This window comes from Pseudomonadota bacterium (genome assembly GCA_039033415.1).
GTDB lineage: Bacteria > Pseudomonadota > Gammaproteobacteria > Xanthomonadales > SZUA-38 > JANQOZ01.
Genome location: JBCCCR010000005.1, coordinates 115,343 through 230,685 on the forward strand (window position 1 = coordinate 115,343; position 115,343 = coordinate 230,685).

Below are 115,343 nucleotides of genomic sequence, written 5' to 3' on the forward strand. Positions count from 1 at the left end.
CTTTTTCTGGAGTCATCCGAAATCAGGGGTTGCTCGGCCGATTTTGGTGGAGGCGGGCTCTCGCTGCGCGGTCCGTTTGAAATTTCAGACAGCATCATCTCGAACAATGACGCGCAAAACGGCGGCGCAATTTTCGCGACTGCAGACGGAACAATTTCTGGTAGTCAGATTGCCGACAACAACACCAGCCTCGGATCGAGTATCCAGGTGGCCGTGGCGAACGTACTCGTTGAATCCAGCACGCTAACCGCTGGCAGCGGGACCAGTGAACAGCTAATCAGCGGGGGAGCTGACAGCGTGCTGCGGGTATCTGGGTCGCACCTGCAGGACCTGTCGGGCGCAACAACCGGCGTGTTGGTCCTCGATGGGCCCGCTTTTATCAACCTTGAGCTGACCATCGAGAATTCCACCATCACGGGCAGCCGGGGCATCGCCGCACAAAACTTCCTGGCGCTTTTGAACAGCACGATCACCGTCACCGACACACCGGCACTGCAGTTTTTCTCGGGAGCCACAGCTCGCGGTCGTATCGCCAACTCCATTGTCGTGAGTGATGGCGCCGATGACTGTGTCACAAACGGCGCGACTCTGGTGGAAAACAGCCACAACCTTTACACCGATGGGGACTGCACCGACGTCCAGGAGAATCTGATTTTCGCTGACCCCACGCTTGGGCCGCTCGGCGACAACGGTGGCCCCACCCTCACCCGAATGCCGCTACCCGGTAGTCCCGCCATTGACACAGGCAACCTCTTTTGTCCCGCTACCGATCAGCGACGGTTCACGCGAGCCGACGGACTGTGCGACATCGGCGCCGTTGAGGCAGGCGCTACCGATACGCTGTTTGCCAATGGATTCGAGTAGCTGGAGGCAAGGTTTGCGGGTAAATATCGAACGGCCTCTGCAGCGCTGGGCCTCAAAGCTCATGCACTGCGCGGCGCCCAACCAATAGGCAGCGAGCGCGGATCGCGGGCGTCCTAGCGCTGTCTGTGCCTAAAGGGCCCGCTGAAAAAGAACAGACCGACAAGAAATACACCGATGCTGGACCACCGCCCAATATTGCCGCCTTTCTTTACCCGCGCCCGAGCGGTTGCGACAAGCGCTTCCGGGGTCCGTGTTCCTGGTTCGATCAGATAGAGATACGCCTGGTTTTTGTCTTCGATGGGATAGAGCACGCCATCGGAGAACCTTCCTAGCGCGCTGACGTCACCGAGCGGCAGGTAGTTGATGGCGATGCGCACGTCGCCCTCGCTGGCGGATTCAGCTTCCGGCCAATTTGCCAGCCTGCCGTCCGATTGGCAGAACAGCGCCTTTCCCCGGAAAGGAGGGATGTTACTTATGCGCTCATCATCACATCGGATTCGCTCGCCCTCGAATCGCCAGTCCAGAAGCTGACGAGACAAAACCACGCCGGATACTTCAAGCGGGTCTGGCGTTGTGTAGTATGTGGTCAACGGAGGTTCCGCAAACGAAACCCACTCGTAGGACACTGTCCGGCTGCCTTCGGACCGGGAAACTTTCCTCTCCAGGCGCTCCATCCGTCGCTCCAAAAAAAGCGCGCGAAGCTTAAGACCAAAAAGATCATCAACGAGCAGTTCTTCGGATTCCGCTTTCCCCCGGACATAAACATAGGGGTACTCTTTGGCGGTTGAGCTGCCGATGGCAGAGCGATCGATATAAGACTCAAGAATCTCGTCCAGCGTTGTGGTGGCACCCGTTCTTTGCCTTTCGCTCCAAAGGAAGCCCCATACCGCAACCGACATGAACACCAAACCGTAAATCATGGCTGCGACTTTCTGCCAGGTCTTCTGCTGCTTTTCCTGCGTCATAAAGCGCGCCTCCTTTACCGCTAGCTGATTGACCATCTCAAGCATCCTACGCTTAACGTCAACCAGGCCGCTCTCTCTAAAACGCCTGCAACGTTCTCCAGCGCACACTCGGAGTCACCCCCTCTGCTTTCGACAAGAAAATCCACCACTGGCGGCTGTCTAGAGAACATGCTCGTATCCAGCGCCTTCTCAAGAGCCTACTGGTGATGGAGCAGGGAGCCTGGATTGCGGAGAAACGCTAGATCGACTGGCATATCGCTTCTCCACGAATCGATCTTGGATTACGATAAAGCGTCTCGTTCGTATTGGTCGGCTATCTCGGCACGGCACTGGGCATGAGTAGCAATCGATCATCAGGAACGTCCCTCAATGAGCTCGTGGATTACGCTCCAGATCGCGAGGTCGTCACGTCTACCGACGCGCCGCTGCTGGACAAAGATGCCCAAGCGTCAGCCTCCATGGACAATGACCCTCTCCTGGCGACATATAAGGATTACGTAAAGGAATTATCCGACGGCATCCGGCGCGCCTTTGGCAGCGGCCCGCCCGACCCTGAGGACGTGGCGCAGGAGGCGTTTCGCAAGCTGTACGATCGCGGCGATATCGAATCGATTCGAAATCTTCGGGCATTCCTCTGGCGTACAGCTCGAAATATCGTTCTGGCCGCTAGGCGGAAGGCCGACGTTCGCACGAAGTACGATTTTGAGATCGAGCAGCTTTTCTTTTCGCCCAAGGGTGACAATTCGGGCCCCGAACGCATCATTAGTGCGAGGGAACAGCTAAGGACCATCAACGCATGTTTGCGGAAGATGCCAGAACGGCGTCGACGTGCCTTTATGCTGTATCGAGTTGAAGGCCTTTCAATGGAAGAGGTGGCTAAGCGGTTGGGATTCTCCCGCTCCGCCGCTGCTAAACACGTCAGTCGCGCGGATCGTGAGATCAACTCGCTATTCTTCCAGGAACACTAGATCTGTATGGCGCACGAACTCAAGCAGGAAACCCGAGAAATCTTGGAAGCGGCACACGAGTGGATGGTGGCGCTGGAGGATCCAAACGTCTCCGTTGCGGAGCGACGGCGTTTTGAGGTGTGGCAAGCGCAGAGTCCGCTGCATGCCGACGTATACGATCGAGTGATCACCTATCGAGAGGCCATCAAGACGCTTCCCAACGACGCCTTCGATGACGACCTACATGAATTGTCGTTTCGGGAGCGCATTCATCGGGTTCTAGAGACAATATGGTCGACCTTCAGTCACACGAGCACTAAGCTCGCGCTTACCAGCACCGCGGTTGTCGCCATTGTGGTACTTTTGATTTTGCCCGCGCTCAAACATGAGCCCGCGGTTGAAGTTGATGTCCCACCAGTTGTGAACTCTCACTCAAGCAGCATTGGTGAGGTGGTCCGCGTAAGCCTTTCCGACGCCAGCGTTGTCACGCTGGGCGCGTACACCGAGATTCGAGTGGCGTTCGACGACAACAGGCGCCAGATTGAACTGGTGCGCGGGGAAGCGTTTTTTGAAGTGTCGCCAGATCCAGAAAGACCTTTTGCAGTCTCGGTCGGCCGACTCACTGCGACCGCCCTCGGTACGGCGTTCGATGTGCGCAGCAGCGGCGATATTAGCCGCATCACCGTTGCGGAAGGCCAAGTGGAGGTTTCGCATCCGTTCATGATTGGCGGCCAATCCACGTCAATCACCAGCAGAGAGAATCTTTCAAGTGGGCAGTCGATCAGCGCTACCACGGCCGCCGGCTTGGGTGACCGGGTGACAATTGATCGGGCGAGTGTGGCGGCTTGGCGCGAAGGTCGTTTGTTGTATCGCGGTGCGTCGCTGGCCGAGGTGATCTCGGACGCCAACCGCTATTCGGCGGTGCCTATCGAAGTGGAACCTGATCTAGCAGGCGTGGACGGCCGTCAAATACGCGGTGTCTTTCTAGGCCATGAGGTTGAGAACCTGCTGCTCTCAGTCGCCGAAGTGCTCCCGGTAACCGTCGATCGTACGGATCCGAGCAGAATCGTCCTGCGCTCACGAAACTAAGCGCGAAGCGGAGCCTGACCCGCCCCCAGCTTTTTTTTCGGCTGGGGTGTCAATTTTTCCATCTCGCGAATCATTTGTTTGTAGATGTCATTGAGACGTAATTGCATTTGTAAGCAGCCGGGAGTTCAGTGAATGGAAAGTCACTTTCAAAAACAACGGGTTAAGCGGCTACTGGCTATTATCCTCATAGGAGTGGCCTTGCCATTCGGCGGCACGCCAGCCCGTTCACAGGAAGCCGCCGAGCTGGGAATGACGAAGCGCATCAATATACCGGCCCAGCCGCTTGGGGATGCGCTTGTCGATATTTCTGACGCGTTTGGTGTCAGCGTCCTGACTGAGGATGCAATCGTTCGAGGCAAGCAATCGTCTGTCGTTCGGGGCAATTACTCCGCTACCCAGGCTCTTGATCGAATTCTCCGCGGGACCGGTCTCGCAGCTCGGCTTTCGGCGACCGGATCCTTCATTATCGAACAGGTTGCCCGCGAAGACTCGGGCGCAACAAGCTCCCTGCCCGTTCGCCCTCGGCCGGTGGAAGAGATCCTCGTTAAAGGAGAACTGCTTGACCGTACCCTTCAGAACACCCAGACCAGCGTTGTGATTGCTTCCGGCGCAGAGCTGGAGAGGCGCGGGGATGCTGATCTCTATGACCTGATCGAGCGTGCGCCTGGTGTTGGCATCTTGGGAGGAGAAACCGGGTTTAGAATCCGCGGTATCGGTCAGCGTGGACCAGGCGGCGGCGCAGGCAGTGGGCTCACGGTATCTACCACGGTCGATGGCGAAACCGTCTCCAATTCAAACCGAGCCACGTTTCTGGGCTCCTATTCCGTCTGGGACCTGGACCAGGTGGAAATTCTACGCGGTCCGCAGTCCACTCAGACCGGACGTAACGCTCTCGCCGGAGCGATTATCCTCCGCTCTAACGACCCTGTTTACGCTACCGAAGGGAGAGTGCGCTTAGAGGCAGGCAGCAATGACACCTTTGGCGGAGCATTCGTATTCAATGCCCCGATTATTGATCAGAAACTCGCCATTCGCATTGCCGGCACTTCGCTACAGAGCGACGGTGAGATTGAGAACCTTACAATCGGTGGAGATGCCAATGAAAGGAAGGACGAGACGTTGCGTATTGGACTGCGCGCCGACTTCACCGACCGGTTCAGCGCGATCCTGAAACATACGATTTCAGACGTTGAAGCCGGGGACGACTTTATCAACCTCGAGTTTGGGCTTGGCGCGCGGCAAAGCAACCCGAACTTCCAGTCTGAACGAATCAATGACAAGGCGTCAACCAACTTAAGGTTGAACTATGAGTTCAACCCGTCCACACGGTTAGCGTGGGAAACAACCCGATACGAAACTGACTGGAAATTTCTCACAGATATCGACGGCAGCCCCACGCCCGGGGGAACAAGACTGGATTCTGCCAATGTTGAGAGTATTCAGCACGAGGCCAGGCTCCACTTCACGAACCAACGTGTTAATGGTGTCGTCGGTGCTTTTTACGTCGACGTCGACGAAAACAGTGTGAACCGTATTGCTACACCAAACAGCTTTCTCGACGCGCTTTTGGCTTCCTTCGGTTTCCCCGGATTTCCCATCGGGTTACCGGCAGGCTCGGTCGACAACCGTAGTTCAGGTACGGGAAGGACTGAAAACTATGCGCTGTTTGGAGAGTTTGAATACCAGGTGACCCCCAAATTGGATGTCACCATCGGTGGGCGCTACGACTGGGAAGAAAACGGTGCATTCGACCGGACCAGTGAGATCGTCTATGACCCACCTGCCACCGAGGCCATTCTTGGTGTGGTCGGAGGGCCTTCAGGTATTTCTGTGTCACCGGATAGGCAAACCAGCTTTGAGGCCTTTCTGCCCAAGCTCGCGCTGGGTTATGACGTGAACGATGACGTGCGGGTTGGTCTCTCCGTGCAGCGGGGCTATCGTCCCGGCGGTTCATCGGAAGCGATTGGTGTTGGTCCCTACGAGTTCGATGCGGAGTATGCGTGGAACTACGAATTTTCGTTTCGATCTCAGTGGAACGATGATCGCCTCACGTTTAACGCTAATGTCTTCCGCATGGACTGGGAAGATCAGCAGATTTCGCAGCAGGCGCTGCCTCTCTCGTTTATCACTGTGAATGCCGGCGAGTCGCGTCTGTATGGTGCGGAACTCGACATCACCGCGCGGCCAACCGATGATCTTGAGTTATTCGCATCGATGGCCTACGTGAATACCGAGTTCACCGACTACGTGGTTGAAACGGCGGGAGCCATCACCGACTTTAGCGGTAATGAGTTTGGGGACGCGCCACCCATTACGGCTGCTTTTGGTGCCACGAAATATTTCCCAGGTGGGTGGTACGCCAGTGCGGACGTCAGCTATACGGACGAGTATTTCACCGGGCCAGGTAACGAGGAATCGTTCGGCAATTATACGTTGGTGAACGCCCGGGTAGGTTACGAGAGAACGAATTGGACAGTTTTCGCCTACGCCCGCAATCTGTCCGACAAGCTTTACCAGACAGCCGGAGGCAACATTACTTCGCCAGGAGCCAGGGTGGGTGAAGGACGCGTCGTTGGCCTGATCGCCCAATATAGTTTTTAGACACTAGGGTCGCGGGACAATCTGAGGTCCAACCGGATCATGTGTTCCAGGCTACGTGCACTGGCTCGGGCTGCGTTGCTCACCCGGTCGGTTGGCGCACATGAGCTGTGCAATATTTCGTCTCTCGCAGGCTCCGACCTTGCGTTACCATCGGGGCGCCTGAAGAAATTGAGGCTGCTGATGTTTTAAGGAGTACGCCATGCCTGGCTCGCAAACCGTGGTCATCACCGGATCCACAGGCGGCATTGGCGAGGAAATCGCCAAGATTCTCGCCGGCAGCGGTTGTAACTTGATCCTCGTCAATCGCTCCGCTGAAAAGTCGGATGAGCAAAAGCGCGTATTGGCCGCCGCCTATCCAGAGATTTCCATCACCACTGTTCAGTGCGATTTGCTGGATATTGAGCACATAAGGAAAGCCGGGGCGACGATTCTTGCCGCGCCCCCCCGTATTGACGCCCTTTACAATATCGCCGGCGTCCTCACCACGAATCGGGTCAACAGCGCTCAGGGTCACGAAAGCCATTACGCGATCAACGTGCTGGCAAACTACGCAATGATCGAGGCCTTACGTCCCGCTCTGAGGCGTGCGCCGGGCGAAACGCCGACAATGGTGGTCACCATGTCGTCGTCGGCGATCAATAGCGTCCGTAAGCTCGACGTGGAAGGCTTGTCCAATCCAGAGAAGATTAAGGGCCTTTTCGGCGCCTACGCGCAATCGAAAGCAGCTCTGACGGTTATGGGCGCCGCGATGGCCAATGGCTTGGAGCAGGACAATATTCTTATCCGTTCGATCGACCCAGGCGCGACGGCGACAAAGATGACCAAGGGCGGGGATGGAATGCCCGGGTTACTGAGCTTTCTGGCACCGCTATTGTTCAAAAAACCCAGCGTGCAGGCTGCCAAGATTGTGTCGGCCGCGGATCCAGCGGCTTGCGCCGGCAGGACAGGCATCTTGATCGTGGGCGGAAAAGAAAAGGCCGCGCCCAAGCTGATCACCGACATAGCGGTGCAGGAAGAACTTATGAACGCGGTGAGCCGCGACGCCGCCTAGGCGAAGAGTCGTGCCAGCTTAGCGGTAAACGCTGTCATTACGGCTTAAAGCCGCCGGGTTGCGTCCCGCCCGGCAGCCGGGCGGGACGTTCGATTGCTCTAGAACCGGTAGTCGAGGCGCAGGCCAAACTGCCGCTTGTCTCGAAGCCCGATGTGGACACTCTCTCGACTAAAATCGAACAGGCCACTGCCAAAACGCACCGCCAGACTGGTGTCTGCGATGTTGTTGCCGGCGATAGGCGCATCTTCGTCGAACAGGTTTGTGACGAAGAACTCCAAAGACCAATTTTCTTTTCGCAGGCCGGTGCGGAGATTTACATCCCACGCCTCTGGCAGCACCGCCAAGTTCGTGTTCTCGTCGAAAAACTCGCCGGTGTAGAAGATATCGGCTCGCGTATACCAGTCGCCGCCACCCCAGATTGAAGTTGGGCGTTCGTAGGTACCGCTCAACGAACCGGCCCACTCGGGAAAGCGCGGCGCCGTCTGGCCCGTCACATCCGCGTCGGGCCCAAACACCGCGGTAAAGTCGCCGGAGTTGGCGCCCGGCGGGAACGAGGCGATTTCAGCGTTCACATAGGCCAGCGAACCCTGGAGAGAAAATCTGTCGGACAGCAACCAGGTGGCATCGAGCTCGAATCCCTCGATGTCGGTCGTTGCACCGTTAGCGGTGAACGCGACGGTCCGGACGCCGTTCACCTCATCTGGGTCGCTGACCAGCTCAAAGCCAGAAAAGATCTGATCGCTTCGCTCCATCATGAAAACCGCCAGGTTGAAGGCCAGGTCGCCGTCAAGCGTGGTCTGCTTCCAGCCGATTTCATAGTTGGTCAGCGTTTCTTCGTCAAAAGAGGTGCTGACACCGGGGACCAGCGCGCGGAATTCTGCAAGCTGGGCCGCATCCAGCTCACCTACTTCGTCATTGAATCCGCCAGGCAGATTGCCTTCGCTGTAGTTGAAGTACAGCATGGTGTCGTCGTTGGGCTGGTACTGCAGCAAGACACGCGGAAGAAAGCTGTAGAACACCGTGGGGGAAATGGGCGTGGCCAGCCCCGCGTTGACGTTTTCGTCGGCAATTTCGTCTTCCTGATACCGCGCCTCCAGAATCAGAGTGAACTGATCGTTAAAGGCCCAGTCCGCGGTGGCAAAAAGGCCGGTGGTCTCGGCGCTGGTAACAGCGGGGGCTTCGAAAACGCCGGGAAACCAGAATCCGAGCACACCGTCATAAAAGCCGCCGGTGCTCTCGACGTCGATATCAATGCGGTTCGCTCCAACGGACCAATCCAGCCGGTCATTGAATGCGGTTCCCGCCAGCCGGCCCTCGAAACTGAAATCCTCGACCTTGCGACCACCCGTGGTAGTAAAGGCATGTCCTGGTGAACCTTCGAAATCCGTCATGACGAAAAACTCGTCCTCGTTGATCCCGGTGAGAAACTCCAACGTCATTCCGTTGTTAAAAGCGTAACTGGCATCCGCCGCGACACGGTAGCCTTCGCGGACCATCCCGAATCCACCCAGATCGTCGAAATCCAGACCTAGGAATGTCGGCGAACGCCCAGCGGCGTCGTTCAAAGCCGCTCCGGTTACGAGGTCGAAGATGTCCCGTCCGGTGTCCAGACCGATGGCACTGGCATCAGGAACCGGCACGGTTCCGCGGAACGCCGTTTCCGTGAAACCGTCACCCAGGGGAAATCCGCCAAAGTTATGGTCGGCAAAACCGGCGCCGAGAACCACCGCAGCAGGTCCGTCGTCGTCTTCATAGTAGTTGCCACGCAGCCGAAGGCGAAAATCGTCGTTTGGCTCGAAAACCAGCGTGCCGCTGATTGATGCGCTTTCCTCGTCACCCAGATCCTGACCAGGCACGATGGAATTGTTGTAGTGGCCGTCTTTGTTAGAAAAACTCGCGCTGACACGCCCAGTCCAGGTGTCTGAGAGGCTTCCCTCCGCGCTGGCGCTGAACCGATATTCACCACGAGAAGCTCCCAGTACCGAGAGATTTCCTTGGAATTCTTCGCTGGGCAGCTTGGTTACGTAGTTGATCGCGCCGGAAAACGTATTGCGGCCAAACAAGGCCGATTGCGGACCTTTGATGATCTCTACCCGCTCAAGCTCCTGCACGCCAATGCTCTGAATCCCGCCTGACACCAAGATGCCATCGATAAAGATGCTACCCGTTCGCTGCAGCGGACTCGTGCTTTCGAAGGTAACACCACGAAACCGAGGTGAGGCATCCACCCGGGCGGGAATGCTGTTGACGGTTTCGATAAATAGGCCTGGCGCGGCTCTCGAGACGTCGACAATGTTGTCGTGGGCTGCGGCCCGCAGCTCTTGGTTCCCGAATGCACTGATCGCAATCGGCGTGTCCTGAATGCTCTCACTGCGCTTGCGCGCGGTCACAACAACCATTTCGAGGCTGCTGTCGTTCGATTCGTCGTTTTGCTGGGCAACTCCCGTCCCAGGCGAAAACCCGATGGTCAGCGTAGCTGCCGACGCAAAGATAAACCGCTGAAAACCTACTGATTCACGCATTTCTCCCATTCCCTCCAGTTGGCAGCCGACAAATAGGCCTGTGTCAAATGTTATATTATTATATCAATATGAGTTTTACGCCAAGTGCCCTGTGGCTAGGCTCATTTCATCCCCAAAGGGACTAAATCCGTATTTGGCTTGGCCAAGCCTGTCTTGGACACTCGAGCGACCACTCGCTTCCGAGAGCATTACCTCAGAGAACGTTGATCTGACAGCACTCCCCCAGCCTTTCTTTGATCGCTTTTCCTAAGCCAGGGGCTACGATTTCGTCACCCAACGTGGGCGCTGGCGTTGTCGATCTTTGGGGTCAGGACCAAGTGCCAGGGCCCGTCGGTTTGATTCGTAGATCTCGGGACCCAGGACGACGAGACGCTTACCCAATTCTGACGAGGCCCTGCAGGGGCAAGGTCAGCCAGTTTGTTCAAGCGGAAATGGGCGCTGGTCAATACGATGGTCTCCAACAAACCCCCTATTGGAGAACTGATCATGGCTCCCTTCTTTGCCCTGTTAGTCGCCTACGCTGTCGCCCGTGCCTGGACCGGTGTTCGGTATCAATCGGACCCAGGCATACGTGCTGCCCGCGTCGCGCTGGCGGCGATGTTCGTCCTAACGGGCGTCGCCCACTTCGTTTCAACCGAGGCGATGGTGCAGATGCTGCCGCCGTTCATGCCGGGCCGCGTGACGGCGGTCTACGTGACGGGTGTGATCGAGCTCATCGCCGCCGCGCTCCTTCTGTCGCGTGTCGCTCGGCCCATGCCGTGGCTCGGTTGGGCCCTCGCCGCGTTTTTACTGGCGCTGCTGCCGGCAAACATCTACTCGGCAGTTGCCCAGGTTGGGCTGGGCGGTCATGGAACCGCGTACCTATGGTTTCGCGTCCCGCTCCAGCTTTTCTTCATCGGCTGGGCACTGATGGCGACCGGAGCCCTGCAGTCTCGAACCTCGGCCGTCGCCGTAGCCTGACGCGCTCCTGCTATATTCTGAGCATGCAGCTCCCCGACGCAGCGCCCTTTACGATCTGGCCCTCGCGCCTCGCGGCGCAGACGCCAGGCGACGAAAGCTCGCCACACGCGCACCACACGATGCACCTCTTGCTCGCGCGCAGTGGGGACATGCAGGTGGAGGTCGGGGACGACACGCACCACGCGCCCGGGGTCCTCACTGCGCCGGATGTCAGTCATGCGGTTAAAGCCGGCGGACTGGTTGTGGTGCTCGCTTTCTGGGACCCCGAGTCAGTCGACGGTGCCAGCCTGCGAGCAACGTTTGAGGGTAGCGCTCGGCTCATCTCGGATGGTGAACGCCGGACCTTGCTCGCGGGACTACCCGACACGCCTGGGCGCGAGGACCTCGATGCGTTCATGGAACGCGCGCGGGACATGCTAGCCGCGCCTATGGCGCCTCCACACATGCATCCTCGCCTACACAGTTTGTTAAGCGCCCTGCGTGATGACGCGGAGATCGACACCTCACTCACAGCGCTCGCTGCCCGCGTAAGCCTCTCACCGGCACGCCTGATGCACGTCTTCACCGATTCGGTTGGGATTCCCCTTCGGCCCTATCTCCTTTGGCTGAAGCTGCAGCGCGCCGCGACATCGATCGTAAACGGTGTGGACCTCTCGGCGGCGGCGGTGGAAGCCGGCTTCTCGGACGCAGCCCATATGAGCCGGACTTTTAAGCGCATGTTTGGGATGACGCCCTCCGCGCTGCAGCAACGTAGTCGCCGAACCTAAAGCGGAGACCCGTTGCCGAAAAGCCGGTTGCCATTGTCAAGTAAGGTCCGGACATCTATACCCTCACTATCAGCTTTTTGGGGCTCAAGCTTTGAGACGACAGGCAACCCAAATTCACCGACCGCCAGCGTCACCACTTGCCAGGCAAATCGCCAACCCGCGTGTATGCTTCGCCGATCAATACGCCGAGTTCGCGCTCTTCTTCACCGTTCAGGTGAATACCGGGACGTCCATGGGCGAAGCGGTAGTTGCACACGATCGCGACGTCGCCGACATTCCACTTGATCGGGATACCGAAGCGATCGTAGATGTCGACAAAAAGCGCCTTTTCCTCACGCGTCATTTCAGTCAGATCACCAAAAGTCAGTCGTAGCGGGCGCTGTTCATACGGCAGGTGCATCACCTTCGGCCAGGAGTCAAACCACATGCCGTCGTCCGCAATGCTGCTGTAGAGCACGTTTCGATCGAGCTGCGGAAAGTGCTCGAACGCGGAGATGTAATAGCGCGTTTTGAGGAGGCGATTGGGCCCCCACTCGACCTCCAGATTCCGAGACTTTGCCATGGCAATCGCCTCATCCGGATCGTCGGTGAGCATCGACTTTTGCCAGTGATTGTAGACGCCGATCTGCTCCGTGCCAGCAAAGTGATCCCGGTCGGTCAGGTCGCGATGGTAGCAGAGGCCAAGCTCCTTCAGCTTCTGTCCAAACTCGGTCTTGAGGATTGCGTCAGTGGCCTGCAGGTTGTCCGAGACAAAGGTGTAGCCCTTGTCCTGCACCGCCTTGTGGCAGAGGAATCCGAGCATGCGCGTGCTGTGTGACACGTACGCCATCTCGTGGTGATAGTGGAGCCAAGCATTGAGCGGCGCACCGACGTCGTAAACGTTTGCTTCGATGTTGTCACGAGGATTAGCGCCGCCTTTGTAATGCATCTCCTTGTCGACGATGAGTTTGGCGAAGCGCCGCATGTCCTGCAGTTCGGTCAGCCGGGTGTTGACCAGGTGCACCAGCCCGACCTCGCTAAACGCCTGCTTCATACGCTGCGCCAGCTCACCCTCGGGTTCGAGCGTGGACTCGTCCATCGCGTAGGGCGAGCAGTCGATCGTAAACGACTCGACGGGCAAGGCCGGCTCGCCGGTCCACCAACGCGGCTCGATCACGTCGGGCAGCGGCTGCATTAGTTCTGCGGTCACACTCATAGTCTGTCGTACCTCTATTGTTGCCGCTCGACGACCACCTCAGGCGGACTCATCGCCGCCCGTCAGCGCGGCCGTCGCCTGAGCTCGCAGCTTGTCGTCGATCGGCACCGCTGTGCGCTCCTCAAGATCGAAAAGTACATAAACGGCATCCAGCGTCGCGGAGACCTCGCCGCATCGCAAGTTTTTCATTTGGTAGCTCGCTTTTATCGACTTGCCGCCGACTTTCGTGAGCTCAGCGCTAATTTCCAGCAAATCGCCGGCGCGTACCTCAACCTGATAGTTAATATTGTGGTTCACGTCGACCCAGCCAAGCTTCCCGGCATCGTCGCTCGCACCAACCCATCCGAAGGTCTCATAAAGAAAATGATACGAAGCGTCGTCGAACATACTGACGTAGTATCTTGTGGTCAGGTGGCCCAGCACGTCGCACTGCCAAGGATGCGCGACGCCTCGGTGAACCGAAATCATCCGGCAGCCCCGATGTGCTGGTGTTCGAGCACCTTAAGCCCCAGCGACGCCCGCGCTTCCGCCGGTGCCTGCACCCGCGCGCCCATAGATTCCACGATGTCGACGGCGCGCTCAACCAACTGTGCATTGGAAGCGAGCACGCCCTTCTTAAGATAAAGATTATCTTCAAGACCCACGCGCACGTTGCCGCCCAATGCCACGGCCTGTGCAACCATCGGAAATTCCATGCGGCCGATCGCAAACCCCGCCCAGTTACAGTCGTCGGGCAGCTCGTTCACCATGCACTGAAAGACGTTGGTTGTTGCGGGTGCGCCCCAGGGAATGCCGAGGCAAATCTGAAAGAGCGGCGGCGCGTCGATCAGCCCCTGCTCAATCATGTGCTTGGCAAACCACAGCTGACCCGTGTCGAACACCTCCAGCTCCGGCTTAACGCCGAGCTCCTGGCAGCGCTTGGCGCCCATCTCAACCATGTCCTGGGTGCCGACATAAACATAGTTGCCGCCGAGATAGTTAAACGATCCGCAGTCGAGCGTGCAGATTTCAGGCAGCGTCGCCTCAACATGAGCCATCCGCTCCATCTGCCCCACGCAGTCGGTCTCGTTGGCAAAGTTGAGCGGGGCGTCGTCCGGGCCCAGCCAAAGGTCACCCCCCATGCCGGTGGTGAGGTTGATGATTACGTCGGTTGCGCTGTCGCGGATGCGATCGACAACTTCAACATAGAGCTCCACTCGGCGGCTCGGAGCACCGGTGTCGGGCTCGCGAACATGTATGTGCGCGACTGCTGCGCCTGCCTTTGCTGCTTCGATAGCCGCATCGGCGATTTGCTTGGGTGATTTCGGCAGATCGGGATGCTTGTGTGCGGTGTCGCCGGAGCCGGTGACGGCGCAGGTAATGATGACGTCTTGGTTCATATTTATTGTTTTCTTCGGATCGTGCGTAACCGACGCGTTAGCTCAGGAATCTTTTTTCGCCGCGAATCATTGCAGGCCAAACGTTTAGACTCCGTCTATAAAGTTGTCCGGCTCATCAGCATTGACTCATCCAGTGCAACCTGGGTCAACAGCCACTCTCGTACGCTTGCCACATCAGACCGCTCGTATTTCTCGTCGCGACAAACCAGGTACCAGTCGTTGGGAGTGAAAATCCGCCGATCCGGATAGGGTTCGAGCAGCTGGTTGACGGCCATATCGCTATTGACAAACGGCTCCATCCCCAGCGCGACACCGATGCCCTGTTTGGCCGCATTCATGGCAAGATCGTAACTGTCAAACTGTTGACCTGCATCGGGATCAACGCCCTCTACGTCGTTTTGCTGCAGCCAGAACCACCAGTCCCGGCGCGACGGATAAACCTGTAGGATGGGCGCCTTGGCCAGCATTCGCGGGCTCTCCGCCAGCGAGTACGAATCCATCATCTCAGCACTGCAAACCGGAAAAATGCGGGTGGAGAAGAGATAGTCATACCGCAGCGACGCGCTGGACCGCCGGCCGATCATCACGCACAGATCAACGTCCTCATGTTCGAAATCCACGTCGGACTGAGACGTGTGGAGACGGATTCGCAGGTCGGGATGCTGACGACCCAGGTCGGGTAAGCGCGGTATCAGCCAACGAATGGCAAAGGTGGAATAAACCTGCAAAGTGATCGTCGAATGCGACTTGGCGCTGAGGATGAAATCTGTTCCCTCAGCAATCCGGTCAAAGGCATCGCGTAAGACGGGGTACAGCGCATGCCCCAGCCGCGTCAGCTCGACGGCGCGAGGCTTGCGCAGGAACAGCTCAACACCGAGCTCATGTTCCAGCTGTTTAATCTGGTGGCTCACGGCCGAGTGCGACACACACAGCTCATCCGCCGCAGCTTTGAAGCTCCCGGCTCTTGCAGCAGCCTCAAACGTACGCAGAGCGTTTAGGGACGGAATTCGTGAGCGCATTGTGGAGGACCTCGCTCTTCGCCGACCGAGTTTGCTGCGTGGATTCTCCTCGTGTCAATATTCACACAATGGACAGCGCACCGATGTCAGGACAGGAGCCCGTCAGCGATGTGGTGATCGCATTGCGACAGGCCTTCGAGCTCCTGCGAGATGATCCAGCCCAGGCCCAGCGTCGGGCTCTCGAAATTCTCAAGACCCATCCCGCTGAAAAGAATGCCCGCCTGCTCGCCGCCATGGCGGCCCGACGCCAGGGCAGCGTTGATGAGGCAGTCCAGTCCCTGGATGGCCTGGTCGAGGATGAACCGGGTTTTGCACCAGCTTTCGAAGAGCTTGGGCTGGCTCTGATGGCCGGTGGCCGCTGGGAAGATGCCGAGACCGCGCTGGAATCAGCGTTGGCCCTCGACGATCGCCTTGCCGGGGCTTGGAAAGCCCTCGGTGATGTTCGTATCGAACAGGGGGACGAAAGTGCAGGGCATGAAGCCTACCTGAAGCAGCTGAGTCTTACGGCACACAATCCAACGGTGGCGCGGGCGGGGGAGGCGCTACGTCGCGGCAAGCTTGCCGAAGCAGAGCAGCTGTGTCGCGAGCACCTGAAACAGCATCCGACAGACGTTTCAGCCATAAGGCTGCTCGCCGACGTCGGAATTCGAGTTGGTCGCCTGGACGACGCGGAGAAGCTGCTGCTTCGCTGCCTTGAGCTTGCGCCCGACTTTCACATGGCGCGACACAACTATGCCAACCTGCTTTTCAAGAAGTTTCGCTATGAAGACGCGCTCCATGAGCTCGACACGCTGATTGCAGCCGAGCCGCATCGGCCGACCCATCTCCTGCTGAAGGCCTCAATTCTCGCGCGCGTTCAGGAACCCACGCAGGCGATCGATATCTACCGCCAGGTTCTCAAGCTGTACCCCAGCCAACCGCGCACCCAGCTGAGCCTCGGCCACGTGCTTAAGACCGTCGGCCAGCAGGCCGATGCGGTCCGCGCCTATCGCGAGGCCACAACGCTGGCGCCGTCGCTTGGGGAGGCCTACTGGAGCCTGGCGAATTTGAAGACCTTTGAGTTCGAGGATGCCGAAATCGAGGGCATGCAAAAGGTTCTGGCGGAAGGACCCCGTTCGGTCGAGGATCTGTTTCACCTGTCGTTTGCGCTGGGCAAGGCGCTGGAAGACAGAGGTCGCTACGACGAGTCTTTTGCTCACTATCTTCGAGGCAACGCTGCTCGGCGCCGCACCGTTCGCTGGAACGCGGACGAGCACAGCAGCAACCTGCAGCAGAGCGCAGACTTTTTCTCGGCCAGTTTTTTGAGCAGCCAGGGCCCAGTCGGCGATCCTTCCGATTCACCGATCTTTATTGTTGGCCTGCCTCGCGCTGGATCCACGCTGCTGGAGCAGATTCTGGCCAGCCACAGTCTGGTCGAAGGCACGATGGAACTGCCGGACATCATTTCCATGGCGCGCCGGCTCAGCGGGAAGAAGTCGCGCGAAGATACGTCTGAATACCCACACATTCTGGCCAGCCTAAGCGCCGGCGAGCTGGCCGCCCTGGGACGGGAGTATCTGGAACGAACCCAGGTTCACCGATCCGGCACGCCCTACTTCATTGACAAAATGCCGAACAACTTTGCGCACGTCGGACTGATCCACGCCATTTTGCCGAACGCCAAGATCATCGATGCGCGCCGGCACCCCATGGCGTGCTGCTTCAGCGCGTTCAAGCAGCTCTTTGCCAGCGGCCAGAACTTCAGCTACAGCCTTCAGGAGGTTGGCCGGTACTACGCAGACTACGTCAAATTCATGGAGCACTGGGATCGCGTGCTGCCGGGGCACGTGCTGCGTGTCAACTATGAAAACGTCGTCGCCGACACCGAAGCAGAGACCCGGCGGCTCCTGGCCCATTGCGGGCTGGCGTTTGAGCCGCAGTGCCTGGAGTTCTACCGCACTGCGAGAGACGTACGCACCGCAAGCTCCGAACAGGTGCGACAGCCCATCTATCGCAAATCGGTGGAACAGTGGCGCCACTACGAAAACCACCTGGGGTCTCTTAAAGAGGCGCTGGGAGGCCTGTATAGTTGAGAAAAACTAACGCTTGATTGACTTTAATTCCTTTGTAGTAGGCTTTTCAGTTGATTTAAATTGACCATGCAGGCGTCTGAAGAGCGCCCCTTTTTAGCGATCGAGGTATTGCCATGACCGTCCGTCGTAAGAGCCGTGATTCTGTTTTTCCGCAGCAACGCCCTATTGCCAGAGGCATCCGGTCCGCGTTAGCACCTTCATCTTGGGTTGCCTCCGTCGCCGCAGGCGCACTGCTTTTCAGCGCCGGCAACTCGCAGGCTCAGGTACTCGAAGAAGTTGTGGTCACGGCACAGAAGCGGGAGGAGAACCTGCAGGACGTTCCGGTGAGCGTCAACGTGCTGGGCGAGCAGCTGATCGAGCAGCTCAACATCACGGACTTCTCCGACTACTTTCAGTTCCTGCCCAGCGTGTCAGCGCAGCAGTTCGGGCCAGGCCAGGCGCAGATCTACATGCGTGGCGTTTCTGACGGCGGCGACGGGAATTTCTCGGGGACCACCCCGAGCGTCGCGCTGTATCTCGATGACCAGCCGGTTACCGCGATCGGGCGCAACCTCGACGTACACATTTACGACGTAGCGCGCATCGAAACGCTGCCGGGCCCCCAGGGCACGCTGTACGGCGCCAACTCCCAGGCCGGCGCCCTGCGAATCATCACCAATCGCCCCGACCCCAGTGAGTACGAAGCCGGTTTTGACCTCGGGGTATCGACCGTTAAAGACGGAGACCTGGGGTACTCAGCGGAAGGCTTTGCCAACATTCCCTTGTCCGACAACGTCGCGCTGCGTGTTGTTAGCTGGTATATCGAAGACGGCGGCTGGATCGACGTGGTGCCCTCGTCCCTGACCTTCTCTCAAAGCGGTCTTACGGTCTCCAACTTCGGCAATGCCAATCCCAACCTGAACACGGTGGAGGATGACTACAACTCGCTGACCAACGCCGGCGCGCGAGCGGCTCTCGGCATCGACCTGAACGAATCCTGGACCACCACAGTCACCGCGATGGCACAGTCGCAGGAGTCCGACGGCGTCTTCGCCGATCAGCCGGATGCGGGCGGGCCGGGCCAGGGGCGGGTCGAGCGATTTTTCCAGGATAACTATGAGGACCAGTGGGTACAGCTTGGGCTTTCCGTGCGCGGTGATCTCGGGTTTGCCGACCTGACGTTCTCAGGCTCTTACCTCGATCGAGAGGTCGACTACGACATCGACTACACGCAATACTCCGAGTACTCGACCTACATCGAGTACTACTACACCTGCGTTTACTACGACTTCGGCAACTGCACCGATCCACGCATCCAGTATGAGAACGACAGCACCTTTGAGCGCTCGTCTTTCGAACTTCGGCTGCAGTCCAAGGAAGACCAGCGCATCCGGTGGATCGCCGGCCTGTTTCACACAGACGATCAGCACGAGTACTTCAATCAGTGGGTGATTCCAACGATCCCTGAAGGCAACGATATTCCGCTGGATCGCAATGTTCAGGGGCGCGAAGACCTCTACTTTGCCACGAACCAGGTCCGTGACAACAAGGAGTTTGCGGCGTACGGCGAGCTGACGTTTGACATCACCGATCAGCTGTCGGCCACGCTCGGCGGGCGCTGGTTTGAGACCGACGACGTGCTCTCTGGGTTTGTGGGCTCGAGATTCAGCTGCTTCGACCCTGCCGACGGTAACCGCATCGGCAACGGCACCGGAACCAGCACCGATTGCGGCGGTGGACTGGAAGCCCAGCTGGATGACTTCACGTGGAAGGGCAACCTTACGTATCGATTCAACGACGACGTGATGGTCTATTTCACCTACTCCGAAGGATTCCGGCCCGGCGGCATCAATCGAGAACCCAGCCCGGTGATTCCTCAGGTGTATGAGCCTGACTTCATCAAAAACTATGAGATCGGCTGGAAAACCACCTTTGCAGACGGCCGGGCCCGGTTTAACGGCGCGGCCTACATCATGGACTGGGACGCCCTCCAGCTAACGCGCTTCGACGTGGAGAGCTTTGGGTCGTTCCTCGGCCTGACCGCCAACACGGGCGGCGCCGACATCGCCGGCATTGAAGGTGATATTCAGTGGGCGGTCTCTGATAGCTGGACGTTGTCGGGCGGCTTCTCCTACAACCAAGCCGAGCTTGCCGAGGACTTTTTTGTCGGGTCAACGGACACCACGCCCGTGGCGCCGGACGGCACGGATCTGCCGTTTACTCCCGACCTCAAATACACCGCGATCTCGAGAAACGAGTTTACGTTCGGTGGGAACGACGCATATTTTCAGGCCGCGTGGAGCTGGACCGATGATTCGTTCAACGGCCTGTTCATCGCTGACCGCGTTGAGCAGGACAGCTACGGCATACTCAATCTTTCCGGCGGGGTGACGGTCGGCGATATGCAGTTCGATCTCTACATCAACAACGCGACGGACGAGAATGCTGAGCTCACTCGATACAACCGCGGCGGCGATCAACGGGTGGTGGCCAACCGGCCGCTGTCGGTTGGCCTGCGAATGAGCATGAGGTTCTGACCTCGGCTGATGGGGTATTCGGGCAATTCACCGGTGGTCCTCGTCACTGGGGGCGCAACCGGCATCGGGCGCGAAATGGCCAGGCGGTTCGCTGCTGACGGTCATCGAGTCCACGTTTGTGACGTCGATCTGGACGCCATTGCGGCGTTGCAGGCCGAGACCGATCAAATCACGGCATCAGCTGGCGATGTGGCAGACGTTGCGGACGTGGACCGCGTTTTTGACGACATTGTCGAACGGTACGGCCAGCTCGATATTTTGGTAAACAACGCGGGGATTGCCGGCCCCACGGCACCGGCAGAAGACATCGAGCCAGCGGCGTGGGACCGGACGATCGCCGTCAGCTTAAGCGGACAGTTCTACTGCCTGCGCCGTGCTATTCCGATGATTCGAAAAAGCGCCAGTGGGTCCATCATCTTCATCGCCTCAAATGCCGCTTATTTCGGGTTTCCTCTCCGCCTTGCCTATGCGGCGTCCAAGTGGGGCCTCGTGGGGATGACCAAAACGCTAGCGATGGAGCTGGGCGCCGAAGGCATACGCGTGAACGCCATTTGTCCGGGCAGCGTCTCCGGGCCCCGCATCGATGCCGTGATTGAGCGCGATGCAGCCGAGCGCGGCCAGACACCTGAAGAAATTCGCCGTATCTACGAGCGCCAGTCGTCCCTGCGTTGCTTCGTAGAGGCAGAAGACGTCGCCGCGCTAGCGAGCTTTCTCTGCTCCCGCGAAGGCGCCAAGATCTCTGGGCAGGCCATCGGGGTCGATGGACATACCGAGTCCTTGTCCAACTGGTTCGATTAGTTTTTGGAAGGAGCCCATGAAAGCAGCGTGGTTTGACCAGTTCGGCCCAGCGGCGAACGTCCTGACGATCGGTGACCAGGCCGACCCGACCCCCAATCCCGGCGAGGTGCTGGTGAAGATCAGCACCAGCGGGGTGAACCCATCGGACGTCAAGAAAAGGGCCGGCTCGTTCCCCAATCTTCTCGACGGCGGTTTCGTGATTCCTCACAGCGACGGTGCGGGAATCATCACCGCTGTCGGCGATGGTGTTGACGGTAGCCGGATCGGCGAGCGGGTTTGGCTGTATCAGGCCCAGTACGGGCGACGCTTTGGCACCGCTGCGGAATACCTGACAATCGAGGACTCGCGAGCCGTCAGGCTGCCCGATAGTGCCTCCTTTGAGGTCGGCGCGTGTCTGGGGATCCCCTGCATGACGGCGCATCGCTGCGTTTTCGCCGATGGCGGCGTTGAGGGCCAGACTCTGTTGATCACCGGTGGTGCAGGCCGAGTCGGGCATTACGCCATCCAGTGGGCAAAGCAGGCGAACGCGCGCGTGATTGCCACCGCCAGCTCCGATGTCGATGCCGAAAGCTGTCGGCAGGCGGGCGCTCATGCGATCGTCAATCACCGTGAGTCCGGGTGGGCCGAGACGGTACTCAGCGTGAACGACGGAAAGCCGGTCGATCGCGTGATCGACGTAGAGTTTGGCGTTAACCTTCCTGAGGTGTTGAACTGCATCCGAACCAGTGGCGTGATCGCGACCTATTCATCGGTGCAGGACCCCGAGCCCAAGCTGCCTTTTTTCCAGATGCTTTACATGGATCTCGATATCGAAATCGTGATCGTTTACGCGATGCCTGAACCGGCCAAACAGCACGCTATCACCGACATCACTGCGGCGCTCGAGGCGAATTCGCTCACTCATCGTGTGTCACATGTTGTGCCGCTCGAGGAAATCGCCAGGAGCCATGAGCTGATCGAAACCGGCGGCTTTCGCGGGTGTGTTGTTGTATCTCTCGATTAGCCGGGCGCTTATCGCGAGGAGCCTGCGGTGAGCCGGCCCGCCAGCCGGCTGAGCGCCATTGCATTCACCGCTATGATGTTCCTGACGCTTTGTGCATGTGAGAGTCAGGCTCCGGATCAGGGGAGAGCGAGCTTCGTTGAGGTGTTTGCGGGAGGGGAGCAGCTCCGTGGCGAAGCGCTGGTGGGTGGTGTCCATGCCTTTCGCGGCATCCCCTTTGCTGCCGCGCCAGTTGGCGCGCTGCGCTGGCAGCCCCCTCAACCCCACGTTTCCCGTAGCGGCGTCCAGGACGCGACCCGTTTCGGTTCAGCATGCCCGCAGGGACAGGGCAATCCGCGATGGTATCGGCAGGTTGCCGCTGGCTTTGGCGCAACCGATGCGGTGATTCCGGAGCTCACAGACATTTCAGAGGACTGTCTTTTCCTGAACGTCTGGACTAAAGACCCGTCTCGCCAAGCGTCCCGGCCCGTCATGCTCTGGATTCACGGCGGGTCCAACGTCAACGGGTTTTCCCATGAGCCGAATTACCTGGGCCATCAGCTTGCCAACCAGGACATCGTTGTTGTGAGCATCAACTACCGGCTCGGCGCACTCGGATTCATGGCCCATCCCGCGCTGTCAGAGGAAGATGAGGGCGGCGTTTCGGGTTATTACGGGCTCGCAGACCAGGTCGCCGCGCTGCGATGGGTGCAGCAAAATATTGCCGCTTTCGGCGGTGACCCGGACAACGTGACCGTGTTCGGAGAATCCGCCGGAGGCGGCAACATCTCCGCGCTCATGCGAATGCCGGCCGCGGTTGGGCTGTTTGACAGGGCCATCATTCAAAGCGGTGCGCTATTCCCCTATGACGCAATCAGTCTCGAAGCGGCGAGCGCTGCGGGTGAACAGCTGACCGCCAGCCTAGACGCCAACACCGTCCATGACATGCGTAAGCTGGACTGGCAGTCGCTGGTTGAGCAAAGTGATCGGATGTCGAACGACTACTACTTTGGGCCCATCGCGGACGGGCGTCACGTGCTCAAGTCAGACCGGGGCGCCGCCGTGCCCCTGTTGATCGGCACCAATGCGGATGAAATGCTCATGTATCTGCCGGATGACTCGCTGGCGGCCATGAACGAACAGCTCAGCCAGACGGCAAATGACCGACGCCGCGACGTCGAAGCCCACCTGGATCGATACGCGAGTACCGCCATGAAGGCCAATCGGCTGTCTACCGCTGCCGAATTTTTTTGCCCGGCGCTGAGCCTGGCAGAAGAGGTTGGGCGGGCGGACAAGCCAACATTTTACTATTTGTTCACCAGAACGAGACCCGGGGGAGCCAAGCTTAGGGCCTACCACGGCGCGGAGATTCCTTACGTTTTCGACACGGCGGACGACTGGCTTCCGGCTGACGACAGTGACCGCCTGCTGACGAACACCATGCAAGCATACTGGACAAACTTCGCCCGCAGCGGCGACCCCAACAGCGAGGCGCTGCCGACGTGGCCCCGCTTTGACAACAACCGAACGATTCTTGAGCTGGGCGATAAGATTGGCCCGTTGGGTGACGGATCCGACCAGCTGTGCAAACTCCTCAGGACAGCAACACCGGCGGCAGCTGATGGACAGTAGAAAGCTTGACGTCCCCATCTTTGTCACTGCGTTTCTGGTGGTTCTTTTTGTATGCGTTCCCATCATGGTTTGGCCGCAGCAGGCCGGTGGCCAGATACAGCAAACCTACGACTGGATCGCGGAGAATTTTGGGCTGCTTTACCAGTGGGTCGTGATCGGAATTGTCGGGTTTCTCGGCTGGATCGCGCTGAGCCGGCACGGTGAGATCCGCCTGGGCGATCCTGACGAGCGGCCCGAGTTTTCTCACTTTGGCTGGGTTTCCATGTTGTTTTGCGCCGGGGTTGGTGCGGGCCTGTTGTATTGGGCCACGATCGAGTGGGGCTATTACATGGTCACGCCGCCGTTTGGCACAGAGCCCAACTCGGAAGAGGCGATCGCCTGGGCAACCTCCTACGGGCTGTTTCACTGGGGCTATATCGCCTGGGCCATATACGCGCTGCCGACCGTCGCCATTGCCTTTCCGTACTATGTCAAAAAAGTGCCCTACCTGAGGCTGAGCACCAGCTGTCATTCGTTCTGGGGGGCCAAAGGCAAAGACGCGATCGGCGCGCGAATCGTCGATGGCGTTTTTATGCTTGCCCTGATCGGCGGCGCCGGAACGTCCATGGGCCTTGCTGTTCCCATGGTCTCAGCCAACCTCGCCGACGCGGTGGGTCTTGAACGCTCATTTATGCTGGACGTCGGCGTGGTTGCGGTCTGCGTAGCGCTGTTTGCCTTTTCTGTTTACGCAGGTCTCGAGAAGGGCATTAAGCGGCTTGCTGACCTCAACGTCTCCGCGGCGCTGATCTTCCTGTTGTTTGTCCTGCTGGCGGGGCCCACGCTGTTTATCCTCCGGGTGGGTACCGAGAGCATCGGGTTCATGCTCGACAACATGTTCCGCATGCTGACGTGGACCGACCCCATCGCGCGGACACGCTTCGTGGAAGACTGGACCATCTTTTACTGGGCCTGGTGGATTGCCTTTGGGCCATTTGTCGGCGTATTTATCACCCGCATTTCGCGTGGGCGCACCCTCAGACAGCTCATCGGCTACATGGCCGTGTTCGGGAGTCTTGGGGCCTGGGCGTTCTACATCGTCCTGGGCAACTACGCGCTGTTCCTCGACCTCAATAACGTCGTTCCGGTCCGTGAAGTGCTCGCCAACGGTGACCCGGCCGCCGCGATTGCCAGCGTTATCGGCGAACTGCCGCTGGGACCGATCGCTCAGGTGGTCTTTGCTTCGATCAGCATCATTTTTATTGCCACCACCTACGATTCAGCTTCCTACGCGCTGGCCTCGGCCGCATCGGCACAGATGGGCGTGGGTGATGATCCGGCCCGGTGGAATCGCCTGTTCTGGGCTTTGGTGCTCGGGCTACTCCCAGTTGCGCTCATGGCGGTAGACGGCGGCGTCAAGGTCATCATGTCGGCGGTGCTGGTCGCGTCCCTACCCCTGATTATTGTTGCCATCATGATGTGCGTGAATCTCGGGCGATCGGTCGGGAGCCCAGCGACCGTTTCCAGTGAGCAGAAACGCGCTTAGGCTGACCGCAGCCGAGCAGGCCGACCTCAACGGCGAACAAGGTCCGGCCGCGCAATGGGCCATGGATCTAGTCGTTTCTGTTGGCCAATGCCTGCAGGCCTCCAAACTGGTTCCTATCAAGCAGGCCCATCTTGTTGGCGCTTACCACTCGGGCGCGGCCAACCTCGCGTTTCTGGAGAAGCTGGCTGACTGGGGCGCGCAGGTTCGCGTTCCGACCACGCTGAACGCCAGCTCAGCGGACTTGACCACCGACGGCGAGCCTTGTTTCCAGCTTTCCGAGCGTCGGAAGGCGGCAGGCGTTGTCGGTCTGCTTCAGCAAATGGGGTGTACCGCATCCCTCACGTGCGCCCCTTATTTCCTTTCCGACAGTCCCCGCTTTGGAGACTACTTGGCCTGGGCGGAGTCGAACGCGGTGCTGTACGCCAATTCGGTGATTGGTGCGCGCACCCTGAAGTGCCCACAGTATTTCGACATGGCTTGCGCGCTGACCGGCCGAGCCCCGTTGGTGCGGGCGATGACCGACCAAGGACGCAAACCGCATGTGGTCATCAACGTTGAGCGCCTGTCTGACCGCTGGTTTGAAGACCGAATTGGCGCACAGCTGGTTGGCTATGCCGCAGGAACAATCGCGGGGGGTCAGGTTGCCCTGATTCGAGGAGTACCCGTGCAGCTGGGCAAACCCGTCCTGCAGGGACTTTGCGCGGCGGCCGGCGTATCGGGCTCGATGGAGATGCTCCACGTGGAAGGCTCCACGCCAGAGTCGGAAACACTAGGGGCGGACAGCGGAGACAGCGAGATATTTTTTCTCGCGGAAGACGATATTCAGGCGCTGGCGAACGCGTGGCGTCCAGCGAACGTTCATGATCCGGTGGCCGTCTGCATCGGCACACCCCACGCTGGGCCGGAGGAGATCAAGGAACTCTTGGGACGCCTAAACGCATGCGCGGGCCCGACTAGGCTACCGGTCTACCTTTCCATGGGAAGGTCGGTATATGACATGCCGCAGCTGGGCCGGGTGCTTGAGTCGCTGCAAACCAAGGGTGTGACGATCATCAGAGACACCTGCACGTACTACGGCTCACTGATGAGTGCACGGCAGGGCTTGGTCCTCACAAACTCCGTGAAGTGGGCGGCCTACGCAACGTCCGGGCTTGGCTGCACGCCGTTTCTCGCAACGCTGGCCGAGTGTGCAGATTCAGCTCTGGCGGGCGCCATGGTTACCGACAGGAGCTACTGGCGTGTTGGGCCATAGTATCAAGGTAGATTTCTTGATCCCCGGTACGGCAACCGGCCCGCTGCTTCATATCGAAGACGCCGTCAGCATTTGGGGCGGCATCGATATCGCTAGCGGTCGATTGATCGAAGCGGGACACCCAGATTATGGCGCCACTCTTGCTGGCAAGCTGCTGGTAGGCGGTAAAACCAAGGGAAGTACCGCCGGCCCTGGTGCGCTGTTGGAGCTGATGCACAAAGGCTGCGGACCCGCGGGGTTCTTGACCTTCGGTCCCGACCCGGTGCTGCTAGCCGCAGCGAAGGCCATGAACCTCTTGGACCGGAAGCCAGCGCCTATCGCTATTGTCACCCAGGAGTATTGGCGGGAGGTCTTGCGCTGGTGTCGAGAATGTCCGGAATGGCTTCTGACGCTGGATGCCGACGCGTGCACAGCCAGCGTTGCGAAACCATGAGTCGTTACATGACCCGCCAGCGATCCGACGGCGCGTTTGCCACCTGTGTTGCGCTCAAGCTCCTGGACAAGGTTATGGGACCGCCGTTGCCGCGGAAGCAGACGATCCACTCATCGATGCTTTAGTTATTGCTGGCAGGATGTACTGTTCGGTGAGCTGAAAAGGCCGCTCCATCTCGGGAAATTTACCGTAGTTTTCTCCGGTCCACGCAACCACCAGTTCAAGCTCCGGCCAGACCATAATGAACTGACCGCCGTTTCCCCAGGCTTCGAACGAGCGCAGCGGCTTCCCATCGATTTCCCGATCGATCATGCGCCACAGATAGCCGAAATCTTCGCCATACAGGTCACTGGTGGCATGTTTTCTTGTCGATTCTGCAACCCATTCTTCTGACAGCAGCCTCTGCCCATTCCATCGCCCTTTGTTGAGGTACAGAAGGCCAAACTTGGCCATGTCTCGCGGGGTGAGATGCAGACCACCACCTGTCATGGCCAGACCCTGATTGCCTCGGGAGTTGGTAATCGGCCATCGATACTTCTTGATGCCCATCGGCTCGAAGAGGTACTTGTCGGCAAAGGCGGGAATTCGGAGCTTGGATGCACGTGTCACAACATTCCCGATGGTGACAATGCCGCTGGTTGCGTAGGAGAACTTTTCACCCGGGTCGGCAGCCAGAGGCTGGTCCCAATAGAACTTGATCCAGTCTTCGGTGGGGTACATGTTGTCTTCGTTGTTTCGCACCCCGGACGTCATCGACAGCACGTGACCGATCGTGATGTCGTTTTTGCGCTCGTCCCAGTTCTCAATCGTGCCTTCGTATTCCGGAAAAAACGGCAGGACTGTTTGATCCACGCTCTCCAGGAAACCCTGATCGATCGCGACGCCGACAAGCGCGGAGGTGATGGCCTTCGCCGCTGATCTTGTCGAGTGGATATCTTTTCGATCCCACTTGCCGAAATAATCTTCGAAGACCAAAGCGCCCTTGTAGACAATCACAACGCCATCGATCCCGATGTCTGATTCATCTTCGATCAGGTTGACCATCGCCTCGAACGGTTCACGATCGATCCCCTCCGCCTCCAACGACGAGATTCTCCATTGGTGCTCACCCGGACCCAGTTCGGCGGCGGGCACTTGAGCGCCGGCATCATGATTGTCGACGTCGCAACCGCAGATGCCGAACGTCAATACGAAAACTAGCCAGTTGCGCGGTGCAAGATTCAATGGATTATTTTCCTTTGCTGTGGCTTCGGGAGGTCGCGAGGGGTTGCCGGAGCATGGTCTGCTTCAGTTTTTCGAAGGCACATCTTGCATCGGCAGGGGCGCTTCCGCATCCCCGAAAAGTATGGCCTATACCCCTCATCTCAGCCGAAGAATCCTGCGATCGACGGACACCAACGCTGGACCGCTAGGCTTCGCTAGCAGGGCGATCGGCTTTCCTGTAGCTTGGGCTGATGCATTGGCCTCGCGCGACTAGTTAGAGCCTTGAAGCTGACACGACGTGAACTGCTCGGCGTTACGGCGACGGCCGCGGCAACCTCATGCTCATCACATCTGGCCAAACGGTCTTCGGCGAATTCGGACTACGACGTTTTGGTTGTCGGGGGCGGCTCCGCTGGCGCGGTTGTAGCGGCTAGACTCAGCGAAAACCCGAACCGTAGAGTCATGCTTCTTGAGGCTGGCGGTGAGGCGAAAGATCCCCTCATCGACCAGCCGCTCCAGTGGTTTCGACTACTGGGCTCCGAGCTGGTCTTTCCAGACGAAACCTCGCAACAACGCTATGTCGGAGCGAAAACCCTCTTCGCCGGCCACGGCAGAGTGCTTGGCGGATCCAGCGCGATTAACGCCATGATTCATCATCGGCCCATGCCGCTGGACATCAACGACTGGGGGATTGACGGCTGGCGCTGGGAAGATCTGGAGCCGATGCTCCGGCTATCAGAAACTTTCCTCGGAGACCGTCAGGAAGGACGAGGCACAGCGGGGCCTATCGGCGTCAGCCTCATCCCGGATCCACCACCGCTGGCAGATGCGGCTCTGGCGGCCGCAGACCGTCTGGGCCTGGGCGCGACTACAGATATCAACACGGGTACTCAACTTGGCGCTGCCATTAATCAGTTGGCCTTCGCTCAGGGCAGACGCCAGCATACCGGACTCGCATATCTGACAACCGCCCGTGGCCGAGACAACCTCACAATCCGCACTAATGCCCAGGTCGATTCACTATCCATTGAGGGTGATCGAGTAACCGGACTCAGCTATCGACACCGGGGTGAAAAACGGCTCGCTGGAGGTGCACATGTTGTGCTTTGTTCTGGCGCACTCAGGACACCACAGCTGCTGATGCTGTCGGGTTTGGGTCCTGCCGACATGCTCCGTAAGCACGGAATCCATGTGGTGGTGGACGCGCCTGAAGTCGGCGCCAATCTCCATGATCACCTGCTGATCTCGGGCAACAATTTCGCCACCCCGGAACCGATCGAGGCTTCCGGCACGCACGGATCGGTAGCCGTCGTTTACGCCTCATCAACACCCAACGGGCCCAGAGATCTGCTGCTCAATGTTTCCACTAACGCTAACGTGATTCCGCCACTCACAGGTGCGGCCGCTGGCTTCAAGAGCTCCTTCAGCTTCATGCGGCCTCGCAGCCGCGGTCAGCTCTCGCTCACCAGCAATGATCCAACGATTCAGCCTGCCATAGACGTTAACTATCTGGCCGATGAACGCGATCGCGAGGGGATGCTTAATGCGCTTTCTCTCAGCAGGGAGCTGCTCTCCGCTCGCGAGTTCAGTCAATTTGGGGGCGTCGAACAAAACGGCGATTACTTTCGGGACGCTGCCTCATCACTGAAATTTCTACACGACGGAGCCACGCCATTTGGGCACTACTGTGGCACATGCCGGATGGGCACCGACAAAAACGCACCGGTTGCCAGCTCGCTGGCTTTTCGCGGTATCTCCGGCCTGAGTGTCGTTGATGCATCCGTGATACCAGCGATACCCTCATGTCCAACCAATCCCCTGGTCGTGGCGATTGCGGAACTATTTGCTCAGCGTTTCGGCTAGTAGATCAGGCAGGATCGCGCCGCTTACACGCCCAGGCGCGAAAAATTCTTCGTGGCCGCTAGCGCGTCGGTATCGCGGCTAGGCCTTTGGAAGAACGACACTACTCATCGCCGTAAGCGATGGCTTAAGCCCAGAGGAAGCACAGTCGGGTACGCGAGTCAGTCAGCGTAGTGCCAGCGCCGCTCATCCTGTAACGCAAAGCCGAGGTCCTCCGGCACTTCGCCCGCCTCGAGGCGTGACAACCTTGCCTCAGCGGCAGCCGCTTCGCCGAGGCGTCGCTCGACCTGCGCCAGACGGAACTCCGCCCAGCCCGAGTCCGGGTCTTCGGGGCTCGGATCGTAGTCCAGATAACGCTTCAGGCCGGCACGACCCGCCTCCAGAGCCTGTCCCGAGACGGCGGCAAATTTGCCTCGCTGGTAGTCAATGAGGCGCAGCGCTCGTACGTCCTCAGGCGTATGGCGGCGAACGTTCTGTTCAGCCTCATCGAGCACCGCTTCAGCCACCGGAAGCTGGTTGTGTACTCCCTGGATCACCAGCGTGTACTGCTGCGCCCAGACCCAGGTCCCCGCGGCCAGCGCCTGGCGATCGTAGGCAATCGCCGCCTCCACGTTTTCTTCCTGCCACTCGATGTCGGCCTTGAGTCGAAGCGCCGCGGCCTTGTCGAGCTTCATCAGCGCGTCAGCCTGCGCTCGCGCCTGCTTTTTTGAACCGCCGGCTATCGCAGGCGCCTGAAGGTAGTACTGCCCTAGCGAATTTCGGGCCTCAACGTGCGCAGGGTCCAGCTCCAAGGCCGCTAGCAGATGCTTTTTGCCATTGCGAGCCAGGCCGAGTTTCCGAAAGGTTGATGCGGCGTCAACCTGCGCCAGCTGGCCTGTCGCCAACCAATAGTGCGCCTCCGCAGTCTCGGGCCCATTCTTCAGGCGCGACTCCATGCGGCTTACCACTTGCTTGGCCTCGCCGTTGTCGATCAAGGCCTGCAGCGCTGCGTCGTCGATGTCGTTCGCGCCAACCACGCTCTGCGCCGTTGCCAGTGCGACGACGAGGGTTGTCCATGCCAAGACGTTTTTCATTGGGAAAGCTCCATGCCCATGGGCTGGTTTGTGGTCACTCGATCGCCAGGCGACTCTTTTCGGCGAAGAATGCGTGTCCAGATCATCGTCGCGGGAACGCCGATCAGCGTGGGCGCGAGCCAGACCCACACCGAGCTGCCGAGCGAGGAGTGGATGAACCGGCTGGATCCGAAGACCAGAAAAGCCGTGTGAGCGGCGATGCCGGCGCCCAGCATGGACGACATATGCTGGTATTTCCATTCCAGCCCGCGGTTCGGAACCGACAGGATGCGACGCATGGTTCCCGGTGCGCCAAGCAGGCCGATGGCACTGAGGCTCATCATCAGGACCGAATCCAGATACCACCCGGTTACCAGCACCGCTCCGGCGAGCACGAAACTTGAGCCATGTATGAGTAGTTCTACCTGGCTCCGGTGTCCGCCCCAGGCGCGCTTCATGCGAACCGCTCGAAGGCCGGCAAACGCTGCTGCGAATGTGATCGCAGACAGGTAGAGCAGCATTAGGCCGTTGACGGCTCGCAGGTTGACCGCATAGCGCGATGACGTCTCGGGGTGTGTTGCCAGCGGATCAATCAGCGTTAGCAGCGCTGCAACCGCCGCGCTCGCGGCCGTCACCATCATCGCATAGGCAAAAACCTTGCCTGCCTGGGTGTGCAGCCCCCGGCGCTTGCGCGCAAAAACCGGGAGCCAGAAACTGGCCAGGCCGATACTACCGACCACGATGTGCACCAGCACAACGGCTTTGAATAGTAGTTCCATGGTGTCACCTTTGCTTCTGAGCTCAATGGCACTCAGGTTCGCTTAAAATAGAGGGTATTGGCGACCCTCCGGTGTCATGACCCAAAGTGACCGAAGTCACTTTTTTCTGACGGTGGATTGTTGACGCACGGATTCTGTGCAGAATCAGGGGATGGAAGTCGGCCGGAAGCCAAGAAACAGCGACGCCCTGCCCTCTCTGACCTGGGCCGGCTGCTTGACGGTGGGCCTGGTTTGGTTTGTCGCTGCCCGGGGGCTGCCTGACAGCCTGCCCTGGATCGATGATCGGATTGTGCTGCATGTCGCTGCGGCTTCGTTTCTTGGGCTGGCGTTGCTATTGGGCCGCCAGCGGAGTAGATCGGGGAAAATCGTCAATCTGATGCTCCAGGCCGTCTGCGCGGCCGCAGTCATCGCCGTGGATTTGTCGTCCAGTGCGCCGATACTCAATATCATCGTGGTCGCACAGATACCCTACGTGCTGGGCATCAGGCTGGCCATCGTGGCGGCGCTGATCGTCAATGCGGCGCACTTTGTGGTGCTGCTGGTTTTTCATGACGCGACCGCCCTTTCGGCTTTTTTGAACATGGCGCTCTATGCGTGTTTTCAGCTTTTCTCACTTCTAATTGGGCACTTTGCCGTGCAGGTGACCGAGGCCCGGAACCAGCTGGCGGCCACCAACGCGGAACTGCTGGCCACCCGTTCGCTGCTGGAATCGTCGGCCCGTGATCGGGAGCGGCTGCGGGTCTCCCGGGAACTGCACGACACGGCTGGCCACACGCTCACAGCACTAAAACTCAACCTGCGCCAGCTTCGCGACCGAAGCGCCCCTCAGGATCGCGATGCCTTGAGCGAGTGCCTGAACCTGTCTTCTGATCTGCTGGACGACATCCGTGATCTCGTAGGCAATATGCGCGAGGTCAATCCGCTGGATCTCGACAAGGCCCTGACCGAGCTGACCCGGCCCTTTGCTAAGCCTGAGTTTTCGATCGACGTGGCGCCGGACGTGGTCATCGAAGATCTGACGGTCGCGGAAAGTTTGCTGGCCGTGGCCCGCGAATCCATTACCAACGTTGTGCGTCACGCGGAAGCGAGCCGGTGCACCATTTCTGTCCACCGAGATCAGGGGCGTGTGTGCCTGACGGTGGAAGACAACGGCGTAGGCGCTGACGGCGCTGAAGGATTCGGCATCCGTGGCATGCGCGAACGAATCAGCGATGCGCACGCTGAACTCGACATCTCACCCAACACGCCTACGGGGACCCGCGTGACCGCGGCTTGGGCCGTCGCATGAGTGAGACTGCGGTCCGCGTTGGCCTGGTCGACGACCAGGCCCTGGTTCGCAAAGGGCTCCGAGCCATCCTTGACGCTCATTCAGGCCTGACGGTAGCCTTTGAAGCCGAAGATGGCGCGGTGGCGCTAGAGCAGTTGATGCAAGTTGAGGTGGATATCCTGCTTTGCGATATCCGCATGCCCGTGGTTGACGGCATTGAGGTCGTAGAGCGGCTTCGGCAAGGGGCTAATCGCCTGCCTGTGTTGCTGCTGACCACCTTTGAGGACGAGGAACTTCTGCTGAAGGCAACGCGGGCCGGAGCTAATGGCTATGTCCTGAAAGACATTGAGCCGGCGGAGCTATTCACGACCATCGACGCCATTTTGGATGGCGCAACGGTGCTCGATCCGCAGTCTCGGCAGCGAGCTCGAGGCCACGATTCGCTGCCCCAGCCCGAGACTCTGCTGGCCGAACTCGACGAAAAAGAGCGTGCCGTGCTTCGATTGATGTCAGCGGGCTTAAGCAATCAGCAGATCGCCGAGCAGCTCCACAAAGCCGAAGGCACTATCAAAAACCGGGTTTCGGTCATTCTTCAGAAGCTCAACGCGCGAGACCGAACTCAGGCGGTTCTCAAGGCCATCACCAACGGCATCATCTGAGCGTTCTCCTCGGGGTCATACCGCCGGTTGCCCCGAGCACAGAAACGTTTATCCAGAACCTAGACGATCCGAACGGTTGGCGAGATAGAACCACTCCTGGTCCACCTGTGCGTTTGGATTGGGAAAGACGATCCATCCATCCTGGTCCGAAAGCAGCTCTGTGCCGTCGTGCCGCCTGGCAATTACTTCGCCGCGAGAGATCTTTTCGAAGCTGCGCCAATCCCTGGCAAAACTGTCTTCCACATGAAGCCGATCCCATACTTTGTACAGCCGGATCACCTCTGGCTCGCTGGCCGGCGGCGGCACCTCTTCTGCGGTTGTCATTCCCAGATGAGCCAACGTCGCGCGGATCGCATGATAGGCAAGCCCCGGTGCCTGTTCATCATCGTGTTGACCACATTCAAGCGTGATTCCCATGCCGCCGAAACGGCGGATGGTTTCGGTTGTTCCGACCCCGTAGTCAACGTCAGCCTCGACACCGCGCGCGAGGCGATCGCGGACGCCCCGGGCGTAAGTATCCAGCCAGCCCTCCACAAATCGATCGACGCCGAGGCGCAAGGCCAGCGCCTCCTCCTCTTGCGCCTTTGAAAATGGTTCTAGGTCGCCGCGGTTGTTGTCGGGGCCAATCAGCGCAAACGGTATACCCGGCGTGTGGAAAGAATGGAGATCGAGCAAGACATCGTGCGCCTCCAGCAACGGACAAAGCTGGTTGGCCACCGAATCCTCAAAGTCGAGCGGCCGATCGGTCACCCGCATGTTTCGATTCAGGTTGCGATCCCCGTGCCGACGCTTGAGCTGATACGCCAACGGATTGGTGATGGGAACCATCGTGAGGGATCCGCGTTCGATGCGAAGCGCACCGCCCGAGATTTCCTGCTGTATGCGCTGGATAGCCTTGGTCCCGCAGGTCTCATTGCCGTGCACGGCGCCGAGAACCAGCAGTTTTGGACCGGGCTGCAGGCCCAGGAATTGATAGACGGAAAGACCGGTTGGAGGGGACATCTTGTCCATCACTGGGTTTCACTCATCGTTGCTTGTCGTTTCAGGCGTCCGCGCACAGAAATCAAATTTGCTATTTACCTGGTCGGATCGCGCCGGTAATGGTCGTCTCTGCAGCCCCGCATGCAGGTCAACCTCTGCTTTCGAGTAACCTATACCGATCCGAATATCCACGAGCCTAGATTATCCATGACACACCCCACCCTTCGCACCTCCAAAGACACCGGTCTTCTTCTTGCGGGCAACCATAACGATGCTGTCATCCTGGTCAGCAGTGCTGCCGGCTGCGAATGCAGCCCGGAAGTCGATGCGGCTCTCCAACGGACCGCTGCAGTCGACCAACGTCTGGGAAAGGTCGGGCTACTCATTCACGCTCGCGAGCTCGCGGGCGGACGCCTGGTGCACGCACCAACGGGTCCGCTCGATCGCGATTACGATGACGTACGCCGCTTCTTCGATGCGGCTGCCAAGGGCATTGTTCGGGCTCGGGACGCCGGCGCAACCAATCCGATCATCATCGTCGAGGGCGCCCCAGCGGGGTCTGACTTTGAGCATGCTGCCGAAGTGACGTATCTGGGAGCATGTCAGGGTCTCTGGGAGCCGCTGGAAGCCCGTGAAAGCCTGGGCGAAGAAAATGTTGAGCCGGTAGAGTCCATCACCATTTTCGACGCATCAGAATCGCTTGCTGTCGATTTTCTTGCTGCGCTGGAGTCCGGCCGTCGCCTCGCCCGCGATCTGGCGGGCACCGAGCCCGAACGGATGGCGCCGCCGCGATTTGCTGACACCTGCGTCGAGGCTCTCCAGGGAATCGCCGTTTCGGTGGAAGTTGTCGACGACCAGGACAAAATCACAGCGCAGTACCCGCTGCTGGCTGCGGTGGCCCGCGCGTCCAAGACGGTTCCGCGCCATCATCCGCGGGTCATTAAGATGAGCTATGAGGGCGAAGGTCCTGTCGAAAAGACCCTGTTCCTAGTGGGTAAAGCAGTGACCTTTGATACCGGTGGCGCGGATATCAAAACCGGCGGTCACATGGCCGGCATGAGCCGCGATAAGGGCGGTGGTGCTGCGGTCGCAGGATTTATGAAAACCGTTTCACTACTGAAACCCAAAGGGCTGAAGGTCGTGGCCTATCTGGCCGCCGTTCGGAACAGCGTGGGCCCGGAAGGGCTCGTCTCTGATGAAATCATCGTTAGCCACGCAGGGGTTCGCGTACGTATCGCCAATACGGATGCGGAAGGCCGGTTGGCCATGACTGACGCCCTTTCGCATTGCCGGGAGCTTGCAAAAGATGCGGTGTCTCCGGAACTGATGACCGTTGCCACCTTAACGGGTCACGCGGCGCTCTCGGTAGGCCCTTACACTTCGCTGGTAGAAAACGGCACCGCCAGAGCGCAGGGCACCGCGCAAGGTTTGGCCGACGCGGGCGAAACGTGGGGCGACTGTATGGAAATCAACCGTCCTCGTCGCGAGGACTGGCATACCAACCGCGCCCGGTCGCAGGCAGACGATGTGCTCTCCGCCAACAACGGGCCGTCCGTCGCGGTGGCTCGCGGCCACCAGTTCCCCATGGCCTATCTGTCAACGGCGTCGGGTTTGGACGAGCATAGATACCGGTCCGAGCACCCGCTGGCCTACATGCACATCGATATCGCCGGCAGCTCCGTGGAAGGCGGTGACTGGCAGCACGGCAAACCCACGGCCGCACCGGTCGTTGCGCTCGCCGCCCGGTATCTAAGAAGCTAGTGTCCTAAACGCGCGTCTTCATGTTCAGCTTGAGCGTATCCACAATCGCGCGGCAGACGGCGATTTCCTTATCGAACTGTTTTGTCAGCCCCGATTCTTCCACCGGCTTGCTGACGTCCGGGATCTCGAAATGGTGAAGCTTGTTGAGGCTCACCCCGACACGCTTGGACAACGGCCGATTTTTCCGAGTGTCCAGCGTCAGGAGCATGTGGCGATCAAAAAATCCTGCTCGCAGCCGCGTTTTTGGGCCAAGGATCTTTTGTACTTCTACCAGTCGCTCCATGAGCGCAGGCGTTAGCAGGTAACGCGCCTCGACCTGGTCGGTTGATAACACCTCGAACTGCTTCTCAAAAGCGGCGTCTTCCAGCTTCACCCGCTCCAGCGGAAGGTCGTTGCCGGTTGTATGCAGCTTGTTGAGCATGCCTTTGTCACTCATCACGCGGGTGGTCCCGGAAAAGCGCTTAGGAAAACTTAACCTCATACAAAGGCCGTGGAAAATCAGTTTGGTCGTGGTGCTCTCCTTGGACCGGCTGATGCTTTCCCGTTCCGCCTCAAACAGCATAAAGTCGACATCCGAGATTTTCCCCATGAAGAGGTCTTCGCTCTTACCTCCGTTGGTACTCGAACCAAAGAGGTTCTGCCCTTCGAAAGCGTCCATGATGTCCCCCGGCACACTTTCCATCTGATACTGCAGACCCTGCTGGACTGCGAGTGCGGACAGGACGCTGTGCTTGGCGGTCTTGCGGAAGAGCCAGAAGCCAACGTCAGCGATAAGGTGCACCAGCAATCCGCCGACCACTGCGGCGATGACACCCCAGAGCACGGAGTCGGTGGAGTCCGTTTCCATCCACAGGTTCAATAGATAGACCAGCAATCCGAGCATTAGCGCACTGGGGATACCCAGCACCAGAACGCGGGAACGATGTTGCTTGGCAGCCAGGCGCTGCTGCTCCAGCGATTCAAAGGTGCCGTCTTTAATGGTCTGCGCACCGGTGAGGCGCAGTGAACGTGTCGCGGTCTGGACCTCGGCGGGCGCCAGGTCCCGCACTTCTCGGATGGGCTCTAGCAGCCAGTTGACGATTCCCATTGGCCGCTCAGCTCGCAAAGACGTCAGCCGCTTGAATCGGCTCTCGTTCAGCGGGCTCCATCTCGAAGAACGGAAGCGCCTTAACGCTCAGCATGCTGGCGATGGCGCTGGAGGGCCAGATCTGGACGACGTTGCGCAGCTGCTCTACGGCTGAGTTGTAAAACCGCCGCGAGGCGGCGATATGGCCCTCGACCTCTTCATAGGTGGCCTGAGCCTTGGTCATGGCGGCGACAAACTGAGCCTCGGGATAAGCTTCGGCCAGCGCAAACAGCCGATGCATGTTTTCTCCCAGAACGTTCTCGACTTTCAGATGCTCAGAAACTGCGTCAGGATCACCTGGGTCCGCTTCGACGCCCGCCTGCTTGCGCAACGCGGTAACCCGCTCGATCAGCCCAATCTCCTGACGCATGGTCTCTTTCGCGATGGCCAGCACGTTGCCGATCAGGTCGCGCCGTTTTTTCAGCTGCACGTCGACGGTCGACAGCGCGTTCAGCGCCGCGTTCCGGGTTTTGATCACCCGAACGTACAGGCCGTAAACCAAGAAGATGATCGCCAGCAACACGCCGGCTACAATCCATAGTTCCTGCATTTTTTTGCTCCTTTTTGGTTTCCAATGCCAAAAAGCTCCAAACCGCACAGAGTTTTCGCTGAAAAAAAAGGGCTTGGCGTCAGATCGACGAGAAAATTCGTAGTTTCGCTAGACCCCTTCAACCAACTGTGCGAGAGTCAGGCGGAACTTGAAGCTCTTTGGGATGGGTCATGAACAGCAGAACCGCTTGGGTATTGATTTCGGCATTGGTGCTCAGTGCATGCGCGAGCGGTCAGCCTAAAAGAGTCGATGGGAAACCGGTCGATCACATGGCCGCGGTAAGCGGCGGCAAGGTCTGTCGCGCAGAGCCCAGTTTACGAACCCGAATTCGCAAGGTCCGCTGCGTTGACAGAAGCTCTCAGTCCCAGATGGCCAAAGCTTCAATTGCCTGTGCCAGCGGCACCGGAATTTGCGGGACCGTCGACGGGCTGATGGAAGACGATAACCGCTAAGCGCTGGTCAGTAGGCTGAGTTTTGGGGTATCGGCCTCGGCCGTTCAGGGATTGAACGCACAATTCGCTGTGTGATTCTCATCCCGTAGTTCGACAATACCTGGTTGCCAAAGTTATCCACGAGGGAACGGTTCTGGACAACCGTCAGGGTCACCGGGATCAGCGGCAGCCCTTTCACCAGCCAGCCGCCTTCCGACACCGCTTCAAAGGCATCGAGGTTCAGGCGGAATTGGCCACTTTTGGCGACGTCTCGAACTGGCAGCGGTATAAGGTTGGCGCACAAGCTCACGCCCCGCACCGACGCTGGCTCCGTATCGCTGGTTGGGACGATAGACGCTCTACCGAAGGACAGGTTTAGCTGAGGCTCACTTATTACGGCCCCGACCGGAAGGCTGGGTCGAGCGGGGCTACATTTCACTGTCGACAATCCGAGCACATCGCCACTGCGATCAAATGCATCCAGCATCACGCGCTGGCCCTGCTCTACCCGACGCGGATCCGTGTTGACAAGGAATGGTGCTCGATCGGTCGCGTCATAAAACGGCCGGGTCGGGAGCGTGACCACCAGGTCGGAACGCGCATCGATTGCGGGTTCGACGTTGAAAGGGGCCTCGACAGCTCGAACCGCCAGCACCGCGCTAACGGCATCAATACCGTTAGCCCAGCGGGTAACGATCCCGCTGATCCTAGCAACGGGCTGTGCGTGAGACAGGTTTGGCCGATCTACACTCAGGGGCGCTACCTCCGCAGGAAATCCGAGATCCATCAGCGCCGTCGGCGCTACCGACGTATTGAAGCCCTCGAAGACCGAAACCAGCTGGCTGTCGCCACTCAAGCGGTTGTCAGCCGGATCAAGTGAGACTCGGCTGAGATCGAGAAAATCGCCACAGGATCCTGGCGCTGCAAGACGCGAAAGGTCCCGCGGCAGCGCGCCAAGCTCAAAGACTTCCAGCCAGGCCTGCCCTGAGGGCGCGACGGGTCTGAACGCTCTAGCGCTAAAAAACTCGATATCGACGGGTTCACGGCCAGCCACGCAGCTGTCGTCAAAATCCAGCATCAGCGGACCGTCTGCATAACCACCAGCCCAGGTGCCTACCCAGGTGTCCCGCGGCCTAAACAGGATTCTCAGCGTAAGCGTCGCCTGTCCTGTCACGCCGTCTCGAACGACCGCCCGAACAACCACCGCATCGTCGCTCACGTTGTGAACGTTGATCAGCGTGTCCAGCCCGTTTTCTGCCGAAAGCACCGGAAAGATCAGCACGCTGCCGGTGCCGTCGGCTGAGAGCTCCACCGCCTCTGCGTCAGCAAGGAACGCCACCCACAACAGAGAAAAAATCAGCCGTAATGCTTTCATGGCGGAACCCATCGGATGGTTGCTTTTAGATGGGAATGGAACGCTCCGGACTGAAACTACCCCCAAAAGGGGATTGAATCGCCAGGGTCACTTCAGATGATGCGGGTGCCCCGCAGACCTAATGGGCTGCACATCGCGGCCTTAAAGGCTGCTTAGTCCTCAAAGCCGCTGAGAAAGATCTGGCGCGGATTTGTCACGAAGATCACCGCTCCGGCGGCACCCTCAGATTCAGGAGCCCCGATCAACAGCCGCTGACCCGATACCGCCAGCGCTTCACCAAACCCCAGCTGCATAGCGCGGGCAGATCGCCGTCGCACCGGTTGCGCAGAAGCAGCGTTAAGTTCGAAACGATAAATTGCGCCCACCGGGACGTTCGCCACCAGCGCTCCTGGCGACCCGACAGCCAGCGTGCGGTCGCTCACCGCCACCGCAGTTCCAAACCGTCCATCAGGCACCGGGTCATCCGGCAGAAGCTGTCCGAGCGGCGCCCCTGCGCTGGAAAAAAGGTAGGCCGTCCCTTCGTTGTCTCCGCCCGCGCCGCCAGCGCCCGGTGCACCCGCCACCACAACTGCCGCACCAGACACCGCTACCGAAAAACCGACCTGTTCGCCCTGCTGAGGCCCCGAAGGCTCAGCCACGGCTAACAACGTCAGTCCAGCAGGGCCCGCCGCATAGATACCTGCGACACCGGAAACCGTCCCGCCAACTGCGGACGCGCCCGGTGCACCCACGGCTGCAACACCGTTGTTTAACGCAACCGACGTGCCAAAGCTAGAACCGCCGGCCGCCCCGGCCAGTTTTACTTTGTTGACCAGCTCGAAGTCCTCGCCTGGGCCACTGCGCGCATAGAGGTAAGCCGCACCGCTGGCCGTAGCCGTAGCCTCTCCCTCGGCATCTTCGGGCGCACCAATCAGCAGCAGCGAACGGTCGATCGCGACCGCTGCCCCAAAGGCTGTACCGGGAACGGGGGCGGACAGCGCCTGGTGGAATACCCATTGGCCGGCGGCGCGCTCATACACCGCAACCTCGAGTCGCTCGCCTGGCCCCTTCATGCTTACCGACTGCGAGGCGCCCACTACCATGAGGTCACCACTGATCGAAACCGCTGCTCCAAAACCTGAGGCCGAGAAACCGATCGGCACCTCCAGCGTGGGCTGCGGCTGTGCGCGACCTTCGACAATGCGGTAAATCGCCACCGCACCCTGGTCGGTTGACGACCCAGGAAGACCGCTAGCAAGATCAGACCCGCGAACGGCAACGGATGCGCCCAGCCGATCTCCGGCCGCCAGCGAGAGCGGTGGAACCACGGATTCAGCCACGGCGTCGGGCGTCGGAATCCGCTGGGTCACGCCCGTATCGCGATCGTGGACAAAAACGTTACAGGCCAGAGAGCCGGCACACTCCTCAGCGCCGTCAGCCAGGTCGAGACTGGCCGAGCGCAGCAGCACCCAGCGGCCGTCAGCCGAGAGGCCCGCGAGCTCGGTGACCGCATCCACTTCCCCACCCGCCGTGGTCACCGACACCCGTCGTGTCGTCGCGGCTCCGCGGTCCCGGACAAAAACGTCCTGGACGCCGTTGGTGTCGTCCGCCACCAGGTTGCTTGCAGTGGATTCGAAGGCGATCAGGTTGCCATTGTCAGAGACCCGCGAATCCGTCGCGGCACCATCTCCCTCAGCGCCCGCCGCTCCCAGAGACACTCGCTCGGTGATTCCCAGGGTGAGGTCTCGTAGATACACGTCACTTTCGCCGTTCGCGTCGGCGGCAACCGCCGCGCCGTTGGTCTGGAAGGTCAGCCAGCGCCCGTCTGCAGACAGGTCGCCGATCAGCGTCTGGCTGGCGGTCAGCGTTTGCCCCAGATCATCTCGGCTTGCAATCACGCTTGTTCCCGCCTGGGTGTCAGCCACCCGCAGCACGTTGCCCTGGCCGGCACCGGGGAACTCCTCAAACGCGACGAATCGGCCGTCCGCGCTGATGCGCGGATCGGTGGCCGGAGCTGCAAGCTGGGCGCCCGTCTCATCCAGCGACACCAGCCGGGTTTCGCTCGTGCTGAGGTTATGCAAAAAGATATCGTGGCCGCCACCGTCGTTGTCCGCCGGTTCGAGATTGCTCGCCACGGTCTGAAACGCGACCCATTGACCGTCGTCAGAAACCACGGGAAGCTGGCCGCCGGCACTGCTTTGTTCTCCCGCGGTGCTGCGCGACACCAGCCGGGTATCGGGCACGGTCACCAGTCTCACGTAGGCATCCGCCGTACCGTTCCCGTCCGGATTGCTGAGATCGAGGTCGGCGAAGGAGGCCAGCGCCACCACTTCTCCATTGGCAGACAGGGACGGCGTCCCGCTGACGTCGAAATTGCCTGGCGGGTTGCCGGCCGAGTTCAGATGAACCTGAGTCACGGTTCCGTCCTGGCGATTGAAAACTAGCGCCTCGTTGCCGCCGGTCGCGCCACCACCGGAGGATACGAGCAGCACAACGGCCGTGCCGTCCGCGGACAGTTCCGCCGCAGCAAACTGTCGCGCCTGGCTGCCGGACTGGCTGACGGCCTGAAAAGTTGCCAGCGCTCCCGCAAACCCCGCCAGCGCAACCGTCAGGTTAATCTTCATGGCTGCTGCTCCGCGGTAGAATCCTGAATTTCCTCGAACCCGTTTTCGAAGACTCTCGATTCACAGAAGTCGAGAACGCGCTCCAGAACGTCCTGCCGATCTGCCGGGCTGGCCAGCGCCGCCAGGTCAAAGCCGAAATACACGCCGTCGCCGCTTTCACTGCGGCGAAGCACCGCAGCCCCGCCGCCGTTGCCGTCGAAGATGACGTTCGCATCGCTTTGCGGTTCGAGCACGTCAGCCTGCGGCGCGGAAAGATCGTAGGGCCCGAGCCCCTCAAAAGCCGGCGCCTGTCCGGTCAGGCTCACGGGATTGACGTCCGACAGGGCGCTGGCCACACCGAGGCTCCTCATCAGCGGCGTTGGCGTATCACTTCCCTGGCCACGAGCGTTGAGCCAACCTTCGGAGCTTATGGCGAAACACCCGCCCGCGTCGAGGAAGGACTGGATGGCCGTTTCGGCGGCGCTGGCCGGGCCAGTGAACACATCGCTCGCCTGACCCGTGGCCCACAGTACGACGTCAAATCCCTGCAGGTCGTCGGCCGCGGGCTCGTCAGCGTCCCCGTTGGTAACCAGCACCTGTGCCGTAACACCCAGCGCAGCCAGGTCGTTTGTCAGAGTCTGCGCCACGTCCGGCGCGTTATTGTCGTCATCCACGAGCAGCAGGTTCACGTCGCGGGGACAAACGGTGGTCTCAAAGGACCGGTCGAAGCCCACCCGTTGCCCCTGGGCGTTGGTGGCGCGAACCCGGAAGCGATATTCGGTGCCACACACAAGGCCGGAGATGTTGGCACTGACGGGAACCTGTCCACCCGCTGCGTTGACGCCGACCAGCAGCACCACGTTGCCGTACGCCGTGGTCAGGCCAAAGTCGAACTGCACGTCCACTACGCCCCCGTTGCCGTCCACCAGCGCGTTGAGCCTGGCTGATGTCTCGGTGATCTGGTCGGCTGATCCGGTAGTGACCTCCGGAATACCCGCCACACAGCTTTCGGTGGTGAGGCTCGCCACGGTGGACAAGGTCTCACCGCCGGTGTTGGTCGCGCGGAACTGGAAGTCGAACACCGTTTCGCAGATCAGGTTGTCGAGATCTACGGTCACCTGTACACCCGTGCCCGCAACGTTGCCTGCCGAGAGGAAATCGCCAAACTCTTGACCGGCGGGCCGCAGCCGATACACCACCTGCGCGGTCTCGCTCGAGTCCACGTCGATCTGAATCCGGGCGCTCTGGTCAGACACGTTGTCAAAGCCGATATTGCTCAGCACCGGCGGGTCGACGCACTCGAGCGTGTCAAAAACCAGCGGGCCGTCGGTCACTGAGCCGCTCGAGTTGCTGGCGCTAGCCTCGAACTCGAAGCTCGAGCTGCAGTCCAGACCATCCACCTGACGACCGACCAGCAGTGGCGTTGAGACCGACGAAGCACTTAGCTCAGGGCCAAACTCACCACCCACCGGCCGTAGTCGGAATATCACGTCCGTCAGGTCGCCCTGAGGGTCAACGTCCGCGAGCAGCGTGGCACTGGCGGTGGTTACGTCGATGGGCGCGCGCAACTGAAGCGCCGGCGAGCCGGCGGTGGCCGAGACTAAGCCAAACACCCTGGTGGTGGTCTCGCGTGCGGCCAGAGCGTAGGTATCGGTGAGCGGCTGAAACGTGTTCGCGAGGATATCCAGGGAATAACTGTTGGGGCTGTTGGCCAGGATGAACTCACCCACCTGGTTGCTGAATACAGTCAGGCCGCCGCTGGTAATTACCGCACCGGGTATCGGGGCACCGCTGCTACCGTCCACCACACGACCCTCGAGGACGCCCACGTTGTCGCCCAGCGGCTGGAATGCGCGCAGCGTGTAGAATGCGCCTGCCCCGCCGCCGCTCAGCGCGGTGACGCGCAGAAAATACTCCTCGTCCTCGGGCAGCGTATTGACGAGCCCAGGGCCGACGGAGAGGCCAACGTCGCCTCCGGCAAGACCCTGGCTAGTGAACAGTACGGTGTCCTGATCGGACCGCAGCTCCAACCGCAGCTGCAGCTGATCACTTGCATCCTGGTTTACCACGCTGAACTCGTAGGTCGCATCCGCGCGCCCAAAGAATCGCACCCAATCCTCGTCCGCTGGAACGTGCAGCGAGTGAAACTGGGCCTGATCGGCGTCGATAAACAGCACCGAAGCCTGGGCCGCGGTGTCGTCCACCTCATAACCGTCGGGCGCATCCAGCCGTACTACGCTCAGCTCCTGCTGCACCGAGATGTTTTCGTCATCATCCACCGCAAACAGCGCGACCTGGTACCGGCCGCCCAGATCAAAGCCATCAAAAGACGCCTCGTAAACGCTGCCGCCGACCGGCTGAAGGTCCACAAATTGCTGGGGCGCAAACGGGCTCGGCGGCGAGATGGCGGCGAAGACGTTCATCACCGGCGACTGCTGAGTGCTGCTCACGTCAGTCGCCCGCAGGACGGTGGTGTCGGTACCATCCAGCTCGATGTCGTCGGAAACGCCCCCGATCAGCGGCGCGTTGCCCGCCTGGCGAACGCCGGGACCGATGTTGTAAGCGCGGGCCACCAGGCCGTCCATGGGGCCATTGGCGCGGCCGTCGTTTTCTCCAGCCACGCCGCCACCGTCGTCGAGCATCGGCATCTGAGTGGTAGACAGGGCCGCAACCGCGCGAGCGGCAATGTCGAACGATTCCCCGGCGCTTGCGCCGTTGGCCACACCCGTCCAGTAATGGCGCGTAAACAGCGGGTCGGTGTCAGCAAACAGCATCGCGTTTTCGGCAAGTCCGGTGCTGGAGAGAATGATGCGCGGCCTGCCGGGGATACCCGCCAGGTCTGGCAGTAGCTGACCCGCCGTGTTGCCTTCAAACATCGCGAGCAGCGTACCGGTGAGCACCGGCTCAAGTCCCTCCTGCAGGTCGTCGAACCACGCGTCCATATCGCGTGCGGTCAGCAGATCTCCCGCGCCCAGGAAAAAGCTGCTGCCCTGGGTGCGACCCACAAAGTAAACGGTGAGATCCTTAAGCCCTTCCGTTGCCCACTGGGTAAAAGTGAACTCCAGCGCCGAGCGCGAGAGCTGCTGGTCAACGCCCGGAATACCGCTGCTGCCAGCGCTCAAGAAACGAATATCCTCGATCCCGTTGGGATCGTCCTGATAGCCCTGCTGTAGGAGCGCACGGTAGACGAACGCGGCGGCGTTCTCGATCCGCTGCTGCTCCGTCGGGTTGTCAGAAAAGCCGGCGACCACCACGGCCCGCCGGCGCGGCGGGTTGGTGATGTTGGCGGTCAAAGGCACCTCGAAACGGGTGAGATAGCCGGACGTGTCGCGCAGCAGAACCTCCACCGAGTACATGCCCTCGGCGACGAATCCATCGAAGATGCCGCTGAAGGTGCAGGTTGACGCAAAGCCGCAACCGGACAGCGGCGGGGACAGCTCAACCTCAGGCAGCCCGATTACCGGGTTGTCGCTGGCCCCGGTAGTGAGCATCGGTGGCCTGACCACTGCAAATGCGCGTGCCACGTCTTGCGGGTTGGACACCACCACGTCGAGCGCTCCAGAGAGCTGCAGGCTGGCGTTTTCGATTCCAGGTGAGTCGTTCACCGCCGCCGTGTCGCCGCCGATAAAGTAGTTCAGCTGACCCAGGTCGCCACCATTGCTGATGCCGTTGACGTCGACCTGCGGATCCTGGTCAATGGTCTGGTTACCCACCGCCGCCGAAGCCGCCTCGAACGCTTCCCCGACGCTGCCGCCGTCAAAGATCTCCGACCAGAACTGGGCCGAGAACGACAGATAGCCCTGGGAGATAAACTTCGCATCCTGACCCGTATTGGTGGTGGTGATCACCACCCGCGCTGGGCTTGGGCTCTCGAGGTTGTCCAGGAATGACCCGGACTCGCAGGCCTCATAGATCACGGTGAGCTGACCGGGCGCGCCGCTGGTATCCAGGTTGTCTAGCCAGCTTCCAAGGGTGGTCGAATCCAGCGTCTCGGGCGCGATACCCAGGCTCGGGATGGCCAGCCCGTTAACCCGGAAACGTTCGGTGTCGCCATGATCCGCCAGGTATACCACCGCCTCGTCGGCGCCGGCCAGGCTCATGATCGCGCTTTCGATCGCCGTAACCGTGGGAAAGCCGTCGATATCGTCAGCCACACCATCGGAGTCGATATCGGCGTTGTTCAGGTCATCGGCGCTCAGATAGATGATGTCTTCCTTGCGATAACCTCGGAACAGCAGCGTCCGGTAGGCAAGATTAGCGTTCACCTGAGTCGCGTCCCAGAGATTATTCCCGGCATACGGGCCACCGCCCGCGACGACGACAGCGCGCCGATCAAAGGTCGCAGTTGTTGCCTCAACCACCTGGAGCCGACCAAGGCGGGCATCGAGCACGGCAAATCGCTGGGCATCCAGCCGCCTTATGGCGCCAACCTCAGCAACACCGAGGGGACCGGTGCCCGGGCCGGCCGGCTGATCGATTTCGGTGCCCAGCAGCGAAACCCTCACAACACGCGAATCGTTAGGTCCGTTGTCGAAATCGTCTTCGGCCACCGCCAGGGTTTCGTCGGCCAGCAGCTCAAGCGCTACCGCGTTCGTGGCCAAAGAACCGGTCAGTGGGGTGGTCGCAACGACGGCACTGATCAGATCAACCTGGAACAGGAAGCGAGTGCCGCCACCGTCGACCGCCAGGCCCAGCAGCTGCGGCTGTCCCATTACGTTCCCCACGGAGAGATCCAGCACGCTGCTCGTACCCGGCACCACCACCAGGGGTGTCGGTACACCGGCCGCCGGCATCCGGTACAGCAGGCCGGCCGGGCAATCGAAGATCAGATCTCCGTTTGCCTCAGCTACCAGGTGGGACGGGCTGCACGGCAGCGGAGCGTCGTTTAGCAGCGCCGCGCTGGGCGTGCCCGGCGCGTACTCCAGCAGGCGGTCGTCTTCGATAATAAAGAAGTTGCCGCCTGTCGGGTCAGCCGCCACATCGGCGGGGATGGCCGGCATACCCTGTCGATTGAGGTTCTGAACGGACAGCAGCTGGCCGCTGACGTCGTCGAAAAACTGCACCCGGGCATTGTTGGTGTCGGCAACAATCAGGTCTCCCGCCGCAGTCACGTCCAGGCCCAGGGGCCGGTCGAAGCGGCCGGGCGTAGTGCCGGAAAACCCGACCTCTTCGACTAGCTGCCCAAACAGCGTATAGCGGGCAAAGCGCCCGGGAACGCCGATCAACAGGTTGCCGAAGCGATCAAAGATCAGCCCGTTGCTCTCGAGCAGGCCCGCAAGATCCACGCCGGTGATCTGTGTACCGACCTCACTGAACACCGCGAGGTTGACCCGGTTGGTGTCGTTGGTCAGCAGTGCTACCCGCCCTTCGCCGGCACTGACGCCAAACTTGAGGTTGTAGCTGTCGCCGCTGCTCACCGTGCCAGGGAAGGAGCCGAGAAAGGTCCCCATGGCGGTGTATCGATCGATGGTCAGGCTCGCGCCGGCGGTCAGGGTGTAGATCACGCCGTCTGCGCCGGCGGCGATATCCAGCAGCGAGCTGCCCACGGGCTCGGGAATTTCCAGCCGTTGATAGGTGAGGTCCAGGCCGAGCCGGTGCACGCCCCGATCACCGGAGCCGGCAATCAGCAGCAGGGTCCCGTCGGGGGCAAACTCAAGATCGCGGATAGCCGACAGGCTGACGCCTGCGGGCAGCCCGGCACAGCCTCCGCTGCCGGCGGCGTTGAGGCAGCCCAGCTCCTGACCGTCGCTGGTATAGCGGGTGAGCGTGAAGGGCCCGCCGCCGATGGTGACCGAGTAGACGTTGCGCTCGCCATCGACCGCCAGCCGCGCACCCACGCCGGCGCCAGCACCGGTGTCTTCAAACGAACCGACCAGCTGAGCGCTGGGGCTCAGCTTGAAAATACGCCCGAGATCGCGATCGCGCACGTAGACAAACCCGAGATTGTCCACCACAAAGCTGTCGGGATTGCGGAACGGAATCGGATACGGCGTGTTGGGCCAAAACTTGTTTAGCGTATAGGCGCTGGCCTGGAAGACCGACAGCATGACCGTGGCGGTATCTGAACGAACCTGCCCGGTGGCGTCCTCGGTTCGCGTCAGCCCGTAGCTGAAGCTGTCCATGCCCACAAAGCCCGACGGGGGGGTGTAGAGGAAGGTGCCGTCACCGTTGTACTGCACGGTCCCGCCCTGAGCGCTGACGGTGTCGGTCAGCCCCGGGTCGACATCGCTCAGGGGTGCCGGCGTGCTGCCCCCAGATTCGTCGTTCGCCAGCACGTTCGGCGTCGTGAAGCCGCTGTCACCCAGCACGTCGAATACGCCGTCGTCCCGAGCGTCGGGCACCGCCCGCACCAGCACCGAGACGGTCGCTGAACTGGTGTCACCGTTTTCATCGGCAATCCGGTAGACAAACGAGTCAGGCTCGAAAAACGAGGCGCTGAAAAAATCTGCGTTGGGTCGGTAGGTGATCTCCCCCGTTTCGGGGTCGACCTCGGTGGTGCCGTTTTCGGGCGGGTCGATCACCTGCACAGTGCTCAGATCCAGGGGGCTGGCGCAGGCGCTGGCACCGCGCAGATCATAAACAACGGCCGCGTCCTCATCGACGAAGTCGAAGTCATCCTGCGTTTGCGGTGACCCGTCCAGCGTCAGCAGAAACAGCTGGCTATCGCTGAGCTCCACGCCGCCGTTGGCGGTGCCGCCGCTGTCGCGAAGCTGCACGGTAACCTGCATCAGACCCGCAGCCTGGCCCACGTAGCTCAAGGTGCCGGTGAGCGGATCGATGGCCGGCAACTCGGAAAACAGATCACCGGCAACCGCGCCCGCCGGCTGACTGACCACAATCGAGAGTTCGGTGGTGAGCGTCTGGTCGGATTCGTTGGGCGGGCCGGCGCTGATCTGCGGCATAAAGCCCGGCACCAGCGTTTGGGGTTCGCAGGCCGCTCCGGCTTCGAACGGTGGCAAGTTGCCGAAGCTCGGCTGATCGTTGACCGGGGTGATGGTGAGGTCGACGGTAGCCACTCCGACGTCTCCATTATCGTCCGTGACCTGGTATTGGAAGCTGTCCGGGCCGAAGTAGTTGTCGTTTGAGTCGTACGTGAAGTCACCGTTGTCCTGCAGCAAGAGCGTGCCGTTGGTGACGTCGGTGACGAGCGTGATGCCGTTCGCTTGCCCGGCAGCGTCGTCGCCACGGTCGTCGACACCGTTGCCGTTATCCACATCTACGTTGCCGGTAAACGCCACGCCGTCTTCCAGCGCCAGTGCAGGCGCGATCGGCAATACGTCGTTGGTGGGATCGGGTACCGGGTCGATCGTGATGTCGACTCGAACCGGGGCACTGACATCGGGCGTCGCGCCGACATCGGTGATGGTGTATTCGAAAAAGACCGGGGTCACATCATTTAGGGCCGGGTCATAGCTGAAGGTGCCGGAATCCGGGTCGAGCTGCAGCACGCCAAGCGCCGGTGCGGTGGCTACCTGGAAGCTGCCGGCGCCGACGCCGTCACCCAGATCGTCAACGCCACCGCCGTTGTCGGCGGTCACGTCACCCGTCAGTCTGGTGTCCTCGTCGACGATAAAGGCATCAGCCCGGCCGTCCGGAACCGGGTCGATATCGATGTTTACGGTGGCGCCAGGACCGGTGTCGCCGTTGGTATCAGTGACGGTGTAGCTGAAGCTGTCGGCGCCGTCGAAATCGGCGTTGGGGCTGTAGTTGAAGGACCCGTCGGGGTTCAGCGCCAGCGAGCCATTGGCAACATCCACCGTCAGGTTTATCGTGGCCAGCCCCGTGCCCAGATCGTCGACGCCGGCGCCGTTATCGGCGGTGACGTCACCGGACAGGCTGGCGTCTTCGTCAACGACAAAGGCGTCATCAACCGGATCCGGGACCGCGTCGATGTTGAACGTGACAGTAGCCGCCGGACCTACGTCGCCGTTAGCGTCCGTAACGAGATAGGTGAATCCGTCGGTGCCGTCAAAGTTCTCAGGGTAGGTGTAGGTAAAGCTGCCGTCGGATGCGAGCGCCAGCGAACCGGTGGTGACGTCGTTCTGAACGCTGATACTTCCGAGGCCGTCTCCCAGATCGTCAGCACCGGCGCCGTTGTCTGCCGTGACGGTGCCGCTGAACGTCAGCGCGTCTTCTTTTGGAGCAAAAGTATCGTCGACGGGGTCAGGAATCGGGTCCACGTTGATGACCACCGTCGTCAGCGACCCGGTGTCCCCGTTGGCGTCGGTTGCGGTGTACGTGAAGCTGTCGACGCCGTCGAAATCTGCTGGATACAAATAGCTGAAGGTGCCGTCGCTGTTCAGCAGGAGCGTTCCGCTGCTCACGTCGGTCACCAGGTTGATGCTGCCCAGCCCGTCGCCCAGGTCATCAGCGCCGCTGCCGTTATCGACGACAACGTTCCCAAGCAGCGGTGAGGCATCTTCTTTGGGTTCGAACAGATCGTCCTCGGTGTCGGGAATCGGATCGACATTAATCGTGACAGTGGCAGGCGGCCCGGTATCGCCGTTGGCGTCGGTCACGCTGTAGACGAAGGTATCGGTACCGTCAAAGTCCGCGGGATAGGTAAAAGTAAAGTCGCCGTTGGCGGACAGCGCCAGCGTGCCTGTGCTGACATCGCTGACCAGATCCACCGTTCCCAGGCCGCTACCCAGATCGTCGATGCCGCCGCCGTTGTCCACGGTCACGTTGCCCGTCAGGGGAGAAGCGTCCTCCTTGGGCGAAAAGCTGTCGGCTGTTGGGTCCGGCGCTGGATCGATCGCGATGGTGACGCTTGCCGGCGGGCCGGTGTCTCCGTCCGTATCGGTAATGGTGTAGGTAAAGCTGTCGCTGCCGTTGAAGTTGGCGTCCGGGGAATAGCTGAAGGCACCGCTGGCGTTGAGGTTGAGCGTTCCATTACTGACGTCGCTGCCCAGGTTGACCGTTCCCAGGCCGTCCCCAAGATCATCAGTGCCATTGCCGTTGTCCGCCAGCACGTTGCCGTTGAGCGTACCGTCTTCAACTATAGCAAAGCCGTCGTCAACCGGGTCGGGGATCGAGTTGATATTGATCGATACCGTTGCGCTGGTGCTCACGTCACCACTGGCGTCGGTTACCGAGTAGGTGAAGCTGTCGCTGCCGTCAAAATCCGTGGCATAGGTGTAGGTGAAACTTCCATCGCTGTTCAGTACCAGCGCGCCGCTGCTGACGTCAACCACCAGGTTGACGGTGCCCAGACCGTCGCCCAGATCGTCAGCACCATTTCCGTTGTCTGCGGTCACGTTGCCCGTCAGCGGTGATGAACCTTCATCGGGGGTAAAGCTGTCAGGCTGCAGGTCCGGGATAGGGTTGACGTTGATCGAGACTGTCGCGGTTGGCCCAGTATCGCCGTTGCTGTCCGTCACGCTGTAGATAAAGCTGTCGCTGCCGTCAAAATCCGTGGCATAGGTATAGGTGAAGTCGCCGTTGGCGGACAGGCTCAGACTGCCGTTGCTGACGTCGGTGACCAGGTTTACCGAGCCCAGCCCGCTGCCGAGGTCGTCCGCGCCGCTGCCATTGTCCACCGTCACGTTGCCCGTCAAAGGCGATCCGTCTTCGTCGGGGGTAAACGTATCGTTCACGGGGTCTGGCACCGGATCCACGATCACGGTTACCAGCGCCGTATCGCTGTCCCCGTTGGTGTCGGTCACCCGGTAGGCAAAGGTGTCGGTTCCGCTAAAGTCAGCAGGCGGCGTATAGTCGAAGATGCCGCTGGTCTGAAGATTAACGGTGCCAAGAGGCGTCGGCGAAGGCTCCTGGGTAACCGCGGACAGCCCATCGCCCAGGTCATCAGCGCCGCTGCCGTTGTCGCTCAATACATTATTGATTTCACCGGTAGAGTCCTCCGGTACGGTGACGTTGTCGGCGCGCGCGTCCGGCACCGCGTCGATATCGATCGTGACCGTCGCGGTATTTCCGAGATCACCGTCTGCGTCGAGAACCTGGTAGGTAAACGAGTCGCTGCCGTCGAAGTCTGCCGGGTAGGTGTAGGTGAAGCTGCCGTCGCTGTTGAGGAGCAGCGTCCCCGTGGATACGTCGGTGACAAGATTCACCGAGCCCAGGCCGTCTCCCAGGTCGTCCGCGCCGCTGCCGTTGTCCGCGGTGACGTTCCCGGCCAGGGGAGAGGCATCCTCCTTGGGTGTGAACAAATCATCGAACGAATCCGGTACGCGGTCGATGACAATCGTGACCGTAGCCGGTGCGCTGGTGTTCGGCGTCGAATCCGTGATGGTGTAGGTAAAGCTGTCGGACCCGTCAAAGTCGGCCGGATAGGTGTAGGTAAAGGTGCCGTCGGAATTGAGACTTAGGGTACCGCTGCTGACGTCGGTGACCAGGTCGAACGTGCTGGGCGTTACGCCCGGATCGTCAGGGCCGTTACCGTTATCAGCAGCCACGTCGCCAGCCAGCGGCGAATTGTCCTCGGGCGCAACGAAGTCGTCGTCAACGGCAATCGGCTGAGCATGCGCAACCGCGCCGGCCAGCAGCAGCAGCGCAATGGCAGCGGAACGCAATCGTCCACGGAACGTTATAAACCTACCGATCACAGCATGGCGACTCCTTGTAACCGTGCCCGCGCCGGGCTTGCTGTACGGTCGAGACAGCGCCACGCTTAGACCCATCCTGAGTCTCAACCGGCGATGCTCCCACACCCCTAGAGCCTTGAAATCATACGTGATGGGTGGAAAGCGGTCTAATCCCGGGATGCTTTCCGCTTCCGGTGTGGCTGGGTGAGATGGCCTCCACAGCAGCACTCGGAATTCCTTTCATGGCAATTTGCCCTTGACCAGCACGGGAATCGAGACGGAAAACTCTCACGATTCGTCTATACCTGGAAGAAACCCCGGTCTTGAGAAGGCGATTGTGGAATGAAGGCATTTGGACACGCGCTGCTGCTTTTCTTGGCGCTGTTGTGGGCTTCGAAGGGCAGTGCACAGCCCAACGACGTGATTTTCATCGGCGACTTCGAGCCCCGAGACTTCGTGTACCAGCCCAATGAGCCCCTGGACGTCCTGTTTTTCTGCGAGCTGTTCTACACCGATGACAGCACGCTTTCGCAGAATCGCTACTACTTCGATTTCGCGTTTGACGGCGCGGTTCAGGGCGGTTTCCAAGTCGATACGGGGGATTTTGTGACGGTCAATGGCAACTACACCATCACCAACGGCCAGATCACCTTTGACGCAACCAATGGCTTTGGCGCCGATTTTGCGATGACCACCAACACAATCACTCCCAGGCTGGGCATTCCCGGCTTCTTCGGGGCGACCGGCAACGGGCTAGGACGGCCTGCGCAGCTTGCGTGTATCGCCATCGGGCATGGCTACGATACGGCGACCGAAGTGTACGAACGCTACGAGTGTCAGGACCAGCTGACCGCTGCCGGCACCTACAGCAACGTGATCGAGCTCAACGCGTTTGATTCAACAATCAATCTGTTTGTACCGGGCGCCGCGTTTCGGCAGCGCGACTTTTTTGCCTCGGGCACCACAACGGGCGACCCAACGCTGATCGAGCGCAACGACTTTGGCATCTACCGACGCGACGGGAACCGCGTGTTTCTGGATTTCACGCTGGGCCCGCTGCCGCTAAGCTTCAGCGATTGGAACACCGCCACAGCGGACGCCGTGAACAACTCGCTGGCGATCGGCGAGTTTGATCCACCGCTGCCACCCTGTCAGCGGGTGGACTAGCGTCGCCGCCGAAGGGGAAGTCGCTGCTACGGAACTTCAAACCCGCTGGAAAAGACGACATCGCCGGTGAACAGCGCGACGTTGCCCGCATAGACAGGGCCTGTCTGGTCGAATGTGCCGCCGATGTAGAGCCCTTCTGATGTCGAGAGGAGGCTGGTGCCAACGCCGGGCACAACACTTCCCGAGCCGAGCGCCGGGAATGGCGTCTGGATCGTACCGCCATTGAGTCCGATCCAGCTGCTGCCATCCCATGCGGCGATACCACGGCTGGTAACACCTCCTGCGTCATCAAAGTCACCGGTGATGTAAATCAGTCCGTCGTGTAGCCGGATATCCTGAACGCTGGTCGCGGCAGCGCCGCCGTCAAGGCCGGTACCCAGAGCAAAGAGATTGCTTCCGTCCCAACGGCCAATCCGATTCAGCCGGCCAGGCGCATTGTCGACGACGGTAAAACGGCCACCGAAATACAGATCACCGTCAATGTTGGCCAGCGCGAGAGCACCCACGCCCGAGCTGAAGCGGATGATCACGTCCCACGTGCCGTTATCGAGCAGCGCAATCACGTCACGCCGCGTACCGTTTTCAAACCGGAAGTTGCCGGCGGCCGCGATCTGCCCGTTGTATTCCCCGATAGCAGACAACGAGATCGGTTCCGGAAAGCCGCTGCTCGCGTCCTCGATAGTGCTGCCATTAAACCGACAGACCCGGGGGAGCACGGACCCGCAGCCGCCGCCAACGCCAGAGAAATAGAGGGCGTTTTCAAGGACGTAAAGGTTGTCAGCAAAAACGTCGGAACCGCCGGCATCGCGCCAGCTGCTGCCGTTCCAGGCTACCAAACCGCCGGTCGCCGAACCGCCGGCTCCACTGACGTTGCCGGCGGCATAAAGCTCGCCTTGAAACACCGCCAGGGAAAAAATATCGCCGGTGACACCGTTCCCGACGGCCGACCAGCGGGCGCCGTCCCAGCGTGCAATCACCGGTGCATTAACGTCATCGCCGGCAGAAAGAAAGCCGCCTCCGGCATAAACCTCACCATTGTATTCTTCAAGCACCTGGGCGGCGCCCTCAATCCCCTGACTGGTACCCCGCCAGAGCCCGTCAGGCTCTCCCTTACAGACAACAAATGGACTGAAGATCTCAGTCCCCGATATGCCAAAGTGAAGCAGACAGATGTCATTGTTCGGCTGCGTAATGACTTGCGTCGCTGTTAAAGCAGAACCCAGATCCAGCGCCGTGGTGTCAACCGCCTCCCAGGCAAACCCGTCCCAGCGCGCCAGCCCGTTCGCCCCTGGCAAATCCGGCCAGGGTCCGGTCACGTAAAGGAAGCTGGAGTTGGTGGCCATGCTCGGTACGGTAAAGCCAGGGCCCTGACTCCCGTCGTCCAGTGTTCGCCAGCTAGGTCCTGAGGCGACCGGGGACACGGCGATTCCCGGCACGGGCTCGCTGTCGATTTTGTCGAAGGCTCCTGTCGCGATCACTTCGTTGTTAAAAAAGGCCAGATCGCTGACGGTCCCGAACGATGTATTTCTTTCGGTCTGCCCAAATGGTGTCCAGGTAGTATTGGTCAAGTTGTAGCGGAATACGCCGCTGCCGCTGGCGACAAACACAAAACCTTCGAAGGTACGCACCACTTGGACCGGGGCCACAACGCCGTTGGTGGCACCACCGTTTCCGATCAGCGGCTCCCATTCTGCGCCGCTGGTTCGCGCCACTCGGCTGGCCGTGATCGGCGCCCCCTGGTTGTCCCGCACTTCGGTAAAGCTACCGCCGATGTAGAGGTAGATGCCACCATCGAACCAAACCGAATTGACCGCATTGTTCGGCCCGTTGCCTGTGCCGCCCGGCTGATACCAGCTGTCTTCAGCGGTGCTGTAGCAGGCGATGAAGTTGAACCCACCGGGGCTGAAGTTGGTGAAGTTTCCGCCGACGCAGTAATCATTGCGAAACGGGGTCACCGAGGTGATCGAGCCGCTGAAAATCCCGAAGTCGATGGCGCCGCCGGTGCGCCAGCGACCATTTTCAAAGAATCGAAGTACATGAAACTCGACCTCACCCGCGGCATTCACGAACTGCAGCGGCTGACCCGCGCCGACAAACCCTTCAGGCGTCTCGGCGATGGCCGTTAAGGCGAGCTCTGGAGCACGAGCAAACTGATCGCTCCACTGACCCGCCACAGGACCTGCCGCCAGCAACAGCAAAACCCCCAAGAGAACCACCATCGGGCTGCCGCAGCGGTCTGTGTATCGTTCGTTCACCATTGTCGTTCCCTACCGTTGAGCGTGCGGCACTTGCCGCTCCTTAACTAGCAGGGCGAAAAAACGATCTTGAGTCCGCCAGGACCTCCAGAAAAGTTGCGTTTACGGTGCTTCTTCGAAGCCGTCGAAGAACACAGGATCGGGCAGCCCGATGCTGCCCCTCGGTGCGCTGAACAGCTCCACGACTCCGTCGGCAAGCTGATCGGCACGATAGATGATCCGAGATCCGTCTGGACTCACGTCAAAGAACTCTACGCTGCCGCCGCTGACCAGCGGTGGGTTGACTTTCTGGATAGCGCCACCTTCGATCGACACGATGAACAGCTCGCTGACGCCTTGCGTATCCCGGTCTGCGAGAAACAGAACGGCCCGGCCGTCCGGGGTGATGACATAGCGGGTGATGCCGGTGCCCGCGGGAAACCCGTCAACCAGCGTCGTTACCGGTCCACCGCCAAACGGGACGCTGAACAATGCGTTGACGGGCGGTTGGCCTTTCGTGGCAACGCCACCGTCTTTGCTCGCCTGGTCAGGGACTGTAGCGTACACGACGGCCCTGACCTCATCGGATATCTCGAAGGTACTGACGATGTCACGGTTCGGCAATGGGGTATTCAGTTTGGTCGAAATGCCGCCGCCCGGCGGTACGCTGAATAGCTCAGTGCGATTATTGGAAGCCTGGTAAAAGACCGAGCTGCCGTCAGCGCTGAGGGCGAATGGCCCGACGCGACCCAGGGTAGGATCGCTCAATTTGACGCCCCCACCACCGCCGATGAGAACGCTGTACAGTTCAAGAAGGTTGTCCGTGTCCTGATCCGCAACGTAGAGGACCCGCAACCCGTCTGGGCTGATCTGGAACCGGAATACCCGCCCGCCGCTGACGAGCGGACTGTTGAGTGTCGTTATGGGGCCGCCATCAATGGGGACGCTGAATAACTCATCGGTTCCAAGCTGGTTCACGGCGGCCAGGTAGAGCACGGTCGAGCCGTCGGGATGGATTCGAAAGCCGGATCCGTTCACGTCGCCATTCGCGGATAGCGGCTGGTTGAGCTTGGTCACGATACCTCCGGCCGCAGGTACGCTGTAGAACTCCTGCACACGGTTAGTGTCCTGATCTGCAACGTAGACCACGGTGCCGCCGTCCGGACTGAAGATCGGATCAAAAATGATTTGCCCGCCGCTGACCAGGTCATCGTTGAGCTTCGTCACCGCGCCCCCGGATGCGGGAACGCTGTAAAGTTCGATCACGCCGTTCCTCGTCTGGTCGCCCGTATAGATGACTCTTTCCATATTGGGGCCAAAGAAGAATTCTCTGATATCTCCTCCCGCCGGCAGCGGGTCATTGAGTTTCTCCACGTTGCCGCCCTCGATCGGGACGGTGAACAGCTCGAAGACGTCCTCGGAGTCTTGAGAGGCGACAAAAAGGGCTTTGGTGCCGTCCGGGCTCAGGAGAAAGCCGTTAAACCGAACGTCGCGCCCCCCTTCCAGCGGTTCATTCAGCTTGGTCGGCGCGCCGCCGACGATGGACACACTGTAAAGCTCATCCACCTCATCGATGTCCTCGTCGGCCAGATAAACAACCTTGGCGCCGTCGGCGCTGATGGCGAAGCTAAGGATCTCACCTCCCTCGACCAGCGGACCGTTCAGTTTCACCGGTTCAACCTGCGCAAGCGCCGATACCAGGATCACGAAAAGCAAGATGAACCACGCCAGGACCAGCCAGATGACTGGAATGGGCTTCTGGCTGGATGGGTCGGCTTTCGAGGTCGCGCGGAGCATGGCTAACCGGTCAGTGTTCATCACGGTGCTTCCTCGAAACCGTCCGAAAACAGAGGATCCAGAACCCCGATAGCGTTTCTGGAGACGCTGAACAGCTCAACGACTCCCGCAACGTTTTGCTCAGCCTCATAGAGAACATGTGTGCCGTTGGGCGCAAAACTGAATGAAAGGACTCTTCCGCCATTCACCAGAGGCGCGTTGATTTTCTCTACGGCACCACCGCCGAGTGAAACGGCGAATAGTTCGAACAACCCTGCCGTATCCCGGTCCGCGATAAAAAAGACCGATCCACTGTCTGGGAAAATGGCACTGCTCCGAATGCCACTGCCGTCCGGAAACCTCTCCAGGATTTGCGTAACCGGACCACCGGTTAACGGAACGCTGAAAAGCGCATTCAGCGGCGGCCCACCCTTTGCGGCCGTCTTGCCAACGGCGTTAACAATCGTACTGAACGAGGAATACACCACGCTGCTGGCGTCGGGCGAGATTTGAAATCCGCCGATACGATCCGTCGCTGGGAGTACCGCGCTGAGTCTTGTCGGAGTACCTCCGTCCACAGGTACGCTGAAGATCTCACCAAATTCGTCAGAGGGCCGGTACACCACCATGGCGCCGTCAGAACTTAGGGAGAAACTGGAAAATACGTTTCCGACTTCGGGATCACTTAGCTTCACCGCCACGCCACCACCGATGGGGGCGCTGAAGAGCTCAACGAGGTCATCCGTATCCTGATCAGCCAGATAAACCACCCGGGAGCTATCGGACGTAATTTCAGCCCTGTTGACGTTACCACCGCTCACCAGGGGCCCGTTGAGCTGTGTTGCTGCCCCTCCGTTAATGGGCACGCTAAACAGCGCCTGACCATCCGAGGAGCTTTGGTTTGCCCGAAAGACCACGGTAGTACTGTCAGCACTGATTCGAAGATTGAGGCCATCGACGTCACCCGTCGAAGAGAGCGGTGGGTTGAGCTTGGTCACGGCACCCCCGGCCGAAGACACGCTGAACAGCTCGCGTACATTGTCCGTTTCTCCATCCGCGAGATAAACCACGGTGCTCCCATCGGGACTGACCCGGGGCGAAAACAGCACATCCCCTCCCGGGGTCAGGGCGTCGTTGAGTTTCGCCACCGTGCCGCCGGCGGCGGGCACACGGAAAAGTTCGATCACGTCGTTGGTTATTTGATCTGCCACGTAAAAGACGGTCTCGCTGTCGGGGCTAACCAGAGCAAGAGTGACGTCTGCCCCACCAGGAAGCGGATCATTGAGTTTTGTTACGACGCCGCCCTCTATCGGCACACTGAAGAGCTCAAAGACTCCCACCGTATCTTGAGAAGCTCTATAGATAATTCTGCGGCCGTCCGGAGTTACTGTGAAGCTGGTGCTAACGTCCCGCTGGCCGTCCAGAGGCTCGTTTAACTTGACCGGTACACCGCCATCGATCGATACGCTGTAAAGCTCGAACACTTCGTCGATATCCTGATCGGCGGCATACACCACGGTCGCCCCGTCCGGGCTGATTATTGAACGGCGAATATCGCCCCCCTCTACCAGCAAACCATTCAGCCTAACTGGCCCACCCTGCGCGAACGCGGAGAACGACAGCAGATTCAGTACCGCCAACAATGCCAGTACCAGCCAGACCACGGGCCGAATTGCCAGCCCTGGCGTTTCCAAGGAAAACTCCGTTTTGCTTTGCATATAACTGTTCCGCGATAGCCCAATAATTAACGTACCGACCGAAGCTCGGCAGGGCCGAGACGGATAGTTGTCCAGCATAAGCATGCATTGCGAGCGTTTGAGCGACCGTGGTAACCAGCGTTGAATCGGTGGGTGAACGGCCTTGCGTGTGGCGGCGACTTTCGTGGAGCGTTCTAAGTGTTTCGGCAGGTGCTTAGTCGCAGGAAAATGCAGCAACAGGCCAACCGATCGGTCGTTTTGCCTTCAAACAGAGGACAGCAAAAAAGACGCGGCTTTCGGTGACTCGGTGACCGGTTACAAAAAAATTCTCACCCGTCCTCGGCAAGGACCTGCTGGCGTCGATCCGGTTCAGGATGATTTTTCGGTTGCGCCCAAACGCTGTTGGGATCCCCGTACTGGGATCGCTGGTGCACCGCACGACCCATGCGCCAAAACGCCGCCGTGCCGATCAATGCCAGCAGGTTTACCAGCAGCAGTCCCCACTGGCCGGTTGCTGCGCTGCGCCACAGCGGCATGTCTACCACGATGGCGTCGGCCAGCGGGATAGCTGCGCTTAACGCTGCCGCAAGGTAAAGCAAATCCCTTGCACCGGCTGCCACCGAGCGAACAAAGCACCAGCCGATCGCTGCAAAAAACACCACAAAATAAGCCAGCTCAGTCAGCTCGGTTTGATTAGGCAGCTCAACGGCTACTCGACTCATGAGAAACGCGGTCGAGATGCCGGCCATGCAGCCGATGCACACGCCGCTATTCAGCTTAGCCAGAAAGCGGGCGTCCCTTCGCTGCTGCGGCTGCCTCCGCTTGCGCCGGGTCTCCACCCACAACAGGTTGCCGGAATAAAACAGGAACGCGCCGGCGAGGCCAAGGAAAAAGTACACCCACTTCAACGGGTAGCCGCCGAAGGTCGCAAAGTGCAGCGAGATCAGGCCATTGAACAGGTCTGCGCCGAGGGTGGCGGTGGCAGGATCATTGAGCGCCAGCGATTTTCCGGTCACTGCAGATAGCATCACCATCGCATTCGGCGCTAACGTTGTGCCCCCTTCGATAGTTCCAGACACCTGTACCGCGCTACCAAGATCACCGGCGTGAGTGAAGCTCAGCTCTCCCACCATCAGCCCGGGAAGCTGCGCTTGGGCCTTGGCAACCAGCTCGGTCACCGTCAACAGTGCAGCCGGTGTGCCGGTTGGGCTTGGCGGCTGAACCAACCCAAGCTCAGGGGCCAGCAGCGCAAACAGGTTCTCTTGCTGAAAAACCAGCGACTGGAACGGTGCCAGCAGCAGCACGCCAAACGCCAGCAGCACGCTGCTCCAAACAAACATGAAGTGCCACGGCAGCGAAATCACCCCCACCACGTTGTGCGTGTCCAGCCAGAAGCGTTTCAGGTTCTTCGTGGAGCGGATGATCAACAGGTTTTTCAGAAAGTCCGGCAGGAAGATGATCAGGCCAGAGATCAGCGCCAGGCCATAAATTAGGCAGACCACACCCAGCACGTAGAGCCCCCAGCTGCTGGGGAGACCCGCAGTGTAATGCAACCGATAGATAAACTCGCCTAGCGCCGCATTGCTCTCTACGTCGCGCAGGACGCCGTTCTCGGCAAGCTCGTAACCGTGGCTCTCGAACGTCCCGTCGTCCAGTCCTTCGAACCAGTACAGCTGGTGGCCGTGTCCGTGCGCATCGCCCAGGTGCAGATGGAAGTTCACTGCCGCGTCAGGATCTACCGCCAGCACCTGGTCGATGAGCTGCTGGGCCTGGCCGAGGTCCTGTGTCACCGAGGGAACGCCCGTGTAGCTGTCCCACGACTCCAGCTCATGGAAAAACACGGTTAGCGCGCCGGCATAAAACGCGATAAACAGCGCCATACCCGTACCCAGCCCAGCCCAGGTATGCAGACTCGTGAAGGTCTTCAGCGTCGACGACTTCACGCGCCGCCGATCCCAAGCTTTGCCAGCAGCTCGATCAATCCATAGCCGCCCAGCGACACCGCCAGCAAAACAACAGCGGCCATCCAGGCCTTTGGAATCAGAAAGCTGGCTGTTGCCACCGCCACCCACAGCGGAATCAACATCAGCAGCGTGGGCACCCGGAGCGACGGCAACGGCGGGGTAGCCGCCAGAATAAGTGCAATCAGGATCACGCTCGCAGGAATCGACAGCAGCACACCGACAAAAGACCTAGCGATCATGCTTTGCTATCCGCAAATAGCTGACCCACGGGGTGATGACCGTGGTCAGAAAGTACACCGACAGTAGCGTGTAGAAACCTGGCCAGAAACCTCCCAGCGCCTCACCGAACCAGAATCCCACGCTGATTGCCGCCAGCGCGGCGGCGAGGAAGGCAGACCTTACACGACTAGCCGCGTGACGGACGCCTAAGTGAGTAAAGACCGCTGAAGCCACCGCCAAGGCAATGCTCATTCCCGCAATCACGTACTGAATTTTCCTTGCAATACCTCGCCGCTAGACATCAGAAGTCGTAACGAACAAACGCACCTACGGTGCGGGGCTCGCCGAGACGGGTTTGAATAGGTGGCCCAAGAAACGACGGAAACCCATCACCAATGGGCAAATACTCTTCGTCGAGGAGGTTGCGTACGTAGACACTCAGCGTGTAGTTCTTGTACTGGTAGCCCAAGTCAGCGTAGAGCACCCAGCGATCGTCAACCGGTATGAAATTCTCGGGATCCGTGAAGTGCGAACCCGTGTAAGCCGCAGACGCCTCAAACCGAAGGCCATTTTCCCAGGCATAAGAGCCGCCCAAATAGGCGGTAATCTCGGGCGAAAACGCGAATTCGTTGCCTGCAAAGTCTTGGGCGTTGTCAGTGTTTGCGTTTTCGACGAAAGTCGTGAACTCCGAGTTGACGTAGGCGACCGTACCAAACAACGAAAACTGTGCGGACAAGTCGGCCTCAACGCTTAGCTCACCACCAAACAATCGAGACTCGCCGGCATTGACCGTTGTGGGCTGCTCTAACTCGTTGCCGCCGATTTCGAGGATTGTGGTCGCGGTCACCTGCTGATCGGTCCAATCGGTGTGAAAAGCGTTGGCCCGAACACGAATGCGATCGTCAAGAAACGAACCCCGATAGGCTAGCTCTATATTGTCCGTGGACTCTGCATCAAAGGCGACGCTGCCGCCAAGGACTGTAGAGACGCCGCCGCCGCGGTAGCCCTGCTGATACACAAGACTGAATGACTGGTCCTGCGTGTAGTCATAGGTCAGGCCGACCTTCGGCAGGAACGCATCATAAGACGTGCTGCCGCCACCCGCTTCGTCTTGAAACGCGGCGGCCAAAAAACTCGCCTCTGGGGGAATGTCGTACATGATCCCGACATCAAGATCGAAGTCTTCATCGTCGTAACGTGCACCGAGAGTCAGACTTAGGTCTGGTGATAACCAGTCCAATCGCACATCGACCTCACCGAAAACTGCGAGGTTTTGTACGTTACTGCGGTCGGTAGAGTTCTGTGAGACGGTAACACCGGCGAGCGGCGGAATACCCGTCAGAGCCCCGGCATCAATCGAGAAAATAAACCGATTGTCAGGTTTGATCTCGCTATAGAACATGCCCACCGTGCCAACGACTTTCTCGTATTCAAAAGCCAGCTGGAAGTCCTGTTCAACAACCCGTGAGCCGATATCCTGTGCATCGTTGAACAAGCGAGCAGGCGTGAAGTCCAGATCGCGAGAAGTAACCTGATCGAAGCTAAAATAATTGGTCTGGGATGTAAACGTCAGGCGATCGCTCAGCACGTAATCGAGCTCCAAGCGGACGATGGTGTTCTCCGCGTCTTCTCCTCCATCGTTATCAAACGCCACATCAAACGAGCTTGGGAAACTCGGACCAATGACCAGATCGACGCCACGGACCGTATTGGAGTAGGAAGCTGACAAGACCGCGTCGAGCCTGTCGTTCGGAGACCAGCGCAAAGCAGCTCTAAAATAGTCGTTCTCGCGCTCGTCGGCTTCCTCGTCCCGAAAGGTATTAAAGGGTAATCCGGTTTCGCGAAGCACGTCGGCACTAACTCTTAAGGCCAGCTCGTCGTCCAGTAGCGGCACGTTAGCCATTGCCGAATAGCGTTGAAAATCTCTTGATGCAAACTCCGCTCGACCAGCGAACTCCTGGTCAAAGGTGGGGTCGTTGGGATTAATGATGATCGCACCGGCAAGCGCGTTTCGACCTTGCTGGGTCGATTGCGGCCCCAGCAACACTTCAACCTGATTGATGTCCCACATCGAATACGTGCCGTTCCGCGTAGAGTTGAAGTTGGGGAGCGCTACACCATCGATCTGAGTGGAAACCGTCAAGCCAGAACCGGCAAAACCGACACCGTTGTAGGGGATTCCGCGAACGGAAAACCCTTCGCCATTCGGCACAACCCCCGGCGTCCGGTCCAGCACCTCAATGAGACTGTTATCGCTTCGTCGCTTCAGTTCCTCCGCGGTAATCACGATCGCGCTGGTCCGGGTGACCTGCAGCGTTCGCTCGCGAAGCTCACCGGTTACCGTCACCGACTCCAGCTCCAAAGGGCCCCGTTCCTCCTCCTGGGAAGCATTGCCGCTTTGACCAGCGTCCGTTGACTCATCGATCATGGATTCGGTAATCGTAAAATCACCTCGAGATGTTCTTGTCGCAATGAGGCCAGAGTCCTGGAGCGCGCGTTGGAGCGCAACGGCAGCGGTATAACGCCCGCGAACGGCTGGTGACGATTGCCCAGCAATCAATGATTCGGGGGCGATGATGTTAACGCCAAGGGCGTCCCCTAACTCGATTAGCGTTTCGGCAAGCGGACCCGCTGGTAGGTCGATATCGGTGGGCGCAGTCCCAGCGCTTGTGCTCTGGGCGCTTGCGCCCGTGCTCCCGAACCCTGTCGCGAATAGCGCCGTAATCAGAACGACGACCGCTGACGAGCTTTTTGTTGTGCGTTTCCCCACGAATCACCCCTTTTGCAATGCCTCATCGCGACTGCCTCTCAATCGCAACTACATTCATAAGACTCATGGGGTGCCAAAATCAGTACCCGCAACCCAAAAAATCTCGCGCGCATGACTCGTGACTAACGCTCCGCTTTGCCGCGGATCAATATCTGGCCTTCCTTTCCCTCGGTAACCTCGACAGCGAACATATGAGGTAACGTTGCAAGCAAGCCATCGATGTCCTCGCCACTGAAAGAAACCGCAACCTTTTCATTGGCAAGCTCGTCAGGAAGGCCGTCGAGGACAATTTCACGCGTTGAGTAGCGGTTGGCGTCACCGATCAATTCCCTAAGCGTTGCCCCGGCGTATTTCAATCGATCCGATCGCCACAACGCAAAATCTTCTGGCGGAAAGGAGGCAATTGTTGACAGTCCCTGCTCCCTGGAGGCTGACAGCTGCTGACCGACCGTCATTTCCCGAGTAGCCATCATGTCGGAATGGGTGCCCGAAATGACGATCGGGTGCAAAGCTTCAACCGTTCCCTCCGCCACCGATACGCGGACCACACCTCCGTTATTACGTACGTCGAACACCGTTCCTATCACACGAACGGTCAGCGACTCTGCAACAACCAGAAAGGGTCGCTCGGGGTCTGCGGCAACGTCGAAGACCGCTGCGCCGCCGAGTAGCTCGACGCGGCGTTCAGCCTCAGACATTGAAACCCGCAGTTTGGTAGAAGCACCAAGCACTATCTCGGTAGCGTCTGAAAGCGTCACGCTCCTGGTCTGACCTTTAGCGGTTTCATGAGCCGTCACCATCGCTGCCGAGCCAGCGTCTTGCGGGTTGCCAGACCCAATTATCAGGGCCAACATGAATACAGCTATGGCGGCCACAGCCGCAGGAAAGATCAAACCTGGGGAGGGGAATCGAGGTGCTTTCAAGAAGCCGAGGGCTCGACGGGCAAGTCCAGCTTCAGACCCTTCAAACAGCGCGACGTCGAGATTGTCTCGCCGGATAGTCCCAAGCGCATCCCAGGTGTCGGCCGCGTGCTGATAGGCCTCTACGTGTCGTGGGTCTTTTGCAAGCCACTCGTCGAAGTCCTCCTGCTCTTCCGGGGATAGCTCACCGTCAAGTACCAACAGCCGCCATTCAACAGCTGCCGCCTTCGTTGCTTGATGATACCGTGCCTTTAGCGCTGCCATTAACCGTTAGAGCCTTGCTGCCCATCAAAGGCAGCCTCGATGTCGAGCACAGCGCGCGCAACGTGCTTGACGGCCGCGCGCCGCGTGATGCCCAATTCCCTACCGACGGCAGCCAGATTGAGGTTCTCGATCCGATGGAGCAGGAAAGCTCTCCGGCGCCGCGGCGGCATCTGTTTCAGGGCTGCCGAAACCAATTTCAGCTGCTCCTGCACTTCTGAGACCCTTTCCGGGTCCGATTCGGTACCCTCGCCACCAAAATAAAGGTGCTTTATCTCAAACTCATAGCGGGAACGGGTACGCGAATTACGCTTTTCAGTGAGGGTCAGGTTGCGCGCCGTGCGCCACAAATAGGCCTTCAAGTTGTTAATAGATGACGGGTCTCGGACCTCAGCCAGCCGACGAAACGCTTCCTGCGCCATATCTTCGGGGTCCGGGGGGCCGTCTCCAAAGGTCTTTCTGAGATACCCAGACAGCTCAGAGGCATGAGCGGCGAAAAGGGTATCGATGGCGGAGGGGGCCACACTTGCCTTGGCTGAGGCCAGCAAAGCGGGTTCAGGTGCCGGAGTGCCTAAGGAGCGCTTGGGCGATGACGCTGCAGGTTTCGTCACGATAAACGGAAGAAGATCCAGCCAACGCTCGCGCTAGTTGCGGCTGAGGTTTCTAGGCCAGATCAAGTACTGCTGAACCTGGATTGAGCCGAGGCACCTCAACTGAGAAATGGGAATCATTCTCAGAAGGATATCGTGGACGTGAGTGCAGTTCAACAAGGTTTCGGGGGGCTTACTCCCCCCGATTTTTCTTACGCGATTCGCCCCGGTCTAGCGGTTTTTAATCTGCTCCTTCGAAGCTGCTGTTGAAGATCGTGTCGACCGAGATGTCGTAGAGCGTAGTCGTGAAGCTCACCTCGTTGGCGATGCCAACCATCGGCTTGCCTTCGGGGCCTGTGAACACAACGATGCCCTCAGGTGCCAGATCTCTTGCCAGCGTAGGATCGAGTTCCAGAGCGTCTTCGTCGAAGGTCTGCGTGAAGTCTCGATTGTTGACGTACTGAAGGAACGTCACGTTGCGAGGGTCGGTCACGTCGTACGCGGCCACACCGCCGATCCGCTCCAGGCCGACATAAGCCACCACACGGCCATCCGGCAGTGTGGACACAGCCAGCGCTTCCGGCTCGGGGCCCTTGTTATCACTGCGGCTTTCCAGACTCGGGCCTTCATCGTTGTTGGAGTTGAAGTGATCCGGAAAGGCGGCGGCGGTTCGCTGCTCGAGATCGTCACCGCTGTCGTATACCAGGTTGCCGAACCGATCCCAGATGGTGAACGAGCGCGCACCATATACCTGCAGCCGCTCAAGCTCCGGGTCATCGTCCAGGTTGCCGTCGACCGTCGAGGCACCCAGCCGGCCTAGCTGCTCGTTCTGCTGTAGGTCCGTGGCGTTGGGGAACACGGCCGCGTCCAGCGTCAGATCGCCGATCCGCTCGTCCTCACCGCGATCGTCACCCTCGTTGGCGGTGACAAAGTAGGTATTGCCGTCAGCGTCGGCGTAGGTCGCGATCGTGTCGGGCATGAACATACCCCAGACCGGCCAGTTGGTGATATTGATGGCGTTATCGCGATCGGAAGCGTCCAGACCAGCCGGCTGCGTGAAATCGATCAGACCCAGCACAACCGGGGTCGGCTCCGGGTTGAGCGGCACGCTGCCGTCGACCGGGATCGGGGTGTCGAGCAGGCCAAAGTCGTTGTCGTTGAGCACCGCGAGACGACCGTCCGGCAGGAGCGCCAGACCTTCAGGCTTGTCGCCAGCCTGATAACCGATCGATGGCAGGTTGGTGATTTTGACTTTGTCGACCGGCCGGATGCCGAGCGCTGCCAGATCATCCGGCGTGTGTTGCTCAAGCGTCAGGCCGGCGTTAAGCGCCGGTGCGCTGGGGTCACGCAGGTTGGTGGCCCCCAGCAGGCTGATCTTGGAGATCGGCTTCTTCGCTGTGGCGCTGACCGCCGAGTCGCGTTCGATGACGTATAACTCGTTGTTACCCGCGTAGACCGCATCACCGATTTTGTCCACATTGCCTTCCCGGAAAGCGGGCTTGTTCAGCACGTAGACGTATTCGGCGACCACCGAGCCGTCAGCCGGATCGATGCCAAGCATGCGAATGATGCGAGAGGCGTCGCCAGCGACGCGATCGGGGTTGGACAGCGGCGTCTGGATAAACGCGTAGAGAATGCCCGCATCGGTATCCAGGGCCATCGCCTCAAAGCCGCGGTTGCGGCGGCGGTTGGCGTATTCCGCCGGCAGCGTTTCGGCGCCATAAGTGCCAACGGGCTGCCCGGCGGCGGCCGCGGTGCCTTCCGGGATGTAGCGATTCAGCAGCTGACCGGCCGGATCGAACTGATAGATCGCCGGACGGTACTCGTCCACCATCCAGTAGTTGCCAGCCCCGTCGATCACCACGCCTTCGAGGTCCGCACCGAACTCATCGAGCGGCAGCGCGTTGCCGTTCAGATCCACCGGCTCTTCGTCAGCCCCATCGATATTCGGCAGCCCGGTGATCGGCGTCGTGCCGTCCGCACGGGTCAGCAGCAGCGTGTCGGTGATGCTGATCGTGTTGTCGGTCGCCAGCTCGAAGCGGACAACGCGTGCCTGGTAGTCCGGCAGCACAAACGGGCGCTCCACCGCGCCGTCGTTGTCAACGTCCGTGGGTTCACCGTTCGGCCCACGATCGGGGACCGTCACAAACTGCAGCGCGCCCGACGTGGCGTCCATGCCTTCGTACCAAAGACCCGAGAATCCACCCAGCAGAATCTCCTGGCCTGCGGGCGTGATGCCTAGTACCGGCAGCGTGGGAAATTCGATACTCGTAGCGGCCGGCAGACCCCGCGAGTGGTCTTTCAGACCGAGGGGCAGCACGTCCAGAACCGTTGCCGTGGCGAGGTCAACAACGCCGACGGCGTTAGCCTCTTGCAGCGTCACGTAGGCGACGTCGCCTGCCGGCGAAACAGCCACGTACTCAGGCTCCAGGTCGCGGCCCGCAACCGTGCCGTCAAAGATGCGGATTCCGCGAGCCCGCAGGGTTGCCTCCTGGCCGTCAAAGGCTGAGAAGTCCGCCAGCTGCGCAGTCGCTTTATCCAAACCTTCGGTCAGATCGATGACCGTCACCGAGCCGCGCGGGTCGGTGCCGTTCGGTTCGCCTTCGTTGGCTGACAAGATGTAATTGCCGTCCGGGCTGAAAACCACGTTATCGGGCAGGACGCCGGCACCAAAAATCCGCAGCAGATTGCCGTCGGGATCGAATACGGCGATCACACCCGGCGTCGTGGCGCTGGCGCTTTCGATGGCGGCAGCAATCAGGCCGTCGTTAGCGGCGACGCTGGTCACTCCAGCACCGTAAGGGGATACATCGATCTGCAGCAACAGCACCGGCGTATCCGGATCGCTGATGTCGATGACGTCCACCGTGTTGTCGTTGGAGTTGGTTACGAACACCCTGCCCGTGCTGGAGTCGTGACTTAAGATCTCAGCGCCGTTGCCGGCGAAGCTGCCGCGTAGGTCGAGCTGGAAATCGGGTGTGCCTGCGGTTGCAGTCATGGTGGCGGTGGCCAGGGCAATAGCCGCCGCCAGAGTTCGAAAACGGGGTTTATGGGTCATGTGCGCGCCTTTGATGACGTTTTAGTTAGCGGGGGAGCCGCAAGTAGACGGGACACGCTTTGCAAAACCGTTGCGGTTTTATGACAGAGATATTGCAGGCTCGACATACCCCCGGCGGGATGGTTCGTTTATGTAGTCAGCCTAGCGATTGGGCTCCTGTAACAAGTCGCTTGGGCGCTCGTATCTAGCGTGAAAGGAGCGATCAAAGCGTTCAGCTTCGATGGACCAAACCCGAGACCAAAACCAGACATTTGGAATTAGCGAGACCTATGCGCGCCGAAACGACCCACCAGCAAAGCCCCAGGTTTCAACCCTGGCAACGCAACCTGATTGTGATCCTGGTCTTCCTCATCGCTGACCAGCTGGCGTTTCCGCTCTACCAATCTCTGGAAGTAGAGATGAATTGGGATTCGCTGACCGAGCGGCTTTTACTGAATCACAGCTGGCAACTCCTCCCCCCGCTGGCGATCGCTGCGCTGTTTTTCGGTTTTCGCCGGGCGCCCTGGGCGCTGGGACTGCAGGCCAACCTTTGGACCGGTTTGGCCGTTGGGGTGTTTTGTACCCTCCCTATGCTGATTGGCTACGCCCTCTTCGGCTCCTTCAGCCCGGGCGAGCGGCCGCTATGGAGCCAAACAGCGTACTCGCTGTTCCCTGGCGTGTTCGAAGAGATCTTTTTTCGGGGATTCTTGTTTGGGCTGCTGTTTCGCTTCGGCGGCTGGGGCTTTCTGCCGGCCAGCCTTCTTGGCGCGGTGTTCTTCGGGGCAGGCCATATGTGGCAGGGTGCGGATCTCGCTGAGACCGTGGGTGTTGTCGCCATCACCGCCACCGGCGCGGTGTGGTTTGCGTATCTCTACGCCGAGTGGGACGACAACCTGTGGGTGCCGATCACCTTCCACGTGCTGATGAACGCCTGGTGGGGGCTGTTTGCGATCAGCGACACGGCCCTCGGGGGCGCCGTGGGCAACATCTTTCGGTTTGCGACAATTGCGCTGTCCATTGCCGTCACCGTTGGGATGGTGAGGCGACGAGGCTCAGGCTCCCGGCTCCATGGGCGCTGGCTCGTGCAGCGCGCGATGCCGGAGCCCCTCAAGTCGGCGGCTTGAGGTCAGTACCCGTCGAGAGGCTATGATGTCACTGCCCACGCAAAACGTCTCCTATGAAACCTAAGAAATCCAGCAAGGTGTTAGTCCTTGGCCTCACGCTTTTTGCGCTGCAGGCCGTGGCGCAGCAGACCGATCATCAGGGCTTCGCTGTCGAGGCCAACGGGAAGCGCCTGGTCGTTCGCCCGCAAACACCTGCCGAGGCCTACGAATATCTGCAGCAAACCCTGAGTCAGATGAGTTTCTTCGACGCCAATGGCTATGACGTGTCCCTGCCCGACCACCAGGGCTTCGACGAGGAAGGAGAAACCGGGAGCCTCAGCACGTTTGCCGATGAGGTTTATCGCGAGACAGATTTTGCTTCCGCCATGGCGGTACTTCATGAACGCAAGCCCATGCTTCAGCAGGCCCTGAAGTGGTTCTCGACACTCGACGACTCGTTATCGTTTTACGTGCCGAAGGAGTACACGGTTGTCCTGACGCTCTATGGCCCCGGTGGCTCCTACAACCCGGAATCAGCGACCATAACCATGCTGACGACGCCGGATGGGCGTTTCAAAGGCGGCGGGGGCGCTCACACGATTGTTCACGAGATGATGCACATCGCGGTTGAAGAGGCGCTGGTGCAGCGATTTGATCTGTCGCACTGGGAAAAAGAACGTCTGGTTGACGTCCTATGTCAGCGCGAGCTGGGCTCGCTACTGACAGACTATCGGCAACAGCCGCTCGGCGATGTACGGTTCGGTGAGGCTGTAGCTGACGTGCCGCTGGCTGGGCTCGCTGCAGCGCTAAGGGCCTACAAGAACCGCTGATCGAAATATGCCTGGATTCCAGCGACTTGCGGCAGTCCCGGGCGGGGTTAGTTTTGAACTGCGGTATGTCGCCGTCAGCGTCTGCGCTGACGGCTAGGAGCGAGGGCCCTAGGTTTGCCGCGTTAGCTCGGCACACCTGCCGAGCGGATCATCGATACGCGAAGTTCCCGTTGATGTAGGTGGTGAGGTTTTGAATCTCGTCTTCTTTGGCCCGCATCTTGTGCGTGACCAGCTCGCCGATTCCCAAGACACCGACCACTTTTCGACCGTGAACAACCGGAAGGTGACGGATGTTTTGCTGGCCCATGACCCTGAGGCACTCGTCCAGCGTATGCTGTTCGCTCACCGTCACGACATCAGCGGTCATAATCTCCGAAACGGGAGTATCCGCTGATGCTTTGCGCTGCAGAATAATCTTCCGCGCGTAGTCGCGTTCAGAAATCACACCTGACAAATGGTCGAGATCGTCCAGCACAACCAGAGCACCGCAGTCTTTTTCCGCCATTAATTCAACGGCTTTAAACACGGGTGCGTCTTGATGAACGCTAAAGACGTTGCGACCTTTTTCGTCGAGAAATTGGCTGACTGTCGACATGGCTTATCTCAAACACTGATTTACGGCATCTCACGGTGCACCATGGCGAGTGAAGAACATGTGGAAAGACCGAAACCCGGCATCGAATATGCAAACAAAGCCAAGGGGAGCGATTGCGCCAGCGCGGGGCAATCGATGAGGCAGCAAAGGAGTTAGCGCCCTCGGTCTTGAACCGATTGACTATCCATCATTATCGTCAACTTGCGTGACGGGGCTGTGCGTAACACCCAGTTGGGTGATCAGAAGCGCAGCCCCGATCAAGGCAAAACCCTTAACGAATGACGCCTGCTGAATCACCCGCCACGCCTCGTCGGTGGCGTTCAGCATTTCATAACCGTGCACCAAAATGGTGACGGGAAGCAGAAAAATGATCAGCAGCCAGCCGCCAAGCCGCGGCCGCCAGTTAAACAGTATCATTCCGGCTCCGGCTAACTCCACGACACCTGACGTCAGCACCCAGAATTCTCGATAAGGGACACCTTCATGCATCAAAGCCACGTAGCCGGGGATGTTGGTGAAGTGCGTAACGCCCGACAGCAGGAACAGCAGCGTGAACAAAAGCCGGCCCACCAGCGTAATAGCAAGGTGATTGGGTAGTTGCTTTTCGGAAAACATCGACGCGTGCCCTCGGTTTGCTGGCATTTACGTACCATTCGGTATTTAATTTACACTAGATCAACCAAATATTGAACCGTTTGGTACGATATTGGTGACTTTTCGCCTGTTCCAAATCGATGACCACCCCGATGACTAACAAAACCGGCCGCGGCAGACCTAAGACTTTTGATCGCGATGGCGTTGTCGCTGCCGCAATGACTCTTTGGTGGGAGCGGGGGCCGGGTCGGCTGTCGATCAACGAGCTGTGTTCCACGATCGGGATGGCTAAACCAAGCCTCTACCGCGAGTTTGGCGGCGAAGATGGCCTTATGGCGGCAGTGCTCGCCCGGTACCACACGACCCGCATCGATCCGCTCCTCGCACAACTCACCCGGGAGCGGCCGCTGGCAGACGCCGTTCACGGCCTGACGACCTGGCTGACGACATCCTCGGACCTGCCTGCCGGCTGCCTGCTCGCGAAAGCGCGGATGTCATTGCAGCCGTTGGGCCCAGAAGCAACTGCGAAGGTTATTGCCATGCGCGATGACCAAATAGCCGCTTTAGGACAATGGATGGAACGAGCGGCGGAGCGGGACGAGCTGGCCGATGGCGTCGACCCGAAGCTGGCGGGTCGGTACCTCGATACCCAGCTCACCGCGCTGCTGACGCTGGTCGCCAACGCAGAACCTTCTGAGCTGGTTGCCGCGCAGACGCAACTGGCTTTTGCCGGGGTGATGAAGAAACCTGAGAGGAGTTATCCATGCGGGCAATGAGGCAAAACGATTTCGGCGCCGCTGCTGATGTGGTTGAACTGGTGGAAAGCCCGGATCCGGAGCCAGGACCCGGTGAGGTTTTACTCCGGGTAGAAGCGGCGGCCATGCACCTCGCTGACGTCAAGTTTGTGACCGGTGAATCGGGCTTCAAATTTTTTGGCGTGCCGCGCTGGATGGGCGAAGAAGGAGTGGCACGCGTCGAAACACTGGGCACCGGTGTCGAGGGATGGCAGGTTGCCGACCGAGCGTTTGTTCCGCGTGGCGTCGGCGCCTTCCGCGACTGCGCCTGCGTTGCGGCGACGGACCTCATGCGTGCGCCCGAAGGCGACGCGGATCAACTCGCCCTCACGATGGTCAATGGCCTCACCGCCTTTCTCCTGCTGGAGGACTACGCGCGCGCGCAGCCGGGTGAGTGGATCATCCAGAACGGCGCCAACTCGAGCTGTGGCCGTTATCTGGTTGCACTGGCTCGCATGAAAGGCGTCAAAACGGTCTCTCTCGTGCGACGCGCCGAACTCATCGACGAGCTAACGCCACTCGGAGCGGATGTGGCCCTGGTGGACAACGGCGACCCCAACGACATGGCGATGCAGGTTGGCGAAGCAACCGGCGGTGCGGCGGTAGTTGCCGGCATCGACTGCGTTGCGGGACCGGCCACCGTCACGATCGCGCGCTGCGTAGCGCAGGGCGGTCGGGTCATCAACTACGGTTTTATGACCGGCGAGCCGTGCCAGATGGCGTTTCACGACCTTTTCCTGCGCGAAGTGACGCTCGAGGGTATGAATATGAAACACGGCTATTCAAGCGAGGAGCTCCTGGAGATCTATCAGCGGCTGGCCGGGCTGATTGCCAGCGGCGAACTGCGCGCGGCCATCGCCGGCACCTATCCGCTCGACCGTTTTCTCGACGCCTATGCGCACCAGCGGCAAACCGGGCTGAAGCGTCAGGGCAAAATCATTATTCGGCCCAACGACTGAAAGGGTGTGGCGCCGGCAAACCGCCAGGCTGGTCAGCAAGCACAATCTCCCGTCAACTTACGGGCACAGCGCCGGAACACACTCAAACGAGTCCAGGAAGATTGTCGTAAACAGTGACTCCAGGAACCCAGAGTCGAGCTTCCAAAGCTCACGGCCGTCCACACCATTATCGCCTTCCCACAACAGCGTGTTGTTCACCACCCAGGCTTCACCACGCGGCGAGCCGTCAGCCTGGCCAGGATTGACGTCCGCAATCAGCGACACCCCGCCGATCGTCCCGTTGGCTGCCCACCACTCAAAGCCGTGCTCCGGTGTCTCGGCGCGAAAGATCAGATGGTTGTCGAACACGAGCCAGGGTCGCGGCGCCGCGCCGTTGATGTCGCTACTGATGGTTGCAACCAGCTCCGCGTTGCTGCCCGACACCCGCCACAGCTGAGGCCCGCTTGGCGACTGACCACCGAAGTAAACGTGGCCATTAAACTCGACAAACTTCTCCGGGTCCGAATCTCCGTCGCCGGTCGAAACGTCTGCGATCATGAAAGTGCCGCTGCCGGTGCCGTCACTCCGCCACGGCTCAACACCCTCACCTTCGGTCTCGCCGGCAAAGTAAACGACCCCGCCGATCGGATCACCCGTGAACAGTCCCGTCGTGGCGTAGCCGCTCTCGTTGCCCGGATTGATGTCCCGAACCTGCTGAGCAATGTCGCTACCGTTTGGCAAGACCCAGGGCTCAAACCCGTCTGCCTCCCCTTCCGCGGTCGCCATAAACAGCCAGCCTCCCGGCACCGGCCAAAAGCCGTTTCTGAAGGTGAGCCGTACGCTGTTAGTGCCCAGAATCTCTGTCGCGGTGTCACCGACCAGCCGATGAACACGAGCACCGATTGTGGGTGGCGTGACCGGTCGCGCGATCAACAGCGCTGAGTTGGACCCGATCGGCGTCAGCGCCTGCGCGTTGGAGCTGCCTTGATCCCCATTGATGTCGACATACAGCACGGGACCGGAGTTGGCGTTGACCCACCAGATCTCGCGCTGGCCGTTGCTGTCCGTGGCTGACACCAGCACTCTCCCGCCGACGATGCCCAACCACGACGGGCTGGAGTTCGCCTGGCCAGGGCGAATATCGAACACCGTCGGGATGCCCGGAAAAGCCGCAATTGAAAATATCTCGCTGCCGGCCATATCGTCGGTGGCGTTAAAAAACACCGACGCGTTCAGGCTGCCGCGGAACGTCGGAAAGGACCCGTCAGGTCCCAGTCGAAGGTCGGTCAGCAGCTGGGTGCCCCCGGTGGTGCCATCGCTAATCCAAGGCTCGATGCCATCGCTCCCGTTATCGGCACGAAAAAAGAACTGGCCACCGTTAACGATGCCGTCGAGCTGAAACTGACCATCGGGCCCAGGCCAAATGTCTCGCACCATTTCTGGCTGTGCGACCAGCGATCCAGAGACGAGGCAGCCAGCGAGCAGTGCGGCGAGAGATTGGGTCTGCATAAAGGAAACTCCTGGTTTTTCCGTAAACGACCAGGTGTCACAAAACGACACCCTGCAGCATACCCAACGTTCGCCAAGGGCTAATGTGCACAGCCTGCAGCCGGGCTTAGCTGAAAAGGGCCAGCATTCTAGGCAACAAACCTGACTTGACGAAAAAATCGACTTCCCGTATCAAATCGCTATCCAATGGTGGACGGCAGCCGTGCAAATCATCGAAGAGTCAGCCACGCGCCTGGTGCTCGAAGATACCCACCGAGATAAGCGGGTCGCCCTCGTGATCGCCAGCGTCATCGCGATGGTGGTGGCTGTCTATCTGGCCATCGAGCTGGATTTCACCGTCGCTTCCCTGCCCTTTGTGCTGGGGCTTGTGGCGCTAGTGGCCCTGTGGCGCATGGACTACAAAGCCACTTTGGAGTTCGACAGAAGCCGCGGGAAATTCACGCATACGGTCACCGACCGCGGCAAGGCGAGTGAGTCGACGCTGGAGCTCAACGACATTGCGAAAGCCGAGGTGAGCGAAAGCGACCCGGACAACAGCAGCGGCGACACGCCGTCACCCAACTATCGCCCCGACCTGATCCTCGCCGACGGAACGCGTTACGCACTGCGCGACTTTCATTCGGCCGGAACCCAGAGCGAGGAGGTGGTTGACCGGGTCAATCGATTCCTCGAAAGCGCCCGGTAACCACCACAAGACTCTCGCCGGCGAGAACGCGATTCTGCGGCGACGAACGACGCTATACGCTAATCCTCAGCGCCAGTTTGGTCTGCCTGAAACCGACGCTTGAGAAACTCTACATAAGGAACGGCGCTGTTGAGGTTGCCCACAAAAGGGTCCGCGGCTGCGTCATTGTTCCATTCGTATTCAGTGCTTTGCGCAATCATTCTTGCCACCGGTTCTCCGAAAAAGCGCTCCAGCACCGCCAGGCTCATATCGATACCTGCCGACACGCCAGACGATGTAATAAAACGACCGGACTCAACCCAGCGCGCCTCCTTTTGCCAGTCTGCTGACCCCTGCTGCACGATGTAATCGAAAAACGCTTTATTCCCCGTTGCACCCACGCCTTCGAGCACGCCTGCCTTGGCGTAAAGGGCCGAACCGGTACAAACGGAGGTCGCCACAGCAACTTCGTCCAGCTTGCTCTGAAGAAACGAGATCATGCGCGGGTTTTCCACCTCAACCAGCGTCCCGATTCCACCGGGCACCATGAGGACATCCAGTTCGGGCGCATCTTCAAACCCATACTGGGCCTCCAGTCGCGGCGCGATCGCTTTTGGATAGCTGGTTGTGGTCAGGGCGACAGGACGCTTCTGCTCCGCAATAAGGTGCACACGCAGTGTTTCCGGGCCCATGTTCATCCACATTTCCAGCGGACCAAACACATCCAGGGGCTCAGCTCCGTCGTACAGCACGATGCCAATGTCCAGCGGCGGTTCCCATACGTCGTCAACCGCGCCATCAGGGCGCGCAACGGAAAAGGGCACCAGACCACTATGGTCCCCAACCCGCCAGCGCAGCTGATACTGACCGTCGGCCAGGTTCCCGGGGACAAAGGCCATCAAGTCGTTGTTGCCCATCGCATGCAGGCCCAAGACGCCGCGTTCCGCTTGATCACCCAGCACAACCACCTCGTACGCCACTCCTTCGGGAAGCTGATCAAATTTAAGCAGTACCCCTCGAAGCGTACGCGGCAGTACCGCACCCGCTTCAGGATAGCTCTTGACCAGCTCCATCGACGAAGCTGCGACCGTTGCGGTCAGCAAAACCACTGCCACCATGCTGCGCCAAAGGGTCATAGCTCGACTCCAAACGTGATGAAGAACGATCTCTCCTGGCCGGGGCGAACCACTTCCTGGAGCAGGTACTGGTAGGGTCTGAAGTACTCTCGATCAAAGCAAGACTCGTTGAGGTCGAGCGTCGGGCTTTTCATTCGCTCGAGACGGAAGGCTGCAAACCTCCCGGTCCATGACCGCGTCGATACAGGCAACGGACTGTCCGCTAGGAAATCTTTTTTCATTTCTAAACTCACGGTGAGGCGTATACGTGACGCCGGTAGAAATCACAGGCCTGCACAGGTCGCCGCGACGCATCGTTGCAGCGAAAAGCACTAAGCGTTTTAGGAGTACTCAGTCGTTAACTGGCGGACCGCGAGCATGCTGGAGGAGAAATGGGGTGACGCTGGCGAGTGTCCGAGACCGCACCGACGCTGATAACGGCCGACACGGCAATACCCGCGCTTCAATACTGGGAGGAGCGGCGTCATCGAGAAACGGCAGCGCAAAGGCACAGGTGCCGGATCCCGCGGCGTGATGGTCGTCGTGCGAAGTCTCGTCACCTTCATCGAGCAAGCCTTCGTGGCCGGTATGCCCATGATGAGCGTGGTGGGAATGGGCAGTATCTGCACCCGCGTGCGAGTTCAGGACGCCCGCTTGCATCCCCTCGGGACAAATGGCTACGAATGACCCGCTGGCCAGTGCGGCGGGCATGAAGCCCGCGGGAAACAGGATCTGCAGACAGAAACACGCGACCACCCACCGCAACAGCTGCGGTCGTAAGCGACGGAATTGAAACGCGTTTACGGCTTTTGGGGTCATTAACAGCACGGAGAATCGCGCGGCCACTCATTATAGAAGACAACGAATCCCGAAACCGCTGTTTAGCTCACGTTCGCTGCAGGCAACCAGCGCCGAAGCGGGGTCTTGCCTACGGCCACGGCGCCTCAGGCTTGGTGTATAGCTGGCTGAACAAAACGTCGCCAAGTTTCTCAACCACTGGCATCTCTGCGAGGCAATCCAGAAAGGCTCTCCCCACGCCCGCGTGAAGTCGCTCATGCTCTCGGCGACCGTCGTCAGACCAATAGCTCTCCACCATCAGATATTCAAAGGGCGTCTCGGTTTTCCAGGTGGCGTACAGGAAGCAATCGGGCTCCTGCGTTTGCGCGGACTGGGTTACCTGCGCCAGGATCTGGAGAAATTCGTCATGCTTTTCCGGCTTGACCTTCATGCGTACCGTGACGCTGCTTTGAATAGGCTGACTCATAACGTCTCTTCTTTGTGTCTTAGGGCGCCGGCGAGTCGGTCATTCCCAGCACCGATATCCGTCTGCGGGTGTCTCGCTGTCAACCGCGTTCATTGCCGCCCAGGCCAGCTTCATCGGTCCGATCTGACCGTCACTCTCTTCCCGGTTGGTCAGGACAATCACTGACAGGCCGGCGCCGACGTCGCGAATAAAGGCGGTGCCAGCGTAGCCCGCGTGATCAACGATGATGCGATCATCGACCTCGCGGCTCCACCAGCCGCGCGCATAGCCCCACTGCCGACAAGACTCGCCGGTGGAAAAATACCGCTGAATTTTCCACGTTGCGTGCTGTGCAGCCTGACTGACCCGATAATTGTTGGAAAGCGCGGCCTCCCATCGCATCAGATCCTTTAGCGAGGAGTGTGCACCAAAATGGGGCGTGAGTTCGAACTGCCAGACGCGTCGGTTTCGCTGCAGCTCGCCGTCTTTAAAGGTATACCCTTCGGCCAGACCGGGGATGATGGCAGACTGATCGAGAAATCGCGTTTGAGTCATGCCAAGGGGCCGGAAAAACCGTTGCTGCATATACTCGGCATAGCTCATCCCGGACGCCGCTTCGATCACCAGACCCAAGAGGAAATACCCCTGGTCCGAGTAGTTCCAGTCGGTGCCGGGCTCCGACACCATTGGCGTATTTTTCGCCGATGCCAGCATGTCGTCAGTGGAGTAGCTGAGTAAAAACTCCCCTTTCGGTTTTTCCTCAAACCGATGTGCCAGCCCGCCCATGTGGCTGAGCAGCTGATTGATCGTGATCGTTTGCCACTGCTCAGGCAGTCCCGAAACGTGATCGGCAAGCCGGTCCTTAGCCCGAAGTTTTCCCTGCCCCGCGAGCGTCATTACGGCCAGCGCCGTCATGGGCTTGGTTAACGAGGCCAGCTCAAAAACGGTCTCGGTGCTAACCGGCACGTTATGGGTCAGGCTGGCGTAACCATAAGTGCCCACGTGAATAGGGGTCCCACGGCGTAGCACCGCAACGGCGACCCCCGGGAAGTGGCCGGTCGCCATAAGGGGCGCAATGGCCTCGCTGACGGCCTCAATAACCGGAGGATGGTCCTGTGAGAATGCCCGGGGTACCACCAGGCAAAGACCCAGCGCAAGTCCGATAAAAACCTGATGCATTGCAACTAGACGAGCCAAACGCCAACGCGTTACTCAACCGGACGCGGGATGTGGGGCTCCTGACGCTCTCGCGCCCAGGCGTTGATTGGCTCAATGTACTTCTGAGTGATATCCCGAAGCTCACCTTCCAATGCCTCCCACTGCTGCTCCAGATCCGCCTGCCGCTCGCGCATCCCAGCTGTGACCGGTGCGCCCGAGTAGTCGATCGTATCCATCAGGAATCGCACCTGACCATCGAACATGGTTGCCCAGGCGTCTTCGTCTTCGTAGGTCTCGAACTTCAGCTGCGTGATCTTCGCTTCCCAGGTGCTGATCCCAGCTATCGCCTGGTCGCCGAGGGAATGGAGGTCAGGGTCGTCATAGTCTGCCATCAGCTGGGTGACCTCCGCTCGCGCCCGCCGGCTGTCGTCTAGCCGTTTGAGCGAAGTCGCCAGCAGGCCTTTGACGCTGCTGAGCGTCTTTGCCCAGTCCGCAATTTGTGCGTCGGTAGCAAAAGATCGCGCGTCTTTGGTCACCTCGAACGATACCGCGCTGGTCTCCTCACCCAGCGTCAGCCGGGCTGTGTAAGCGCCGGGGGCCACCGTCGGACCGTCGAAGCCAGCGTGCAGCTTGATGTTGGCTATGCAGGGGACGGCCTCTGACTGCATGTCCCAGCTCCACTGGTTCAGCCCCTGAGCCACCGGAGGGTAGTAGTGACTCACCGGCCGCCGTGGATCTTCGTTGCCCTTTTCGCAGCGCTGCTGGTCACCCTCCGCGCTCGACATCGTTTGCACCACACCACCGTCAGCGTCGAGGATTTCCAGCGTCAGCTCCGCCCCCTCTTCCACTTCGTCTCGAATGAAGTAGTAAAGCGGCACCTCCCAGGAAGCGTTGGCACCTTCGAAGTTGCCGGGCCAGCTGCCCGGCTTGCCCATGGCCCACGCCGGCGGCGTATACAGATGCACGGCTTTATCAGCATCATCGTTGGATGCCTGCCGGACCAACCACAAGTCATCGAGCACCCAGAACGCGCGACCCTGGGTAGCCACGGCAAGCCCATCCGCGCGGGCCCGGAGATCGGTGATGGGAACCGACGGGAGATTGAGATCGAGCGACTGCCATTCCTCGCCGTCGTCGAACGACACAAACAGCCCTTTCTCCGTTCCCGCGTAAAGCAATCCTTGAACGATCGGATCCTCTCGGACCACTCGAACAAAAGCCTTCTCCGGCAGGCCCTTGTCGATGCGACGCCAGCGATCACCGTGGTTGGTCGTCTGGTAAATGTAAGGCTTGAAGTCATTGAGCTTGTAGCCCGTCACCGCCAGGTAGGCGGTCCCTTCCGCATGGGGTGACAGTTCAATGGCGTTGATCATCGCCTCACCTCGATGCGGCGGCGAAACATCCGCCCAGTTTGCGCCCCCGTCCCGCGTCAAATGCAGCAGCCCGTCGTCTGCGCCGACCCAGATAGTTCCCTTCTCATTCGCACTCTCCTCGATGGCGTAGATCGTGTGGTAGAACTCCGCGCCAACGTTCTCCGGCGTCAGCGGCCCACCATTGCGGCCCATATGATCGGGGTTATTGCGCGTGAGATCCGGGCTGACCTCTTCCCAGCTAAGGCCCCGATCCATGCTTTTGAGGAGGTACTGCGTGCCGTAGTAAATGGTTGCCCGGTCGTGAGGACTGGTGATCACCGGCGGGTTCCAGTTGGCTCGGTATTTCAGATCCTTTGAGTCCATTCCAAACACCATTTCCGGATACGGAATGATGTAGCGGGTCTTGCGATTGGCGTGGTTATATTCCGTCAGCGTGCCGTTGATGGTGGTCGCGTAGATCAGCGTAGGATCGTCCGGATCGAAGGCGATATGTGCGCTTTCCCCGCCGCCAACCGCGTAATAATCGTCGACCCCGATACCGCCATCCCAAGAGGCGCTGGCGATCGACACGGTGGAATTATCCTGCTGACCGCCGTACAGGCGGTACGGATTTTGGTTGTCGGTAATCAACCGATAAAACTGCGCGGTCGGCTGGTTGTTGATGGAGCTCCAGGTTTCGCCGCCGTCAAACGTCACCGTGGCACCGCCGTCGTTACCGTTGATGAAGTTGTCGCCGTCACTTGGGTTAAACCACATATCGTGGTGGTCTCCGTGCGGCGCTGAGACGAGCTCGAAGTCGGCACCGCCATTGACCGATTTATACAGCGCCGTGTTCATGGCCCAGACCGTGTTGGCATCACTCTGATCGACGGCAATGTGTATGTAGTACCAGGCACGAGACCACAGCGCGCGGTGCCCGTTGATCAAGCTCCAGCTGGCGCCGTAGTCCTCGCTGCGCCACACGCCGCCCTTGCCCGGACCCGCCTCGATGATCGCGTAGACCCGGGACGGCTTGTCGGCCGAGACGGCAATACCCGTTTTGCCGATCAGCTCGGGCAAGCCGCCCTCCAGCTGAGTCCAGTTGTCACCGCCGTCGACAGACTTGTAGATACCGCCGCCTTCACCACCCGATTTGATGAACCAGGGTTTGCGTCCGTGGTGCCAAAGCCCGGCATACAGAATGCGCGGGTTGGTCGGATCCATCGTGATGTCGGTGGCGCCGGTCTCATCATTCACTTCGAGAACGTGCTCCCAGGTGGTTCCACCGTCTTTGGTCCGAAAGACACCCCGTTCTGCGTTCGGCGCCCAGATCTGTCCTTGGACAGCTACAAAAGCCACGTCTGGATTCTCAGGATGGATCTGGATCTTGGCGATTTGACCGGCCTCCGGCAGCCCCACAAAGGTGAAAGACTGGCCGGCATCAACCGACTTCCAAAGCCCTTCGCCCTGAGCCGTGGTAACCCCGCGGATCGGCGCTTCCCCGGTCCCGATATAGATCACATTAGGATCGGAAGGCGCGACGGCGATGGCGCCGATCGTGCCCACCGGAATCTGCCCATCCGAGATGTTGTTCCAGGTCTGGCCGGCGTTGGTGGTTTTCCATACGCCACCCCCGGTGGCACCCATATAGTAATGCTGACTGTTGCCGGGCACGCCGTGTACGGCGGTCACGCGCCCGCCGCGCCACGGCCCCAGGAGCCGGTACTCCAGACCTTCAAGCAGCGTGTCGTCAACCGCTTCGGCAAACGCCACGCTAAGAGGCAGCATCGCGGCTAGGGCCAATCCCAGGGCCAAAAGCCAGCGGGCGACAGATTGGGGGCGAGGGGTTGTTGATGGCATGGTCATGAATGAAGTGCTCTCTTCAGCGTGCACCGCCCCGCAGCGAGGCCTCAATGGCACTCGCGACACCAACGAGACGGCACAGGACTGGCAGTGTGTTGATAGAACCTGGGGAAAACCGTCAGGGCCCACGTTTCCTTAAGCGTTGCGCAGATCCTTGCGCAGAATCTTGCCTGACGCGCTCTTGGGTATCTGATCGATGACGGCAAGCTGCTGAATCTGCTTGTACTTAACCAGATGCTCCCCGATAAACGCCTGAACCTCTTCCAAGGTGATGGTGTGACCTTCCGGTGTGGTGACAAATGCCTTTGGCACCTCACCCGCCTCCTCGTCAGGGATACCGATGACCGCTACGTCGCTTATCTTAGGGTGTGTCAGCAGCAACCCTTCGAGTTCGGCTGGTGCAATCTGGAACCCTTTGTACTTAATCAGTTCCTTCAGGCGGTCCACAATGCTCATATGGCCGTGGTCATCAATGATGGCGATGTCACCCGTCCGGAGCCAGCCGTCCTCAGTGATGGTTTCAGCCGTGGCCGTAGGATTATTCAGATAACCCTTCATCACCTGCGGCCCGCGAATCCACAGCTCACCTCGCTCATTGATCGGCTGGTCCTCGCCGCTCTCGGGCTCAACGATCCGACACTCGGAGTTGGAGACGGTCACGCCGCTGGTACCCGGACGATAGTCGCCGCTGGTAGTGAGGTGGCTAACGGGGCTTAGCTCGGTCATCCCAAAGCCCTGCACCACCTCACACCCCAGACGCTCAACCGCCTTGGCCTGAAGCTCAGCGCCAAGCGGCGCCGCGCCAGAACACACCTGCTTGATGGTCGATAGATCAAACTGATCGACAATAGGGACACTGGCCAGGCCCAGAATCACGGGCGGAACGGCAAAAAAGCGCGTGATCTTCAGCTCCTGAACCGCCTTGAGCGCCTCGACCATATCGAACCGCGGCATCGTCACCGTCGTCACGCCGTTGGCAAGCAGCCCATTCATCAGCACCTGCATGCCGTAGATATGAAAAAACGGCAGAAATGCCAAGGCCACATCATCACTCTCGTACTCAAAGACCGGACTAAATTGGGCAATGTTGGCGACCAGGTTGTGGTGGGTCAGCATCACGCCTTTTGGCAGGCCGGTTGTGCCTGAGGAATAGGGCAGCACCACCGTATCGGAGGCCAAGTCAACCGGCACCTGCTCGATCGGCTCGCCAAAGACGCTGCTGAGGGCGGTGGTCCCGGGCACCGCCTCGCCCATCACAACTACCTCGGTCACGGGTGACCCCTCGGCGGCAGCAAGTGCCGTTTCCGCAAAAGCGCCGATGGTGATCAAGATCGACGCGCCGGCGTCGGTGAGCTGGTGCCGGACCTCCTCGGGCCCGTAGAGCGGATTGATCGGCGTCAGCGCGCCACCGGTCACGGCGACCGCGTGAAACACGATGGCGTACTCGGGAAGATTGGGGGCCATGATGCCCACAACCTTGCCTGGCCCGATACCTCGCGCAGCCAGCCCACCGGCAAGCGAGTGGATGGCATCACTCAGGGCCTTAAAGGTGTAAGAGCTGGTTCCGGCAGCGTCTCTGATGGCGACCTTGTCACCCAGCTCGGCCGCTCGTTGCAGCACCAGGTCGGTGATTGTTATCGCTGGAATTTCAACGTCGGGTAAGGGGCTGGTGTGAATAATCTGGGACAAGGGTCTTCCTCGACTTCCATCGGTGGGCGGTTTTACGGCCCCAGACTCTAAAGCATGTCGCCGCTGGCTGTCGACAAAACGGCCGGTGCCTGGCGAGATTGAATCGACTAGCTCGTGATCCCTTTTGCCAACATTTGCTGTTTATCCAAGCAGGCACTGAAAAGGGAAACCGCCATGAGATCAAAGAACCCGCTGTTGCTTGGCCTGCTATGCACGCCGCTATTCGCTTCCGGGCACGCGCTGAACGACACTGGCGCAACCAGCTGCGCGGACGATTCGGCAGCCGACCTTCCCTGTGGCCCTCAGACCGCAGCCTACCCGGGTCAGGACGCCGAGTTCGGACGCGACGTGGAGCTCCCGGACGATTCGGACGGCCGCGCCGGTTTTTCAATGACGCGGCTCGACGAATTCGGTGAGCCGCTTGACGAGGCGGAGCCCGACTTTGCCAGCACCCCCTGGCGTTGCGTCCGTGACGAAGTCACCGGACTGATTTGGGAAGTAAAAACAGACGACGGAATGCTGCGGGATTCCGGCTGGACCTACAGCTGGTTCGACTCATCACTCCCAGCCAGCGGCCTGCTGCAGGGGTTCGAAAACGGCGGGAGCTGCTCGGATAGTGCGAACTGTGACACCGAAAAATATGTCGCCGCGGTAAATAGTCAAACGCTTTGCGGCGCCAGCGACTGGCGGCTTCCCACCAGAACCGAACTGCTGGGCCTGGTGGATTTCGGTGCCGACCCAATGGGCGTTGTCATGCTCGGCACCTACTTCCCTCATGGCGCAAGAGATCGCTATTGGGCCGGCAACAGCAACAGCTTCAGCGACGTTACCGCTTGGAGCGTCTTTTTTGGCAGCGGCAGCTCGTTGCCGACGAGCAAGTTTGAGGCGCGCCGCATTCGCCTCGTGAGGTCAGCACCATGATTGGCGCGGCCGCGTTGACGATCGTCCTCCTGGCGCAGCTCCCAACGCAACACACCAAAGAGCCCGAGGTCATTTTTCGGCTCCCACCGAACGAGATGCGAATGTGGGCGGAGTCATTGGACCTACTCGAGGGCACACGTCGAGTCGCGATCGGCGGCACTGCCTCAACGCTGGCGCCGATCGGCACCAATGTCGGTGAGACGCTCGATCTCGATCTCGGCGAGGGGCTGTATTACCCGACGACGCTTCTCGAGTCTCATGGCGAGACTGACGGCACAGTCTGGTCTGCGCTCCGCACCGGCGTCCGTCCCCATGAGCCCATCACCTGGATGACCTGGAACAAGAGTTATCGCGTTCCCGAGACCGAGCCACCACCACCCACGTTCACCATACTGCCCAGCTTTCTGGAGCTGATCGACTACGGCGGCTTCGGGCTGGTTGACGAGCTGATGGCTGAGTTTCATATCCGCGTTTGGATACAGGGAGCGGTTGTCTTCGAGCACTTCGCCCAGATGCGCGGCCGTGGCGGACCACAGGCCAGTCACGACTTTCGCATGGTGGGAGAACTGGTCGGCGACCCGTCAGGATTCTTCTACCCGCTGGTCGTCGACTGCTCCGAGTGTCGTGATGTCAACGGGGACCCCGTTCCGGAATCGGAGTGGTACGTTTATGGCGCCCGCTATGACATCGACGGATTGACTCAGGCGATTGATCTGTCGGGGCTGGGTCCCGGTGACGCGCTGACCGTTCGCTACGACCTGGGCGTTAGCGCCTGGAGCGACGGTGGCGAAACGGGTGCCTCGGCCTTTGTCGGCGACCCGCTGAACTTTGAGCAAGGCCCGGTGCTCGAGGTCGAGGGTTTGGAGCCCATTGAGAACTTGCAGCCAACCGCAACGTGCAACAGCAGCCTTCCGGAAACCCGTCCGCTTAGCCAATATCAAATCGACGGAGAACTGGCGACGGATCTGGCGACGGGACTAACCTGGCAGCGATGTGCTGTCGGCATGACGATGAATGATGGTGGTACACCGGCTGATCCACTTGACGACCGCTGTGACGGCACCCAGAGCGACCTCACCTGGCAGCTGGCACTCGAGGCTGCCGACCAGTCGGGCGAACTCGGCCCTGGTAATCGGTGGCGCCTTCCCAACGCTAAGGAGCTCGCCTCGCTGGCGGAACTCCAGTGCAGCTTCCCCTCAATTAATGTCGCCGTGTTTCCAGACACCCCCCAGGGCGCAACCTGGACCAGCACCCCTGACCAGGGCGCGCCGGGCGAGTTTTCCTGGACGGTGGACTTTCTTAATGGATCGGTGAGCGGCCGTACGGTTACCGCTACGCTGGCCAGCCGACTGGTAGCCGATGGGACGGCGGCCGCGACTGATGTGAAGATCTTCAGCGATGGGTTTGAAGCTGCACCATGATCCACCCAAAGGCCGATTGGCGCGTGCCCACGCTTCCCGTCGGGCGGCGGGCTGCTATGCTGATTTTACAAAGATGGACAGCAGCTCGGACATCACAGGTCTCCTGGCGGCCGCCGAAGCCGGCGACCCGGCTGCGTCCTCTGAGTTGTTTGAGGCCGTCTACGCCAAGCTTCATCAGCTCGCTAAACGGGAGCGGCGGAAGTGGTCGGGACACCATACGCTCGACACGACCGCTCTGATTCATGAAGCCTATCTGAAGCTGGCCAAAAGCGCCGGCTATTCGGGAAAAGCCCACTTCTTCGGCACGGCGGCCAAGGCCATGCGCCACGTGCTCGTGAACTACGCACGCGCCCGAATGGCGCAGCGTCGAGGCGGCGGCGCGGAGCACGTGGATGCCGACACCGTCAGCCTGCCCGCTGGCGCACCCATCGAAGAGCTGCTGGCCATGGATGAAGCGCTCAACCGTCTGGAGCAAGAAAACCCTCGGGCGTGTCGCGTGGTGGAGTGTCGATTCTTTGCCGGGCTGGATATTGCGGCTACCGCGCAGACGCTGGGCATTTCAACGGCCTCGGTAAAGCGAGACTGGCGGATGGGCGCAGCACAGCTCTACGCGAGCTTACAGCCGTCCGGAGATTGACTCAGTGGCACAGGACTCACCCCAACAGCGCGAGGCAGAACGCCTCATCGAGCAGGCCCTGGACCTCTCGCCGGCAGAACGGGAGGCACTGCTGGACCAGCATTGCGCGGGCAACCCCGAGCTGCGTCGGCAGGTCGAACAGGCGCTGCTGGCGCACGATCGCTCAGAGGAGTATCTGAACAACCTGCGACAGGATCTCGGCATCACCCACCCCGACGAGACGCTAGAGCTGGCCGGTCAGGTGATCGACAACTACCGACTTCAGCGCCTGCTCGGCGAGGGCGGCATGGGAGCGGTCTATCTGGCCGAGCGGACCGAACCGTATCAGCAGCTCGTTGCGCTCAAACTGCTGTCCAGCGGTCGATGGCTGCGCCGCTGGCATGAGCGATTCCTTCGGGAGCGGCAAATGCTCGCCAGCCTCAAACACCCACACATCTGTCGACTGCTCGACGGAGGTGTTAACGAGACTGGGGTGCCCTATCTCGTAATGGAGTGGATTGATGGAGAGCCGATCGACGTTTACTGCGCCAAACGCGAGCTCGACCCGGCGGCGATCATCCAGCTGTTCCTGAAGCTGACGAGCGCAGTGGCCTACGCCCACGGTCAAGGCATTATTCATCGCGATCTGAAACCCGCAAACGTGCTGGTGGCCGAAGGGGATGATCTTCAGGTTGTCGATTTTGGCATCGCGAGGATGCTGGATGAGGGCACAACGCCAGACACCGCGGATCCCATCACGGGCCAGGGTGCACAGCCTCTGACCCTGGCCTACGCCAGCCCCGAACAGCTTCGCGGAGAAAAAGCCTCCGTGGCCTCGGAGGTTTATGCCCTGGGGGTGCTGCTGTATCAGCTACTCAGCGGGCGATTGCCCTTTAATGTGTCCGGTCAGTCGCCCGCCGGCATCGAGCGCCTGGTTTCAGACACCGAGCCGCTGAAGCTCTCCCGCGCGGCCGCCCGGGAAAATCGGTCACACGAGATTCAACCCGATCTGGATGCCGTGGTCGCCCGCATGATCCATGGCGACCTCGACCAACGCTTCAGGACCGTCGAAGACGCCGCCGCAGATCTGCAAAACGTGCTGGCACACCGACCGGTCAGCGCCCGTTCGCCAACCCTGTGGTATCGCGTGAGTCGCTTCGTGCGCCGCCACCGGTTTCCGGTTGCCGCGGGCACCGTGGCGGCGTTGTCACTCACGGCCGCTGCGATCCTCGGCTTGTCGCTTGCCGTCGCGGCCCGAGAGCAGGCCAGGCTGCTCGCCGAAGAGCGAGACCGAGCGCAGGCGGCAACGGGGTTTCTCGTCGATCTATTTGCGAGCCTAAACCCCAACACCAATCCGCTGGACACCACCGCGAGGGATCTTCTGGAACAGGGGGCGCAACGCATCGAGGGCATAGACAGCCCGGCGCTTCAACGGGAGATGCTCGATACGGTGTCGGGCGTTTATCGGATCCTGCGGGAATTCCCTACGGCCCGTGATCTGCTGGAGCAGGAGCTGACACTCGCTGCGAACCTGGACGATCCGGTGATCTCGGCTGACGTGCTTGCTCGCCTGGCGGGTACTCAGCTGGCTATGGGTGAATATGACGATGCGCTGGACAGCGTTGATCAATCGCTGGCGCTGTTGGGAGAGCGCGAGGCAGGCGAAATCCGCGCCGGCGCCCTGCTGGTGCGCGGCCAGACGCTACACCGACGGGGTGAGACGGCGCTTGCCCGAGCGACCTATGAAAGCGCATTGCCTCTGGCCAGGCGATTTCCTGGCAAGGACGAGGAACAGCTGTCGATCCTTCAGTCGGAAATGGCCAACCTGGCGAACCACGTGGGCGAGGAGGAAGAAGCCGTTGTGTTGTTCGAGGAAGTGCTGGCGCGCAGGATTCTGAGACATGGCGAATACAGCAGCCCGGTCAGCTCAACGCTTCTGGGTCTCGCCCAAACTCGCCGGAGCCAGGGCGCAATTACTGAGGCTATCGAGCTGCTGGAGCGAGCCAACCAAATCAATCAGCATCTGTTTGGCCCGGACAACGATCGCCACGCGTTTGTCTTCAACAGCCTGGGGCGCGCCTACGAATCCTACGGGGACTTCGAGGCCTCCGAGCAGTACTACCGGGAAGCGCTCCGTCTGGTGCGCTTGTTCCGTGGCCCGGAGCACCCGAACGTAGGATTTGGGCTTGGCAACGTCGCCAAGATTCTCAGCAAGCAAGAGCAGTGGGCAGACGCTGCGTCGTTCTTTGAGCAAGCGGTGGCCATTACGGAAGCCAATCGGCCCGACCATATAGCCGTGCACGATATGCGGTGGAACTGGGGGAAAGCGCTGATGAAGTCCGGCGCGCTGGCGGAAGCTGAAGAGCCCATCATAAAAGGCCTCAACTCGCTCGCAGCAAATTACGGCGACCAACACCCAAGCACACGCGGAGCTCTAGAGGCTGCCGTTGAGCTTTACTCCAAGCTTGGTGAACAGGAGTCCGCCGACCGCTACCAGCAGCGTCTGTCCGCCATTCAGCAGAACTGACAGCCCAGCGAGTCGGTCAACGGTCTATCGGGCTCACCTTTGTACCTTCCAGCGTCAGGTTGTACATCAACCCCTTGTTGGTCAGCACAAAGCCGATGATGGGGTCCTCGATACTCTGCGTGTCGACCGCGCCGGCTGCACCCACTTTGATGAGATTGACGGACGCGTCCCCGCCGATTTTCCAGCCGTTGCTGGTCCGAAACTGCGCCAGCGAGTCTTCGCTCATGAACAGTAGAAAAATGGCCTTGGACTGCGCTCCGAGCTGCAGGCCAATCGACCCGGCAGACGTGCGGTAATACTGCACCGTCTCGCCGCCGACACGCAGCGCGCCCTCGCCCGTCTCCCCGCCGATGCCGACGCCCACCTTCAGCACCTTAGGAAAAACCAGCACACCTTCAGCCGCCTCCAAGAACCGGTCGCCGCCTTCGACCTCGTCGACAAACCGATCAAGAGCGGCATCCACCCGCGTATCGATCTCGAACGCTGAAGCGGACCAGGCGCTGCCGCTGATGCTGAGCAGCAGCAAAGTGAAGAAAGCCCACGTCCATCCGCTCTGAAACCGTTCTCTCATCGCCACACACCTCAACCTGATCAACCAGTGATGGAAAAGCCTAGCAAGCACCCCTGAACTCGGCAACGCGGTCATCTGTCAACCAAATAGCCGGCCGCGCGTTGGAATAGTTATGCCACAGGAGCGCGCAATGAAAACTCAAAATTTGCTGGGCATCGCCCTGCTCACCCTTTTGCTGGCGACCGCCTGCGCCCAAAAGCCTACCCGTACCTATCCCGCTGGCGCTGTCGGAACGTCAATGCGGGTGTCTCAGGGCCAGATCATCGCAATAGCAGCGGTGACCGTGGAGGGCCAGGCATCGATTGTTGGCACGCTCGGCGGGGCGGCGGTTGGCAACAGTGTCGGGCGAACCGTCGGCGGCGGCAGCGGCCGACGGGTTGCGGGCGCCGCCGGTGCGGTTGCCGGCGCGGTGGCCGGCCGAGCCGTGGAACAAGCGGTGACCAGCAAAGAAGCTATCGAGGTCATCGTGAAGCTCGACAGCGGCCGGACGGTTGCGGTCATTCAGGAAGACCAACAGCTGTTGCGCCCGGGCGACCGGGTTCGCGTGCTTCACGGAAGGCGCACCAGTCGCGTCATCCCGGTGTAGGAAACCACCTTGCGGCGATAGCGTCCTAGTTCGCTACAATCCTCTCCGTTCGTTTGGAGGGGACACCAATGACAACAGGAAAGCGCCCCCAATTTGGCGTGATTTTTGCCCTATTTTTTGCCCTTTGTATCGCTCCTGCGGCTATTCCTGCGGAAGCGCTGTCGGAGTTTTCAGAGGCTGAACTGCGCGAACGTGTTGAGTCCACCGACAACAGTCAAAAGCTGGCGGCGCTCGGCGAACTGTTGCTTCGTGGACGCCGAAAACCCTACGACGATATTCAACAATTGCTCGATCTGGCTGAGTCGTTACAGGACACCCATCCTGACGCGGCACTTCGCAGCCAGATTCTCCATCACCTCAGCTGGTTTGCCGTTCGGAAAGGTAACCTGGATTCGGGCCTGACCTGGGCGAAGGCATCGCTCGAACTGTCCACGCCGCTTGGCGACAAGAATTTGATTGGCTGGAGTCAGTATTCCCTCGGGGTGGCGTTTTACTATCGGTCTGATTCCGACGAGGCTCTAGCCGCCGCGACCGCGGCAGTCGAGGCGTTTGAGCAGGAGACAGCTCAGTCGGAGTCTGCGATGGCCCATACGCTGCTCGGGGTCGTCTATCGATCGCGCAGCAACTTTAATGCCGCACTCGCTCATCATGCGAGTTCACTCGAGATCTCCGAGGCCTTAAGCGATGCCGACGGAATCGCCAGAGCGAGAAACAACATCGGCCTGATCCATTGGAAGCTCGAGCAGTACGAAGAGGCCTACCGGGAACTTGAGCAGGCGGCCAACCACTATCGGAAAGGTGGCGTTCAGGGTCAGTTGGCGACGGTGGTCAGTAACCTCGGGCTGGTGCTGATCGAGCTTGGGGAGCCACGACGCGCCCTCGAATACCTTGAGGAGGGTCTGGCGCTCGATGCCGTTCAATCAAACCCGAATCGTCGGGCCAAACTGCTGAGCAACGTCGCTTTTGCGCACGAAAAGCTGGGCGACGACAAAAAGAACCTCGAGATTCTTCTCGAAACGCGAGAACTGCGCGAGCAGATTGGCAACGCGTGGGGCATGTCCAGAACCCTGTCCGCGATTGGCCAGGTTTACCGCCGCGCTGGCGACCTTGCGCTGGCGGAGCAGGTATTCACCGAAGCGCTTGAGGCCGCCGAGTCAGCCAATGCATTGAGTGAACAACTGGAGATTCAAGAGGAGCTGGCCAACATCTACGAAGCGCTGGGCCGAGATAGTGATGCGTTGGCTGCACTGCGGCGCGCGCATGAAATCGAGGAGGAAATCGACTATCCAGGTGCCGCGAAACGCATCAAGGAACTTGAAGCTGCACGTCGGCTGGCAGAAAACGAGCTGGCTCTGGCTCGCCAGAGTCAGCGGCAGCGGCTGCTGTTGATTGCCGCCGCCTTCCTCGTGTTGCTGGCCGTAAGCCTAACGGCCTACGCCCGGTCCCGCGGGCGCCTGCTGTCGCAGGTTCAGCGAACCGCTCTCGAGCTCAGCGACTCAGAACAGCGCTATCGCAGTCTGTTCAACGACACGTCGGAACCGAGGTTGCTCATCGATCTCGAGGTGGGTCGGGTGATCGATGCCAACGAACCCGCGGCCGCGCTTTGCGGTCGCCCGGTTGCTGCAATACTTGGACAGGACCTGACAGAGCTTCAGCCGGAATGGCTCAGTCGGGCGCTGCTGCGGGGTGAAGAGGCGTCTCATTCCCCGATCGGGGTTCACGAATCCTGGTTCACGCCGTCGGGGGAGGAGGAGTTCGCCGACGTATGGATTGCGCCGGTGCCTCTTCAGGGGCGGCGCTGCGCGCTCGTGGCCATTCATGACACAACCGTCAATCGGCGTGAAGAAGAAGACCGCATCCGTCGCGGGCAGCTTGAATCGCTGGGCGTTCTTGCCGGCGGAATTGCACACGACTTTAACAACGCGCTGAGCGTGGTACTCGGCTACGTGACGCTGGCGCGCACCCACCTTGATGAGAAATCGGGTACGGCGCGGCTGCTGGGGTCCGCTGAACGCTCCATCGATCACGCGGCAAAGTTGTCGAGCAATCTGCTGACGTTTTCTAAAGGTGGCGAGCCGCGCCGAGAGCGCCACGACATCGGGCTGAGGGTGACCGAAGCGGCGCAGGTCGCCACCGCCGGGTCCGGCGTCGAGCTCAAGCTGAGCACGGGCGCCGATCTCTGGGATGCTGACGTGGACCTCGGTCAGCTGAATCAGCTCATCAGCAACCTGATCCGCAACGCGATTCAAGCGATGGATGAACGGGGCGTACTTACCGTGGAGGCACACAACCACCTTGCGGTAGAACCGTTGAGTCCGTCGGTTAAAGCCGGGAACTTTGTGCAGATTGATGTCACAGACAGCGGACCGGGCATCCCGACAACCATTCAAGGCAAAGTGCTCAACCCCTATTTTTCGACGACACCCGGTCACGCGGGACTGGGACTGGCAACCGCTTTTGCGATAGCGACCCGTCACGGGGGCTGGCTCACCTTTAAGAGTTCTGAAGGGCGCGGCACCACTTTTTCCGTCTATCTGCCAGCCAGCGTGGAGGGCAAATCCGGCACGGCCGCTGAGGGTCGCAAATCTGTCAAAGATCAAGAATCCGTTTTGGTCATGGACGACGATCAGGCAATCCAGCGGATGTACAGCAGGGTACTGAATCAGCTCGGCTATCAAGCCGAAATCACGGGTGAAGGCAGTGCTGCGGTTAAGCGCTATCGCGAGGCTTTCGAGGAAGGGGCGCCCTTTGACGTTGTCGTCATGGACCTCACCGTGCCCGGCGGCATGGGCGGCAAGGATGCACTGGCTGAAATACAAAGATTTGATCCAGCGGTTCGCGCGGTGGTGGCCAGCGGCTATTCCAACGATCCGGTGATGGCCAACTATGAGGAGTCAGGCTTTCGAGCCGCTTTGCATAAGCCATTCAGTCTGCAGGCGTTGTCTACCTTGCTGCGAGAAGTGCTGGATGAGAGAACCAGCAAGACGCAAGCGGGCAGTCGACCAAAGACCCAGACCCGGAAAAGAATTTAGCGCACCGCCAAGAATAGACAGGTTGGAAGAGCCGGAGCCAAAGCAGGAATAAGGCTCCGGCCTGTCGATCAACACCGCGCTGAACCGAGAGGGGTTCGTCGGCTGTATAAGCTGACCAGGACAAGTACGAGGACTAAATGTCGTTCGCGTCGAAAAACTCCAGCAGTCGGCGAGCGATTTCCTCTCCCTGATCGTCCTGCAGGAAGTGTCCCGCTTCCGGCAGACGGTCGTGGGCTTGACCCGCGGCACCGGGCACGTTGTCGATGAAGAACTGCTGCGTTTCGCAAGACCCTAGCAGCCCCGCGTCGTTGGCTCCCCAAAGGGTCAGGAACGGTCGGGTAAAGGAGGTTAAGCCCGCCAGTGCGGCCTGCGTTTCCCCCGGCACCTCGTTAATCAGAGACGGAAACTTCCGAGCGCCGGCCATGTAGAGCCGGCTCGGGAACGGTGCGTCGTAAGCCGCCTCCTCAGCTGCGGGTAATTCGAACCAGGTCAATGCTTCCAGCGTATCGCCGGGGCGAAACGATATTCCCTTCATGGCGTAGATCATCCAGTTGCCAAAGAAACTGCTTTCCTCCTGATCGAACAGCAAATCGCACCCCTCGTAGAAGGGCATCTGCTGCTCAGGTATCGCTCCGTAGGGAGACGCCAGAACTAGCACCTCATCCGTATCTTCCACCGCCGGAAAAGGCTCAAAGTCTGCAGGGATATCAGGCAGGTTGCCGTTGCCCACCGCAATGCTCGCAAACCACTCCGGATTGAGGCCGGCGACACGAAGCCCGATCAGGCTTCCCCAGTCCTGTACAAACAGGTTGATGTCTTCCAGTCTCAGCGCCTGGATAAACTTTTCCAGACGGTCGGAGTGCCCGATGTACGTGTACGCATCGACGTCGATGGGTTTGTCCGATCGCCCGAGGCCCAGGTGGTCCATGGCGATCACGCGGTAACCACCCTCCGCCAGCACCGGGATCATTTTTCGATAGAGGTAAGACCAGCTCGGCTGCCCGTGGAGCAGCAACACCACTTCACCCGTGGCCGGACCGGCCTCTGCATACGCTTGGCGTAACCCGTCGATCTCCACAAAATTTGGCGGGTAGGGCCAGTCCGGGAGGTTGTCGAACGCGCTGTCTGGCGTGCGGACAAATTTGACGCCCTCCTCGGTTTCCAGAATCTCTGCGTCAGCGCAGCTTGCATCTTGGTTCTCAGCGAGTTTGACGGCTTCGGAAACTTTGGCGCCGTCTGCCCCGCTCAGCTCGAACCGTGCTGTCGTGCAATCGGTGGCTACCGAAATGATCGTTCCCCAGGGGTCGAGATCCTCGCCCGGTGTTGGGGTTTCAAACGTCCCGCCCTCTCCACGAAAGGCGTTGAGAACACTGGCATCTCCGGGGCCCAGCCGCTCAGCGGTGGTCTCTGACACCAGCCATAGCGGTTCGCCCGCTGCGTCATAGCCGTAGTAAAAGATGGTGGTACCGGACTCCGACTCGATCACGTTGAAGCCCTCGCCATCGCGCGACGGCTCGAACCACAGCCCCGAAAAGCGAAATTCATTGTCGAGGGTCAGGAGTTGGTATGAGTTTTCAAAATCATCCTGGATGACGGTGGCCTCAGCGCGCGTCTCGATGATGAGATCCTCATCCAGCGTTACCGCTTCCCACCGCCAGCCGGCCGGCAAAGATAGCTCTGCACCAAGGCCCGGAAGCCGTTCAAGAGACAGATCAGGATCGACGGTTTTGGCGAAAGAAAACATGACGTACTGCTTACCGTCATCAGCCGTCAGCCGGTAGATCTCCGAACCCGCCCAGAGCTCAAAGACATTTTCGCGCAGCACCGTGTTTTCGAGATACGGCCCGCCGGCGCTCAGCTGTTCCTGGCTCACAAGCAAAGTGGCTTGACGCGCCATCTGGAGGTCTCCATACGTACGGATGACGTCGCCGGTAGAGTCGAAGCGACCACCGTCAGCCAGGCCCTGTCGCGGCCCGTTCATTCTGATGAAATCAGCGCCGTACTCCGCCTGGATGGCTTCAGCGTCGAGCGCGGCAAACCGTTCATCGGGACACTCATCGACAAACTGTGTTCCCCAAACCTCGACCGTTGCGCCAGCGTCACCGATAAAACCCAACAAAATCTCGCAATACTGTGCCCCCTTTCCGCTTTCGCCGCGGACGCTGCAGTAAGTCCCGTCAACGGCGGCCAGCCTCACGGCGTCAGACACCTTAAAGCCGTCCGGACCGCTCAACTCAAAAACGGCGTTTCCGCAGTCTTCCAGCGAAACACTGGCGGTGCCCCAGACATCCAGCACCACCTGCTGCACGGGCCCGTCAAAGTTTCCACCGGCGCCGCGGTAGACCATGGCGGGCGCCTCAGCGTTGAGCGCCATGAGTGACGGGACGGTATCGCTCACCAGCCACAGCGGGTTGCCGAGAGCGTCATAGCCGTAGAAATAGAGCGTCACGCCCGCTCCGGACTCAACCACGCTGAAACCTTCACCGTCGAGGCTGGGATCAAACCACAGGCCAGCGATCCCGGAGCCGACGACGTTACTCGCCGCGTCCGTCGCCGGCACCTGGGCATTGGTTAGCGCGCTAAAACCTAAAAGAAAGGCAGCAATCAATCGTAAACCTGACATGTCGAAAACCTCCGTCACTTGCTTGATGTGAGAAGCGTAGCGACGTGAAAGTCAGGTAACGCGGTGAAACTGCCAAGAACTGTTAAGGAGGTTCGGCGAGCGTTTGGTTACGCCAGCGTGGCCGCGCAGGGCCGCAATGAATCTCCGCTCAGAGAGGTGTTGCGAAAGGTTCGACCTCGCGTCACGCCAGGCGGCAGGGCACCCTTTGGCGCCGCTGCAGCCTGACGTGTTGCGGTTTTGGCGCGGCTAGCGCCAGCTGGGCGCGCCGGCGTCCCGCAGCGCGGTCTCCAGCTCCGCGAGCTGGCCGCTCAGCAGCGTATCCAGGTCCGCCCGGAAGGCGGCGAACTCCCGACCCGCAGTCTCAAAGTCCGCCCGCTGCGTTGCGGTCGGCGTCAGCGTGTTGCTCCAGCCGGTTGCCGCGTTGAACGCGCGCCCTCCGATCGATGGCGCAGTTGCCTCGTTGAGACCGCGGCGAATACTGTCGCCGGAGAGGCGGGTTCGCAAATGGCTCAGCGCTGCCGACATGGCGTCGAGCCGGATCAGCAGGGTTGGCTCAGTGCCGGCCGCGAGCACGGCCGCCGCCTTCATGTGAGACAGCAAATCCTGGGTTCGCGAAAGTTCCTCGTTCGCGTCGACGACCTGACGCATCAGCTCAGCGGTCGCCTGCTGGAAAGCCGCAACGTCAGCATAGTCGGTGCCGTCAGGCGCCGCCCGTACGGGCTTCACCGCAAATGACTGGGGCTGGCCCAGCGGCGCAGCGGCTCCCTGGCTGATCGCAAAGAGCTGAACGGTATAGTTTCCGGGTGCCGCCAGCGGGCCGAGCGGATCGTTGACCCACGGCGGCGTGAACTCTGGGGTTGAGAGGTCCACCGCGTCGGGTGCAGGCAGACGAAGATCCCAGGTCGCGCGATGTGTCCCCGCCTGATTGCTGGCCTGAAGCCACCGAATAGGCTTGCCGGTGGCGTCACTGATCCGGAGCAGGACTCGCGGCTCCGCCTCGACGGCCTCCTGACCCAGAGCCTCCCAGCCGGGGAACGCCACGTCTTTGCCCTCCTCGCGCAGCGTTTTCTCGCCATCTTGGCGAAGCTGCTTTTGTGTTTTGAAAGCCTCGGGGAGGTAATAGGTGAGCGTCGCGCCAAAGTCCGGGTTCGGGGTGCGGAAGCTGTCGCTGCCCATGGTCGGCATCCCAACGGCCTGCCCCGGAACCGACGGCACGTACCACCAGGCATCCCTAACCGGAAATACGGTCGCCTGTTCGCCGAAGGCTTTCCCGGCCATCGATCGAAGCGAGGAGTAGTCATCGAGAATGTAGATTCCGCGGCCGAATGTAGCCCCGACCAGGTCGTTATCGCGCCGCTGCAGCTTGATGTCCCGGAACGCAATCGTCGGTGCACCGGAGAGCTTGTGCCAGTTTTCGCCGCCGTTGATGCTGAAATAGACGCCGTACTCAGCGCCCAAAAACAGCAGGTTCGCGTTCTCATGGTCCTGCTGGATTGCCCAGGCAATCGTGTCCTCGGGCAGGTCTCCGGCGATCGACCGCCAGCTCTTGCCCTGGTCGGTACTAACAAAGACGTAAGGTGCAAAGTCGCCCAGCTTGTGGCCGTCAGCCACGGCAAAGACGGTCGACGCATCGTGCTGTGAAGCTTCCAGGTCATTGATAAACAGCGGGCTCGTTTTGCTGGGCAAAGCCGCCGCGGACTGCCACTGTGACCCGCTTTCACCGGACACGTGGATCTGCCCGTCATCCGTCCCCGCGTAAAGCACGCCCTCGCTCACCGGCGATTCGGTCAGTGCGGTGATCGTGGCGTACTTGGACATAGCGCCATAGTCATGAAGCGCGTCGACGCTCCAGCTTCGGCCCTGGTACTCCAGCTCGTAACGGTTGTCAGCGCTGGTCAGGTCCTCGCTGATCGCCTGCCACGCGTTGCCCTTGTCGTCGCTGCGCCAGACTCGCTGCGAGCCGACGTAAAGCCTCGCCGGATCATGAGGACTGATCAGGATCGGCGTATCCCAGTTCCAGCGTTCCGGGTCCTCACCCGGACCGGGCTGGGGCTGGATATGAACAAGCTCATTGCTGTCGCGGTGATGGCGAAACATGTAGCCCTGTTGGTATTCCATGTAGGCGATGTTGCTGTCGCTCGGGTCGAAGGCCACGGCGTAGCCGTCCGCGCCCAGGGGCACATACCAATCCTGGTTGCGGACACCCTCAGTGATCATGGTGCGGGAAGGGCCAAACAGCGTGCCGAGATCCTGGGCCCCGGCCAGGATGTTGTAGAAAGGTTCGGTGTTGTCTACCGCAATCTTGTAGAACTGCGATATCGGGAGATTCGGGAAGTGGCGCCAGGTCACGCCCTGATCGAAGGTCTCATACAGCCCCGCGTCCGTGCCCGCCAGCAGGTGTAGATCATTCGCCGGATCGATCCACAGCGCGTGGTTGTCGCTGTGCTTTTCTCTTCCGGTGCCCAGCACCGAGAAGCTTGCGCCGGCATCGCGGGTGACCCGAAAGAACACGTCCATCTGAAAGACCAGGTCCGGATTCTGCTGCGACGCGGCCAGCTCCTGGTAGTAATGCGGACCCGTGCCGCCAGAGGTGTAGGGGTTCTGATGGCTCCAGCTCTCGCCGGAGTCGGAGGACCGGTAAAAACCTTTTTCTTCGTCCCCGGCTTCGATGGTTGCATAGACGCGGCTCGGGTCAGCCGCGGTGACGGCCAGACCAATCTTGCCGACGTCACCTTCCGGCAACCCTCGGCTCTTTCGGCTCCACGTGGCGCCGGCGTCCGTAGATTTGTAGACACCGCCGTTGGGACCGCCAGCCATCAGACCCCAAACGTGGCGGCGGCGCTCATAGGCGGCAGCGTAGATGACGTCGGGATTGCCCGGATGAAATTCGATGTCAGTGACGCCGGTGTTTTCATCGATCTGCAGCACCGCCTCCCAGCTGGTCCCGCCGTCTGTGGTTTTGTAGACCCCTCGTTCACCGCCTGCCGCCCATAGCGGTCCTTCGGCCGCCACGTAGACCACGTCGCTGTCGCGCGGGTCGATCAGAATCTTTCCGATATGCTCCGATTCACCGAGACCCAGGTTGGTCCAGGTCGCGCCCGCGTCGCCGCTCTTGTAGACACCGCTGCCCCAGCCGACGTGGCGACCGCTGACGTTTTCACCGGTCCCCACCCACACAACGTCCGGATTACTTGGATCGACCGCCACATCGCCAATCGAGTAGGACGGTTGATCGTCGAAGATCGGCGTCCAGCTGGTGCCCGCATTGACACTTTTCCAGACTCCGCCAGAGCCCACGGCGACGTACCAGAGGTTTTTATGGTCTGGATGGATGGCGATATCGGCGATTCGCCCTCCCATGAGCGCCGGGCCGATGCTCCGCAGCTTCAGTCCCTTGGCCGCATCCGCAATAGTTTCTGATTCCTGGCTGATAACGTTTCCGGAGGCCAGCACAAAGCAGACGGCGAAAACCCAACGCCAAGGGGTTTGTTTGACTGGCTGATGAGCAAGGTTCGATCGGATTTCTAGCTTCAAGATGATGACTCTCTAATGTGTGTAGCGCCGCGCTATGGGCCGGTGCTTTGCCGGGCTCAAGATCATATCGGGATTCGACGGGGGGTTCAGCGCCCGCTGTTCCCTAAATCACGCGAACCACGCCGTGCAGCTGAGCGCCGGACCGCGTGTTAGGCTCCGGCTCGTGCCTGAGGATGCCCTCGAAATCGTTTACGCTGACGACCATCTCGTCGCCATCAACAAGCCCCCCGGCCTGCTGACCCATCGCAGCGCCGTAGACCGACACGAGAGGCGTTTTGCCCTGCAGCTGCTCCGCGACCAGCTGGGTAAGCGAGTGTTCCCCGTCCATCGACTGGATAAACCCACTTCCGGAGTGCTGCTGTTTGCCCTGTCCAGCGAGGGGGCGAGAGAGCTATCGGGTCACTTTGCATCGAGGCTGGTACAAAAGCGCTACCTCGCCGTAGTGCGAGGGGTGTGCCAGGATGAGGGCGTGATCAATCACCCGCTCAAAGAAAAGCTGGACAAAATGACCGACAAAAAGGCAACCCGCGACAAACCGGCCCAGGCCGCGGAGACCTTTTATCGACGAGTAGCCGAAGTTGAACTGGCGGTCCGCGTAGATCGCTACCCGCACACCCGCTACTCGCTGGTGCACCTTGAGCCCAAGACCGGCCGCAAGCATCAGCTTCGGCGCCACATGAAGCACCTCGGTCATCCCATAATCGGCGACAGCACCCACGGCAAAGGTGTACACAACCGATTCTTTGCCAGTCGCTTCGCCTGTCATCGCCTGCTCCTGGCCTGTACCGCCATCAAACTGGCACACCCCATGACCCGCCGCCCCCTCACGATCGAAGCGAAGCCCGGTGAAGCATTCGAGCGTATGCTGAGCGAGTTCGGCTGGAAGAGTGCTCTCGCGAGTTTCCTTTGAGGGTGGTGTGCTTTTCTCCCGCGATTGGCATTGTGGTTTATGAGTACGATTTCACTTTGTCTAGATCGACCTGCACCGGATTGCTTAAGAGACCCGCGATGACACAGAAGCTCATTCTGACAACCATGCTTTCCCTCATTAGCCTGCTACTGCTGCCTACCGCTGCTGCCGACGATTTCTCCTACCCGCCGGAGTGGGAGAAACAAGAGAGTGTCTGGCTGGGCTGGATGGCACCTTCTGAACCCCCGAACTCGCCGGGCGGACAGCTGGAGGCAGCCCAAAATCAGGTTCGCGTTCAGCTGATCAGCGAGATGCTGAGCGGCAGCCGCGTAACCCTGCTCGTCTCGAAAGCGGCCGACGAAGCTCATGCCCGTCAAATGCTGGTAGAGGCAAAGCTGCCGCTCGAGCGCATCGATTTCTTTTACGCCCCTGTCAGCGATCCCTTCGTTCGGGACGCTGGACCTCGCTTTGCCAGCAACGGTAAGAAGCTGGGGGTGCTGGATATACCCTGGACCTGCTATGGCTACGACCCGCAGGTCATCGGCGCCTACCTGGCGGAATGCCTAGCGCGGGAAGACACCGCCAATCGGTATGCGCAGGAGCGCTCGCTCAGCATGGTCAAGGGTAGAGCCGTATCCGAAGGCGGTGCGCTGGACGCTACCGACACGCTGCTCATGGGTTATCTCGACACCGCGATGCAGCGCAACCCGGGCATGACCCAGGCGGAGATCGAAGCGGACTATCTGGCTACCTACGGCAAACAGAAAATGATCTGGCTCAGCCGGTCGCCGGTCTCGGATCGACCGGGCCAAAAGGCCGGCAAGGTTTTTGGCTGGGGCGCGAACGGTCACGTGGACGAGTACGCTCGTTTCGTCAACGAAACCACCGTGGTCATCGCCCAGGTAGGAGACGTACCGGAGAACGATCCGCTCGCGGCGAAGGACGCCGAAATCCTGCGGAGCAACCTGGCCGATTTAAGAGCGGCCCGAACGGTCGACGACCAACCGCTGAACGTCATCACCATGCCCGCAGCCAATCCCGTCATGTTTGGCTACCAGGCGCCGCTAGGGATGCCTTCCATCCCACCGGGCTGGGCGACGCTGGCCGGCCTCGAGCCGAGTGAAATGGTGACCCACGTGCCGGCCGTCAGCTATATGAACTTTGTGATCACCAATGACAAGGTCATCGTGCCGGCCTATTGGCAGGACGGCCTGCCCGAATCGGTCAGAGCCGACGACCAGCGGGCGGGTGAAGTCCTCGCAGAGCTGTTTCCCGATCGTAAGCTGGTGCGAATTAACCCGCTGCCAATCAACTGGTGGGGCGGCGGTATGCACTGTATGACCCAGCAGCAGCCCGCCCTCGGGGACGCTGAATCGGCGACCAGCGGGCAAGGCCATACGGGATAGTCACCTTACGTGAGGGAACTACAAACCCTTGAGGCTTGAACATTTTCGCCGAACGTCGCACGGTGTCGCCTGATCCCAAGAATCAATCAAACCGGCTGCGAGAGGCTCCATGAACACAACGCACTTCTATTCGGATGAACGTACCTTCTGGCACAGCACGGGCGTTCAAGCCCTGTTTATGCCGATCGGCGACTGGGTCGAGCCACCTGCCGGAAGCTACGGCGCTGATACGCCCGGATCGAAGCGCCGCATCGTCAACCTGATCCGCGCCTCCGGCCTGGACCAGGTGGTCAGCGTTCGTTCGGCAAAGCCCGCCACGCGCGATGACCTGCTGCGCGTTCATCCGGCCAAGTATCTGGATGAGTTCAAGGCGCTCAGCGACGAAAACGGCGGCGAGCTCGGCGTTTTTGCCCCGTTCTCCAAAGGTGGCTTCGAGATTGCTTCCCTCTCCACCGGGCTGGCCATCGCTGCCCTTGAGGCGGTGACCACCGGGGATGCGGACAATGCCTACGCCCTTTGCCGGCCGGCAGGACATCACTGCCTGGCCGAGGAGCCGATGGGCTTTTGCCTGTTCGCCAACATTCCCATTGCGATCGAGGCGATGAAAGCCCGCCATGGCGTCGAGCGCGTTGCGGTGGTCGACTGGGATGTTCACCACGGCAACGGCACGCAAGCCATCTACTACGAGCGTGGCGACGTCCTGACGATCTCGCTGCACCAGGATCGCTGTTTCCCACCCGGCTACAGCGGCTTTGAAGATCGCGGTGCCGGTGCCGGTGAAGGCACTAATCTGAACATCCCGCTCCCGGCCGGCAGCGGTCACGAGTGTTATCTCTACGCGATGGAAAAGCTCGTGATTCCGGCGCTGGACGCTCACAAGCCTGACCTGATTGTGGTGGCCAGCGGCCTGGACGCCAACGCCGTGGACCCACTGGCACGCCAGATGCTTTACGGCGAGAGTTATCGGGCGATGACAAGCATGATGATGGAGACGGCCGACCGGCTTTGCGGCGGCAAGCTGGCCATTGTGCATGAAGGGGGCTACGCCGAGGCCTACGTTCCGTTCTGCGGGCAGGCCATTGTCGAGGCGCTGAGCGGCAGCGAGCCGCTGGTGGAAGACCCCGAGACTGAGTTCTTTGGTGCTCAGCAGCCCGGCGATCGGGCCCTCGCGTTTCAGAAGGACTGGGTCGACGATCTGGCCGGCCAGCGCTAAATCGGCATAATGCTGGCGCCGGGCATTGAATGCCGGCGCCACAGGTTTTTCTATCTTCTTTACCGAGGGGCTTTCATGAAAATTCATCTGCTGCTGACGGCGGTGCTGTCCTGGCTTGCCGCATCTCCCGTTTTCGCCGAGGTCAGCGAACTCCCTGACGACCGGCTCGAGGGCTTGCAGTGGCGGGAGGTTGGTCCCTATCGCGGAGGCAGGTCAGCCGCCGTCGCAGGCATTCCGCAGGACCGACAAACCTACTACTTTGGCAGCACCGGTGGCGGCGTCTGGAAGAGCCAGGACGCGGGCTTAACGTGGGGCAACGTGTCGGACGGCTTTTTTGGCGGTTCCATCGGCGCGGTTGCCGTATCCGAGTGGGACCCAAACGTCATCTACGTAGGAGCCGGCGAAAAAACGGTCCGGGGCAACGTGTCTCACGGCAACGGCCTATGGAAATCCAGCGATGCTGGTCGCACCTGGACTAACCTCGGACTGAAAGACTCCCGACATATTCCGCGGGTTCGAATACACCCCCGCAACCCGGACCTAGTTTACGTGGCCGCCATGGGACACCTGTTCGGGCCGAACGATGAGCGCGGCGTCTTCCGCAGCCGTGACGGCGGCGTAACCTGGGAAAAGGTGCTGTTTGTGAACGACGAGGTGGGCGCGGTGGATCTCGCGATGGACCCCACCAACCCACGAATTCTCTATGCCTCCACCTGGCGGATTCTTCGAACCCCCTACAGCCTGGAGAGCGGCGGAGAGGGTTCTGCGCTGTGGAAATCAACCGATGGTGGTGACACGTGGGAAAACCTAATGGACGCTGACGGCATGCCCGAAGGGCCGATCGGAATCATCGGCGTATCGGTTTCCGCCAGCAACCCGGACAACGTGTACGCGATCATCGAAGCCGAAGAAGGCGGGGTATTTCGATCGCGCGACGCCGGTGAAACCTGGGCGCGGGTCAATAAAGAACGAAAGCTGCGCCAGCGTGCCTGGTACTACACGCGCATCAACGCCGACCCGGCCAACGAAGATACGGTCTATGTGCTGAATGTGCGCTTCCACCGGTCGCGTGACGGCGGCAAGTCTTTCGAGCAGGTACCGACACCCCACGGCGACAATCACGACCTGTGGATCGATCCGGCGGACCCTCAACGGATGATTCAGTCCAACGATGGCGGCGCCAACGTCAGCTTTGACGGCGGGCTCAACTGGACAACCCAGAGTAACCAGCCGACCTCACAGATGTATCGGGTATCGGTCGACAATGCGTTCCCCTATCGGCTGCTGGGCGGACAGCAGGACAACAGCGCCGTGCGAATTCGGTCGGAGTCGGCCTTTGGGCCCTCGATCAGCGTACGGGACTGGGAGCCTACCGCGGGGGGTGAAAGCGGCCATATTGTCGCCAAGCCTGACGACCCGGATATCGTTTACGGCGGTTCGTACGGCGGCTACCTGATCCGTATGGATCACCGCAGCGGCAACCGCCGCGCCGTGAACGTCTGGCCCGACAACCCGATGGGCTGGGGCGCAGCGGAGCTGAAATACCGCTTCAACTGGAACTTCCCGCTACAGTTCTCGCCTCACAACGCCAGTCGCCTTTACGCGGCGGCCAACGTGCTGTTTGTGTCGGATGATGAGGGTCAGACCTGGCGCGCAATCAGCCCGGATCTGACGCGCAACAACAAAGAACAGCAGGGAGCTTCGGGCGGGCCAATCACCAAAGACAACACCTCGGTGGAGTATTACGGCACCATCTTTGCTATCGCCGAGTCGCTGGTCGAACCGGACGTCCTGTGGACCGGCTCTGACGATGGACTGGTGCACATCAGCCGCGACGGCGGCGAAAACTGGGACGACGTGACGCCCTCGGGCCTGCCCAGGGAAATTCAAATCAACAGCATCGAGCCGCATCCGACGCTGCCGGGTGGGCTTTACCTGGCGGCGACGGCTTACAAGAGCGATGACTTCCGCCCGTACCTTTACCGCACCGGGGACTACGGGCGGCGCTGGAAGAAGGTGGTTGACGGTATCGCCAGCGACCACTTCACGCGAGTGATTCGGGCCGACGATGAGCGCCCCGGCCTACTGTTCGCCGGCACTGAAGCGGGACTCTACGCCTCATTCAATGACGGCGAAGACTGGATCCCGTTCCAGCGAAACCTCCCGGTCTCGCCGATCACCGATCTGGCGGTCAAAGAGGGGGACCTGATCGCCGCGACTCAGGGCCGAGGTTATTGGGTGCTGGACGACATCTCGCTGCTCCGAAATCTGGATGACGACGTCTTCGAAAAAGCGGCCCACCTGTTTCCGCCACGAGACGGCTGGCGCCTGCAGAACGGCAGCCAGGAAGCGCCCAAACACCGCGGTCAAAATCCGCCCGCTGGGGTGGTGTTCCACTATCTGCTGGGTGAAGAGCTCCCTTCAGAGACGGCGCTCACGATCGATATCGAAGACGATGACGGCCAGCTGATCCGGCGCTTCAGCCGCAAACCAGACGAGGGTGAAGACGACAAAGACGCTGACCATCCCAAGCACCTGTTTGACGATGATCGGATCCTGGAAGCGGAAGCGGGCCTTAATCGCTTTGTCTGGAACCTGCGCTATCCCGGCGCTGAAACGTTCGACAAGATGGTGCTCTGGAACGGCTCGCTCGGCGGACCCAAGGCCGTTCCGGGGACCTATCGGGCCACCTTAACCATGGACGACCAAGCGCAAACCGTGAGCTTTACCGTTCGCGCTGACCCCCGGTCTGCCGCGTCCCCCGACGATTTTCAGCAGCAGTTCGATTTTGCCCTGGATCTGCGGAACAAAGTCACCGAAGTGCATCAGTCCATCCGGCGCCTGCGCGAGGTCCGTGGCCAGATCAAGGCGATCGGCGCCCGGGTCGGCGACGATCCGGCGTTCGCTCAGCTAAAGGAACAGGGTGAAGCCCTGACCGAAGCGCTGACAGCGGTGGAAAAGGCGCTGTACGAGACGCGCATGGAAAGTCGGCAGGACCCGCTCAACTACCCCATCAAGCTCAACGACAAGCTTGCCGGCGTGATGGCGCTGGCCAACGTTGGAGACAACCCGCCGACCGCCGCCTCCCTGGAGGTCCGCGACCTCCTATGGGAACAGGCCTCCGAGCAGCTCGGGCAGCTGCGCGAGCTCCTCGATAAAGATCTGGCGGCGTACAACCAGCTCGCCAGCGAGTCCGGCCTGCTCGCCGTCTCACCCAAACCGAGTTCCTGACTCACAACCGGTGCCAATCGAATGACCATATCGAACTATTTCGCGAGCGACTATCCAGAAGCCCGCGACAAGTTTCTGGCGGCAGCCGAGGCCGCCGGCGCAGCGCTGACTCGCTACGATAACCCGGCCAAAGGACCGACGGGGGAAGCGCTTTCCACCGACGTTGCCTGGCTGGGCCCGGAAGATGCGTCCAGGGTGCTGGTCACCCTATCAGGCACCCATGGCGCCGAGGGGTTTTGTGGCTCCGGGGTCCAGGTTGGCTGGTTCCGCAGCGGACGGGCCGGCCGCCTCCCACCACACACCGCCCTGCTGCAGATTCATGCCGTCAATCCATTCGGCTTCGCCTGGCTGCGCCGAACCACGGAAGAAAATGTCGATATCAACCGGAACTACGTCAATTTCGATCAACCGCTGCCGGTCAACGAAGGCTACGAGAAATACCGCGATCTGATTTGTCCTGACCAGTGGTCCGGGGAGATTGCGGACCAGACCACAAGCGAAATCAATCGCCTGATTGACGAGCTTCCGCCAATGGTGATGCAGAGCGCCCTCTCTTCGGGTCAATACGTTGATCCGAAGGGCATCTTCTATGGCGGCCAGCAGCCAAGCTGGTCGCGAATCACGACGGAAGCCATTTTCGATCGGTATCTCGCCAGCGGCAAAAAGGTTGCCCTCATCGACTATCACACGGGTCTTGGCCCGCGCGGTTACGGCGAGCGGATCGGCGTCGGCAGCCCCGGGGAACCCGCCTGGGACCGCTCTCAGGACTGGTGGGGCGACGTCACGTCAATTCATGACGCCAGCTCGACGTCCGCCCCTCTGCACGGCACCAACATGGAAGCCTGGGTCCGCTATCTCTCCCATGCGCAGGTCACGGCAACCGTGCTGGAGTACGGCACTCAGCCGCTGTCACAGGTGCTGACGGCGCTGCGGGCCGACAACTGGCTCCATGCTCACGGCGATATCAACTCCGACCTGGGCAAGCAGATTAAGCGCCAGGCGAGAGACGCTTTCTATCAGGACGCCGACGACTGGAAAACCATGGTCTGGTCTCGAGGGATTGATACCCAGGAAATCGCGCTGGCCCGGCTCGCGGCATGAGCCGACAGCTAAGTGATTGATCTTTCGTTCGCTACCAGCCTCTCATATACCGATCCTATCGAGCCCATAAAAACTTTAGATTTAATTTATAGAAGCCCGGCTGTTACATTCGTCTGCGTTCACCATAACCTCTGCAAGTCATTTTCGGGCGCGTTGCGCCGACCAAACCGGGAGTAAGCAATCACCATGAGATTTCAGAAATTGAAGCTGGCCGCTGCCGTCGCGGCCCTGCTCAGCACGCAGGTTGCGCTGAGTCAGGAAAGCGAAATGGGTATGGGCAAGGCTCAGCCAACCGCAGCAAAGTCTAACCAGTTCTGGTGGCCTGATCAGCTGGACCTCGCGCCGCTACGCGACCATGACAACCGCTCCAACCCGTTGGGCGCAGACTTCAACTATGCCGAAGCCTACGCACAGCTCGATCTGGACGAAGTCAAAGGAGACATCAACGCGCTCCTCACCACCTCGCAAGACTGGTGGCCGGCGGACTTTGGCAATTACGGCCCGTTTTTCATTCGTATGTCATGGCACAGCGCGGGCACCTACCGCACGCTCGACGGCCGCGGTGGTGGTGACGGCGGCCAGATGCGGTTTGACCCGCTCAATAGCTGGCCTGACAACGGCAACCTCGACAAGGCCCGCCGCCTGCTTTGGCCGGTAAAGCAGAAGTATGGTGAGCGCCTGTCCTGGGGCGACCTGATGGTTCTGGCTGGCAACGTGGCTCTGGAGAACATGGGATTCCAAACCTACGGATTCGCCGGTGGCCGCACCGATGAATGGGAACCGGACCTGGTTTACTGGGGCCCAGAGGTTGAGATGCTGGCCAGCGACCGCGAAGACAAAAACGGTCAGCTCCAGCGCCCCCTGGGTGCTACCCACATGGGCCTGATTTACGTCAACCCGGAAGGACCAAAAGGCAAGCCTGACCCGCAGGGTTCTGCGCGAAACATTCGTGTTGCTTTTGGCCGGATGGCGATGAACGACGAAGAAACCGTCGCTCTGATCGCCGGTGGTCACACCTTCGGCAAGATGCACGGCGCGCACAAGCCTGGCGACTGCGTCGGCGCTGACCCCGCCGGCTCCGGTATCGAAAATCAAAGCATCGGCTGGAAGAACCAGTGCGGTAAAGGCCACTCGGAAGACACGGTCACCAGCGGCCTGGAAGGCGCCTGGACTCAAGCCCCGACGCAGTGGACCACGCTTTATCTGTCCAACCTGCTGAACAACGAGTGGAAGGAGGTTCGCAGCCCGGCCGGCGCGATCCAGTGGATCCCCGTTGACGAGGGTCTGCACAAGTCGGTGCCCGACGCGCACGTCAAAGGCAAGTTCAACTCGCCGGTGATGACCACCGCTGACCTCGCGGTTAAGGCCGACCCAGCCTATCGCGCCATCGCCGAGCGCTTTCTGGCCGACCCGGAAGAGTATCGGCTGGCGTTTGCCAAGGCATGGTTCAAGCTGACCCACCGCGATATGGGTCCGCGCAATCGCTATCTCGGCGACGCGTTCCCCAAAGATGAACTGATTTGGCAAGACCCGGTACCGGCGCAAGAAGGTGCGGTGATCAGCAAGCGTGATATCGCTCGCCTGAAGTCGGCCATACGCGACTCCGGTGTAACGGTTGAAGAGCGCGTTCGCACCGCGTGGGCGGCAGCGTCTTCCTTCCGTGCCAGCGACATGCGTGGCGGCGCCAACGGCGCCCGGATCGCGCTCGCTCCGCAGAAAGACTGGGCGGCTAACGATCCGGCAGCGCTTGCCGGCACCCTGGCCCGACTGAAAGGTGTACAGGACGACTTCAACAAAGGCCGCGGCGCTGACGTGTCCATGGCCGACCTGATCGTACTGGCAGGCGCCACGGGTATCGAAGATGCCGCCGAGGCGGCGGGTGTGGACGTCGAAGTCCCGTTTGTCCCCGGCCGCACCGATGCAAGCCAGGAACAGACCGATGTGAAGTCGTTTGCGCTACTCGAGCCGGATGCCGACGCGTTCCGCAACTACTTCAACGCTGAGAAGGCCTACCGCTCTCCCACCGAGATGCTGGTGGATCGCGCTGATCAGCTGAACCTCTCCGTGCCGGAAACAACGGTGCTGATCGGCGGCCTGCGCGCGCTTAACGCTAACGCTGGCGGTGCTGCCCACGGCGTCCTGACGGACAAGCCCGGCACGCTCTCCAACGACTTTTTTGTCAATCTGCTGGACATGTCCACGGTTTGGGAAAAGGGCTCAGAGCCGGGCGTCTATCGCGGTCTTGATCGGGCCAGCGGTGAGCAGAAGTTCACGGCAACGTCAGTCGACCTGGTCTTCGGTGCCAATGCAGAGCTGCGGACCATCGCCGAAAGCTATGCCTACAGCGGCAGCCAGGAGCGTTTCGTGAGTGACTTCGTCGACGCGTGGACTAAGGTGATGACCCTGGACCGCTTCGATATGAAGCACGACCTCTAAGTTTTAGGTCAAACGCAAGACAAATGCCCCGGAGGCCGAGCGCCTTCGGGGCATTCTTTTTGGGATCGACCCTTCACGACAGCAACGACTGAGGGGCGCTAGACTTCCTGGTCATTCAGATGACCCACCAGCTGCTCTTGGGTGCGAGCTAGACAGCTCTCCACGTCGGCGAATACCGCATCAATGCCGCGCCGGTTGCCCGCTTTCCCAGCCGTCTCAAGATACTGAGTCCATTGCATGAGGCGCCTGGCACCAAAGGATTGCGCTGCGCTCTTAATGGGGTGCGCATGACGCGGAATTTCCTCGACGCGCTCTTCGGCCAGCGCCAGCTTGATTTGCGCAAGCCGCACGCGCGCTTCTTTGAGAAACGCGTTGGCGATCTCAGGAATAATCGACCGATCGACCTCCTTCTCCAGGCGCTTCAGATCACCCGGCTCAAAGATTGGGATCGCGTTGAGCTCGCGCAGCTGCTCCTGGTCTCGCATCGTCTGCGTGCGCGTGCCCCAATGTTCGATGGTCTGCTTGAGCTTTTCCCGGTCAACCGGTTTGGCGAGGTAGTCAACCATGCCGGCTTCCTCGCAGGCCTCGCGGTCGACCGACAGGGTATTGGCCGTTACCGCAATCAGCGGTGCCAGATTTTTGCCGACGGCATCTCGCTGAATTTCCCTCGATGCCTCGATGCCGTCCATTCCCGGCATTTGAATGTCCATCAGGATCACGTCAAACGGCACCTGCTTGGCCGTCTGAATCGCCTCCCGGCCGGAGCTTACGGTCGTCACACGATGGCCGAGCTTACGGCACATGCTGGCGGTCACCATCTGGTTCGCGGTGCTGTCGTCGACCACCAACACCCGCCGCCCGCCGTCGTCGTCTTTGCCCCAGAAACCAGCCCGTTCACGCTCGTGCTGAGGCAGCAGGGTCTGCCGCAGGAGTCGGTAGTTCGATTCGGGGTAACGAAAGATAAAAGCGCTTGGATGCTCATTGGCCTGCAGCGCGTTCAGCGACTCATCGCTGGTGCAGAGCACCACCACCAGCTCGGCCTCGGTTCCAGCCAACACGTCGTTGATTTCTGACGCCTGCGGGTCGACGAGCACGGCTCTTGCTTCGGAGCGAGATTCTCGCTCCCGGCTCAAACCCCAATCGCTGAGCAAATCGGTGAGCCCCGTTTCCTGCTCTGCGGTGGCATTGGCGAGCCGTACCTGGGTTTCGCGAGCCGCCTGGCGCAGCCGGTTCATCGCGCCATCTTTTTTGGACGTGACGATCGCGCCAGGCAGGATCAAATTGATGTGGGTTCCGTCGTCACTCGCCTTTGCCAGCAGCCTGCCGCCCAGCATGGCCGCCCCTTTCATGGCGACGTAAAGCCCAAGGCCAGGCTCAACCGGCAGCCCGGGTCCCGGCTTGCCGTTGATGAGGTCCACGAGTCCTTCAGGCAACCCTGGCCCTTGATCACGGACGCTGATGATGACGTTCCCTGTCGAACGCCCTGCCGCGATGCGGATCTCGCCTGGATTGGCGTAAAGCACCGCGTTTTCAACCAGGTTGATGAGAACCTGCCGAAGCCGCCCAGGATCACATTGAACCCAGCGCGATCCGGCCCTGGATACCTGAGCCCGGATCGTCTGATCTCGATCAGCTGCCTGGACCCGATAGAGGTCCACGAGCTCCTCGAGCAGGTTGGGCACAAAAATCTCGGCGTCTTCGAGTTCTGCGAGCCCGGTTTCGATATCGTTGAGGTCGATCAGCTGATTGATGCGGTTACGAAGATCCGCACCCTCTTTCTCGATCACCGACACCAGCTCAGCCTGCTCGCCGTCCATCGACGTGTCGTTCAGCAGAGTCGCTGCGCTCAGGAGTGCGTTGAGCCCGTTGCGCAGATCGAAGTTAAAGCGCGCAATCCAGGCAGACGGATCCGGCACCGCCGGAGACTTCTTTTCATTCGTTGCTCCGGAGTCTGAGCTGGATTCAGTCATGCGGTTTGGACTGATGATATCGACATTCATTCAGGAATAATCGGCCGACCAGGCAAAACTTTGAGCCTCGGGCGACAGCAAGCTTGAGACGATGCGGGTTTCGACCGGCTGTCAGAGGGATCTTCATGGCCGGTATTTGTCGATCACCGCGGCGTCCATCCACATGATGTCTTCGCCCTGAGTGAAGAAAAAATACTTGCCGTCCGGCGTGACCATCGGGCAGTAGTCGGATTCTTCAGAGTTAATGCCGTCTTCCAGATGAATGCCTTTACCCCAGGTGCCGTCGTCCTGACGAAAGCTGACGTACAGATCGCCGCTGCCCAGGCTGTCGGGCCGTTCCGCTGACACGTGAATAATGTAGGTTTCCTCGGGGCTGACGTAGATATCGCCTTCGTCGGTTGGACCATTGATGCCGGGCCCCAGATTGACCGGCGTTTCGAACTCGCCGTCCTTGTACTGAGCGCGGTAGCTGTCGCGCCTGCCGAGGGTGTCATCGCGCTCGGCTGAAAAATAGAGGCTGCCGTCAGCGACCAGCAAGGGGTAGAGCTCATGACCGGGGCCGTTGAGGTGGGACCCCAGCGGCTCCGGGGTCAGCAGCCCGTGACGCGTTAGCCGGCTACGCCAGATGTTGTAACGATCCAGCGAATAGCCGGCCAAGGGACGGTCGGAAATGAAATACACCCAGCCGCCGTCGGGCGAGAAAGCCATGTCCGCGTCTCGATGGGCGGGGTAGGTCTTTGACGGCGGGGCCATCTGCGGCTCGCGCCAGGAGCCGTCATCCTGCTGGGAGCTATAGAACATCTTGAAGGTGCCATCGATGGTCCGGGTGAACATGAAAATCCGCCCGTTCGGCGAAAAGACTGCATTGAGCTCCCGCTCTCCCTCAAGAGAAACCAAGCCGGGCGCAAAGACGATTGGCTTCATGCCCGGCGGCTCTTGGCCCAGGTAAGGACCGGACAGTGGAGGCCACTCCTCCTGGGCCGAAACGGACAGCGAGATCAGAAACGCGAGGCAGAAAAGTTGGCGCACAACAAACCCTCCGTAAAAGTACGCCAGGCTAGGTGAGCCGGGCGCCGGTGAAAAGATCCAAAAGTCAGACCGACGGAAATCCTAGCGTTCTGCCGCGCAGCCCGGATACACGCCTACCCGCTCAGCGAGCTCCGCACAAAGGGCTTTGGCCTGAGTAGCGTCACCGGCGTCGGCAAGTAGCTTCGCCAGACGGGATGTCGCTTCCGGTTCAAACGGCGCCAAGGTCAGCACCCGGCGATACCACAGCTCAGCATCTGCGGCCTTGCCGAGCGCATCATAGCGCTCACCAATCGCCACACCCAGGGCCGCCTGCCACGGCCCCACCCGCTGCGGCTCAAAGTCATAGGCCCGCGTCATGGACGCCCAGGCCTCTTCATAGTGTTTGATCGCGACAGTCGGCTCGCCCCGCAGCGAGGCTATTTCGCCCAGGTTGATTTGCGCTGCCCAGGCGTCCCCGTCCAGCTGAACAACCTGCTGGTAGAGCGCCGCCGCTCGATCGAGTTCTCCTTTAGCGGTGATCGTAAATGCCAGCGCCTTCAGCGCGTCTGGATCCTGGGGCGCCTGCCGGACCGCTCGTTCGGCCATCCCCTCCGCTCTTGTCAGGATCGCCCGGGCCTCAGGTCCACGAGTCAGGCCACGGCCCAACGCCTCACCCAGCGAACTGGCACCCTCCACTGAGGGGCTTCGGGGCCAGCGCACCACACGCTGCACCAGGGCGTTGGCCAGACCCGCCTGGGCCCCGCTGTGGTCGGGCTGCTCGGCGAGCACGCGCTCGTATAACCCAATGGCGGCTTCATTGTCAGCCCGGGTAAACCGCATATAGAGATCGTCAGCACGGGCAATTTGCTGATCAAAACCTGCGGCGGAATCCGGCGTCAGCCCGTCAAACGTCCAAAGGACCCAAAGCAGCCCGATCGCGAGCAGTCCACCGGCCGCTGCCAGGGGCCAACGGGACGTGCCCTGCATTGACCGTCTGTCGTTCTCCGGTGCGAGCTCCTCAACCGTCTCAATCAGCCGATAACCTCGCTTGGGCAACGTCTCGATAAAGCGCGGCGCCTGCGCCGAATCCCCCAAGGCTCGACGCAGCCGGGAGACCGCTCGAGCGACCGTGTCTTCACCGACAATCACCTCACCCCAGATTGCCGCTTCGATCTCATCGCGAGACAGCACCTGGCCCGGCGCACCGGCGAGAAGCACCAGCAGCTCCATCAGCTTGGGTTCGAGCGACCGCTGCTCGGCGCCTGATCGGAGCCTACCGGTGGTGGGGTCGACCTTCCAGGGTCCTAATCGAAAGGAGGAAAGCTGGGAACCGGTTTGAGGCAAAGTCTGCATGACGTCCTGAGACATGCCCAAATTATCCCATAAGTCGCTGATTCTTATAATGTCAGGGTTTGGTCAGGAAAACAG

Annotated in this window: 77 protein-coding genes (1 of these 77 cut by a window edge); 37 read left to right on the forward strand and 40 right to left on the reverse strand. The window is 60.2% G+C overall.

Translation table 11 applies throughout. The features are described 5' to 3' along the window. Positions 1-864, forward strand: the 3' portion of a protein-coding gene (locus tag AAF358_05445) for a right-handed parallel beta-helix repeat-containing protein (GenBank protein ID MEM7704974.1). 585 nt of this gene lie to the left of the window's left edge; only the last 864 of its 1,449 coding nucleotides appear in the window; the start codon falls outside the window, past its left edge; its stop codon occupies positions 862-864. Between the two features lie 113 nt (positions 865-977). Here the strand turns inward: AAF358_05445 and AAF358_05450 are convergent, their stop codons facing one another. Further along, positions 978-1,865: a TMEM43 family protein gene (locus tag AAF358_05450; GenBank protein ID MEM7704975.1), complete on the reverse strand. Its 888-nt coding sequence runs from the start codon at positions 1,863-1,865 to the stop codon at positions 978-980. Between the two features lie 299 nt (positions 1,866-2,164). On the opposite strand from AAF358_05450, the gene AAF358_05455 reads away from it, so the two are divergent. The 4 genes from AAF358_05455 (at position 2,165) to AAF358_05470 (ending at position 7,517) form a co-directional block, all read left to right on the forward strand. Further along, on the forward strand, positions 2,165-2,797 hold the full coding sequence (locus AAF358_05455; GenBank protein ID MEM7704976.1) for a sigma-70 family RNA polymerase sigma factor: 633 nt from the start codon (positions 2,165-2,167) through the stop codon (positions 2,795-2,797). Positions 2,798-2,803: 6 nt separating this feature from the next. After that, entirely contained in the window at positions 2,804-3,865 is a 1,062-nt protein-coding gene (locus tag AAF358_05460) for a FecR domain-containing protein (GenBank protein MEM7704977.1), read from the forward strand. Between the two features lie 132 nt (positions 3,866-3,997). After that, complete coding sequence (locus AAF358_05465; GenBank protein MEM7704978.1) at positions 3,998-6,466, forward strand: TonB-dependent receptor; 2,469 nt, start codon at positions 3,998-4,000, stop codon at positions 6,464-6,466. Positions 6,467-6,665: 199 nt separating this feature from the next. Further along, a complete protein-coding gene (locus AAF358_05470; protein ID MEM7704979.1) occupies positions 6,666-7,517 on the forward strand; it encodes an SDR family NAD(P)-dependent oxidoreductase in 852 nt (283 codons plus the stop codon). 98 nt (positions 7,518-7,615) lie between these two features. Here the strand turns inward: AAF358_05470 and AAF358_05475 are convergent, their stop codons facing one another. After that, positions 7,616-10,039, reverse strand: a complete 2,424-nt coding sequence (locus tag AAF358_05475; protein MEM7704980.1) for a TonB-dependent receptor — start codon at positions 10,037-10,039, stop codon at positions 7,616-7,618. A 417-nt stretch (positions 10,040-10,456) separates the two neighbouring features. On the opposite strand from AAF358_05475, the gene AAF358_05480 reads away from it, so the two are divergent. Beyond that, on the forward strand, positions 10,457-10,999 hold the full coding sequence (locus tag AAF358_05480) for a hypothetical protein (GenBank protein MEM7704981.1): 543 nt from the start codon (positions 10,457-10,459) through the stop codon (positions 10,997-10,999). 23 nt (positions 11,000-11,022) lie between these two features. Beyond that, positions 11,023-11,766 carry an AraC family transcriptional regulator gene (locus AAF358_05485; protein ID MEM7704982.1) on the forward strand — a complete coding sequence of 248 codons (744 nt, stop codon included), beginning with the start codon at positions 11,023-11,025 and terminating at the stop codon, positions 11,764-11,766. A 130-nt stretch (positions 11,767-11,896) separates the two neighbouring features. Here AAF358_05485 and AAF358_05490 read toward each other — a convergent pair whose 3' ends face one another. The 4 genes from AAF358_05490 to AAF358_05505 form a co-directional block, all read right to left on the reverse strand. Then, positions 11,897-12,955 (reverse strand): TauD/TfdA family dioxygenase, encoded by a 1,059-nt coding sequence (locus AAF358_05490; protein MEM7704983.1) that lies wholly within the window; start codon positions 12,953-12,955, stop codon positions 11,897-11,899. 45 nt (positions 12,956-13,000) lie between these two features. Beyond that, positions 13,001-13,429, reverse strand: coding sequence for an acyl-CoA thioesterase (locus AAF358_05495; GenBank protein ID MEM7704984.1), 429 nt, complete (start codon positions 13,427-13,429; stop codon positions 13,001-13,003). Continuing rightward, complete coding sequence (locus tag AAF358_05500) at positions 13,426-14,340, reverse strand: 3-keto-5-aminohexanoate cleavage protein (protein MEM7704985.1); 915 nt, start codon at positions 14,338-14,340, stop codon at positions 13,426-13,428. The genes AAF358_05495 and AAF358_05500 overlap by 4 nt, the downstream gene beginning before the upstream one ends. 95 nt (positions 14,341-14,435) lie before the next feature. Then, positions 14,436-15,359, reverse strand: a complete 924-nt coding sequence (locus tag AAF358_05505; GenBank protein MEM7704986.1) for a LysR substrate-binding domain-containing protein — start codon at positions 15,357-15,359, stop codon at positions 14,436-14,438. Between the two features lie 83 nt (positions 15,360-15,442). On the opposite strand from AAF358_05505, the gene AAF358_05510 reads away from it, so the two are divergent. From AAF358_05510 to AAF358_05545, 8 genes are all read left to right on the forward strand, one after another. Next, entirely contained in the window at positions 15,443-17,431 is a 1,989-nt protein-coding gene (locus tag AAF358_05510; GenBank protein MEM7704987.1) for a sulfotransferase, read from the forward strand. Positions 17,432-17,544: 113 nt separating this feature from the next. Continuing rightward, positions 17,545-19,947 carry a TonB-dependent receptor gene (locus AAF358_05515; protein MEM7704988.1) on the forward strand — a complete coding sequence of 801 codons (2,403 nt, stop codon included), beginning with the start codon at positions 17,545-17,547 and terminating at the stop codon, positions 19,945-19,947. Positions 19,948-19,980: 33 nt separating this feature from the next. After that, positions 19,981-20,745 (forward strand): SDR family oxidoreductase, encoded by a 765-nt coding sequence (locus tag AAF358_05520; protein MEM7704989.1) that lies wholly within the window; start codon positions 19,981-19,983, stop codon positions 20,743-20,745. Positions 20,746-20,761: 16 nt separating this feature from the next. Continuing rightward, a complete protein-coding gene (locus AAF358_05525) occupies positions 20,762-21,748 on the forward strand; it encodes an NADPH:quinone reductase (GenBank protein ID MEM7704990.1) in 987 nt (328 codons plus the stop codon). A 27-nt stretch (positions 21,749-21,775) separates the two neighbouring features. Beyond that, positions 21,776-23,356: a carboxylesterase family protein gene (locus tag AAF358_05530; GenBank protein MEM7704991.1), complete on the forward strand. Its 1,581-nt coding sequence runs from the start codon at positions 21,776-21,778 to the stop codon at positions 23,354-23,356. Next, positions 23,346-24,878: a BCCT family transporter gene (locus tag AAF358_05535; protein ID MEM7704992.1), complete on the forward strand. Its 1,533-nt coding sequence runs from the start codon at positions 23,346-23,348 to the stop codon at positions 24,876-24,878. The genes AAF358_05530 and AAF358_05535 overlap by 11 nt, the downstream gene beginning before the upstream one ends. Beyond that, the gene (locus AAF358_05540; GenBank protein MEM7704993.1) at positions 24,859-26,130 is read left to right on the forward strand and encodes an aconitase X; all 1,272 of its coding nucleotides are present in this window, start codon (positions 24,859-24,861) and stop codon (positions 26,128-26,130) included. The genes AAF358_05535 and AAF358_05540 overlap by 20 nt, the downstream gene beginning before the upstream one ends. After that, entirely contained in the window at positions 26,117-26,563 is a 447-nt protein-coding gene (locus tag AAF358_05545; GenBank protein MEM7704994.1) for a DUF126 domain-containing protein, read from the forward strand. The genes AAF358_05540 and AAF358_05545 overlap by 14 nt, the downstream gene beginning before the upstream one ends. Before the next feature lie 72 nt (positions 26,564-26,635). On the opposite strand, the gene AAF358_05550 is transcribed toward AAF358_05545, so the two are convergent. Beyond that, positions 26,636-27,787 carry a serine hydrolase gene (locus AAF358_05550; protein ID MEM7704995.1) on the reverse strand — a complete coding sequence of 384 codons (1,152 nt, stop codon included), beginning with the start codon at positions 27,785-27,787 and terminating at the stop codon, positions 26,636-26,638. 261 nt (positions 27,788-28,048) lie between these two features. Between AAF358_05550 and AAF358_05555 the strand changes: the two genes are divergently transcribed. Further along, positions 28,049-29,629 (forward strand): GMC family oxidoreductase N-terminal domain-containing protein, encoded by a 1,581-nt coding sequence (locus AAF358_05555; protein MEM7704996.1) that lies wholly within the window; start codon positions 28,049-28,051, stop codon positions 29,627-29,629. Positions 29,630-29,787: 158 nt separating this feature from the next. Here the strand turns inward: AAF358_05555 and AAF358_05560 are convergent, their stop codons facing one another. Both AAF358_05560 and AAF358_05565 read right to left on the reverse strand, forming a co-directional pair. Next, the gene (locus AAF358_05560; protein MEM7704997.1) at positions 29,788-30,699 is read right to left on the reverse strand and encodes a hypothetical protein; all 912 of its coding nucleotides are present in this window, start codon (positions 30,697-30,699) and stop codon (positions 29,788-29,790) included. Then, a complete protein-coding gene (locus AAF358_05565) occupies positions 30,696-31,457 on the reverse strand; it encodes a hypothetical protein (protein MEM7704998.1) in 762 nt (253 codons plus the stop codon). The genes AAF358_05560 and AAF358_05565 overlap by 4 nt, the downstream gene beginning before the upstream one ends. A 151-nt stretch (positions 31,458-31,608) precedes the next feature. Here AAF358_05565 and AAF358_05570 point away from each other — a divergent pair, with 151 nt between their 5' ends. Beyond that, positions 31,609-32,745, forward strand: coding sequence for a sensor histidine kinase (locus AAF358_05570; protein MEM7704999.1), 1,137 nt, complete (start codon positions 31,609-31,611; stop codon positions 32,743-32,745). Further along, the gene (locus tag AAF358_05575; protein MEM7705000.1) at positions 32,742-33,383 is read left to right on the forward strand and encodes a response regulator transcription factor; all 642 of its coding nucleotides are present in this window, start codon (positions 32,742-32,744) and stop codon (positions 33,381-33,383) included. The genes AAF358_05570 and AAF358_05575 overlap by 4 nt, the downstream gene beginning before the upstream one ends. 48 nt (positions 33,384-33,431) lie before the next feature. On the opposite strand, the gene AAF358_05580 is transcribed toward AAF358_05575, so the two are convergent. Further along, positions 33,432-34,394 (reverse strand): succinylglutamate desuccinylase/aspartoacylase family protein, encoded by a 963-nt coding sequence (locus AAF358_05580; GenBank protein MEM7705001.1) that lies wholly within the window; start codon positions 34,392-34,394, stop codon positions 33,432-33,434. 177 nt (positions 34,395-34,571) lie between these two features. On the opposite strand from AAF358_05580, the gene AAF358_05585 reads away from it, so the two are divergent. Beyond that, positions 34,572-36,125 (forward strand): leucyl aminopeptidase family protein, encoded by a 1,554-nt coding sequence (locus AAF358_05585; protein ID MEM7705002.1) that lies wholly within the window; start codon positions 34,572-34,574, stop codon positions 36,123-36,125. Positions 36,126-36,129: 4 nt separating this feature from the next. Here AAF358_05585 and AAF358_05590 read toward each other — a convergent pair whose 3' ends face one another. From AAF358_05590 to AAF358_05610, 5 genes are all read right to left on the reverse strand, one after another. After that, entirely contained in the window at positions 36,130-37,212 is a 1,083-nt protein-coding gene (locus AAF358_05590; protein ID MEM7705003.1) for a DUF3137 domain-containing protein, read from the reverse strand. 7 nt (positions 37,213-37,219) lie between these two features. After that, entirely contained in the window at positions 37,220-37,801 is a 582-nt protein-coding gene (locus AAF358_05595) for a LemA family protein (protein MEM7705004.1), read from the reverse strand. 459 nt (positions 37,802-38,260) lie between these two features. Continuing rightward, on the reverse strand, positions 38,261-39,607 hold the full coding sequence (locus AAF358_05600) for a hypothetical protein (GenBank protein MEM7705005.1): 1,347 nt from the start codon (positions 39,605-39,607) through the stop codon (positions 38,261-38,263). Positions 39,608-39,759: 152 nt separating this feature from the next. Then, positions 39,760-42,210, reverse strand: coding sequence for a hypothetical protein (locus AAF358_05605; GenBank protein ID MEM7705006.1), 2,451 nt, complete (start codon positions 42,208-42,210; stop codon positions 39,760-39,762). After that, positions 42,207-52,748, reverse strand: a complete 10,542-nt coding sequence (locus AAF358_05610; protein MEM7705007.1) for an Ig-like domain-containing protein — start codon at positions 52,746-52,748, stop codon at positions 42,207-42,209. Before AAF358_05610 ends, AAF358_05605 begins: the two co-directional genes overlap by 4 nt. A 321-nt stretch (positions 52,749-53,069) precedes the next feature. On the opposite strand from AAF358_05610, the gene AAF358_05615 reads away from it, so the two are divergent. Then, a complete protein-coding gene (locus AAF358_05615; protein MEM7705008.1) occupies positions 53,070-53,894 on the forward strand; it encodes a hypothetical protein in 825 nt (274 codons plus the stop codon). A gap of 26 nt (positions 53,895-53,920) precedes the next feature. On the opposite strand, the gene AAF358_05620 is transcribed toward AAF358_05615, so the two are convergent. From AAF358_05620 to AAF358_05665, 10 genes are all read right to left on the reverse strand, one after another. After that, complete coding sequence (locus tag AAF358_05620) at positions 53,921-56,152, reverse strand: hypothetical protein (GenBank protein MEM7705009.1); 2,232 nt, start codon at positions 56,150-56,152, stop codon at positions 53,921-53,923. A 99-nt stretch (positions 56,153-56,251) separates the two neighbouring features. Beyond that, positions 56,252-57,946 (reverse strand): hypothetical protein, encoded by a 1,695-nt coding sequence (locus AAF358_05625; protein MEM7705010.1) that lies wholly within the window; start codon positions 57,944-57,946, stop codon positions 56,252-56,254. Next, positions 57,946-59,622: a hypothetical protein gene (locus AAF358_05630; GenBank protein ID MEM7705011.1), complete on the reverse strand. Its 1,677-nt coding sequence runs from the start codon at positions 59,620-59,622 to the stop codon at positions 57,946-57,948. The genes AAF358_05625 and AAF358_05630 overlap by 1 nt, the downstream gene beginning before the upstream one ends. A 308-nt stretch (positions 59,623-59,930) precedes the next feature. After that, positions 59,931-61,544 (reverse strand): PepSY-associated TM helix domain-containing protein, encoded by a 1,614-nt coding sequence (locus AAF358_05635; GenBank protein ID MEM7705012.1) that lies wholly within the window; start codon positions 61,542-61,544, stop codon positions 59,931-59,933. Then, a complete protein-coding gene (locus AAF358_05640; protein MEM7705013.1) occupies positions 61,541-61,804 on the reverse strand; it encodes a hypothetical protein in 264 nt (87 codons plus the stop codon). Before AAF358_05640 ends, AAF358_05635 begins: the two co-directional genes overlap by 4 nt. Then, a complete protein-coding gene (locus AAF358_05645) occupies positions 61,794-62,036 on the reverse strand; it encodes a hypothetical protein (GenBank protein ID MEM7705014.1) in 243 nt (80 codons plus the stop codon). Before AAF358_05645 ends, AAF358_05640 begins: the two co-directional genes overlap by 11 nt. A gap of 49 nt (positions 62,037-62,085) precedes the next feature. After that, entirely contained in the window at positions 62,086-64,212 is a 2,127-nt protein-coding gene (locus AAF358_05650) for a TonB-dependent receptor (GenBank protein MEM7705015.1), read from the reverse strand. Positions 64,213-64,676: 464 nt separating this feature from the next. After that, a complete protein-coding gene (locus AAF358_05655) occupies positions 64,677-65,738 on the reverse strand; it encodes a FecR domain-containing protein (GenBank protein MEM7705016.1) in 1,062 nt (353 codons plus the stop codon). Then, the gene (locus tag AAF358_05660) at positions 65,738-66,346 is read right to left on the reverse strand and encodes a sigma-70 family RNA polymerase sigma factor (GenBank protein MEM7705017.1); all 609 of its coding nucleotides are present in this window, start codon (positions 66,344-66,346) and stop codon (positions 65,738-65,740) included. The genes AAF358_05655 and AAF358_05660 overlap by 1 nt, the downstream gene beginning before the upstream one ends. Before the next feature lie 220 nt (positions 66,347-66,566). Then, positions 66,567-69,383, reverse strand: coding sequence for an esterase-like activity of phytase family protein (locus tag AAF358_05665; GenBank protein MEM7705018.1), 2,817 nt, complete (start codon positions 69,381-69,383; stop codon positions 66,567-66,569). A gap of 269 nt (positions 69,384-69,652) precedes the next feature. On the opposite strand from AAF358_05665, the gene AAF358_05670 reads away from it, so the two are divergent. Then, positions 69,653-70,486, forward strand: a complete 834-nt coding sequence (locus tag AAF358_05670; protein MEM7705019.1) for a CPBP family intramembrane glutamic endopeptidase — start codon at positions 69,653-69,655, stop codon at positions 70,484-70,486. A gap of 53 nt (positions 70,487-70,539) precedes the next feature. Beyond that, positions 70,540-71,295 (forward strand): hypothetical protein, encoded by a 756-nt coding sequence (locus AAF358_05675; GenBank protein ID MEM7705020.1) that lies wholly within the window; start codon positions 70,540-70,542, stop codon positions 71,293-71,295. 148 nt (positions 71,296-71,443) lie between these two features. Here AAF358_05675 and AAF358_05680 read toward each other — a convergent pair whose 3' ends face one another. Both AAF358_05680 and AAF358_05685 read right to left on the reverse strand, forming a co-directional pair. Beyond that, positions 71,444-71,890 carry a CBS domain-containing protein gene (locus AAF358_05680; GenBank protein ID MEM7705021.1) on the reverse strand — a complete coding sequence of 149 codons (447 nt, stop codon included), beginning with the start codon at positions 71,888-71,890 and terminating at the stop codon, positions 71,444-71,446. Positions 71,891-72,070: 180 nt separating this feature from the next. Continuing rightward, positions 72,071-72,505 carry a DoxX family membrane protein gene (locus tag AAF358_05685; protein MEM7705022.1) on the reverse strand — a complete coding sequence of 145 codons (435 nt, stop codon included), beginning with the start codon at positions 72,503-72,505 and terminating at the stop codon, positions 72,071-72,073. Between the two features lie 131 nt (positions 72,506-72,636). On the opposite strand from AAF358_05685, the gene AAF358_05690 reads away from it, so the two are divergent. Both AAF358_05690 and AAF358_05695 read left to right on the forward strand, forming a co-directional pair. After that, complete coding sequence (locus AAF358_05690) at positions 72,637-73,260, forward strand: TetR/AcrR family transcriptional regulator (GenBank protein MEM7705023.1); 624 nt, start codon at positions 72,637-72,639, stop codon at positions 73,258-73,260. Beyond that, the gene (locus tag AAF358_05695; GenBank protein MEM7705024.1) at positions 73,248-74,237 is read left to right on the forward strand and encodes a zinc-dependent alcohol dehydrogenase family protein; all 990 of its coding nucleotides are present in this window, start codon (positions 73,248-73,250) and stop codon (positions 74,235-74,237) included. The genes AAF358_05690 and AAF358_05695 overlap by 13 nt, the downstream gene beginning before the upstream one ends. Positions 74,238-74,294: 57 nt before the next feature. Here the strand turns inward: AAF358_05695 and AAF358_05700 are convergent, their stop codons facing one another. Next, positions 74,295-75,725: a hypothetical protein gene (locus AAF358_05700; GenBank protein ID MEM7705025.1), complete on the reverse strand. Its 1,431-nt coding sequence runs from the start codon at positions 75,723-75,725 to the stop codon at positions 74,295-74,297. Positions 75,726-75,927: 202 nt separating this feature from the next. On the opposite strand from AAF358_05700, the gene AAF358_05705 reads away from it, so the two are divergent. Beyond that, on the forward strand, positions 75,928-76,410 hold the full coding sequence (locus AAF358_05705; protein MEM7705026.1) for a hypothetical protein: 483 nt from the start codon (positions 75,928-75,930) through the stop codon (positions 76,408-76,410). 59 nt (positions 76,411-76,469) lie between these two features. On the opposite strand, the gene AAF358_05710 is transcribed toward AAF358_05705, so the two are convergent. From AAF358_05710 to AAF358_05735, 6 genes are all read right to left on the reverse strand, one after another. Continuing rightward, positions 76,470-77,525 (reverse strand): DJ-1/PfpI family protein, encoded by a 1,056-nt coding sequence (locus AAF358_05710; protein ID MEM7705027.1) that lies wholly within the window; start codon positions 77,523-77,525, stop codon positions 76,470-76,472. Next, entirely contained in the window at positions 77,522-77,659 is a 138-nt protein-coding gene (locus AAF358_05715; protein MEM7705028.1) for a hypothetical protein, read from the reverse strand. Before AAF358_05715 ends, AAF358_05710 begins: the two co-directional genes overlap by 4 nt. Positions 77,660-78,432: 773 nt before the next feature. Then, positions 78,433-78,768 carry an antibiotic biosynthesis monooxygenase gene (locus tag AAF358_05720; GenBank protein ID MEM7705029.1) on the reverse strand — a complete coding sequence of 112 codons (336 nt, stop codon included), beginning with the start codon at positions 78,766-78,768 and terminating at the stop codon, positions 78,433-78,435. A 39-nt stretch (positions 78,769-78,807) separates the two neighbouring features. Then, positions 78,808-79,926, reverse strand: a complete 1,119-nt coding sequence (locus tag AAF358_05725; GenBank protein ID MEM7705030.1) for a serine hydrolase domain-containing protein — start codon at positions 79,924-79,926, stop codon at positions 78,808-78,810. Between the two features lie 29 nt (positions 79,927-79,955). Continuing rightward, positions 79,956-83,045, reverse strand: coding sequence for a glycosyl hydrolase (locus tag AAF358_05730; GenBank protein MEM7705031.1), 3,090 nt, complete (start codon positions 83,043-83,045; stop codon positions 79,956-79,958). A 210-nt stretch (positions 83,046-83,255) separates the two neighbouring features. Then, positions 83,256-84,809: an AMP-binding protein gene (locus tag AAF358_05735; protein ID MEM7705032.1), complete on the reverse strand. Its 1,554-nt coding sequence runs from the start codon at positions 84,807-84,809 to the stop codon at positions 83,256-83,258. 174 nt (positions 84,810-84,983) lie between these two features. Between AAF358_05735 and AAF358_05740 the strand changes: the two genes are divergently transcribed. From AAF358_05740 to AAF358_05755, 4 genes are all read left to right on the forward strand, one after another. Further along, positions 84,984-85,730 (forward strand): DUF1566 domain-containing protein, encoded by a 747-nt coding sequence (locus AAF358_05740; protein ID MEM7705033.1) that lies wholly within the window; start codon positions 84,984-84,986, stop codon positions 85,728-85,730. After that, positions 85,727-87,151: a DUF1566 domain-containing protein gene (locus AAF358_05745; protein ID MEM7705034.1), complete on the forward strand. Its 1,425-nt coding sequence runs from the start codon at positions 85,727-85,729 to the stop codon at positions 87,149-87,151. Before AAF358_05740 ends, AAF358_05745 begins: the two co-directional genes overlap by 4 nt. Positions 87,152-87,224: 73 nt before the next feature. Further along, positions 87,225-87,788, forward strand: coding sequence for an ECF-type sigma factor (locus AAF358_05750; GenBank protein ID MEM7705035.1), 564 nt, complete (start codon positions 87,225-87,227; stop codon positions 87,786-87,788). A gap of 4 nt (positions 87,789-87,792) precedes the next feature. Then, positions 87,793-90,294, forward strand: a complete 2,502-nt coding sequence (locus AAF358_05755) for a tetratricopeptide repeat protein (GenBank protein ID MEM7705036.1) — start codon at positions 87,793-87,795, stop codon at positions 90,292-90,294. Positions 90,295-90,310: 16 nt separating this feature from the next. Here the strand turns inward: AAF358_05755 and AAF358_05760 are convergent, their stop codons facing one another. After that, positions 90,311-90,865 (reverse strand): YSC84-related protein, encoded by a 555-nt coding sequence (locus tag AAF358_05760; GenBank protein ID MEM7705037.1) that lies wholly within the window; start codon positions 90,863-90,865, stop codon positions 90,311-90,313. A 130-nt stretch (positions 90,866-90,995) separates the two neighbouring features. On the opposite strand from AAF358_05760, the gene AAF358_05765 reads away from it, so the two are divergent. Both AAF358_05765 and AAF358_05770 read left to right on the forward strand, forming a co-directional pair. Beyond that, on the forward strand, positions 90,996-91,451 hold the full coding sequence (locus tag AAF358_05765; GenBank protein ID MEM7705038.1) for a hypothetical protein: 456 nt from the start codon (positions 90,996-90,998) through the stop codon (positions 91,449-91,451). 68 nt (positions 91,452-91,519) lie between these two features. Further along, the gene (locus AAF358_05770) at positions 91,520-94,483 is read left to right on the forward strand and encodes a tetratricopeptide repeat protein (GenBank protein ID MEM7705039.1); all 2,964 of its coding nucleotides are present in this window, start codon (positions 91,520-91,522) and stop codon (positions 94,481-94,483) included. Between the two features lie 133 nt (positions 94,484-94,616). Here the strand turns inward: AAF358_05770 and AAF358_05775 are convergent, their stop codons facing one another. Both AAF358_05775 and AAF358_05780 read right to left on the reverse strand, forming a co-directional pair. Then, positions 94,617-97,106 carry a haloalkane dehalogenase gene (locus AAF358_05775; protein MEM7705040.1) on the reverse strand — a complete coding sequence of 830 codons (2,490 nt, stop codon included), beginning with the start codon at positions 97,104-97,106 and terminating at the stop codon, positions 94,617-94,619. 246 nt (positions 97,107-97,352) lie between these two features. Next, on the reverse strand, positions 97,353-100,640 hold the full coding sequence (locus tag AAF358_05780; protein ID MEM7705041.1) for a glycosyl hydrolase: 3,288 nt from the start codon (positions 100,638-100,640) through the stop codon (positions 97,353-97,355). A gap of 163 nt (positions 100,641-100,803) precedes the next feature. Here AAF358_05780 and truC point away from each other — a divergent pair, with 163 nt between their 5' ends. From truC to katG, 6 genes are all read left to right on the forward strand, one after another. Next, positions 100,804-101,550, forward strand: coding sequence for a tRNA pseudouridine(65) synthase TruC (gene truC / locus AAF358_05785; protein MEM7705042.1), 747 nt, complete (start codon positions 100,804-100,806; stop codon positions 101,548-101,550). 98 nt (positions 101,551-101,648) lie between these two features. Further along, positions 101,649-102,956 (forward strand): agmatine deiminase family protein, encoded by a 1,308-nt coding sequence (locus tag AAF358_05790; GenBank protein ID MEM7705043.1) that lies wholly within the window; start codon positions 101,649-101,651, stop codon positions 102,954-102,956. A gap of 109 nt (positions 102,957-103,065) precedes the next feature. Continuing rightward, positions 103,066-104,169 carry a class II histone deacetylase gene (locus AAF358_05795; protein MEM7705044.1) on the forward strand — a complete coding sequence of 368 codons (1,104 nt, stop codon included), beginning with the start codon at positions 103,066-103,068 and terminating at the stop codon, positions 104,167-104,169. A gap of 75 nt (positions 104,170-104,244) precedes the next feature. Further along, complete coding sequence (locus AAF358_05800) at positions 104,245-107,400, forward strand: glycosyl hydrolase (GenBank protein ID MEM7705045.1); 3,156 nt, start codon at positions 104,245-104,247, stop codon at positions 107,398-107,400. 21 nt (positions 107,401-107,421) lie between these two features. Further along, entirely contained in the window at positions 107,422-108,501 is a 1,080-nt protein-coding gene (locus tag AAF358_05805) for a M14 family metallopeptidase (protein MEM7705046.1), read from the forward strand. Positions 108,502-108,681: 180 nt separating this feature from the next. Further along, a complete protein-coding gene (gene katG / locus AAF358_05810; protein MEM7705047.1) occupies positions 108,682-110,937 on the forward strand; it encodes a catalase/peroxidase HPI in 2,256 nt (751 codons plus the stop codon). 98 nt (positions 110,938-111,035) lie between these two features. Here the strand turns inward: katG and AAF358_05815 are convergent, their stop codons facing one another. The 3 genes from AAF358_05815 to AAF358_05825 all read right to left on the reverse strand — a co-directional run bounded on the left by AAF358_05815 (position 111,036) and on the right by AAF358_05825 (position 115,283). Continuing rightward, positions 111,036-112,907 carry a response regulator gene (locus tag AAF358_05815; GenBank protein ID MEM7705048.1) on the reverse strand — a complete coding sequence of 624 codons (1,872 nt, stop codon included), beginning with the start codon at positions 112,905-112,907 and terminating at the stop codon, positions 111,036-111,038. A 123-nt stretch (positions 112,908-113,030) separates the two neighbouring features. Next, positions 113,031-113,936: a hypothetical protein gene (locus AAF358_05820; GenBank protein ID MEM7705049.1), complete on the reverse strand. Its 906-nt coding sequence runs from the start codon at positions 113,934-113,936 to the stop codon at positions 113,031-113,033. An 81-nt stretch (positions 113,937-114,017) separates the two neighbouring features. Next, a complete protein-coding gene (locus AAF358_05825) occupies positions 114,018-115,283 on the reverse strand; it encodes a winged helix-turn-helix domain-containing protein (GenBank protein MEM7705050.1) in 1,266 nt (421 codons plus the stop codon). Positions 115,284-115,343: the final 60 nt, after the last annotated feature.

What these genes read in the sequence shown, in the direction of transcription:
- AAF358_05450 (MEM7704975.1), bottom strand. Translation starts at nt 1,865, where the DNA reads ATGGTCAATCAGCTAGCGGTAAAGGAGGCGCGCTTTATGACGCAGGAA.
- AAF358_05455 (MEM7704976.1), top strand. Translation starts at nt 2,165, where the DNA reads ATGAGTAGCAATCGATCATCAGGAACGTCCCTCAATGAGCTCGTGGAT.
- AAF358_05460 (MEM7704977.1), top strand. Translation starts at nt 2,804, where the DNA reads ATGGCGCACGAACTCAAGCAGGAAACCCGAGAAATCTTGGAAGCGGCA.
- AAF358_05465 (MEM7704978.1), top strand. Translation starts at nt 3,998, where the DNA reads ATGGAAAGTCACTTTCAAAAACAACGGGTTAAGCGGCTACTGGCTATT.
- AAF358_05470 (MEM7704979.1), top strand. Translation starts at nt 6,666, where the DNA reads ATGCCTGGCTCGCAAACCGTGGTCATCACCGGATCCACAGGCGGCATT.
- AAF358_05475 (MEM7704980.1), bottom strand. Translation starts at nt 10,039, where the DNA reads ATGCGTGAATCAGTAGGTTTTCAGCGGTTTATCTTTGCGTCGGCAGCT.
- AAF358_05485 (MEM7704982.1), top strand. Translation starts at nt 11,023, where the DNA reads ATGCAGCTCCCCGACGCAGCGCCCTTTACGATCTGGCCCTCGCGCCTC.
- AAF358_05495 (MEM7704984.1), bottom strand. Translation starts at nt 13,429, where the DNA reads ATGATTTCGGTTCACCGAGGCGTCGCGCATCCTTGGCAGTGCGACGTG.
- AAF358_05500 (MEM7704985.1), bottom strand. Translation starts at nt 14,340, where the DNA reads ATGAACCAAGACGTCATCATTACCTGCGCCGTCACCGGCTCCGGCGAC.
- AAF358_05505 (MEM7704986.1), bottom strand. Translation starts at nt 15,359, where the DNA reads ATGCGCTCACGAATTCCGTCCCTAAACGCTCTGCGTACGTTTGAGGCT.
- AAF358_05510 (MEM7704987.1), top strand. Translation starts at nt 15,443, where the DNA reads ATGTCAGGACAGGAGCCCGTCAGCGATGTGGTGATCGCATTGCGACAG.
- AAF358_05515 (MEM7704988.1), top strand. Translation starts at nt 17,545, where the DNA reads ATGACCGTCCGTCGTAAGAGCCGTGATTCTGTTTTTCCGCAGCAACGC.
- AAF358_05525 (MEM7704990.1), top strand. Translation starts at nt 20,762, where the DNA reads ATGAAAGCAGCGTGGTTTGACCAGTTCGGCCCAGCGGCGAACGTCCTG.
- AAF358_05535 (MEM7704992.1), top strand. Translation starts at nt 23,346, where the DNA reads ATGGACAGTAGAAAGCTTGACGTCCCCATCTTTGTCACTGCGTTTCTG.
- AAF358_05560 (MEM7704997.1), bottom strand. Translation starts at nt 30,699, where the DNA reads ATGAAAAACGTCTTGGCATGGACAACCCTCGTCGTCGCACTGGCAACG.
- AAF358_05565 (MEM7704998.1), bottom strand. Translation starts at nt 31,457, where the DNA reads ATGGAACTACTATTCAAAGCCGTTGTGCTGGTGCACATCGTGGTCGGT.
- AAF358_05570 (MEM7704999.1), top strand. Translation starts at nt 31,609, where the DNA reads ATGGAAGTCGGCCGGAAGCCAAGAAACAGCGACGCCCTGCCCTCTCTG.
- AAF358_05575 (MEM7705000.1), top strand. Translation starts at nt 32,742, where the DNA reads ATGAGTGAGACTGCGGTCCGCGTTGGCCTGGTCGACGACCAGGCCCTG.
- AAF358_05580 (MEM7705001.1), bottom strand. Translation starts at nt 34,394, where the DNA reads ATGGACAAGATGTCCCCTCCAACCGGTCTTTCCGTCTATCAATTCCTG.
- AAF358_05585 (MEM7705002.1), top strand. Translation starts at nt 34,572, where the DNA reads ATGACACACCCCACCCTTCGCACCTCCAAAGACACCGGTCTTCTTCTT.
- AAF358_05590 (MEM7705003.1), bottom strand. Translation starts at nt 37,212, where the DNA reads ATGGGAATCGTCAACTGGCTGCTAGAGCCCATCCGAGAAGTGCGGGAC.
- AAF358_05595 (MEM7705004.1), bottom strand. Translation starts at nt 37,801, where the DNA reads ATGCAGGAACTATGGATTGTAGCCGGCGTGTTGCTGGCGATCATCTTC.
- AAF358_05600 (MEM7705005.1), bottom strand. Translation starts at nt 39,607, where the DNA reads ATGAAAGCATTACGGCTGATTTTTTCTCTGTTGTGGGTGGCGTTCCTT.
- AAF358_05605 (MEM7705006.1), bottom strand. Translation starts at nt 42,210, where the DNA reads ATGAAGATTAACCTGACGGTTGCGCTGGCGGGGTTTGCGGGAGCGCTG.
- AAF358_05615 (MEM7705008.1), top strand. Translation starts at nt 53,070, where the DNA reads ATGAAGGCATTTGGACACGCGCTGCTGCTTTTCTTGGCGCTGTTGTGG.
- AAF358_05620 (MEM7705009.1), bottom strand. Translation starts at nt 56,152, where the DNA reads ATGGTGAACGAACGATACACAGACCGCTGCGGCAGCCCGATGGTGGTT.
- AAF358_05625 (MEM7705010.1), bottom strand. Translation starts at nt 57,946, where the DNA reads ATGAACACTGACCGGTTAGCCATGCTCCGCGCGACCTCGAAAGCCGAC.
- AAF358_05630 (MEM7705011.1), bottom strand. Translation starts at nt 59,622, where the DNA reads ATGCAAAGCAAAACGGAGTTTTCCTTGGAAACGCCAGGGCTGGCAATT.
- AAF358_05640 (MEM7705013.1), bottom strand. Translation starts at nt 61,804, where the DNA reads ATGATCGCTAGGTCTTTTGTCGGTGTGCTGCTGTCGATTCCTGCGAGC.
- AAF358_05645 (MEM7705014.1), bottom strand. Translation starts at nt 62,036, where the DNA reads ATGAGCATTGCCTTGGCGGTGGCTTCAGCGGTCTTTACTCACTTAGGC.
- AAF358_05650 (MEM7705015.1), bottom strand. Translation starts at nt 64,212, where the DNA reads ATGATCGATGAGTCAACGGACGCTGGTCAAAGCGGCAATGCTTCCCAG.
- AAF358_05655 (MEM7705016.1), bottom strand. Translation starts at nt 65,738, where the DNA reads ATGGCAGCGCTAAAGGCACGGTATCATCAAGCAACGAAGGCGGCAGCT.
- AAF358_05665 (MEM7705018.1), bottom strand. Translation starts at nt 69,383, where the DNA reads ATGACCCATAAACCCCGTTTTCGAACTCTGGCGGCGGCTATTGCCCTG.
- AAF358_05670 (MEM7705019.1), top strand. Translation starts at nt 69,653, where the DNA reads ATGCGCGCCGAAACGACCCACCAGCAAAGCCCCAGGTTTCAACCCTGG.
- AAF358_05675 (MEM7705020.1), top strand. Translation starts at nt 70,540, where the DNA reads ATGAAACCTAAGAAATCCAGCAAGGTGTTAGTCCTTGGCCTCACGCTT.
- AAF358_05680 (MEM7705021.1), bottom strand. Translation starts at nt 71,890, where the DNA reads ATGTCGACAGTCAGCCAATTTCTCGACGAAAAAGGTCGCAACGTCTTT.
- AAF358_05685 (MEM7705022.1), bottom strand. Translation starts at nt 72,505, where the DNA reads ATGTTTTCCGAAAAGCAACTACCCAATCACCTTGCTATTACGCTGGTG.
- AAF358_05690 (MEM7705023.1), top strand. Translation starts at nt 72,637, where the DNA reads ATGACTAACAAAACCGGCCGCGGCAGACCTAAGACTTTTGATCGCGAT.
- AAF358_05695 (MEM7705024.1), top strand. Translation starts at nt 73,248, where the DNA reads ATGCGGGCAATGAGGCAAAACGATTTCGGCGCCGCTGCTGATGTGGTT.
- AAF358_05700 (MEM7705025.1), bottom strand. Translation starts at nt 75,725, where the DNA reads ATGCAGACCCAATCTCTCGCCGCACTGCTCGCTGGCTGCCTCGTCTCT.
- AAF358_05710 (MEM7705027.1), bottom strand. Translation starts at nt 77,525, where the DNA reads ATGACCCTTTGGCGCAGCATGGTGGCAGTGGTTTTGCTGACCGCAACG.
- AAF358_05715 (MEM7705028.1), bottom strand. Translation starts at nt 77,659, where the DNA reads ATGAAAAGCCCGACGCTCGACCTCAACGAGTCTTGCTTTGATCGAGAG.
- AAF358_05720 (MEM7705029.1), bottom strand. Translation starts at nt 78,768, where the DNA reads ATGAGTCAGCCTATTCAAAGCAGCGTCACGGTACGCATGAAGGTCAAG.
- AAF358_05725 (MEM7705030.1), bottom strand. Translation starts at nt 79,926, where the DNA reads ATGCATCAGGTTTTTATCGGACTTGCGCTGGGTCTTTGCCTGGTGGTA.
- AAF358_05730 (MEM7705031.1), bottom strand. Translation starts at nt 83,045, where the DNA reads ATGCTGCCTCTTAGCGTGGCGTTTGCCGAAGCGGTTGACGACACGCTG.
- AAF358_05740 (MEM7705033.1), top strand. Translation starts at nt 84,984, where the DNA reads ATGAGATCAAAGAACCCGCTGTTGCTTGGCCTGCTATGCACGCCGCTA.
- AAF358_05745 (MEM7705034.1), top strand. Translation starts at nt 85,727, where the DNA reads ATGATTGGCGCGGCCGCGTTGACGATCGTCCTCCTGGCGCAGCTCCCA.
- AAF358_05750 (MEM7705035.1), top strand. Translation starts at nt 87,225, where the DNA reads ATGGACAGCAGCTCGGACATCACAGGTCTCCTGGCGGCCGCCGAAGCC.
- AAF358_05760 (MEM7705037.1), bottom strand. Translation starts at nt 90,865, where the DNA reads ATGAGAGAACGGTTTCAGAGCGGATGGACGTGGGCTTTCTTCACTTTG.
- AAF358_05765 (MEM7705038.1), top strand. Translation starts at nt 90,996, where the DNA reads ATGAAAACTCAAAATTTGCTGGGCATCGCCCTGCTCACCCTTTTGCTG.
- AAF358_05770 (MEM7705039.1), top strand. Translation starts at nt 91,520, where the DNA reads ATGACAACAGGAAAGCGCCCCCAATTTGGCGTGATTTTTGCCCTATTT.
- AAF358_05775 (MEM7705040.1), bottom strand. Translation starts at nt 97,106, where the DNA reads ATGTCAGGTTTACGATTGATTGCTGCCTTTCTTTTAGGTTTTAGCGCG.
- AAF358_05790 (MEM7705043.1), top strand. Translation starts at nt 101,649, where the DNA reads ATGACACAGAAGCTCATTCTGACAACCATGCTTTCCCTCATTAGCCTG.
- AAF358_05795 (MEM7705044.1), top strand. Translation starts at nt 103,066, where the DNA reads ATGAACACAACGCACTTCTATTCGGATGAACGTACCTTCTGGCACAGC.
- AAF358_05800 (MEM7705045.1), top strand. Translation starts at nt 104,245, where the DNA reads ATGAAAATTCATCTGCTGCTGACGGCGGTGCTGTCCTGGCTTGCCGCA.
- AAF358_05805 (MEM7705046.1), top strand. Translation starts at nt 107,422, where the DNA reads ATGACCATATCGAACTATTTCGCGAGCGACTATCCAGAAGCCCGCGAC.
- AAF358_05815 (MEM7705048.1), bottom strand. Translation starts at nt 112,907, where the DNA reads ATGACTGAATCCAGCTCAGACTCCGGAGCAACGAATGAAAAGAAGTCT.
- AAF358_05825 (MEM7705050.1), bottom strand. Translation starts at nt 115,283, where the DNA reads ATGTCTCAGGACGTCATGCAGACTTTGCCTCAAACCGGTTCCCAGCTT.